The sequence below is a fragment of the Plesiocystis pacifica SIR-1 genome (assembly GCF_000170895.1).
Taxonomy (GTDB): Bacteria; Myxococcota_A; Polyangia; order Nannocystales; family Nannocystaceae; genus Plesiocystis; species Plesiocystis pacifica.
Genome location: NZ_ABCS01000005.1, coordinates 1 through 114,928, shown reverse-complemented (window position 1 = coordinate 114,928; position 114,928 = coordinate 1). Strand labels below are relative to the sequence as shown.

The 114,928-nt window shown below is 71.4% G+C and carries 90 protein-coding genes, 1 tRNA gene and 1 pseudogene (1 of these 92 cut by a window edge); 41 read left to right on the top strand and 51 right to left on the bottom strand.

Features of this window, described 5'->3' with window-relative positions; genetic code table 11:
* A protein-coding gene (locus PPSIR1_RS04120; protein WP_006969727.1) for a hypothetical protein crosses the window boundary here: on the top strand, positions 1-186 show its 3' portion. It extends 2,937 nt beyond the left edge of the window; only the last 186 of its 3,123 coding nucleotides appear in the window; its start codon lies off the left edge, out of view; its stop codon occupies positions 184-186.
* Between the two features lie 94 nt (positions 187-280).
* Positions 281-1,063 (top strand): metallopeptidase domain-containing protein, encoded by a 783-nt coding sequence (locus tag PPSIR1_RS04115; RefSeq protein ID WP_006969726.1) that lies wholly within the window; start codon positions 281-283, stop codon positions 1,061-1,063.
* Here PPSIR1_RS04115 and PPSIR1_RS47345 read toward each other — a convergent pair.
* The 3 genes from PPSIR1_RS47345 to PPSIR1_RS04100 all read right to left on the bottom strand — a co-directional run bounded on the left by PPSIR1_RS47345 (position 1,053) and on the right by PPSIR1_RS04100 (position 3,389).
* Positions 1,053-1,607 carry a hypothetical protein gene (locus PPSIR1_RS47345; RefSeq protein ID WP_157595180.1) on the bottom strand — a complete coding sequence of 185 codons (555 nt, stop codon included), beginning with the start codon at positions 1,605-1,607 and terminating at the stop codon, positions 1,053-1,055. The two genes, PPSIR1_RS04115 and PPSIR1_RS47345, sit on opposite strands and share 11 nt — an antisense overlap.
* 215 nt (positions 1,608-1,822) lie before the next feature.
* Entirely contained in the window at positions 1,823-3,037 is a 1,215-nt protein-coding gene (locus PPSIR1_RS04105; protein WP_006969724.1) for an MFS transporter, read from the bottom strand.
* On the bottom strand, positions 3,030-3,389 hold the full coding sequence (locus PPSIR1_RS04100) for a cupin domain-containing protein (RefSeq protein ID WP_006969723.1): 360 nt from the start codon (positions 3,387-3,389) through the stop codon (positions 3,030-3,032). Before PPSIR1_RS04100 ends, PPSIR1_RS04105 begins: the two co-directional genes overlap by 8 nt.
* Positions 3,390-3,458: 69 nt before the next feature.
* On the opposite strand from PPSIR1_RS04100, the gene PPSIR1_RS04095 reads away from it, so the two are divergent.
* Complete coding sequence (locus PPSIR1_RS04095; protein WP_157595179.1) at positions 3,459-4,640, top strand: tetratricopeptide repeat protein; 1,182 nt, start codon at positions 3,459-3,461, stop codon at positions 4,638-4,640.
* Here PPSIR1_RS04095 and PPSIR1_RS04090 read toward each other — a convergent pair.
* Entirely contained in the window at positions 4,637-5,368 is a 732-nt protein-coding gene (locus PPSIR1_RS04090) for a methyltransferase (RefSeq protein ID WP_006969721.1), read from the bottom strand. The two genes, PPSIR1_RS04095 and PPSIR1_RS04090, sit on opposite strands and share 4 nt — an antisense overlap.
* A gap of 144 nt (positions 5,369-5,512) precedes the next feature.
* Between PPSIR1_RS04090 and recA the strand changes: the two genes are divergently transcribed.
* The 4 genes from recA (at position 5,513) to PPSIR1_RS04070 (ending at position 10,518) form a co-directional block, all read left to right on the top strand.
* Positions 5,513-6,610, top strand: coding sequence for a recombinase RecA (gene recA, locus PPSIR1_RS04085; RefSeq protein ID WP_006969720.1), 1,098 nt, complete (start codon positions 5,513-5,515; stop codon positions 6,608-6,610).
* Positions 6,611-6,698: 88 nt separating this feature from the next.
* Entirely contained in the window at positions 6,699-7,832 is a 1,134-nt protein-coding gene (locus PPSIR1_RS47340) for a hypothetical protein (protein WP_006969719.1), read from the top strand.
* The gene (locus tag PPSIR1_RS04075) at positions 7,829-8,044 is read left to right on the top strand and encodes a hypothetical protein (protein WP_157595178.1); all 216 of its coding nucleotides are present in this window, start codon (positions 7,829-7,831) and stop codon (positions 8,042-8,044) included. The genes PPSIR1_RS47340 and PPSIR1_RS04075 overlap by 4 nt, the downstream gene beginning before the upstream one ends.
* Before the next feature lie 206 nt (positions 8,045-8,250).
* Entirely contained in the window at positions 8,251-10,518 is a 2,268-nt protein-coding gene (locus tag PPSIR1_RS04070) for a thiamine pyrophosphate-dependent enzyme (protein WP_232296431.1), read from the top strand.
* A 286-nt stretch (positions 10,519-10,804) separates the two neighbouring features.
* Here PPSIR1_RS04070 and PPSIR1_RS04065 read toward each other — a convergent pair.
* Together PPSIR1_RS04065 and PPSIR1_RS04060 are read right to left on the bottom strand one after the other, a co-directional pair.
* Positions 10,805-10,886 (bottom strand) — tRNA-Leu (locus PPSIR1_RS04065).
* Between the two features lie 114 nt (positions 10,887-11,000).
* Positions 11,001-11,222, bottom strand: coding sequence for a DUF5818 domain-containing protein (locus PPSIR1_RS04060; protein ID WP_006969716.1), 222 nt, complete (start codon positions 11,220-11,222; stop codon positions 11,001-11,003).
* Between the two features lie 96 nt (positions 11,223-11,318).
* On the opposite strand from PPSIR1_RS04060, the gene PPSIR1_RS49955 reads away from it, so the two are divergent.
* The 5 genes from PPSIR1_RS49955 to PPSIR1_RS04035 all read left to right on the top strand — a co-directional run bounded on the left by PPSIR1_RS49955 (position 11,319) and on the right by PPSIR1_RS04035 (position 24,691).
* A complete protein-coding gene (locus tag PPSIR1_RS49955) occupies positions 11,319-13,859 on the top strand; it encodes a peptidylprolyl isomerase (protein WP_232296429.1) in 2,541 nt (846 codons plus the stop codon).
* Between the two features lie 14 nt (positions 13,860-13,873).
* Positions 13,874-14,662 (top strand): bifunctional hydroxymethylpyrimidine kinase/phosphomethylpyrimidine kinase, encoded by a 789-nt coding sequence (locus tag PPSIR1_RS04050; RefSeq protein ID WP_006969714.1) that lies wholly within the window; start codon positions 13,874-13,876, stop codon positions 14,660-14,662.
* Between the two features lie 153 nt (positions 14,663-14,815).
* Positions 14,816-20,563: a protein kinase domain-containing protein gene (locus tag PPSIR1_RS04045; RefSeq protein WP_198154449.1), complete on the top strand. Its 5,748-nt coding sequence runs from the start codon at positions 14,816-14,818 to the stop codon at positions 20,561-20,563.
* 269 nt (positions 20,564-20,832) lie between these two features.
* Positions 20,833-22,830 carry an ABC transporter ATP-binding protein gene (locus PPSIR1_RS04040; RefSeq protein WP_006969712.1) on the top strand — a complete coding sequence of 666 codons (1,998 nt, stop codon included), beginning with the start codon at positions 20,833-20,835 and terminating at the stop codon, positions 22,828-22,830.
* Complete coding sequence (locus PPSIR1_RS04035) at positions 22,823-24,691, top strand: ABC transporter ATP-binding protein (RefSeq protein ID WP_006969711.1); 1,869 nt, start codon at positions 22,823-22,825, stop codon at positions 24,689-24,691. The genes PPSIR1_RS04040 and PPSIR1_RS04035 overlap by 8 nt, the downstream gene beginning before the upstream one ends.
* A gap of 5 nt (positions 24,692-24,696) precedes the next feature.
* Here the strand turns inward: PPSIR1_RS04035 and PPSIR1_RS04030 are convergent, their stop codons facing one another.
* Positions 24,697-25,125, bottom strand: coding sequence for a hypothetical protein (locus tag PPSIR1_RS04030; protein WP_006969710.1), 429 nt, complete (start codon positions 25,123-25,125; stop codon positions 24,697-24,699).
* A 417-nt stretch (positions 25,126-25,542) separates the two neighbouring features.
* On the opposite strand from PPSIR1_RS04030, the gene PPSIR1_RS04025 reads away from it, so the two are divergent.
* The 3 genes from PPSIR1_RS04025 to PPSIR1_RS04015 are packed head-to-tail and all read left to right on the top strand — an operon-like array spanning position 25,543 to position 27,586.
* The gene (locus tag PPSIR1_RS04025; RefSeq protein ID WP_157595177.1) at positions 25,543-25,749 is read left to right on the top strand and encodes a hypothetical protein; all 207 of its coding nucleotides are present in this window, start codon (positions 25,543-25,545) and stop codon (positions 25,747-25,749) included.
* A 32-nt stretch (positions 25,750-25,781) separates the two neighbouring features.
* Positions 25,782-26,882, top strand: coding sequence for a sensor histidine kinase (locus tag PPSIR1_RS04020; protein WP_198154448.1), 1,101 nt, complete (start codon positions 25,782-25,784; stop codon positions 26,880-26,882).
* Positions 26,879-27,586: a response regulator gene (locus PPSIR1_RS04015; RefSeq protein WP_006969706.1), complete on the top strand. Its 708-nt coding sequence runs from the start codon at positions 26,879-26,881 to the stop codon at positions 27,584-27,586. Before PPSIR1_RS04020 ends, PPSIR1_RS04015 begins: the two co-directional genes overlap by 4 nt.
* A gap of 255 nt (positions 27,587-27,841) precedes the next feature.
* Here PPSIR1_RS04015 and PPSIR1_RS04010 read toward each other — a convergent pair whose 3' ends face one another.
* The 3 genes from PPSIR1_RS04010 to PPSIR1_RS04000 all read right to left on the bottom strand — a co-directional run bounded on the left by PPSIR1_RS04010 (position 27,842) and on the right by PPSIR1_RS04000 (position 30,761).
* Positions 27,842-28,255, bottom strand: coding sequence for a hypothetical protein (locus PPSIR1_RS04010; RefSeq protein WP_006969705.1), 414 nt, complete (start codon positions 28,253-28,255; stop codon positions 27,842-27,844).
* A gap of 2 nt (positions 28,256-28,257) precedes the next feature.
* A complete protein-coding gene (locus tag PPSIR1_RS04005) occupies positions 28,258-29,148 on the bottom strand; it encodes a hypothetical protein (protein WP_157595176.1) in 891 nt (296 codons plus the stop codon).
* A gap of 131 nt (positions 29,149-29,279) precedes the next feature.
* Positions 29,280-30,761: a hypothetical protein gene (locus tag PPSIR1_RS04000; protein ID WP_045115335.1), complete on the bottom strand. Its 1,482-nt coding sequence runs from the start codon at positions 30,759-30,761 to the stop codon at positions 29,280-29,282.
* A gap of 129 nt (positions 30,762-30,890) precedes the next feature.
* Here PPSIR1_RS04000 and PPSIR1_RS03995 point away from each other — a divergent pair, with 129 nt between their 5' ends.
* Positions 30,891-32,033, top strand: coding sequence for an LbetaH domain-containing protein (locus PPSIR1_RS03995; RefSeq protein ID WP_006969703.1), 1,143 nt, complete (start codon positions 30,891-30,893; stop codon positions 32,031-32,033).
* A gap of 4 nt (positions 32,034-32,037) precedes the next feature.
* Here the strand turns inward: PPSIR1_RS03995 and PPSIR1_RS03990 are convergent, their stop codons facing one another.
* Positions 32,038-32,700: a hypothetical protein gene (locus PPSIR1_RS03990; protein WP_157595175.1), complete on the bottom strand. Its 663-nt coding sequence runs from the start codon at positions 32,698-32,700 to the stop codon at positions 32,038-32,040.
* Positions 32,701-32,901: 201 nt separating this feature from the next.
* On the opposite strand from PPSIR1_RS03990, the gene PPSIR1_RS03985 reads away from it, so the two are divergent.
* Positions 32,902-33,240, top strand: coding sequence for a hypothetical protein (locus PPSIR1_RS03985; RefSeq protein WP_157595174.1), 339 nt, complete (start codon positions 32,902-32,904; stop codon positions 33,238-33,240).
* Here PPSIR1_RS03985 and PPSIR1_RS03980 read toward each other — a convergent pair.
* From PPSIR1_RS03980 to PPSIR1_RS03970, 3 genes are all read right to left on the bottom strand, one after another.
* Positions 33,234-33,677 carry a hypothetical protein gene (locus PPSIR1_RS03980; RefSeq protein WP_006969700.1) on the bottom strand — a complete coding sequence of 148 codons (444 nt, stop codon included), beginning with the start codon at positions 33,675-33,677 and terminating at the stop codon, positions 33,234-33,236. The two genes, PPSIR1_RS03985 and PPSIR1_RS03980, sit on opposite strands and share 7 nt — an antisense overlap.
* Positions 33,678-33,862: 185 nt before the next feature.
* On the bottom strand, positions 33,863-34,234 hold the full coding sequence (locus PPSIR1_RS03975; RefSeq protein ID WP_157595173.1) for a VOC family protein: 372 nt from the start codon (positions 34,232-34,234) through the stop codon (positions 33,863-33,865).
* Between the two features lie 388 nt (positions 34,235-34,622).
* A complete protein-coding gene (locus PPSIR1_RS03970) occupies positions 34,623-35,762 on the bottom strand; it encodes a hypothetical protein (RefSeq protein ID WP_157595172.1) in 1,140 nt (379 codons plus the stop codon).
* 121 nt (positions 35,763-35,883) lie between these two features.
* On the opposite strand from PPSIR1_RS03970, the gene PPSIR1_RS03965 reads away from it, so the two are divergent.
* Positions 35,884-36,768: a hypothetical protein gene (locus tag PPSIR1_RS03965; RefSeq protein ID WP_157595171.1), complete on the top strand. Its 885-nt coding sequence runs from the start codon at positions 35,884-35,886 to the stop codon at positions 36,766-36,768.
* 187 nt (positions 36,769-36,955) lie between these two features.
* Here the strand turns inward: PPSIR1_RS03965 and PPSIR1_RS03960 are convergent, their stop codons facing one another.
* A complete protein-coding gene (locus PPSIR1_RS03960; RefSeq protein ID WP_232296428.1) occupies positions 36,956-37,975 on the bottom strand; it encodes a ribulose phosphate epimerase in 1,020 nt (339 codons plus the stop codon).
* A 313-nt stretch (positions 37,976-38,288) separates the two neighbouring features.
* Here PPSIR1_RS03960 and PPSIR1_RS03955 point away from each other — a divergent pair, with 313 nt between their 5' ends.
* The 3 genes from PPSIR1_RS03955 to PPSIR1_RS03945 all read left to right on the top strand — a co-directional run bounded on the left by PPSIR1_RS03955 (position 38,289) and on the right by PPSIR1_RS03945 (position 42,572).
* Positions 38,289-38,837, top strand: a complete 549-nt coding sequence (locus PPSIR1_RS03955) for a hypothetical protein (RefSeq protein ID WP_006969695.1) — start codon at positions 38,289-38,291, stop codon at positions 38,835-38,837.
* 250 nt (positions 38,838-39,087) lie between these two features.
* Positions 39,088-41,682 carry a tetratricopeptide repeat protein gene (locus PPSIR1_RS03950; RefSeq protein ID WP_006969694.1) on the top strand — a complete coding sequence of 865 codons (2,595 nt, stop codon included), beginning with the start codon at positions 39,088-39,090 and terminating at the stop codon, positions 41,680-41,682.
* Between the two features lie 47 nt (positions 41,683-41,729).
* A complete protein-coding gene (locus PPSIR1_RS03945) occupies positions 41,730-42,572 on the top strand; it encodes an SDR family NAD(P)-dependent oxidoreductase (RefSeq protein WP_006969693.1) in 843 nt (280 codons plus the stop codon).
* A gap of 606 nt (positions 42,573-43,178) precedes the next feature.
* Here the strand turns inward: PPSIR1_RS03945 and PPSIR1_RS03940 are convergent.
* Both PPSIR1_RS03940 and PPSIR1_RS03935 read right to left on the bottom strand, forming a co-directional pair.
* Complete coding sequence (locus PPSIR1_RS03940; protein WP_006969692.1) at positions 43,179-43,592, bottom strand: hypothetical protein; 414 nt, start codon at positions 43,590-43,592, stop codon at positions 43,179-43,181.
* A gap of 294 nt (positions 43,593-43,886) precedes the next feature.
* A complete protein-coding gene (locus PPSIR1_RS03935) occupies positions 43,887-45,962 on the bottom strand; it encodes a RecQ family ATP-dependent DNA helicase (protein WP_006969691.1) in 2,076 nt (691 codons plus the stop codon).
* Between the two features lie 96 nt (positions 45,963-46,058).
* Here PPSIR1_RS03935 and PPSIR1_RS03930 point away from each other — a divergent pair, with 96 nt between their 5' ends.
* Positions 46,059-47,651: a tetratricopeptide repeat protein gene (locus PPSIR1_RS03930; RefSeq protein WP_157595170.1), complete on the top strand. Its 1,593-nt coding sequence runs from the start codon at positions 46,059-46,061 to the stop codon at positions 47,649-47,651.
* Here the strand turns inward: PPSIR1_RS03930 and PPSIR1_RS47335 are convergent.
* From PPSIR1_RS47335 to PPSIR1_RS03885, 9 genes are all read right to left on the bottom strand, one after another.
* A complete protein-coding gene (locus PPSIR1_RS47335) occupies positions 47,619-48,260 on the bottom strand; it encodes a Maf family protein (RefSeq protein WP_006969689.1) in 642 nt (213 codons plus the stop codon). The genes PPSIR1_RS03930 and PPSIR1_RS47335 overlap by 33 nt on opposite strands.
* Positions 48,257-50,314: a serine/threonine protein kinase gene (locus PPSIR1_RS41755; protein ID WP_006969688.1), complete on the bottom strand. Its 2,058-nt coding sequence runs from the start codon at positions 50,312-50,314 to the stop codon at positions 48,257-48,259. Before PPSIR1_RS41755 ends, PPSIR1_RS47335 begins: the two co-directional genes overlap by 4 nt.
* Before the next feature lie 200 nt (positions 50,315-50,514).
* A complete protein-coding gene (locus PPSIR1_RS03915; RefSeq protein WP_006969687.1) occupies positions 50,515-53,973 on the bottom strand; it encodes a serine/threonine-protein kinase in 3,459 nt (1,152 codons plus the stop codon).
* A gap of 445 nt (positions 53,974-54,418) precedes the next feature.
* Positions 54,419-55,270, bottom strand: coding sequence for an enoyl-CoA hydratase/isomerase family protein (locus PPSIR1_RS41750; protein WP_006969686.1), 852 nt, complete (start codon positions 55,268-55,270; stop codon positions 54,419-54,421).
* Between the two features lie 340 nt (positions 55,271-55,610).
* Entirely contained in the window at positions 55,611-56,324 is a 714-nt protein-coding gene (locus tag PPSIR1_RS03905; protein WP_006969685.1) for a hypothetical protein, read from the bottom strand.
* Positions 56,325-56,860: 536 nt separating this feature from the next.
* A complete protein-coding gene (locus PPSIR1_RS41745; RefSeq protein WP_006969684.1) occupies positions 56,861-57,676 on the bottom strand; it encodes a hypothetical protein in 816 nt (271 codons plus the stop codon).
* Positions 57,673-58,218 (bottom strand): RNA polymerase sigma factor, encoded by a 546-nt coding sequence (locus tag PPSIR1_RS03895; RefSeq protein ID WP_045115334.1) that lies wholly within the window; start codon positions 58,216-58,218, stop codon positions 57,673-57,675. The genes PPSIR1_RS41745 and PPSIR1_RS03895 overlap by 4 nt, the downstream gene beginning before the upstream one ends.
* Positions 58,215-59,387 carry a hypothetical protein gene (locus PPSIR1_RS03890; RefSeq protein WP_006969682.1) on the bottom strand — a complete coding sequence of 391 codons (1,173 nt, stop codon included), beginning with the start codon at positions 59,385-59,387 and terminating at the stop codon, positions 58,215-58,217. The genes PPSIR1_RS03895 and PPSIR1_RS03890 overlap by 4 nt, the downstream gene beginning before the upstream one ends.
* Before the next feature lie 140 nt (positions 59,388-59,527).
* Positions 59,528-61,336 (bottom strand): hypothetical protein, encoded by a 1,809-nt coding sequence (locus PPSIR1_RS03885; RefSeq protein WP_006969681.1) that lies wholly within the window; start codon positions 61,334-61,336, stop codon positions 59,528-59,530.
* Between the two features lie 446 nt (positions 61,337-61,782).
* Here PPSIR1_RS03885 and nhaD point away from each other — a divergent pair, with 446 nt between their 5' ends.
* Together nhaD and PPSIR1_RS03875 are read left to right on the top strand one after the other, a co-directional pair.
* Positions 61,783-63,066, top strand: coding sequence for a sodium:proton antiporter NhaD (gene nhaD, locus PPSIR1_RS03880; RefSeq protein ID WP_006969680.1), 1,284 nt, complete (start codon positions 61,783-61,785; stop codon positions 63,064-63,066).
* Between the two features lie 75 nt (positions 63,067-63,141).
* Complete coding sequence (locus tag PPSIR1_RS03875) at positions 63,142-64,686, top strand: hypothetical protein (RefSeq protein WP_157595169.1); 1,545 nt, start codon at positions 63,142-63,144, stop codon at positions 64,684-64,686.
* Between the two features lie 15 nt (positions 64,687-64,701).
* Here PPSIR1_RS03875 and PPSIR1_RS03870 read toward each other — a convergent pair whose 3' ends face one another.
* The 5 genes from PPSIR1_RS03870 to PPSIR1_RS49070 all read right to left on the bottom strand — a co-directional run bounded on the left by PPSIR1_RS03870 (position 64,702) and on the right by PPSIR1_RS49070 (position 68,674).
* On the bottom strand, positions 64,702-65,727 hold the full coding sequence (locus tag PPSIR1_RS03870; RefSeq protein ID WP_045115348.1) for an aldo/keto reductase: 1,026 nt from the start codon (positions 65,725-65,727) through the stop codon (positions 64,702-64,704).
* 61 nt (positions 65,728-65,788) lie between these two features.
* Complete coding sequence (locus tag PPSIR1_RS03865) at positions 65,789-66,328, bottom strand: hypothetical protein (RefSeq protein ID WP_006969677.1); 540 nt, start codon at positions 66,326-66,328, stop codon at positions 65,789-65,791.
* Positions 66,325-67,062, bottom strand: a complete 738-nt coding sequence (locus tag PPSIR1_RS03860; RefSeq protein WP_006969676.1) for a hypothetical protein — start codon at positions 67,060-67,062, stop codon at positions 66,325-66,327. Before PPSIR1_RS03860 ends, PPSIR1_RS03865 begins: the two co-directional genes overlap by 4 nt.
* Positions 67,062-67,646, bottom strand: coding sequence for an RNA polymerase sigma factor (locus tag PPSIR1_RS03855; protein ID WP_006969675.1), 585 nt, complete (start codon positions 67,644-67,646; stop codon positions 67,062-67,064). Before PPSIR1_RS03855 ends, PPSIR1_RS03860 begins: the two co-directional genes overlap by 1 nt.
* Positions 67,643-68,674, bottom strand: coding sequence for a hypothetical protein (locus tag PPSIR1_RS49070; RefSeq protein WP_006969674.1), 1,032 nt, complete (start codon positions 68,672-68,674; stop codon positions 67,643-67,645). The genes PPSIR1_RS03855 and PPSIR1_RS49070 overlap by 4 nt, the downstream gene beginning before the upstream one ends.
* Before the next feature lie 138 nt (positions 68,675-68,812).
* On the opposite strand from PPSIR1_RS49070, the gene PPSIR1_RS03845 reads away from it, so the two are divergent.
* Together PPSIR1_RS03845 and PPSIR1_RS03840 are read left to right on the top strand one after the other, a co-directional pair.
* Positions 68,813-70,453 carry an FG-GAP repeat domain-containing protein gene (locus PPSIR1_RS03845; RefSeq protein ID WP_006969673.1) on the top strand — a complete coding sequence of 547 codons (1,641 nt, stop codon included), beginning with the start codon at positions 68,813-68,815 and terminating at the stop codon, positions 70,451-70,453.
* A 22-nt stretch (positions 70,454-70,475) separates the two neighbouring features.
* Positions 70,476-71,114: a hypothetical protein gene (locus PPSIR1_RS03840; protein WP_006969672.1), complete on the top strand. Its 639-nt coding sequence runs from the start codon at positions 70,476-70,478 to the stop codon at positions 71,112-71,114.
* 78 nt (positions 71,115-71,192) lie between these two features.
* Here the strand turns inward: PPSIR1_RS03840 and PPSIR1_RS03835 are convergent, their stop codons facing one another.
* Positions 71,193-71,939, bottom strand: a complete 747-nt coding sequence (locus PPSIR1_RS03835; protein ID WP_006969671.1) for a pirin family protein — start codon at positions 71,937-71,939, stop codon at positions 71,193-71,195.
* Between the two features lie 62 nt (positions 71,940-72,001).
* Here PPSIR1_RS03835 and PPSIR1_RS03830 point away from each other — a divergent pair, with 62 nt between their 5' ends.
* Positions 72,002-72,973, top strand: coding sequence for a LysR family transcriptional regulator (locus PPSIR1_RS03830; RefSeq protein ID WP_006969670.1), 972 nt, complete (start codon positions 72,002-72,004; stop codon positions 72,971-72,973).
* Between the two features lie 12 nt (positions 72,974-72,985).
* Positions 72,986-73,711, top strand: coding sequence for an NAD(P)H-binding protein (locus PPSIR1_RS03825; protein ID WP_232296427.1), 726 nt, complete (start codon positions 72,986-72,988; stop codon positions 73,709-73,711).
* On the opposite strand, the gene PPSIR1_RS03820 is transcribed toward PPSIR1_RS03825, so the two are convergent.
* Complete coding sequence (locus PPSIR1_RS03820; RefSeq protein ID WP_006969668.1) at positions 73,708-74,325, bottom strand: CopD family protein; 618 nt, start codon at positions 74,323-74,325, stop codon at positions 73,708-73,710. The two genes, PPSIR1_RS03825 and PPSIR1_RS03820, sit on opposite strands and share 4 nt — an antisense overlap.
* Positions 74,326-74,414: 89 nt before the next feature.
* Between PPSIR1_RS03820 and PPSIR1_RS03815 the strand changes: the two genes are divergently transcribed.
* Both PPSIR1_RS03815 and PPSIR1_RS03810 read left to right on the top strand, forming a co-directional pair.
* On the top strand, positions 74,415-74,675 hold the full coding sequence (locus tag PPSIR1_RS03815; protein ID WP_006969667.1) for an addiction module protein: 261 nt from the start codon (positions 74,415-74,417) through the stop codon (positions 74,673-74,675).
* 7 nt (positions 74,676-74,682) lie between these two features.
* Positions 74,683-74,970, top strand: coding sequence for a type II toxin-antitoxin system RelE/ParE family toxin (locus tag PPSIR1_RS03810; protein WP_006969666.1), 288 nt, complete (start codon positions 74,683-74,685; stop codon positions 74,968-74,970).
* 6 nt (positions 74,971-74,976) lie between these two features.
* Here the strand turns inward: PPSIR1_RS03810 and pyrF are convergent, their stop codons facing one another.
* Complete coding sequence (pyrF, locus tag PPSIR1_RS03805) at positions 74,977-75,702, bottom strand: orotidine-5'-phosphate decarboxylase (RefSeq protein WP_006969665.1); 726 nt, start codon at positions 75,700-75,702, stop codon at positions 74,977-74,979.
* Positions 75,703-75,930: 228 nt separating this feature from the next.
* On the opposite strand from pyrF, the gene PPSIR1_RS41740 reads away from it, so the two are divergent.
* Positions 75,931-77,058, top strand: coding sequence for a serine hydrolase domain-containing protein (locus PPSIR1_RS41740; RefSeq protein ID WP_006969664.1), 1,128 nt, complete (start codon positions 75,931-75,933; stop codon positions 77,056-77,058).
* A 46-nt stretch (positions 77,059-77,104) separates the two neighbouring features.
* The gene (locus tag PPSIR1_RS03795; RefSeq protein WP_157595168.1) at positions 77,105-79,432 is read left to right on the top strand and encodes a DUF4139 domain-containing protein; all 2,328 of its coding nucleotides are present in this window, start codon (positions 77,105-77,107) and stop codon (positions 79,430-79,432) included.
* Positions 79,433-79,612: 180 nt separating this feature from the next.
* On the opposite strand, the gene PPSIR1_RS03790 is transcribed toward PPSIR1_RS03795, so the two are convergent.
* Positions 79,613-80,524: a LysR substrate-binding domain-containing protein gene (locus PPSIR1_RS03790; protein WP_006969662.1), complete on the bottom strand. Its 912-nt coding sequence runs from the start codon at positions 80,522-80,524 to the stop codon at positions 79,613-79,615.
* 251 nt (positions 80,525-80,775) lie between these two features.
* Between PPSIR1_RS03790 and PPSIR1_RS03785 the strand changes: the two genes are divergently transcribed.
* On the top strand, positions 80,776-81,519 hold the full coding sequence (locus PPSIR1_RS03785; RefSeq protein ID WP_198154447.1) for a pirin family protein: 744 nt from the start codon (positions 80,776-80,778) through the stop codon (positions 81,517-81,519).
* Between the two features lie 63 nt (positions 81,520-81,582).
* Complete coding sequence (locus PPSIR1_RS03780; RefSeq protein ID WP_006969660.1) at positions 81,583-81,762, top strand: putative antibiotic biosynthesis monooxygenase; 180 nt, start codon at positions 81,583-81,585, stop codon at positions 81,760-81,762.
* Positions 81,763-81,785: 23 nt separating this feature from the next.
* Here PPSIR1_RS03780 and PPSIR1_RS03775 read toward each other — a convergent pair whose 3' ends face one another.
* From PPSIR1_RS03775 to PPSIR1_RS03755, 5 genes are all read right to left on the bottom strand, one after another.
* Positions 81,786-82,505 carry a tetratricopeptide repeat protein gene (locus PPSIR1_RS03775; protein ID WP_006969659.1) on the bottom strand — a complete coding sequence of 240 codons (720 nt, stop codon included), beginning with the start codon at positions 82,503-82,505 and terminating at the stop codon, positions 81,786-81,788.
* A 13-nt stretch (positions 82,506-82,518) separates the two neighbouring features.
* Positions 82,519-86,772 (bottom strand): AAA-like domain-containing protein, encoded by a 4,254-nt coding sequence (locus PPSIR1_RS03770; protein WP_157595167.1) that lies wholly within the window; start codon positions 86,770-86,772, stop codon positions 82,519-82,521.
* Positions 86,763-88,916, bottom strand: coding sequence for an AAA-like domain-containing protein (locus tag PPSIR1_RS03765; protein WP_006969657.1), 2,154 nt, complete (start codon positions 88,914-88,916; stop codon positions 86,763-86,765). Before PPSIR1_RS03765 ends, PPSIR1_RS03770 begins: the two co-directional genes overlap by 10 nt.
* Before the next feature lie 132 nt (positions 88,917-89,048).
* Entirely contained in the window at positions 89,049-89,690 is a 642-nt protein-coding gene (locus PPSIR1_RS03760; RefSeq protein ID WP_006969656.1) for a DJ-1/PfpI family protein, read from the bottom strand.
* 76 nt (positions 89,691-89,766) lie between these two features.
* Positions 89,767-90,951 (bottom strand): outer membrane protein assembly factor BamD, encoded by a 1,185-nt coding sequence (locus PPSIR1_RS03755; RefSeq protein WP_006969655.1) that lies wholly within the window; start codon positions 90,949-90,951, stop codon positions 89,767-89,769.
* A 320-nt stretch (positions 90,952-91,271) separates the two neighbouring features.
* Here PPSIR1_RS03755 and PPSIR1_RS03750 point away from each other — a divergent pair, with 320 nt between their 5' ends.
* Positions 91,272-92,744: an APC family permease gene (locus tag PPSIR1_RS03750; RefSeq protein WP_006969654.1), complete on the top strand. Its 1,473-nt coding sequence runs from the start codon at positions 91,272-91,274 to the stop codon at positions 92,742-92,744.
* The gene (locus PPSIR1_RS03745; RefSeq protein ID WP_006969653.1) at positions 92,741-93,373 is read left to right on the top strand and encodes a hypothetical protein; all 633 of its coding nucleotides are present in this window, start codon (positions 92,741-92,743) and stop codon (positions 93,371-93,373) included. Before PPSIR1_RS03750 ends, PPSIR1_RS03745 begins: the two co-directional genes overlap by 4 nt.
* Positions 93,374-93,377: 4 nt before the next feature.
* Here the strand turns inward: PPSIR1_RS03745 and PPSIR1_RS03740 are convergent, their stop codons facing one another.
* Positions 93,378-93,749: an arsenate reductase family protein gene (locus PPSIR1_RS03740; protein ID WP_006969652.1), complete on the bottom strand. Its 372-nt coding sequence runs from the start codon at positions 93,747-93,749 to the stop codon at positions 93,378-93,380.
* 54 nt (positions 93,750-93,803) lie between these two features.
* Between PPSIR1_RS03740 and PPSIR1_RS03735 the strand changes: the two genes are divergently transcribed.
* Positions 93,804-94,316, top strand: a complete 513-nt coding sequence (locus PPSIR1_RS03735) for an FKBP-type peptidyl-prolyl cis-trans isomerase (RefSeq protein ID WP_006969651.1) — start codon at positions 93,804-93,806, stop codon at positions 94,314-94,316.
* 1,607 nt (positions 94,317-95,923) lie between these two features.
* Here PPSIR1_RS03735 and PPSIR1_RS03725 read toward each other — a convergent pair.
* Entirely contained in the window at positions 95,924-97,006 is a 1,083-nt protein-coding gene (locus PPSIR1_RS03725; protein ID WP_006969649.1) for a D-alanine--D-alanine ligase family protein, read from the bottom strand.
* Between the two features lie 142 nt (positions 97,007-97,148).
* On the opposite strand from PPSIR1_RS03725, the gene PPSIR1_RS41735 reads away from it, so the two are divergent.
* The gene (locus PPSIR1_RS41735) at positions 97,149-98,003 is read left to right on the top strand and encodes a class I SAM-dependent methyltransferase (protein ID WP_006969648.1); all 855 of its coding nucleotides are present in this window, start codon (positions 97,149-97,151) and stop codon (positions 98,001-98,003) included.
* Positions 98,004-98,236: 233 nt separating this feature from the next.
* Positions 98,237-100,408, top strand: coding sequence for an RCC1 domain-containing protein (locus tag PPSIR1_RS41730; RefSeq protein WP_157595166.1), 2,172 nt, complete (start codon positions 98,237-98,239; stop codon positions 100,406-100,408).
* 438 nt (positions 100,409-100,846) lie between these two features.
* Here the strand turns inward: PPSIR1_RS41730 and PPSIR1_RS03710 are convergent, their stop codons facing one another.
* The 7 genes from PPSIR1_RS03710 to PPSIR1_RS03680 form a co-directional block, all read right to left on the bottom strand.
* Positions 100,847-101,665 (bottom strand): aKG-HExxH-type peptide beta-hydroxylase, encoded by an 819-nt coding sequence (locus PPSIR1_RS03710; protein ID WP_157595165.1) that lies wholly within the window; start codon positions 101,663-101,665, stop codon positions 100,847-100,849.
* A gap of 68 nt (positions 101,666-101,733) precedes the next feature.
* Complete coding sequence (locus PPSIR1_RS03705) at positions 101,734-102,597, bottom strand: glutamate--cysteine ligase family protein (protein ID WP_006969643.1); 864 nt, start codon at positions 102,595-102,597, stop codon at positions 101,734-101,736.
* Positions 102,594-103,763: a radical SAM protein gene (locus tag PPSIR1_RS03700; protein WP_006969642.1), complete on the bottom strand. Its 1,170-nt coding sequence runs from the start codon at positions 103,761-103,763 to the stop codon at positions 102,594-102,596. Before PPSIR1_RS03700 ends, PPSIR1_RS03705 begins: the two co-directional genes overlap by 4 nt.
* The gene (locus PPSIR1_RS03695; protein WP_006969641.1) at positions 103,760-104,398 is read right to left on the bottom strand and encodes a hypothetical protein; all 639 of its coding nucleotides are present in this window, start codon (positions 104,396-104,398) and stop codon (positions 103,760-103,762) included. The genes PPSIR1_RS03700 and PPSIR1_RS03695 overlap by 4 nt, the downstream gene beginning before the upstream one ends.
* A 51-nt stretch (positions 104,399-104,449) precedes the next feature.
* A complete protein-coding gene (locus tag PPSIR1_RS03690) occupies positions 104,450-109,321 on the bottom strand; it encodes a LamG domain-containing protein (RefSeq protein WP_006969640.1) in 4,872 nt (1,623 codons plus the stop codon).
* Between the two features lie 122 nt (positions 109,322-109,443).
* A complete protein-coding gene (locus PPSIR1_RS03685; RefSeq protein WP_006969639.1) occupies positions 109,444-110,421 on the bottom strand; it encodes a hypothetical protein in 978 nt (325 codons plus the stop codon).
* Between the two features lie 99 nt (positions 110,422-110,520).
* Positions 110,521-111,276 (bottom strand): CPBP family intramembrane glutamic endopeptidase, encoded by a 756-nt coding sequence (locus PPSIR1_RS03680; RefSeq protein ID WP_006969638.1) that lies wholly within the window; start codon positions 111,274-111,276, stop codon positions 110,521-110,523.
* 57 nt (positions 111,277-111,333) lie between these two features.
* Between PPSIR1_RS03680 and PPSIR1_RS03675 the strand changes: the two genes are divergently transcribed.
* Both PPSIR1_RS03675 and PPSIR1_RS03670 read left to right on the top strand, forming a co-directional pair.
* On the top strand, positions 111,334-111,915 hold the full coding sequence (locus PPSIR1_RS03675) for a TetR/AcrR family transcriptional regulator (protein WP_006969637.1): 582 nt from the start codon (positions 111,334-111,336) through the stop codon (positions 111,913-111,915).
* A gap of 28 nt (positions 111,916-111,943) precedes the next feature.
* Positions 111,944-113,203, top strand: a complete 1,260-nt coding sequence (locus tag PPSIR1_RS03670) for an O-antigen ligase family protein (RefSeq protein WP_006969636.1) — start codon at positions 111,944-111,946, stop codon at positions 113,201-113,203.
* Here the strand turns inward: PPSIR1_RS03670 and PPSIR1_RS03665 are convergent.
* Both PPSIR1_RS03665 and PPSIR1_RS03660 read right to left on the bottom strand, forming a co-directional pair.
* On the bottom strand, positions 113,161-114,447 hold the full coding sequence (locus tag PPSIR1_RS03665; protein WP_045115328.1) for a lipopolysaccharide biosynthesis protein: 1,287 nt from the start codon (positions 114,445-114,447) through the stop codon (positions 113,161-113,163). The two genes, PPSIR1_RS03670 and PPSIR1_RS03665, sit on opposite strands and share 43 nt — an antisense overlap.
* Positions 114,444-114,928 (bottom strand): annotated as a pseudogene (locus PPSIR1_RS03660) (hypothetical protein); the annotation flags it as partial. The gene PPSIR1_RS03665 and the pseudogene PPSIR1_RS03660, both read right to left, overlap by 4 nt.

The window sequence follows — 114,928 nt, the reverse complement described above, 5'->3', positions numbered from 1 at the left end:
GACGGGTACGCCGACGCGGGCGAGATGATCGTCTCATCGGGGACCCACGCCGGGGTGACCTTCGTCCACGCCGCGCGCTATTGGGTCGGGTTCACCGCCAAGACCCACAAGTGGGTCGGGCTCGAGCCGCTCCAGCTCGGCGTGCGCACCTTCGCCGGCGAGGTCCTGGTCGATTGGGTGCTCTGAGTCGTGGACGTGGGGCAGGGAGGGTGTGGCGTCGTCCACGACGGCTAAAGTAGACAGAGGGTCCGCCAAACTCGTTTTGGCCGACCCTCTGAGGGTGCCCTACTTCGCCCTCGCGGGGGTCGAAGTCGACGCGCTCGAGGCCACCTTGGACGCGGTCGGGCCGTGGTTCGCCGGGCACAGCCAGGGACGCTTCGCGCCGCGCTTCGAGCTCCTCGGGCGGCCACGGATCGCCAAGGTGGGTCGCTACCGCGGCGCGGGCGGCCTCGATCGCTGGCCGAACAACTCGCAGGCTCTGACGGCGGCGGTCGTCGAGGCCCTCGGCGCCGACGGGCGTCGAAGGCTCGGGGCCGAGCGCAGGCCGCCCGTGGTGATCGCCCCGCGGGGCTTTCGTCCGCACTGCTGGCACCTGCGCGGCGGCGGCCGACGCCTCGAGGGGGGCGGCGCCTGCCATCGCTACGCGCTGCTGCCAGCCGACGCGTCTCTCGGCGCCGTCGCCCACGAGCTCGGGCACTTGCTGCTCGACTGGCCGGATCTCGCGCGGGGCACAGGCCTCGAGCGCGAGTGCCTGATGGCTCGGGGGGCGGGCCTGGGGGAGGGCCGGCGTCCAGCGCCACCCTGCGCGCCGTTGCGGGCGCGCGCGGGCTGGGTCGAGGTCGAGGAGGCGCGCCGGGAGACCCGCGCGGGCGAGCTGCTCGGCGGGCGCGTGTTCGGGGTTGGCGATCGTTTGGTCGAGCTGCGCGAGGCTCCGCTGCGGCTGCTCGGCTTCGAGGACCGGGCGCGACCGCGGCTGTGCGCCCGGGTCTCGCTGCGTCCGCGGGACCTGGAGCGCCCGCTGCTGGCGATCATGCGGACGCAGGTCTCTGGTCTCAGTTCATGACACAGTGGCGGTATTGTTTGTTGTCACAGTACTTTCCGTTGCAACGCATCCCTTTGATGTAGCGCCCTGAGGGCGCGTTGAAGGGAGCCTGCTCCTCGGAGTACCAGCCAGACCAAGTGCACGAACCCGTGCTGGTGTTGGCGAGCTCCGTGCATCGGAGGCTTACGTTGTCGCAGTATTTTCCGCTGCAGCTAAAGCCCGTCATCCATTCGTTCGATGCGGTGCAGGACGCGACGTTCTGGGGGGACTCCTCGGAGATCGCGGGCAGCCAGCTCGTGTCGCCGTGCCACCGGCCGGTGTAGTGACAATCCATCTTCAGATCATCGCAGTACTTCCCCTTGCAGTCCACGCCACGCGCGACGTAGCGGTTGGGGCAAGCGGACGGAGGGTCTTCCTCGGACGTCCAGCCCGTCCAGAACCGGAAGGTATCTTCGTCCAGGCCTTCGGCGCCCGTATCCCCTGCATCGAGCACTTCAAAGTCCTCTTCGGCGCAAGCGGTGACTGTCAAAAAGGCCATAAGGGCGGAGAACAGTGCCTTCTTCATGAGGTGATTAATCGTTAAAAGAACAGCATGGATCAATGACTATTTTCAGGTCATGCGGTGCCCTCGGATGACCTAATGCGCATGAATTGTGATGGGTATGAAAAAGGTCCACGGTGGCTGAATGTTTTGTGGGTGGTGGTGAGTTTTGTTCGATACTTTGCAGTCCGGTCACCGTGCCGGCCGGCACGGCGAGTCAGGCGGCCTTGCTTGGATGCTCAGTCTTCCGGCAGCCGGGCGGTCGCCAACACCCCGAGGGCCGGGCCAATCGCCAGCACCGTGAACGCCCAGCGCCACCCGATGTGCCCGGCCAGGGCCGGCAGCAGCTGGATCGACACCGTGGTCAGCAGGTAGCCCAGGCCGTTTTGGATCGTCAGCGCCGTGCCGACGTAGTCCGGCGGGGCGTGGCGGGCCGCGAGGGCCGAGAACTGCGGGGAGTCGGCGACGACGAGCAGGCCCCAGGCGCCGAGGAAGGCGACGAGCAGGCCGGGCGGGAGGGCGAAGGCCCAGCCCGAGCTCGCGCAGGCCAGGCCGCTGCCGGTGAGGGCGAGCAGGGCCACGCGGCGCTCCCCGATGCGCCGGGACAGCAGGCCGCCGAGGACGCAGCCGAGGGAGCCGACGGCGACCAGGGCGAAGGCCAGGGTGGGGATCCACGGCTCGAGGCTCGCGCCGGACTCGGTCTGGGAGCGGGCGACGAGGAAGTAGCTGACCAGCGACCAGAACGCGTAGAGCTCCCACATGTGGCCGAAGTAGCCGAGGGCGGCCCGGCGAAAGGGCGCGTCCTGGAACACCCGGACGACCATGCGCAGGTCGAGCTTGGCCCCGGCCTTGGCCCCCTCGGTGCTCGGGCGCGGACGCTCGTGGCCCCACGCGAGCACGGCCAGGCCGCCGACGCAGCTGGCCACCGAGGCCGTCGTCGCCAGCGTCCGCCAGTCGAAGCTGCCGCCGAGCTCGAGGGCGAGCACGCCGTGGGGGAAGGCCGTGCCCAGGGTCAGGCAGCCGACCATCACCCCCAGGCGCCAGCCCAGGCCCTCGCGGTACCAGCCGGCGATCAGCTTCATGCCCACGGGGTAGACCCCGGCCAGGGTCACGCCGGTCGCAAAGCGAAACACCAAGGCCGCGCTCAGGCCCGAGCTGAGCCACGCGAAGCCGAGGTTGGCGAGGGCGCCGGCGAGGGCCGAGGCGAAGAACACCTCGCGGGCGTCGAAGCGGTCGGCGAGGTTGGTCAGGCTGTAGAGCAAGGTCCCGGCGATGAAGCCCCACTGCGTCGACGAGGTCAGGGCCGCGCTCTGGCCCGGGCTCAGGCTCCACTGCGCCGCCAGCTGACGGGCCGCGGCCGTGCCCGAGAACCACGTCGAGGTCGCAAACAGCACGCCGACGCAGACGACCGCGAACACCCGGCGGGCGCGGGCGCTGTCGACGGCCTCAGCCATCGCTCGCGACGGGGAGGGCCGCCTTGATGATCAGGTATTGCAAGGGCGCGTCGTCGCTGTGGTTGATCAGCTCGAGGGTCTCGCCCAGGGCGAGGTAGACCACGTCCCCCGGGCGCAGCGCGTGCTGCTGCTTGCCGACGACGGCCTCGCCCAGGCCCTCGATGCCGACGACGATCTCCGGGTAGTGCTCTTGCACGTGGCGACCGACCCGGCCCCCGGCCTCGAGCTCGCAGGCGAGCACCGCGGCGAAGGGCGGGGCCTGCCGGCGCAGCAGGTTCCACACGTCCACGCGGCCGTGGCCGCCGAACAGGTCCCGACGCGGATCGGGGGCGCCCTTGCCTTGGATCTTCATGGGCCGGAGCCTAACAGCCCCTCGACGGGGCGGCTGGCGGCGCGATGGTGTCTGTAATACACTGTGAGCGTGGCGGCGCCGGACGGCTTCGACGACCTGTGCGTGCGGCTCGAGGGTCTCGCCCTCGGTCTGCGGGGGAGCTCGGCGCAGCAGCTGGCATCACTCGAGGGGCTCGAGCAGCGTCGCCCGCGGTGTTCGAGCGCGCTCGAGCGCTGCGTCGCCGAGGGGCGATGGCTGCCGGCGTGGCGGATCATCGGGGCGTGCGCTCGCGCGTGGTGGATTCGTGGCCACGGCACCGAGTTTCGGGCCCTCGTGGACGCTGCGCTCGCCTGTGATCGGGCCGCGGGCGAGTCCCCCGTGCCAGCGCTTCGGGGCGCGCTTCAAGCTGGGGGAGAGCTCGATTATGCCCGCGCGGACTACCCGAGGGCCGCGGCGCGATTGGAGCGGGCCAAGCACCTGGCGAGCGTGGAGGGAGGAGCGCTCGGCGTCGCCGATGCCGAGAATTGGCTGGGCATGGTTGACCGCGAGCGCGGTCGACTGCACGCCGCAGGCCAGCACCACGAGCGCGCCCTGGCTCGCTACGCGGCGCTGGGCGACGCGTGGGGCCGGGCCCACGCGACCAGCAACCTGGGCGTCGTCGCGTACCGGCGCGGGAGCTTGGACGAGGCCCAGCGCCGCCACGAGCAGGCCCTGCTCGAGCGCCAGTCCATCGACGACCTCCACGGGATCGCCAGCAGCCTCGGCAACCTCGCGCTCCTCGCCCGGGTGCGCGGCGAGCTCGAGCGCGCGGGTTTGCTGTATCGAGAGAGCCTCGCCGCGCGGGAGCGCCTCGGCGACGCGTGGGGAGTCGCAGGGTCGCGGCTGTGCCTGGCTGCCGTGGCCGTCGAGCTCGGCCAGCTCGCTCGCGCGACCGAGGCGCTCCGGGCAGCGTTCGCGGGCTTCGTCGCCGTGGACGACGGCCTCGGGCTGGCCGAGTGCGCGGAGCTGGCCGCCGAGTTGGGCCTGGCAGCGGGCGAGCCGGAGTGGGCCGGGCGGGCGCTGGTGATCGCGACGGCGCTGCGGGTGAAGCTGGGCGCGGCCCCAGCCGAGGCTGGCCTGCGCGCCCGGGTTCGCGCTCGGGTGGGCGAGGGCTGGCCTGGCTGGGAGGAGGCGCCGGTGGGCAGCGTGGCCGCGGCGCGCGAGCACTTGCGGGAGCTGTTGGCGCGGTCTCCCGGGCACGCTCAGCGTCGTGGGCCTGCCGCAGGTCGCTAATCTTCGTCGGGGGAGCGGCCGTAGAGCACGACGCCGTCGGGCTGCTCGATGCAGTACCAGTGCACCCAGATGTAGGCGTGCTGGAACAGCGCGGCCGCGAGCGCAGCGGGGGAGCGGGTCAGCAGCGCGATGCCCCACAGGCCGAGGAGTACGAAGGTGTACATCGCGTTCGAGCTGTGCGCGAAGGCCCCCTCGCGGACCATGGGCATGGTCCGGTAGCGCTCGAAGAAGTGGTCGCCGCCGAGGGCCCGGGCGAAGCCGAAGTAGCGCTTGACCGAGTACATGGTCCACAACGCTGGGATCAGCAAGAGCACGCCAGCGAGGACGGCGACGGGCAGGGGGATCGGCAGCGCGCCCGGGTCGGCCAGGCCGAGGCCGAGCACTGCCAGGGGTCGGGCGAGGAGCAAGGGGAGGAAGAGCACGCCCCAGACCACGAAGCCCGCGTCGCCGAACAGCCGGGTCAGCAGCTGGTGACACAGCTGCGCCCGCCACAGCAGGGCCACGCCGAGCTGCTGGAGGATCGGGACGCCGAGGGCGAGGGCGAGCCAGGCGCGGTCCGAGAGCCCGAGGAGCTGCCCCTCGCCCAGGGAGGCCGCGGCGAGCAGGTAGGCCCCGGGCAAGAGCCCCGCGAGCATCAGGACGTGGCGCCCCTGCCCGTGCCACATGTGGCCCTCGGGGACGCGGATGGTCAGCGGGTCGGAGTTCGAGTTCATGTCCAGGGCGTCCATGATGCCAAACGCCGGCGCCCGCGGGGTGGCCCGCGTACGGGTCGCGCGGCCCGGCCGTGGGCCGGTGGGTGTACGGCTCGCGGCCCCAAGTCCCCAAGATCACGCGCTTTCGAGCTTGGCCCGAAACTCGCTCTGGACGAGGGCATGGCAAGCAACAAGCCGTCCAAACGAAGCACCAAATCCACCGCGAGCAAGACCCCGGCAGCGCCGGGCGAGTCGCCCCTGCGTCAGACCGTCCGCAAGACCGTCGCCAGCATCTGCGACCGCTTTGGCAAGGGCGCGATCATGGCGCTGGGTGGGGACACCGGCGAGGGTCCGCGCTACGACGCCGTCCCCACGGGCTCCCTGGCCCTCGACGAAGCCCTGGGCATCGGCGGGCTGCCCCTGGGTCGCATCGTGGAGATCTACGGGCCCGAGTCCTCGGGCAAGACCACGCTGACCTTGCACCTCATCGCCGAGGCCCAGCGCCGCGGGCTGGTGTGCGCCTTCCTCGACGCCGAGCACGCCCTCGACGTGCAGTACGCCCAGGCCCTCGGGGTCGACCCGGACGAGCTGCTCGTCAGCCAGCCCGACTGCGGGGAGCAGGCCCTGGAGATCGCCGACTCGCTGGCGCGCACCGGCGCCGTGGGGCTGATCGTGATCGACTCCGTGGCCGCGCTGATCCCCAAGGCCGAGCTCGAGGGCGACATGGGCGACCACCACGTCGGCCTGCAGGCGCGGCTGATGAGCCAGGCCATGCGCAAGCTGTCGGGGGTCGCGGCCCAGACCAACACGCTGATGGTGTTCATCAACCAGCTGCGCCACAAGATCGGGGTCAGCTTCGGCAGCCCCGAGGTGACCACCGGGGGCAACGCGCTCAAGTACTACGCGAGCGTGCGCCTCGACATCCGGCGCATCGCCACGCTCAAGGACGGCGATCGGGCGGTCGGCTCGCGCACCCGGGTCAAGGTGGTCAAGAACAAGTGCGCCCCGCCCTTCGCCCGGGCCGAGTTCGAGATCGCCTTCGGCCGCGGCATCGACCGCGAGGCCGAGGTCCTCGACCGCGCCCTCGAGGCGGGCGTGGTCACCAAGGCCGGGAGCTGGTTCTCGTTCGGGGACCAGCGCCTGGGTCAAGGTCGGGCGCGGGTGCTCGAGAGCCTGCGCGCCGAGCCCGAGCGCTGCCGGGAGCTGGTCGAGGCCCTGAAGCCCAAAACCGTGGACAAGCTGGAGCTCGGTCCGGTTTCAGACTCCAAGGCCGCCTGATCCGTCGACCTCACACGGCGGGCAGGGGCGAGGCGACACACTCGCCACCTGCCTCGCCGCTGTTCCCGCGCTATAGTTCGCAGCGCTCATGAGCGAAGAGTCGAGCGAGAAGGAGTCGGGGAATCGCAAGCTCCTCGCCGCGGGCAAGCTGATCTTGCTGCTCGGGACGCCGGTCGCGGTGTTGGGGGGGATCTTCAGCGCCGGGGTGTTCGTCGGCGTGCAGAACTCGGGGTCGATCGTCAGCCTCGAGTCTCGCCTCGGCATCGACCCGCCCGAGGGCTACGTCGACCCGGCGGAGGCGGAGGGCGAGGAAGGCGAGGCGAAGCCAGAGGGCGAGGCGAAGCCGGACGCGAAGGCCGAGACCAAACCAGAGGCGAAGCCAGACGCGAAGGCGGAGACGAAGCCCGAGACGAAAGCAGAGCCCAAGCCCGAGGCGAAGCCAGAGCCGAACACCGAGCCGACGCCGGAGCTCGAGCCGGAAGCCGTCGAGGCCCAAGTCGACGACCAGCGCCCCCCGCTGCCCACCGTGACCACGGCGCCCTTCGACGCGAGCATGGGCAAGCCGCGGACCGTCCGCGTCAAGGTCCTCGTCGACCCGGCGATCCGCCTGACCCAGGAAGACTGGCTGGCCTACGTCACCTGGCTCATGGACGGGGCGAGCCGCAGCTACGAGTCCATCGCGGGCATGAAGCTCGAGCTCTACGGCGTGGGCCTGTGGAGCGAGGCCGAGGGCGGCGAGCTGTCGGCGCTCGCGGAGGACCTGCGCGCGCGCAACCGCGAGGGCGCCGAGCTGGTCATCGGGCTCGTGGCCCGCGACCGCCCCGAAGACCTCCAGCTCGAGGGCGCCGAGGGCCTGGTGTTCGCGGACCTGAGCGATCCGCACCGCTACTACACGGGCCTGCTCCGGGCCGTGGGCGTCGCCTTTGGGGCCGTGGTGCTGACCGACGCGAGCTCGTCCGCGTGGACGCGCGGGAGCTTCATGGCCCTGGGCGCGGACGCGCCAGACTCGGGGGCGCCGTGGCTCGACGCCGACAACCGCTCGACGATCGTGGCCAACAAGGCGCGCACCTTCGAGGCGCCCGCGTGCCCCGTGGGGTGCGCGGAGATCGGCAGCGAGGATGACGCGAAGCTCGACCCCGCCGCGCCACCGAGTGCGGGCGAGGGCGGGGGCGAAGGCAGCGAGCCCGAAGCGCACGGACAAGACGACGGAGGTGAGGGATGAGCCAGTTTGCGAGTGAGCGGTTGATCGAGAAGGCCGCCGAGCGAAACGCCCAGCGCGGCGTGAAGGGCGAGTCCAAGCGCATGCGCTGGTTGCTCGGCTGGGTGATCATCCCGGGCTCCCTGCTCGGGCTGCTGTTCGCCTGGGGCGTGCACGTCGGCGCGCGACATCCCGACATGTGGCTCGCCCGCGCGCTGAGCTGGATGTTCGGTTAGGGCGCATGCGGTCGCCCCCTGAAGGGGGCGCGCGAGTTTCGAGAGCAGAGGGCGCGAGAGAGTCTGCGAACACCTCTTCGCGGACTTGCCTCACGCCCTCCCAAGCGGGTGTAGCCCCACCTGGGGCGCGGTTTACCGCCCTCCGACGATCGCTTACTTTCCACCCGCCCAGGCGTGCTCGTGGTGAGCGCGCGGGCGAGGTGAACATGGCCCCAAAGTATCCGCTGACGCGGCTCGACGAGCATCCCACGCTGACCCCCGACCTCCTGCGCCTGGCCTACCGGGAGATGTGCATGGCCCGCTGCCACGTCGAGCGCGTGGTCCAGGAGTGCTCCAAGGGCAACATCAAGTTCGCGATCTGGGGTCCCGGCGAGGAGCTGCACGGCGCGGCCCAGGCCATCGCCTACAGCGAGGTCGTCAACCCCGAGGCCTTCGCCATGGCCGGCCACTACCGCTCGGCGGGCTTGTTCTCGATGTGGGTGCGGCTGCGCGGCTACTCGGACTTCCACCTCGATCACATGCGCCAGCAGATGTCCCGGGCCACGGACCCGTGGAGCGGCGGGCGGCAGATGACCGCCCACTTCAACTCCCCGGACATGAACATCCTGCCGGCCCAGAGCTCGCTCGGGATGCAGCTGGGCAAGGGCGTGGGCTACGCCCACGGCTTCCGCAAGAAGGGCCACGACGACGGCCTGACCGTGACCATCATCGGTGACGGGACGATGGCGGAGAGCGACCTGCACGAGGGCATGACCGGCGCGTCGATCCTCAGCACGCCCTCGCTGATCATCATCACCGACAACAACGTGGCGATCAGCGTGACCCCCGAGGACGGCCGGGGCATCCGCGACATCGAGGCCTACGCCAAGGCCTTCGGCTTCGAGTACTTCACCGCCGACGGCAACGACTTCATCGACATCTACGAGACGACCAAGCGCGCCGCGACCTACTGCCGCGACAACCAGCGCCCGGCGCTGTTTTGGATCCAAAACCTCTCGCGCCTCAACGGCCACTCCAACGCCGGCGTCTACAACTTCGACTTCGACGCCCACGACGTGCTCACCGACTTCGGCGAGGCCCTCGTCGAGCGCGGCATCCTCGAGCCCGAGGACATCATCCGGCGCAACGACGAGCCCCGCGGCGAGTACTTCAAGCGCCACACCCTCGGGCGCGTGGGCAAGGAGTGCGACGACTACATCGTCGAGACCATGCGCATCGTCGACGGGGAGCCCGAGCCGACCTACGAGTCGGTGTTCGAGCACATCCGCACGCCCTACCCGGTGTCCACCGAGCACGCGCCGATCGGCCGCCAGACCATCATCTCGCTCAACGGCGCGATCCGAGCGGCGATGCGCGACATCCTCGAGAGCAACCCGATGGCGTGGATCTACGGCCAGGACGTGGCCGAGCGCGGCGGCGTGATGCAGGCGACCAAGGGCCTGTGGGAGCGCTTCCCCAGCCAGGTCCGCGACGCGCCCATCAACGAGCCGCTGATCCTCGGCACGGCGGTGGGCTACGCCATGCACGAGGGCGCCACGGCCCTGCCCGAGATCCAGTTCTCGGACTACAGCCTCAACACCCTGCACTGGCTGGTGCACCTGGGCAACCTGCTGTGGACCAGCAACGGCACGGTCAAGGCCAACGTCATCGTGCGCCTGCCCGTCGAGCCCCTGCACGGCGGCTCGGTCTACCACTCGATGTGCATGGAGGGCTTCTACGCCGCCATCCCGGGCCTGACCATCCTCGCGCCGACGACCTCCCGGGACTTCTACGGCCTGCTGCGCTCGGCGGCCGAGTACGACGGCCCGGTGGTCATCCTCGAGTCCAAGGGCCTGTACCGCATGGCCCTCGGCGACGCCTTCCCGGACGAGCCCCAGGACCCGCAGGAGATCAAGCGGATGAAGCGGGCGATCGGCATGCAGGGGATGATCCCCGACCTGCCCAAGGACTTCCGCGTGCCCTTGGGCAAGGCGGCGGTGCGCCGCGAGGGCAGCGACCTGACCGTCGTGACCTGGGGGCGCTGCACCCTCTTCGTTCAAGAGGCGATCCAGACCCTCAGCGAGCGGGGCGTCGACGTCGAGATGATCGACATGCGGACCATCGTGCCGCCGGACATGGACACGGTCATGGCCTCGGTGCGCAAGACCGGGCGGCTGCTCGTGGTCCACGAGGACCGGGTGTTCTCGAGCCTCGGGCGGGAGATCCAGGGGCACGTGATCGAGGCCATGGAGGGGAGCTCCGTGGTGACCCGGGTGCTCGGCCAGGACAACGTCCCGGGCATTCCGCAGAACGTGAACCTCGAGCACCACATCGTGGTGTCGCCCAAGAAGGTGATCGCGGCCGCGGAGCGGGTCATGGCGGTGGAGATGCAGCGGCCGGCGGCGGCACCCAGCGATGGGCGGCGGGCGGTGTCGGTCACCGAGCCGACGCGGACTCGCGTGCTCTGGACGCCAAATCGGGCGTTCGTGAGCTAGTTTGAGTTTCTGCCCGGGTTCGGGCGGAGACGGTTGGCCCGCGCTGCTGTTGCAGTGCGGGTCGATTCGTTCTCGTGGGGGTTTCTCGGGGGTGTGCGGCGCTTGGTTGGTTCCGACGGTGCACCGCGGCCTATTCGGCGGGCGCCCTCCCCACTCCTGCGCTCGAGCCGAGCCACGACGAACTGCTCTTCCAAGGCTGTAGGCGGCTCGATGCTCGTCGCAGGGACCCCCCGCAAACCCCGCACAAAAGAAAGAGACCTTCGAGTCAAACTCGAAGGTCTCTGAGTGCGAGGAAAGGGACTTGAACCCCCACGTCCGAAGACACACGGACCTGAACCGTGCGCGTCTACCAATTCCGCCACCCTCGCGGCTGGGCGGAGGAAATTAGTTGGGAATCCCTCCGGGATCAAGAGCACCCCCGAAATTAGTTTGAGACTCGACTCACGGTTGTCGTCGAGGCCCACCCGGGAGCCGCTCAGGGTCTAGAGCACTTCGACCTTTTCAGCCACGAGGGCCGGCCCGGACATGTGGATCCCAAAGCCTCCGCGCTCGACGCGGCCCTGGACGCGGACGCGTTGGCCGGCCTTGGCTTGGTCTGCTGCGGGGCCGCTGAGGCGGTAGACCTCGCCGCCGTCGGTGTGCAGCTCGAGGAAGCCGCCTTCGAGGTCGTTGTGTCGAACGGTGCCGGTGAAGTCCTTGGCCATGGGGAGGAGTGTAGCGGGACCGGGGGCGGGTCTGCCGGGTTGGTGGGGGAGGAGCGTGGGACCTGCGCAGGTGGACAGAGCTGATAGGCTCGCCGAGTGACCGGGGCGAAGGCGGGAGCACGTGCGTGGCTGGGTGTGTCGCTGGGCGTGCTCCTGGCGGCGGCGCCTGGCTGCGGCGGGGGGCCGTCGCGCTCGGGCGGGGCGGATGCGCTGCCCAGGGCGGAGACGGCCGAGGGCCTGGGGGCCGCTCGGGAGCACGATCCGGCGCGCAGCTGGGGGACGCCGACGCCGAGCGGGCCGGCGCCCGAGCTCGCGTTGAAGGCGGAGCTGGAGCGCGGGAGCGTCGAGGGCGAGCTCGAGGCGGTCCTGGACGGCGAGGCGCGCGGGCTGGAGCGGGACCGGGCGCTGTGGTCCGTGGCGCGGATCGGCGGGGGTGAGGCCCTCGACCGGGCCCTCGCGGAGCTCGACGCCGCGGACGCGCAGGCCCTGGCGGCGGCGGCCTTGCTGGATGTGCCGGCGAGCGAGCCGGGCAGCCCGCCGGATCCCGGCGCGGAGGGTCTCGACCCGCGCTGGCGCCAGCTCGAGGACGGCCTGTGGACGCGCTACGCCGTCACCGACCCCCACGACCTGGCGAACCTCGGCGCGCTGGCCCTGGCGATCGCGCGGGTCGGCGGGGGGCGGTCGATCGAGCGCATGGGCGTGGAGCTGGCTGGGCTCGAGGCGGCCCGGGCGGGCGAGGACGGGGCGACGCTGCGCGGCCGGTGGGAGCTGGCGACGCGCGCGGTCGGGGTGATGTGCTCGCGCGGCTTCGTGATCGAGGCGGAGCTGGCCCGAACGCTGACCGACGCCCTCGAGTCCGACGCGCGCGAGGTCGCCGAGGGCTCGCTCTACGCCCTGAGCCGCTGCGCGCGGAGCTCGGGCGAGCTGCTGGCGGAGTCCCGGGAGAGCCTGGCGCTGGCCAAGCGCCTCGAGCCCTTCGTCCGCGACGCGGCGGCGGTCGAGGAGCCGACCCTGGCCCGGCTGGCGTGGCGCGTGTTCGCGGCGATCGGCGAGCTGCCCGATCCGATCCCCCAGGCGGTCCTGGCCGCGCGCCCGTCCCTGGCCTGGACCGTGGAGGTCGAGGCGGCGCGGGCCCTCGGGGCCAGCGAGGCGGGGCGCCAGCGGATCCGCGAGCGCCTGCGCGGGATCCCGCTCGAGAATTTCGCCGGGCCGCGGCAGCACGTGCTGCTGGCGGCGCTGCAGAGCATGCGCGGGGGCATCGCGGGGGACGCCCGGTCGACGGACGCGGAGCTCACGGGCATCGGTCAGCGCCTGGGCGAGGGGCGGCGCAGCGACGACCCGCGCCTGCGCAAGCTCGCGGCCCTCGGGAGCTGCGAGCTGCGCCTGCTCCAGGTGATCCGCACGGGCAAGCCCGAGGATCTGCGCGGCTGCGAGGCCCAGGCCGGGGCGCCGGCGATCGATCCCCTGCCCGCGAACTGGCTGGCGAACCTCGAGGTCGAGGCGCTGCTGCGGGCGACGCCGGCGACGGGCGCCGAGGGGCGCACCCGAGACAACCTGGGCACGGCGGCGGTCGAGGAGGGCGCGGCGCTGATCGGGGCGGGCGAGGGCGCGACGGAGGACCGCAGCGTCGAGGCGGCCCGGCGCGCGCACATGGCCAGCTTGCTGACGATGGCGCGGGACCAGGACGCGGCCCGGGCGACGCCGGCCCTGGCGGCCCTGGCCGAGGTCGACGACCCGGCGGTCCTGCCCGTGCTCCGGGCCGCGCTGACCCGCGACGATCCGGGGGTGCTGGCGGCCGCGACCACGGCCATCGCGGTGCGCTCGGTGGACGCGAGCAAGCGTGACCTCGAGGTCGTGCCGCTCCTCGAAGACCTGATCCGCGAGCGGCGGGGCGCGGGCAGCCTCGAGGCCCGGCTGGCGGCGGTCGAGGCCCTCGGGACCCTGGCGCGCAGCGCCGTGTCCGTGGTCACCCCCGAGGGCGTACCCGGGGCGGAGGTCGGCGAGAGCCCGTGGCTGGCCCGGACCGTGGTGCCCCTGGCCTCCGACCCCTCCGTCGCCGTGCGTCGCCGGGCCCGGGAGGCCCTGCTCGGCCACGACGATCTGGTCCGCGCCTTCGATGAGCTCGAAGCCCGAGGCCCCTCGGGGGCGCCGATCTTCGGCGAGCGCCTGGCCGCCGACCTCGAGGCGCTGCTCGCCGAGGACACCGGGGCCAAGGGGCTGCGGGTCACGACCAGCGCGGGCGCGTTCACCATCGACTTCTCCGGCGTCGCCTCGCCCATCAACCAGGCCAACCTCGCGGCCCTGGCCCAGGCGGGCTTTTACGAGGGCCTGGGCTTCCACCGCGTCGTCCCGGGCTTCGTCGTCCAGGGCGGGGACCCGCGGGGCGACGGCTACGGCGGGCCGGGCTACCTGGTGCCCTGCGAGTGGTCGAACCTGCGCTACGTGCGAGGGACCGTGGGCATGGCCCTGGCCGGCAAGGACACCGGGGGCTCGCAGTTCTTCGTGACCCACACCCCGCAGCCCCACCTCGACGGGCGCTACACGATCATCGGCCAGATCCGCGACCCGGCCGAGCTCGCCGTGGTTGACGCGCTGCTGCCTGGCGATCGCATCACGGGCGTCGAGGTGCTCCGCTGACGCAGCCATCGCTGGTGGTCATCGGCGGCTTGGATCCGACGGGCGGCGCCGGGCTGCTGCGCGACTCTTGGACCGCCCAGCGCGTGGCCCCGACGCGGCCGGTGGTGGCGGTGGCGACCGCGCTGACGGACCAGGGCCGCGGCCGGCCGGCGCGGGCCTGGGTCCCGCCGCTCGCGACTGTGCGCGCAGAGCTGGACCGGGTGGGCGCCCTGGCCGAGGGCGGCGCGATCGCGGCGGTGAAGATCGGGATGGTCCCGGAGGCCGCGGCCGGGGCGGTCCTCGACCTGTTGACTCGACTGCGCGCCCTGGGGAGCCCGACCCGGCCGCGAGTGGTCCTCGATCCCGTCGCCAGGGCCAGCGACGGCGGCTCGCTCGGGGCCTCACCGACCTCCGCGTTGGCGTTGATCCTCGCCAGCGATCTGTGCACCCCCAACCGCGATGAGCGGGGGCTGTTCGCCGGGCACGAGGCGAGCGTGCGCGCGGCCGGGGTCGCGTGGCTCGACAAGGCCGTCGAGGGGGCGGGCGCGGGTCGGGTCTGCGATCGCCTCGTGCTCCCCGACGGGCGCGCGCGCAGCTATCTCCGACCGCGCGTCGAGGGGCCCGATCCGCGGGGGACGGGCTGCGCCCTGGCGACGGCGCTGGCGTGCGGCCTGGCCGAGGGGTGGAGCCTGGAGCGGGCCACGAAAGCGGCGATCGCATGGTTGGACGAGGCGCGCCGGCACCTCCATCGCGGACCGGACGGGCGCCCACACCTGGCGGGTCCGCCGGGGTCTCGCTCACGCAGCGGAGCCAGCGCGAGCTGACCCGGGCGTCACGGCGGGGCTCTCGCTCGTCGACCCGCTGGCGCGAACCCGAGCGTTCGACTCGGGGTGGAGCTCGCGGGGTCGAACGCGTGGGATAAAACTCGCTCCAAACCCTCGATTCGATCCACCGCGGCGCTTATGCTCGCCGAGCGCGTGAACCTCCCCCTGGCCGGCTACACGACGCGCAGACTCCTGCGGCGTTCGGGCTCCGCCCGTGTATACGAGGCGCAGCGAGAGCGAGATGGTCGCCGGGTCCTCGCCAAGGTGTTCCCCGTGACCAGCCAGGGCGCGGCGGCCCGGGTCCACCACGAGGTCCGCCTGCTCCAGGCCCTCGACGTCGACAACGTCGTGCGGGCGCTGACCGTCGAGCGCGTCGGAGACCACCTGGTGCTCTTGCTCGACCACGTCGAGGGCACGGCCCTCGATCGCTTCGGCGAGGGCCAGCCTCTCGATGTCGAGGTGTTCCTGGGTCTGGCCGTGGGCATCGTCGAGACCCTGGTCGAGGTCCACGCCCGCGGCGTCGTCCACCGCGACATCAAGCCGAGCAACATCGTGGTCGAGGCCGCGACCGGCCGGGCCTGCCTGGTCGACTTTGGCATCTCCGTGCTGCTCGAGGATCGCCGCCACCGCTTCCACGAGCGCGAGATCTTCGAGGGCACCCTGCCCTATGTGTCCCCGGAGCAGACCGGGCGCACGGGCTGGGAGGTCGACGCGCGCAGCGACCTCTACTCCCTCGGCGCGAGCTTCTACGAGCTCCTCGGCGGCCGCCCGCCCTTCGAGGCCCAGGGCGCCCTCGAGCTGGTCCACGCCCACATCGCCCGGCGGCCCCGGCCCCTGGACGCGATCCGCCCCGGGGTGCCCGAGACCCTCTCGGCGGTGATCATGCGGCTGCTCGAGAAGTCGCCGGAGGATCGCTACCAGACCGCCTCGGGCCTGCTCGCCGATCTGCGCCGCCTGGCCGCGGGCGAGCGCAACTTTCGGCTCGGCCGGGAGGACCACACGACCCAGCTGCGCCTGCCCACGCGCCTGTACGGTCGGGACTTCCAGCTCGCGGCCCTCGACGCCGAGATCTCGGGGGTGCTGCTGCGCTGGCGCGGGCGCAAGTCGGACGCGCGCCTGGCCACGGGCGGGCGCGCGCTGGTCGTGCTCGAGGGCAGCTCGGGCTCGGGCAAGACGGCGCTGGTCGAGCGCCTCGACGGCATGGTCGCGTCGAAGGGGCGGCGGGCCGCGACGCTGCGCGTGGCCCACGGCGGCTACGAGGGCAGCGGCGACACGCCCTACGCGGGCTTCGTCCAGGCCCTCGACGGTCTGCTCGAGCAGCTGCTCTTGCAGGGCGAGGACGAGCTCGAGGACTGGCGGACGCGGCTGCGCGAGGGCCTGGGCTCCGTCGCCGGGGTCGTGTGCGCGCTGCTGCCTCGCCTGAGCCTGATCCTGGGCGAGACCCAGACGCCCGCGGCCCTGCCCCCGGGCGAGGCCCGCAACCGGGCGCTGCTCGCCTTTCGCCGGCTCATCGACGTGTTCGCGGCCAGCCACCCCATGCTGCTCGTGCTCGAGGACCTGCAGTGGGCGCGGGCCGACAGCATCGAGCTGCTCACGGCGCTGGTGCTCGACGAGGGCACGCCGTTCACGGTGATCGTCACCGTCGGCGACGACGGCCAGGACACCAGCCCGGGGGCGAGCATGGTCGAGCAGCTGTGGTCGTCCTCGGACGAGTCCGGGCGCGCGGGCGTGCTCGCCGTGTTCGACAGCCTCAACGAGCTCGGGGAGCTCCCGATCCGCCGCCTCGAGCTCGAGCCCCTCGAGCGCGGCGATCTGGTCGAGATGCTCATGGACACCCTCGGGCGCTCGAAGGAGGCGGTCGCGGGTCGGCGAGCGGGGCGGCCCGGGCCCGGCGAGGCCGCGGTCGACAACCTCGCGGACTTCGTCGCGCGCAAGACCGGCGGCAACCCCCAGCTCGTCGGGCAGTTCCTGCTCCACCTGGCCAGCCGCGGCCTGCTCGAGTCCCGCCCCGACGGCTGGCACTGGCGCCTCGACGCCCTGGCCGACGCGGGCGTCCCCGACGACCTCCTGTCCGTGGTCACGGACAAGCTCGACGCCCTCGACGAGTCGACCCAGCGGGTCCTCGGCGTCGCCGCGAGCATCGGCCACAGCTTCGACCTCGAGACCCTGGCGCGGGCGTGCGCCGAGGTGTTCGGCATCGACGACCAGGGCGTGTCGCGGGCCCTCGACGGCCTCGAGCGCGAGGGGGTCATCGACCTGCGCGGGGCCCAGCACCGCTTCGTCCACGGGCACATCGTCGAGCTCGGCAGCGGCATGGTCTCGGCCAAGGCCCGGGCCCAGGTCCACGCGCTCACGGGCCTGCTGTGGCTCGAGCGCCACGCCGGGGCGCAGCTCGAGGTGCACATCTACGAGATCGTCGATCAGCTCGAGGCCGGGCGCCCGGCGAGCCTCGAGGGCCTCGACCAGGGCGCCCACAGCCTCGCCGAGTACGCCGCGCTCGCGGGTCAGCGGGCCCTCGACAACGGGGCCTGGTCGACGGCCCAGCGCTACTTCACCCTGGCCTGCGAGCTGCTCGTCGAGCCCCTGCGCGCCGCCGCCGAGGGCGGGCGCTACGACGAGCTGGTGTTCACCGCGGCCTACGGCCGGGCCCAGGCCCTCGAGCTGACGGGGGCGCGCCACGAGGCCGAGGAGGCCTTCGGCGAGCTCCAGGGGTGGGCCCTCAACCTCGCCGAGTTCGGGGACGTGGTCGCGCGACGGGTCCGGATCCTGCTGCTCAACGACCGCGTCGAGCAGGCCATGAGCGCGGGCCTGGCCGGGCTCGAGCGCTGCGGCTTCGCCCTGTCCGCCAAGCCGGGTCGGGGGCGGGTCGCCTTTTGGGTCGCCCGGGGCTGGCGCGCGTGCGTGAACCGGAGCGCCGAGGGCTGGGCCGCGCTGCCCGAGCTCGACGACACCCGCATGCGCGCGGCCGTGAGCATCTCCCAGGCCCTCAAGAACGGGGCCCTCCTGTTCGACCTCAACCTCTACGGGGTGCTGTGCGGCTTCGAGGCCTGGCTGACGGCCAAGGGCGTGCACCCCTGCGCGCCCCAGAGCCTGCGCGACATCGCGATCGCCGGCGGGGCGGCCTTCGCCAAGCCCGAGCAGGCCTCGCGCCTGGCCGACCAGGCCATCGTGATGTGCGAGCGCCCGCTGATGGCCGCCGCCCGGGCGCGCATCCTCCCGGGCATCCACAACTTCGTGTGGCCGCGCAGCCGCGCCTGGGTCGGGGCGAGCCGGGCCCTGCCGCGGCTCATCGGCGAGCTCCTCGAGCTCGGCGAGTTCGAGACCGCGGGCTACTCCATGGCCCTGAGCTCGGGGCAGCTGCTCGAGATCTACGGCCACCTCGACGAGCTCGTGACCGTGGTCCGGGGCTGGGCCACGGAGCTCGAGCGCTGGGGGCGGCCGGACATGGTGCTCGGCGTCCAGGCCTCGCTGCGCTTCGCCGAGCGCCTGGTCCACACCGGCGGGCCCTCGACCCGACCCGAGCTGGTCAGCGCCGAGGCCACGGCGGCGATCGGCGACACCCCGATCCTCGCGATCCCGGCGGGCCTGTACCGCGGGCTGTGGGCGTGGCTGTGCGGCGACTGGAAGGCGGCGCTGCAGGCCATCGAGCCCTACCTCGAGGTGTTCGAGGACCAGCTGTTCGGCTCCTGGCACGCCCCGCGCTTCGCCATGGTCGCCGCGGTCATCGAGGGCGAGTACATCGAGCACCGGCGGGCCCGCGACCGCGGGGTCCTGGCCCGGATGCGCCGCTACGAGCGGGTCACGGCTCGCTGGGCCAAGGGCTGCCCGGAGAACTTCGGCTACATGCACGAGCTGGTCCTGGCCGAGCGCGCCCGGGCGCGGGGCAAGGGCGAGCGCGCGATGCTCCACTACGAGCGGGCCCGGGCCAAGGCGCGCGAGGCCGGGGCCCGCCTGGGCGAGGGCATGGCCTGCCTGCGCCTGGCCAGCGAGGCCTTCCGCCTGCGCCGTCAGGTCGCCGGCGAGGGGGCCATGGCCGCGGCCCAGCGGGTGTTTCGGCAGTGGGGCGCGGTCGCGGTCGTCGAGCGCCTCGCCGTGCTCTCCGACGAGGAGCTGACCACCTCGATCGTCGGCGGCTCCCGGGCGATGACCAGCTCCCTGGGCCTGGCCTCGGAGCACGAAGAGGTCGCGTCCATGGACATGCAGGCCGTGCTCTCCACCGTGCAGCTGATCAGCGAGGAGCTCGACCTCGAGGAGGTCATGGGCCGGGTGCTGACCAGCGCCCTGGCCAGCGCCGGGGCCGAGCGCGGGGCCCTGCTGCTCGAGGGCGAGGGCGGCCTGGGCGTGGTCGCCGAGGGCGACGAGGAGGGCGTGCGGGTCTACGGCGAGGGCCTGTCGATCGACGACGAGGCCGTGACCCGTCGCCTGCCCCTGGCCGCGGTCCACTACGTCCTGCGCACCGGGGTGCCCCTGGTCCTCGACGACGCCAGCACCGACAGCCGCTTCGCCGGCGACACCTTCATCGCCGGCGAGGGCGTGCGCTCGCTGCTGTGCATGCCGATCGTCAAGCAGAGCAGCCGGGTCGGCGCGCTCTTGCTCGAGAACCGCCTCCTGGCCCAGGTGTTCACCGCCGACCGCCTCGAGGTCCTGCGCGCGCTCACGGCCCAGGCGGCCAGCGCCCTCGACAACGCCCGGCTCTACGACGCGCTCCAGACCAGCCGCGAGCAGTGGCGCTCGCTGGTCTCCGGCGTGCCCGACGTGATCACCTTGCTCGACGACGAGGGCCGGCTGATCTTCCTCAACCACCTCGAGCCCTTCGGGCTCAGCGGCCAGGAGGAGCGCTTCGTCGGCCAGTCCATGGGCGCGCTGTTCGACGAGGACTCGCGCGAGGCGTGGGCAGCGGCCGTCGTCGAGGTCGCGGGCGGGGAGCGGGAGCAGGCCGAGCTCGAGGTCCACGTGCGCCCGCGGGAAGGCCTGGCCAACCATGAGGCGCAGCGCGCCATGATGGTCCGCGTGGTCGCGGTCGGGGAGCAGCGGGACCAGCTCCTCGCCATCGCCACGGACATCAGCGCGCGCAAGAAGCTCGAGGCCACGGTCCGCCAGCAGCAGCGCCTCGAGTCCATCGGCACCCTCGCCAGCGGCGTGGCCCACGAGATCAACAACCCCGTCCAGGGGATCATGAACTACGCCGAGCTGATCATCAGCCGGCATAGCCGCGACGAGCTCATCGACGAGTTCGCCGGCGAGATCCGGCTCGAGGCCGACCGGGTCACGGGCATCGTGCGCAACCTCTTGACCTTCTCGCGCCAGGAGGTCGACTCGAGGCGCGAGATCGTCGACCTGCGCGAGGTCATCGACGCGACCTTGTCTCTGGCCCGGGCGGTGCTGCGCAAGGAGACGATCCACCTCGAGGTCGAGATCGAGCCTGGTCTGCCGCCGGTGTCCTGTCGCCCCCAGCAGATCCGCCAGATCATCATGAACCTGGTGACCAACGCCCGCGACGCGGTCAACGCTCGCTACGCCGGGCAGCGCGACGTGGACCCGGACTGCAAGCGCATTTTGCTGCGCGCGCGCTCCTTCGAAGGCGCGCTGGACGAGGGCGGTGCCGAGGGGGCCGCCCAAACATCTGGTTCGGGGCCTGGCTCAGGGTCAGGGCGCTGGGTGCGAGTCAGCGTCGAGGATTGCGGCACCGGCATCCCCGACGCGATCAAGGCGCAGATCTTCGATCCCTTCTTCACCACCAAGGGTCGGGACCAGGGCACGGGCCTGGGCCTGGCGGTGTCCCACGGCATCGCGGTCGAGCACGGGGGGGCGCTGAGCGTCGACAGCGAGCTCGGGGTCGGCACGACTTTTCACCTGACCTTGCCGGCCATCGATCTCGACTCGGAGGCCCACGGTGATTGAGTCGTGGACGTGGGGCAGGGAGGGCGTGGCGTCGTCCACGACGGCTAAAATAGACAGAGGGGTGGCCAAACTCGTTTTGGCCGACCCTCTGAGTCGTGGACGTGGGGCAGGGAGGGCGTGGCGTCGTCCACGACGGCTAAAATAGACAGAGGGACGGACAGGGCTCGTTCTGGCCGACCCTCTGCGCGCGCGGGGCGTTTGGGGGGGTCGCGCCCGCGCACGGCGCCCTGGGGCGTGCGCGTCGTCGCGATAGCAGTTAGAACGCGTCAGTGAGCGAGGCCAGCGCAGACTCCGACGCTCCGCCGGCCGAAACGCCGCGCGGCGTGGTCGCGACCGTGGTCTTCGTGTTGCGCTTCGTGCTCCGCTACGCGACGCGCTATTGGGTCTCCTACCTGTTCGGCTTCCTCGCCCTCGCGGCGACCAACTGGGCGGTGGTCCGGATCCCCACCCTGGTCGGCGAGATCCTCAACGAGCTCGAGGCCGCGGGCAGCGAGGGCCTCGCGCGCTCGGAGGCCGCGGCCGATCTGGCCGTCGAGCTGATGGTCTGGGCGAGCGCCCTGGTGATCGTGCGGACCTTCTCGCGGGTGCTGTTCTTCAACCCCGGCCGGGACATCCAGTACCGCGTCGGCGTCGACCTGTTCAGCCACCTGCTCAGCCTCCAGCGCCCCTTTTATGTCCGCCGCAAGGTCGGCGAGCTGGTCTCGGTGGCGGCCAACGACACCCAGTCGGTGCGCTTGCTGGTCGGCTTCGCGGGCCTGCAGGTGTGCAACGTGCTCGTCGCCATCCCCCTGCACCTGTGGCAGCTGCTGCGCACGGACTGGGTGCTGACGCTGTGGTGCGTGACGCCGGTGCTGCTCGGCGGCATCTACATGCGCTGGACCGTGAGCCGCTTCTACGCCATGGTCCGCAGCTCCCTCGAGCGCCTCGCCCGGCTGTCCGATCGCATCCTCGAGAGCTTCGCCGGGGTGGCGACGATCCGCTCCCACGGCGCCGAGGAGGCGGCCGTGGCCCGCTTCGAGGTCAGCAACCGCGACTACCTCGACCTGCAGCTCGACGTCGCCCGGCTGCGCGCCTTCGCCATGCCGGTGCTGGGCTTCTCGGGCTTCGTCGGTACGGGCCTGGTGCTGTGGGTCGGCGGCCAGCGGGTCCTCGACGACGAGCTGCTGATCGGCGACCTGGCGACCTTCACGGCCCTGCTGATGAGCCTGGTCTCGCTGCTGACCTCGCTGGCCTGGGTGCTGACGGCGGTGTCCCGGGGCACCGTCGCCCTCGACCGCGTCCAGGAGCTCCTCGACCGGGACCCGGAGCTGCCCGAGGCGAGCGCGAGCCACACCCTCGACGCGTCCCCGCGCCTCGAGCTGCGCGAGCTGACCTTTCGCCACCCCGGCCGGGACGAGCCCTCGCTGCGCGGGATCTCGGCGGTGGTCGAGCCGGGCCAGACCCTGGGCATCTTCGGGCGCACGGGCTCGGGCAAGACCACGCTCATCGACATCCTCGCGCGGATCTACAGCCCGCCGAAGGGCTCGGTGTTCATCGACGGCCTGGACGCGCGCCACCTCGAGCTCGGGCCGCTGCGCGCGGGCATGGCCGTGGTCCCGCAGACGCCCTTTTTGTTCTCGACGACCCTGCGCGACAACATCCGGCTGCTCGGCGAGGACGCGGCCGTGATCGCGGCGGACGACGCCGCGCGGCCCGAGTCGGGCCTGCTCGCCGGGCTCACCCGCGGCCGCACGGACGCCGTCGACGGCGCGCGCGCGGGGCAGGCGAGGGTCGAGCGAGCCGCGGGTCTCGACCTGCGCGCCCCCGATCCGCACCTCGACGCGGTCATCGAGGCCGCGTGCATGGGCCCGGATCTGGCGGCCCTGCCCGAGGGCCTCGACACCGTCGTCGGCGAGCGCGGGGTGATGCTCTCGGGCGGCCAGCGCCAGCGCACGGCCCTGGCCCGGGCGCTGTACCGCCGGCCCCGGCTGCTGCTCCTCGACGACGTGCTCTCGGCCGTCGACCAGGCCACGGAGGTCAAGCTCGTCGCCGCGATCCGGGGTCTGAGCGGCCAGGACGGGCCAGACGGTCAGGGCCAGGCGCCGACCACCGTGATCGTCTCGCACCGCACCAGCGTGCTCGAGCACGCCGACGAGATCCTCGTGCTCGACGAGGGCGGCCTGGTCGAGCGCGGCACCCACGCGCAGCTCGTCGGCCAGGGGGGCGTCTACGCGGCCGCCCACGAGCACCAAAACGAAGACCAGGGAGGGGAGGCCGGCCGTGGCTGAGGACGCCAAGACCCACCCCGACGTCGGCTCGGCCCTCGGGCTGCTGCGCCGCTTTTGGGTGTTCATCCGCCCCCACAGCGCCTGGCTGTTCTCCGGGCTGGCGGTCATCCCGATCGTCGCTGGCATGGCCACGCTCCGGCCCCTGCTGCTCAAGCGCGTCGTCGACGAGGCCATCCCCGCTGGCGACCCCGAGGGCCTGCGCACCCTCGCGCTGCTCTTCCTCGGCGCCGTCGCCCTCGAGTTCTCGGCCATGGCCGTCCAGGTCTACTGCCTCCAGCGCTCGGGCCACGCCGCCATCTACGACCTGCGCACGGCGATCTTCCGCCACGTGCTCCGGCTGCCCGCGCGCTTTTTCGACAAGAACCCCCTGGGCTCCCTGCTCTCGCGCAGCACCAGCGACGTCGAGGCCCTCGGCGAGACCCTGTCCTTTGGCGTGTTCACGATCCTCACCGACGTGTTCATGGTCGGCGGGATCTTGACCTCGATGTTCATCCTCAGCTGGCAGCTGACCCTGCTCTCGCTGTCCGTCGCGCCGCTGCTCTTTTTGCTGGTGCGGTGGTTCTCCAAGAACCTGCGCGCGCTCCAGCTCGAGGTCCGCCGGGCTCAGGGCGTGCAGACCGGCTACCTGACCGAGCAGCTCTCGGGCGTGTCCGTGGTCCAGCTCAACGGCCAAGAGGGCCTGGCCCGGGACCGCTTCGCGGGGCTGGGCGAGCGCTACCTGCGGGCGACCAAGCTGGCCAACATCTTCGACTCGCTGCTGTACTCGGTGATGGACGGCATCTCGGCCTTTTGCGTGGCCCTGCTGCTGTTCTTTGCGACCCCGGCGCTGCTCGACGACGCCAGCTGGCTGGGCGAGGCGACGGCGGGCACGCTGACCCTGGGCCTGCTGTTCGCCTTCGTCAGCTACCTCCAGCGCGTGTTCGTGCCGATCCGCGAGTTCTCCAACAAGCTCGCCACGATCCAGCGCGCGGCGGCTTCTCTCGAGCGCATCTACGGCCTGCTCGACACTCTGGCCGAGCCCCGCGACGCCGGCGGCGAGGACCCCCTGGCGACCTGGACCGGCCAGGTCCGCATGCGCGACCTGTCCTTCTCCTACGCCTGGGGCGGGGCCGAGGACGAAGCAGAAGCGGCGGACGGCCCGGTGATCCTGAGCGAGGTCGACCTCGACATCGAGGCCGGCGAGGTCGTGGCCGTGGTCGGGCGCACGGGCTCGGGCAAGACCAGCCTCGGCCGCATCCTGACCCAGACCTACACCGGCTACCGCGGGAGCATCGAGTTCGTGCTCGCCGACGGCAGCGCCGTCGAGCTGCGCGAGCTGTCCCCCGATCGGGTCCGCCGGCGCCTGCTCATGGTCCAGCAGGACGTGTTCTTGTTCGACGAGAGCGCGGGCTTCAACGTGACCCTCGGCGAGGCCGAGCTCGACGACGAGGACGCGATCCTGACCGCCCTCGAGACCGTGCAGGCGGCGGACTTCATCCGCGAGCGCGGCGGCCCCGACTGCGCCGTGGGTGAGCGGGGGGCCAACTTCTCGGTGGGCGAGACCCAGCTGCTCGCCTTCGCCCGAGTCGCCGCCCGCTCCCCGACCATGCTGATCCTCGACGAGGCCACCGCCAGCGTCGACAGCCTCACCGAGCAGCGGGTCCAAAAGGCGATCGAGCGCCTGCTCGAGGGGCGCAGCGTGCTGGTCATCGCTCACCGCCTGAGCACGGTCCGCCACGCCGACAAGATCGTCGTGCTGGCCAGGGGCAAGGTCGCCGAGGTCGGCGACCACGAGGCCCTCATGGCCCGCGATGGCATCTACGCGGAGCTCTACCGCAGCGGCTTCGACGAGGCCTCCGAGACCGCCGCGGCTAGCGAGTGACTCGCTCAGATCGTCGGCGCCCGCGGGCTCGACGCCCGCCGACGCCGGCGACGTCGCGTCTGACGGACCTCGAGGCGCTCGTGGCAGCCGCGCTTGGCCGTGGCGAGGGCCCGGGACAGCGCCTCCCAGATCGTCGGCGCGCAGCGGGTGACCTGGACCGTGCCGAGGCGGCCCAGCTGGATCCGCACGGTGCAGCGCTTGTCCTCGCCGCCCTTGGGGCCGTTGACGTCCGCGAGGCGAACCCGCACGTGGGTGATGTCTGGGGTGACGCGATCGAGGCTCGCGTCGAGGCGAGCGAGCACGGTCTGGATGTCCTGACGCGACAGATCCAGGGCGCGGGTCCGAAGGTCCACGTGGAAGCCGGCGCGGCCGCAGGGCACCCAGCCGCTGTAGCCGTGCGGTGCCGCCCTCTCGGTGGCTTGGAGCGCGGTCACGGTCGCACCTGCCCCAGTCGAGCGAGTCGAGCGGGTCGAGCGGGGCGAGCGGTCCGAGGGGCGCGAGCCAGGCGCGCGCGCAGCCTCCTCACGGGGCGGTCTTGCGACGGGAGGGTTGCGATGCGTGCCGCGAAAAAACATGCCAGCGCGATGACGACGCCAGCTCCGAGGGTCAACTGATCGGCCATGGTCACCCCTTCACCATGGCGGTCGCGCGGGGCCGATCAAGACGACCCCGCGCCCTCTTTATGACTTCTTGATCCCTCGCGCCCAAATCCTCACCGCGTCCCGAGGCCGCCGCGCGCAGGCGGGCTAGCTTGATGCCATGGCAATGACGACGATCATCGTGATGGCGTGCTTGGGGGTGGTGGCCGGGCTCGCGCTGTGGGGTCGCCTGGAGGAGGGTTCGTGACGACCATGGCGAGCGTGTTCATCGGGACCCTCACCCTGCTGACCCTCGCAGGTGCGGTCGCTTTTTTGGTCCACGACGAGCGACTCGGCGAGCTGTTCAGCGGCCGCTACGGCCACGCCAAGCGCGTCGAGGCGGGGGCGCTCTTGGTTGTCCTCGTTTTCCTGCTAATTCTCGTGACGTGGAACCTGGGGTTCTCGCAATCGGTACTGTAGAGGTGGCTAGGCCGCCAAGCTCACGTGTTCGGGTGCTCGAGTATGGGTTCGCTCTGTGCGTGGTCGCGCTGACCTGCGCCCTCGTCGGGGTGCTGGGGGGGCTGCTCGAGCTGACCCCGACCGACCGGGTGATGATCCACCTGCTCGGCGTGGTGGTCGTCGCGTACTGGGCGCGGCTGGGGCCTTCGCTGCTCGCCGCCCTCGCCAGCGTCGCCGCCTTCGACTTTTTCTTCGTCGAGCCCATCCACACCTTCAGCGTCGACGAGGCCCACTACCGCGTCACCTTCGTGGTCATGGCCGGCGTCGGCATGTCCTTTAGCTGGCTGAGCGCCCGGCTGCGCGAGCAGGTCCAGCTGGCGCAGACGCGAGAGCAGCAAGCCGCCGCGCTCGCCCAGGCCCAGCGCGAGGCCGAGCTCGAGGCCGAGCGCGAGCGCCTGCGGGCCTCCTTGCTCGCGTCGGTCAGCCACGATCTGCGCACGCCGCTGGGGGCGATCCTCGGGGCCGTGACGACCCTCGAAGAGGGCGGCGAGCGCATCGACCCCGAGACCCAGTCTCAGCTGCTCGCGGCGATCCACGACCAGGCCGAGCTCCTGGCCAGGCAGCTTCGCAACCTGCTCGAGATGACCCGCTTCGAGGGCGGCGGGCTCGAGCTCCAGCGCGAGCTCGCCGCCGTGGAAGAGCCCATAGGCGTGGTCCTGGGCGCGCTCCAGCACCGCCTGGGCGATCGCCAGGTCGACGTGCAAAACCCCGTCGAGCCGCTCTACGCCCGCTTCGACCCCGTGGCCGTCGAGCTCGTGCTCAGCAACTTGCTGGAGAACGCCCTGCGCCACGGCGAGGGCACCATCGAGATCCGGGTCGAGGCCGGCGGCGATCGGGAGGTCGAGATCCGCGTGCTCGACCGGGGCCCCGGCCTGCCCCCGGGGGGCCCCGAGCGGTTGTTTGAAAAGTTCGTCCGGGGGTCCAAGGCGAGCACGGGCGGGGGCGTCGGCCTGGGCCTGGCGATCGTTGCGCTGCTCGTCCGCGAGAGCGGCGGTCGGGTGTGGGCGCGGACGCGCAGCGACGGCCCCGGCGCCGAGTTTGGGTTCAGCCTGCCGCGCTCGTTCGCGCCAGAGATTCCGGAGGCCGAAGCGTGAGTGTCCAGCCCGCCGCAGAGATCCTCGTCGCCGAGGACGAGCCGCAGATGCGCCGCTTTTTCCGGGCGCTGATCCGCAGCCACGACTACCGCTTGCTCGAGGCGGGCACCGGGCGCGAGGCCCTGGCCCTGGCCAGCAGCCACCGCCCCGACCTGCTGATCCTCGACCTGGGCCTCCCGGACCGCGACGGCCTCGAGCTGCTCGTCGAGCTGCGCGCGTGGACCAGCATGCCGATCATCGTGGTCTCGGCCCGGGGCAGCGAGCTCGACAAGGTCCGGGCCCTCGACCTGGGCGCCGACGACTACCTGACCAAGCCCTTCGGCTCCCACGAGCTGCTCGCCCGGGTGCGCGTGGCCCTGCGCCAGGCCGCGCGAGTCGGCGCCGGCTCGGAGCAGCCGCTGTTCGAGGTCGGCGAGCTGAGCGTCGACTTGGCCCGGCGCAAGGTCGAGCTCGGCGGACAGGCCGTGCGCCTGACCCCGACGGAGTACAAGCTGCTCAGCACGATGATCGCCCACGCGGGCAAGGTGCTCACGCACCGCCAGCTGCTCAGCGAGGTCTGGGGTCCCGCGCAGGCCAGCAACACCCAGTATCTGCGGGTCTACATGGCCCAGCTGCGCCGCAAGCTCGAGGCCGACCCGGCGCGGCCGAGCTTGCTCAAGACGGAGATTGGCGTGGGCTATCGCCTGGAGGCGCCGGTGGGTTGAGCTGACTCGAGCTCAGATCAGCCATCACCGAAGTCGAGGCTTCGGCCTACCAAGGATGAAACAGCCCCCCGCGGACTACCGAGCGGTCAGTTTCGTATCAGATCAGAGACTGTGAACGAATCCACGCCCCCGCGAGCGGGGGCGGCCCAATGCTCTGTCCAAGGCACGAACTCCATTGCCCCGCGACCAGAGCGGAGGAGCGGACAGCGACGAAGCGTCCCCGGTTCGAATGCCCCTGTGGGGGCAAAACAGGGCTCAGCGGTCCGCGTGGACCTCGACGGTCATCGAGTCGATCCGCCGCGGGATCGACAGCACCCCGCGCGAGACCAGCTGCTCGCCGTCGCGGATCTCGAGCTCGTGCTTGCCCGGCTTGATCGCCATGCCGGCCTTGGGCAGGTAGCGGCCGTCGACGAAGGCGCTGCCGCGGCCGTCGAGGATGACCACGGCCAGCTCGACGTCCTTTTGCTTCTTTTGCTTCTTGGCTTCCTTGCGCCGGTTCTTCTTGCTCAGCTTGGCGTCGACCTTGTAGCTGCCGGACTTCTCGTCGCTGCTGCTGTAGAGGCAGACCTGCTCGCCGCAGTCCGGGCCGGCGCTCGAGGCCGGCGGCGGGGGGACGAGGAAGCCGAGGGTGGAGAGGGCGAAGATGAAGGATGCGCGGATGACGAGCATGATCAGAAGCTCCCCGAGAGTTGCAGGCCGCCGCCTTGGGCGGAGAAGTAGCCGCCGACCTGGACCGAGGCCGAGGCGTCGGGTCCGGCTTGCTTGCGCTTTTTGACGCCCAGGGCGACGAGGGTGGCCCCGGCGATGAGGCCGACGCCGCCGACGATGCCGCCGACGAGGGCGAGGTTGTTGGCCCGGCTGCCCGCGGCGTCGAGCTCACTGAGGCGATCGATCTCGGCCGGGAGGTCGAGGCTCTCGGCCTCGGCCTGGGCCGCGTTGCCCTGGGCCAGACCGACCCCGACGATCGCAACGCCGCCGACGCCCAGGGCCAGGGCCGCCGAGCCGCCGATGATCATCCCTGTGCCGGGCTTCATCGGCCCGCGCTTTTTCTTTTCGTCCTCGCCCGCGGCCGCGAGCGCGGCCTGACGCGCGGCCTCTTCCTCGGCGGCCTTGCGGCGCTCCTCTTCGATGGCGGCGATCAAGGCCTCGATGCTCTGGATCGACTCCTTGCTCTCGGCGACCAGACCCACGGCTCGGTCGCGCTCGACCGGTCGCCAGTCGCTGTTCTTGTAGTTGCGCTCGTCGGCGAGGTAGGCCGCGATGTCGTTGGCCGTCTGGGCCAGGGGCAGGGCCCGGATCGCCAGGTCCAGGTCGCGGGTCGTGTCGGCCTCGAGGCGCAGGGCCTCGGCCGCGCGCAGGAACAGCTCGGGGTCGCCGAGCTCCTCCGCCGCCTCCTCCATGGCGTCGGGGTCCGTGGTGTCCACGGCGGACCGAGCCTCGGCGGCCTGCTCGGGGGTGAGGCGCTTGGCCGAGGCCACGCCGGGCGCGAGCAAGCAGGTGAGCGCCAGGCTCAGGCCCAGCGCGGAGGCCAGACCGGTTGCGAGGGGTGAGGAAGTTCGCACGCCCCCAGCATAGGCGTTTCCCGGTGACTTACGTTTGATGTCATGGCCGTGGGAACGACCACGGCTTTCACATCAACGCGGACAGCGCGGGGGTCTCAACCGTACATCGGGTGAGCGCCGCGGCTGATCGTTCATTCAATGCATCCAGTGCCCAGCTCTGGGGGCACGTTTACGGTCACCGTGCGATCCCAGGTCAGCAGGTCGCCGTCGGCGGTCTCGAGCTCGGCGTGGAGCTCGGCGGGGAGCTCGTCGATGTCGCAGGGGTTGGCGAGCTCGTCGGGGATGAAGATGGTGACGTAGATGAACTCGTAGGTTCCGTCGTCGAGGATCTCGAAGGGGATGGGGTAGTTGGCGATGCGCGAGAAGTGCCCGCCGAAGCCGATGTTGAAGCCCTCGATGTCGACGTGCATGTCGAGGATGGGCACGTCCGGGTGGGTGTAGTCTTTGGGGTCCGGGGGCAGGGTGAAGCCGCCGGCGCGCATCGGCATGGGGAACATCAGCAGGCCCTGCCCGCCGAGCACCATCTCGAGGCGGTCGCCGTCGTTGACCTCGCTCCACCCGAACTCGCCCTGGCCGAGGCTGAAGTAGGCGTCGCCCGAGCCCCCGCTGCCGCTCCCGCTGCCCTCGCCGCTGCCCCCTTCGTAGGTGCCGAAGCGGGGCTCGGAGGGGTCGCAGGCCGCGAGCGTGGAGCAGGCCACGCAGGCGACGGCGAGGGTGAAGAGGGCGCGGGCGCGACCGGTCCCAGGGAGCCAAGCCATGCCTGAATTTGGCCAAGGGCGCCCGGCTGCGCAAGTCGGCAACACACACGCCGGAAAATTGATCGAAACGTGGGGCTGAGGTGACACCCCCCGTGGAGCGCTCACCAAGACGGATCGCCCGAGGGCGGCAGCGCCCGCGGCCCGTCGTCGTCGAGCGCGGCCTCGAGGGCGGCGTAGGGGTCGTCTTCGGGGTCCTCGAGTCCAGGCCCGAGCACCCGGTCGCTGGCGGGGCCGAGGGGCGAGGCCTGCTCGGCCTCGATGAGCGCCGAGGCGGCGCTGCTGCGGGCGTCCTTGATGGGCGGCGACGGTCGCCGTCATCGACGCGATGCCCAGGGCGCCGAGGCCCACCGTGCCCGCGAGCAAGGTCCAGCCGATCAGCCCGGGGAGCACGAGGCCCGCGGCGGCGAACAGCGCCATGGTCGAGCCGAAGCCCATGACCATGAGCGCCCGGCGGTTGCGCATGGGCGTGGGGTCGATGTCCACGCGGACCAGCGAGCCCTCGCCGCCGTCGGTGTCGGCCTGCAGCCGATAGACGAGGCCGGCGTCCTCGTCGTAGATGTCCGCCTCGCGCCCGCCCTGCATGTGTCCGCGAAAGCCCAGGCGCTGTTCGAGCTTGTCCTTGACCACGCGGATGGCCTGCTCGGGGGCGTAGGGCAGGCTCGTCTCGGCGTGGTCGACGGTCCGGCCCCGGGGCGAGGGCGGGAGCAGGCCGGTCTCGGCGGCGTCTTCGTAGGGGACCAGCGCGCCCGAGTTGGGGTCTTGCCCGCGCTGTTGCATGGCCTCGCGCAGCTCCATCGGAGAGATGCCCGCTTCGCGGGCGGCCTGCTCGATCTCGCGGTCCGAGAGCTCGGTCATGGGCGACCAACCTAGCACGGCGACCCCCTCGACTGACGGGGTCCGGCGGGCCTGGTCGACGCTCTGGGTACCTCGCTGCTCGGACGCGAGCCGCCCGAAGCCCTATGCGCGCCGTGTTATGCGTGAGCCGTGAGCGCTCCCCAAGCCGCCTCCTCGCTCGACGCCCTCGAAGGCCGCCTGACCAAGCTGCGCGAGGGCGGGGTCACCGTCGTCGATCCGCGCCAGACCTACCTCGGCCCCGAGGTCGAGCTCGGGCGCATCCACCCCGGCGTCGTGCTGCACCCGGGCACGCGGCTGACGGGGGCCCGGACCTACCTCGGGCCCAAGGCGGAGATCGGCCGGGAGGGGCCGGCGGTGCTCGTCGACGCCGTGATCGGGCCCGGGGCCAAGGTCGCCAGCGGCTACGTCGAGGGCGCGGTGCTCCTCGACGGGGCCAAGCTCGGCGCCAACGTGCACGCCCGCCCGGGGACCTTGCTCGAGGAGGAGGCGTCCACGGCCCACGCCGTCGGCCTCAAGCAGACGATCCTGCTGAGCTTCGTGACCCTCGGCAGCGTGATCAATTTTTGCGACTGCCTCATGGCCGGGGGGACCTCGCGCAAGGACCACTCCGAGGTCGGCTCGGGCTTCATCCACTTCAACTTCACCCCCTGGGGCGAGCGCGGCGATAAGGCCACGCCCTCGCTCATCGGCGACGTGCCCCGGGGCGTGTTCCTGCGCGAGCCGAGGATCTTTCTGGGCGGGCTCGCGGGCATCGTCGGGCCGACCAAGATCGGCTTCGGGGCCATCGCCGCCGCCGGCCAGATCGTCCGCCGCTCCCTCGACGACCGCGCCTTCGTGCTCCGGGCCATCAAGCCCTTCGAGCGGACCGTGCGGCCCAACTTCCGCGACCGCCTGCAGCCGCGCCTGGGCATGAACGTCGACTACATCACCCAGCTCGTGGCCCTGCGCGAGTGGTATCGGGGCGCCCGCTTGCCCCGGCTGAGCGCCGAGGATCCGCGCCGGGTCCCCGTCGAGGCGGGGCTGGAGCTCCTCGACGGCGCCATCGCGGAGCGCCAAAAGCAGCTCGGGCGCTTCGTCGACGAGCGCGGCGGGCAGCGGCCAGGCTTCGAGCTGGACCCGGCGCGCCTGCCTCCGTGCCCCTTCAGCCTCGGCGCCGACGATGGCGAGGGCCACGTCGAGTGGGTCCAGGCCCTCTCCGAGGCCGAGGTCGAGGCCGGCCAGGCGTGGCTCCGAGCCGTCGTCGAGGCCGCCGCGCGGGCGGCCGCGAGCTGAGCGTTCAGCTCGGGCAGGGCGCGTCGCCGCACACCAGGCTCAGCCCGTCCGGGCACAGCGTCGGCTCCCCGGCGGCGCAGCTGTCGAAGCGGCAGCCCTGGCCGCCCGCGTCGCCGGTCGGGCAGGTCAGCACGCAGCTCGAGCCCTCCCCACAGTTGACGCCGCAGTTGTGGTCCGAGCAGGTGAACGCGCACGCGGAGTTGGGTCCGCAGGTGCAGCTGCCGTTGGCGCAGGTCCCGTCGCAGCTCGGGTTGTCGCCGACGCAGTCGACGTGGCAGGGCCCCGCGTCGCAGCCAAAGGCGCAGCTGCTGCCGAGCTCGCAGGTGCAGTTGCCGTTGGCGCAGTCGCCCACGCAGTCCGAGCCGGGCTCGCACTCGACGTGGCAGGGCGGGGCGTCGCACTCGAACTCGCAGTTGCTCCCGGGCCCGCAGGTGCAGTCCCCGTTGGCGCACGAGCCCTCGCACTCGGGGTTGTCGCCCTCGCACTCGACGTGGCAGGGCGGGGCGTCGCACTCGAACTCGCAGCTCGCCCCCGGGGGGCACACGCACGCGCCGTTGCTGCAGTCCGCGGTGACGCAGCCGACGACGATCCCGACCGCGAATGCGAGCAGGCCGAGGGCGAGGGCTTGCAACCAGCGGGGTGTTTGAGCGGGGAGTGAGCGTCCCATGGGCGCGAGTTTGCCAGACCTCGTGCGTGACGTGCATCGGGCTGCTAGACCGGCGCCATGGAAGCGATCGTGATCGAGATTCGCGCCGCCGAAGGTGGCGCGGACGCCAAGCTCCTCGTCCGCGCTCCAGGGGCACTCCCCTTCGCTTGAACCACCAGTATCGTCCCTGTCGCGGGTGCGCGCGGCTGCTATGCTGCGTTCATGAGCTCCGTGACCGTCATTGGTGGACGGGAGCGCGGATCGGGATCCGCGACCGTGTTCTCGAGCGGGCTGTCGACCAGCCCCACCGTCGTCGAGGGAGGCTCGAGCGACGGGCGCTTTGACCGAGAGGTCAACGAGGACGCCGACGCCGACGCTCGCGAGGGCTTCGTCGTGCAAGAGCAGAGCTTCGAGGGCCCACGCTTTAGCCGCTGCGTTCGGACCTGGCTCCCCGGCGAGGGTGGCGACGAGGACTGCGACGAGGACGAGAAGAAGCGCCGCCGCCGTCGCCGTCGCCGCCGTGGTCGGGGCCGCAACCGCGGCCGCGGTCGCGGTCACTGAGCGGGAGCGCGCCGAAAGCCGGCGACGGCCAGGGCGCCAAAGGCCGCGGCGTAGACGAGGCCGACGACGGTGAACAGCACGGTCGCGTCGCCCTCGTAGAGGCCCGTGCCAAAGCGAGAGTCCGAGGTGCTGAGGTCGCGCAGGGCGAGCAGGATGCTGGTCACGCAAAACACCGATGCGACCTGCGCCTGGGCTCGGCGCTCGCGCGTGACGAGGCCGAACAGCACCATCAGCGCGCCGATGTAGATCATCAGCTGGTAGAAGAACGAGAAGAAGTCGACGAGCACGGGCTCGGACGCGAGCTCGTGGGATACGCCAAAGCCCTCGAGGAAGGCCGGGCCTTGGATCAGCGCCGAGCTCGCCATCAGCACGTAGACCAGGCCGAGGACGATGAAGGTGGGTTTGAAGGCTCGCAGCCCGGTCTCAGGTTCGGTCATCGTTCATCGCTCCCGCGAGGGACTTTGCCACGGCGACTTCAGGGGCACTCGAACGGAGCGGCTGCGGCCGCGATCCTGAGGTGGATGGAGCGCCTGGATCTTGGGCCCGCGCCCGCGGGAGCGTCCTCGCCAAAGGTTCGAGCACGCGCTGATGGTGGCGGGTGACGAGGGGGTCCCAGCGCGACCTAGTTCGGTGGCGCCTGGACCTCTTCGACGAACATCACCTGATTGCCGTCGGGATCCGGCAAGGTGATGATCTTGACGACCCCGTAGTCCTGAATGTCACCGACCTCGAAGCCAGCGTCGCGACAAGCTTTTTGCTGGGCGCTGACGTCGGGAACCGTCACCACGACGCTCGTGTGGCCGGCGGCCTCCGGGTTGAGCCCGACCTGCAGCCAGGCCGCCCCCGCGAGCTTCCACTCGGCGACTCCCTCTGCGGGCACGACGTCAGGGCCACGCCCGAGCCACTTGGTGTACCAACTGACGGAGGCCGCGTGGTCCGTCACGGGGAGCACCGCGACGACCCCCATGAACCGTGGATCTGCCGCGACAGCCATGGCCGTGGCCGTCGCACTCGAGGCGCTCGACTCGTTGCTCGACGCGCTGAGGCTGCCATCAGATTCGGGGTGCTCTGAGCTGGACACCGCTGTGCCGCCGCAAGCAAACAGCCCCGCGGCGCTCAGGAGAACGAGACATCGGATGGTGGACATGCCCCGTAAATACCCAAAATCACTGCTGAATCAAACGGTCTTCGGGGTCACGAAGATCGAGACTTTGAGGCCCGCAAAGCACCGGCCACGCCGACCTGCACGCCCACCCGGGGCAGCATCCTGACCGGCAAACCACGGCTTGTGCACGGGCCTCGACGGGATCGGCAAGCCGTCGCCCAGACGAACGCGCGCACGACCAACGTTGGCAAGTGGCACCAGACGCTTGCGACAACCCCTACAGGTTCGGCCGCATGCGGATGCCGAGGTTGAAGCTGAAGATCGTGTCCAGCTTCGCCTGGCTCGAGCCCGTGACCTGCTGGGCAAAGCCAGCGCCCACGTCCACGCCCACGCCGCCCAGGGGCGCAGGCTTGATGAAGCCGAGACCCGCGCTGACGTAGCCGCGGTCGTCACCCCCGCCCGGGCCGCGCCCGTCCCACCAGCCGCCGACGCGGATCGGGACCGGGCCGGCCACGAACTCGCCGCCTGCGTTGACCGTGACGCGGGTGTGCTTGTCGTCCGACTCCCAGTAGCTAGTGAAGTCGTAGGTCGCGTCGACGTTGAGGCTGAAGTTGGGCGAGCGCAGCGGGAACACGGCGACGCCGTGGCCGACGCTCAGGGGGTAGTCCGAGAGGCGGCGGATGCCCTCGGGGTTGAAGGTGGGCACGACGTCGGTGTCGACGCCCTCGAGCTCGATGGCGCCGTCTTCGGTCCACGCGGGCGGGCGGGCGCCGACGAGGTTGTAGCCGACCACGGCCACGCGCACGTAGTCGAGGAAGTTGATGGCGATCGAGGTGTCGAGGCCGAAGGCGTTGTGCTTGGGGTTGAAGTCCTGGGCGGTGCCGTCCGCGTCGAGGTAGCGGAGGCTGATGTACTGCCACTTGGGCTTGATCCCGATGTACAGCCAGTTGGGCACGGCGGTGACGCTGAGCACCCCGGAGACTTCGTGGCCGAAGTGGACCAGGCTCAGCTGCTGACGCTCGCCGAGGTCGTTGTAGATGAGGTTGGGGTCGCCGCGCAGGAACACGTAGCCGAGGGCGAGGGCGAAGCGCGGGGTGTTGAGCGAGTCCGCGATGAACACGCCCATGCCGTGGGTGCGGCGCTGGACGTCGTACTGATAGATCGGCTCGATCGCGAACTGCTGCCAGTAGCTGATGCCGGCGGGGTTGATGATCGCGGCGTTGGTGCCCCCCGACGAGCCGCGGGTGGCGTTGCCCATGGACAGGTTGCGCGTGCCGTCGATGGCCGGGCTGGCGTGGGCGGTCGCGGCCACTGGTCCGAGGCCGCCGAGGCCCAGGGCTCCGGCAAAGGCCAGGAGGCTCAGGGCGCCCGTCCCCAGGGTCTGCACGGGGAAGCGGCTGGACGTAGTCTCAGGCATGGTCGGCCGCCAGCATACGGACGCGCTCGATCGGCGCAAAAAAACCCCGGGCCGAGCTGTGGGTGGCGGGGCACGCGGGGGCGCTTGGCCGGGGCTGGCGCCATGCTGATAGACTCGCGAGGTGGCGAGTGATGACGGCAAGCGCGATCTATTGAGTCCTCTGGGCGGCCTGAGTGAGTCCGCCAAGGCCAAGCGCAAAGCCGAGGCCGACGCCTTCTCGGCCGGGATGGCGTCCATTGATCTCGAGGCGCTGAGCCTCGCGGATGACCCGGGCCCCACGAACGCGGAGCCGCCCGTCGCATCGAGTGCCGCGCCCAAGCCCAAGCCCAAGCCCAAGCCGGAGCCAGAGCCGGAGCCGGAGCCGGAGCCCAAGGCCGCGCCGCAGTACGAGGTCGAGGACGACCACACGATCCCCGAGAGCATCGACATCACGCCGCCGCTGCTGGCCGGAGCGCCGCCAGCCTCGGGGCTGTCCCTCGAGATCGCCAAAGAGGCCGTCGAGCTCGCGCGGCCCGCCGAGCCAGCCTCGGCAAACCTGGAGCCGGTGCCCGACGACGCCCACCCGCCGGGCAACCGCCGCGTCCCGACCTCGCCGCACCTGGCCCTCGATTCGAGCGCGGGCCCGGGCGTGGCTGCGATGGCGGCCGCGGTCGCGCGCAGCCCCAGCCCCGCGCCCTCCGGTCGCCGCGTGCTCTTTGTCTCGGATCCCCTGACCAACCTGCTCGTCGGCGCCGCGCTGGGTCTGGCCGTGATGATGATCCCGGCCAAGCAGATCGCCGAGCGCTACGAAAAGCAGCACGTCGCCCCGCTGATCACCGACCTCGAGGGCGCCCTCGACCACCCCCTGGGCGTCGAGGCGGGCCTGGTCGAGAAGCCGCGCTCGATCGCCGGGCGCGTCGAGGAGGGCCGCAAGAAGACCCGCAAGCGCTTCTTCGCGGTGTGGATCCTGGTCGGCGCGCCGCTGGGCCTCGGCGCGAGCCAGATCCCCCGCGTGCCCTCCGACTGAGTCGTGGACGTGGGGAGGGCGTGGCGTCGTCCGCGACGGCTAAAATAGACAGGGACTGTGAAAAGTTCACAGTCCCTGAGTCGCGGACGTGGGGCAGGGAGGGCGTGGCGTCGTCCGCGACGGCTAAAATAGACAGGGACTGTGAAAAGTTCACAGTCCCTGGGAGGCTGCCAAGCCTCCATCGAGATCAGGGCAGGATGCAAGCGCCGACGTCGTCGTCGCCCACGGGCGCGTTGCCCTGGAACAGGGCCACGCACTCGGCCTGGGGGTCGCCGCACAGCGGGCAGTCGAGGTCGCAGAACTCGGCGCAGCAGGCCGAGTCGCTGCAGCCGGGGACGACGGAGCCGTCGAGGCACACGAGGCCGGCCTCGCAGTCGTTGATGAAGGAGCAGGGCTCGCCCGCGGGGATGTCCGAGGTCGTCGGCGCGCACGAGAAGGCCACGCCGTCGTAGTAGCAACCGTTGCCCTCGGGGCACATGTCCTGGGTGATCGGGTTGCAGCCCTCGAGGCAGAAGGTGACCGAGCCCTGGTTCGAGATCGAGCAGATCGTGCCCTCGGGGCAGATCGGATTTTGCGGCGTGCCCTCGCAAAAAGCGGTGCAGGTGCCGATGTTGTCGATCATGCCCCAGCACGCGCTCTCGCCGTCGCAGTCGTCGGTGGCGGCCATGATGCCGTCCCAGATGCACTCGTCGCCGACGGCCTTGTCCCCGAGCACGGGGACGCACTTGTTGGCGTTCCACGTCCCGCCGCCCGAGGCATAGGGCACGCACTTCTCGCCGGGGACGCAGTCCTGGACCCAGGGATCGCAGGCCTCGACCACCGGGATGTCCTCCTCGGGGATGAAGGTGCCGCCGTGGGGGTAGTCGGGCTCGTCATCGAGGGGCGGCTCGAGGGCTCCCATCTCGTCGTCGCCGTCGGGGACGCAGGCTCCGTCGTCGGTCTCCTCGGTCGACTCGCTGCTCTCTTCGGCCGACTCGGTGGTCTCCTCGGTGCCAGCGTCGGTGGTCGACTCGCTGCCCATGGACTCGCTCGACTCCTCCTCGCCGGTGGTCGTGTCACCGGTGGACCCCGTCGAGCTGTCGGACTCCTCGTCCTGGCCCGCCTCCTCGCCGACGTCGTCGTCGACGTCCTTGTCCGGGCAGGCCGTGGTCAGCGCGAGCAGCGAAGCCAGCGCGAAGAGGGTGGTTGGAGTACGCAGCGAAGCCATGACGAAAGTCTCGCACATCACGCAGGTCCTCCACTACGGAGACAACTACGAAAGCGATCGTTCACCATAAAAATCACACCTACAGGTTGGGGCTCGGCGGAACGCATGAAGCTGGGAGGAAGGCAAATCCTCCACAGCTGGCCAGGGGGCGTGTCCAGACGTCGAAAAATCGGCCTCGGGCATCGCTGGGCCTAGCCTCTCAACCATGGTGGCCTCGTCCTCGCTCCTCCGTCGCCTCGTCCTCTCGATCGCGCTAGCGGGCGCCTGCACAGGCGCGGCGACCTCCATGGTGGGTTGTGCGGCGAGTGACGGGATGATCGACAAGCTCTACGACTCGACGCGCATCTACAACAGCTCCCTGCGCTGGGGAGACTGGGACCGCGCCGCCGAGTACCTGCCCCAGGCCTGCACGGACGCCTTCCTGGACACCCACATGGCCGTGGACGAGAAGGTGGTGGTCCTCGACTACGAGATGACGCGCATGGAGATCGACAAGGTCAACGGCGTGGCGGTCTCTCAGGTGCAGATCCAGTGGCACACGGACCGCAACCTGGTGGTCCGCTCGACGACCGTCGACCACGTCTGGCAGTGGTACGAGGGTCGCTGGATCCTCGTCGACGAGCGGCGCAGCGGCGGCCGCCCCCTGGCGATCTTCGCGGAGATGGAGGAGGGCGCGCAGCACCCCTATTTGCCCGGGTTGGCGGCCTTCCGTGACGAGTTCGCCATCGGCCTCGACCCCAGTGAAAAGCGCGCGCGAGAAAAAGAACAGCGCGCGGCGGAGAAAGCTCGCGCGGAGCAGGGTCCGACCATCGAGGACCTCGACAGCCTCCCCACCCGCCAAAAACCCGCCAGTTTCAACTGATGGCCCATCTTCGGTGATGGCGCATCCTCCGAAGGGCGTCGCGCGATCGCGCGAAGCCGTGTTCGAGTGTCCCAATTTGCCCCTGTTGTCGGCCCTGTTTCCGAAGTTCCTTCTCGCGTGTCCTCGCCCCGGAAATCTGCGCAGGTGTGCCCCATGCAAGTCGGTCCACGAACCGTTAGGATTCGCATCGACCCGATGAACGACCTCGGCACGCGCGTAGACGAGGCGTCGGAGGGGAGTTGACCCAGTCGTGAACGACTCGCGCAGGCCCATCACGGGGCGGCAAAACCCACTCACGGGACGCCACACGGCGCCCCGCGATCTGATCGGGGACATCCACGCCCAGCAACGGCGCAAGCTGTTCCGTCGGGTGGCCCTGATCGTCGTGTTGATCCTCGCCCTGCTCGCGGTCGGCTTGGCCCTCAAGGTGTTCGCCGATCGTCGCAGCCGCGACGCGTGCCTCGACGACGCGCGCGATGGCTTCGCCCGCGGCACCTCGGCCGAGCTCGACACCGTCGCCGAGCGCCTCGACACCTGCATCGAAGACCACGGCGACGACCCGCAGCTGCTCGGCGCCCGAGCGCTCACGCGGGCGCAGCTGCTGGCGGAGTTTGGCGTCGGCGACGAGGCGGCCCACGCCGCGGTCGCGGCCCTCGACGCGACCACCACGACCCACGACGGAGAGCTCGCCCGGGTGATGATCGCCCTCGACGACGGGGAGCTCGGTCAGGCCCGCGCGGACCTCGAGGCCGCCGCGGCCATGCGCGACCGCCTGAGCATCGGGCCGAACCACGAGGAGTGGATCGCCGGCATGCTCGCCATCGCCGACCCCGAGGCCAACCTCGACGAGGCCATCGACGCGGTGTCCAAGACCGTCGAGGAGGACCCCTCGATCTCCCTGCGCCGGCTGCTGGCGACCTTGCACATGCACGCCGGTGACGGCGACGCGGCCCTCGAAGAGCTCGGCCGCGCCCGCGAGCAGGACCGCACGCACCTCGGCCTGGCCGCCGACGAGGCGCTCTACAACGCGCTGCTGCGCCAGAAGCTCCCGGGCGTCGCCGACGTCGCCGACCAGCTGCTCGGGGACGAGTTCGCGACCAAGCTCGCGCCCCGCGACCGCGCCCACACCCTGCTGGCCCGGGGCGTCGTGCAGATCCAAGACGGCGAGGTCGAGGCCGGCATGCAGGCCGTGTCTCAGGCCTGGGACGAGCTGCCGGGCTGGGACAAGCTCTCGCGCACGCTGGCCCTCGAGATGGCCATGGAGGCCGGCGACGGCGAGCGCGCCCGGCAGTGGATCTCCGAGGCGGGCCTGCGCGCGCCGGAGTCGGAGATCTACGAGGCCTGGGTCAAGCTCGTCGAGGGTGACGTGATGGCGGCGCTGGCCGAGCTGGCCAAGCTGCCCCAGGAGCACCCGCGGGTGGCCCTGCTCCAGGGCCTGGCGCTGGTCGAGCAAGGCCGCTGGGTCGAGGCCAAGCCGTGGCTCGAGCGCGCCGAGAAATTCCTGCCCAAGCGGATTGACGTCGAAGTGGCTCGCGCCCGAGTCGACGCGCAGATCGGCGACGCCGAGGCGGCCCGCCGCAAGCTCGAGGCCCTCGCCGAGGAGGAGCCCTTCGCGCCCCGGGCGTGGACCGGCCTGGGCGAGGCGCACCTGGCCGTCGCCTACTACGAGGTCGAGGGCGAGGGCGTCCGCAAGCCCCGGCCCGAGCCCGACCCCGACGCCCTCAAGGAGGCCCGCCGGGCGTTCAAGTGGGCCGTGCAGCGCGAGCGCCAGCCCGCCGAGGCCTACCTGCAGCTCGCCGAGATCACCGACCGCAAGCGCGGCGACGATCCCAAGCTCGTCGACGAGGTCGTCGAGCTGCTGACCCAGGCCGTCGAGGCCAACGACAACCTGCCCCGCTACGCCGAGCGCCAGGCCCTGTACCTCGCCGAGGTCGGGCGCCACGCCGAGGCCAAGCGCATGCTGGCCAAGGTCAACGAGCGCCCGGGGGTCAGCTTCCGCGTGCCGCTGATGCTCGCCGGCCTCGCCCTCGACGAGGTCGAGTTCGACAAGGTCCTGAGCCTCGACGAGGGCTTCGAGGGCTGGGTCGAGGACGCCGAGAGCCGCCGCGCGCCGGGCCGCGACCTCGACATCATCCGCGCCCGCGCCTTGCTCCTGACCCCCGACGAGCCCGCCAAGGTCAAGGCCGACAAGAGCGCGGAGGCCCGGGACAAGCTGGCCAAGATCGTCGCCGCCGCGCCGACGGACCTCGAGGCCTGGACCTACCTCACCCGCGCGCACATGGAGCTCAAGGACCGCGACGCGGCCCTCGGGGCCGTGCGCCAGGGCATCGAGGCCGTGGGCAAGGAGGACGCCGGGCGGCTGTTCCTCGAGCAGGCCAAGATCTTGTTCCGCGGCGGCAAGAAGCGGGTCGCCGCGACCCAGGCCGGCAAGGGCTGGAACTTCCTGCGCGACCGCCCCGAGGGCGTGTCGACCCTGGTCCTCGCCTGGGCCGCCGAGGAGACCGTCAAGCTGTTCCAGCGCGACGGCCGGGCCAAGCCCGCGCTCACCGTCGCCAAGCAGCTGACCCGGGTCGCGCCCACGCACAGCGACGCCTGGGTGCTCCGGGCCAGCGTCGAGCTGCGCAACAACCGGGGCTCCGACGCCAAGGCGAGCGCCGAGAAGGCCGTCGAGCTCGACCCCAACAACCCGAAGGCGCACGAGCTCCTTGGGCAGCTCTACCTCCGCTTTGGTCGCAAGACCTCGGCGCGGGAGGCCTTCGAGAAGGCCGTCGAGCTGGGCAAGGACACGCCGCAGGCCGAGGACTACAAAAAGAGCCTCGCCAGCCTGGGCGACGAGCCCGAGTAGCTCCCTTTCGAGACAGCCAGCGGCACAGGCCGCCGAGGAGACGAGTCATGGATACGCAGCTCGCAGGATTGACCGTGCTGATCACCGGGGCCTCTGGCGGCATCGGGGAGGCCCTCGCCCACGCCTTCGCCGACGAGGGGGCGTCGCTGGTGTTGCACGCGAACAGCCAGATCGAGCGCCTCGACAACCTGGTGGGCATCGAGGGCTGGGGCACGCGGGCGCTCACGGGGGCGGCGGACCTGCGCGAGGCGGGGGCCCTCGACCCGCTGCTCGAGCAGGCCCGGGAGCGCTTTGGCCGGGTCGACGTGGTCATCGCCAACGCGGGCATCTGGCCGCCGGAGTCCAAGGCCCTCCACGAGCTCGAGGCGGAGCGCATCCGCGAGGTGGTGGAGGTCAACCTGCTGGGGGCGATCTACACCTGCCAGAGCTTCGTGTCGCAGCTGGCTCAGCACGGGCCGCGGGTCGACGGGATCGGGGCCAGCATCTGCTTGATCGGGTCGACGGCGGGGCGCTTTGGGGAGGCGGGGCATCTGCCTTACGCGGTCAGCAAGGCGGGGATGGTCGGGTTGATGCGCAGCCTCAAGAACGAGGTCGTGGAGGTCGATCCTTGGGCGCGGGTGAACCTGGTCGAGCCGGGGTGGACGGTGACGCCGATGGCGGAGGCGGCTCTGGATGCGCCGGGGACGATCGAGCAGGTGTGCGCGACGATGCCGCTGCGGCAGCTGGCGCGGGCGAAGGATATTGCTCGGGCGGTGGTGTTCATGAGTTCGCCGGCGTTGGCTCGGCATGTGAGTGGGGAGGTTTTGACGGTGGCGGGTGGGATGGAGGGGCGGAAGCTCTGGGAGGCGGAGCAGATCGATCCGGAGCTGGTTCGGCAGCGGTTGGAGTAGGTCTCGCGGGTTCGGGGGTTGGTGTTCTGGGCTTGGGTGTTCGGTGGTTGTTGGTGTCCTGGACTTGGATGGTCTCGGGTGCTTGGATGGTCTCGGGTGCTTGGGGGGTGTTGGTGTTCTGGGCTTGGATGGTCTCGGGTGCTCGCCGGTACAGGCGCGAGACGGGGAGACCCCCTCACCGCTCAGACAGGTCCTCGCCGGTGGGGGTTGGGGTGCTTGGAGGTAGGTTGTTGACCGGCTGCGGAACTCGCGGCTGAGGGGGTCTCCCCGTCTGGTTCGCGCCAGCCTTGGCGGGGGTGTTCTCCGTCTCGGACGTGGGGAGGAGGCCGGGTTTGGTGTTCTGGACTTAGACGGTGTCGGGTGCTCGCCGGTACAGGCGCGAGACGGGGAGACCCCCCTCACCGCTCAGACAGGTCCTCGCCGGTGGGGGTTGGGGTGCTTGGAGGTAGGTTGTTGGCCGGCTGCGGAACTCGCGGCTGAGGGGGTCTCCCCGTCTGGTTCGCGCCAGCCTTGGCGGGGGCCTTCTCCGTCTCGGACGTGGGGAGGTCTGTTGTGTCTGTGGCTGGAGGCGTTGTCCGTCGCTATCGGGATGACGGAGGCTGGTGTTCAGCGAGTTGGTGTTGGGGTGCGACGGTAGAGGCGGAGGAAGGGGAGGGCGAGGAGGGCCCAGACGATGAGGAAGCTCGAGAGCTGGGCGGCGAACATGAGGTCGTAGGCCCAGGGGTGGGCGACGGTCAGGACGACGCGGGCGGTCCAGGTGAGGACCAGGAGGGCGAGGAGCTCGCGGGCGACTTGGTCGTGCTCGAGTCGATCTCGGTGGCGGATTACCAGGAGGGAGAGGCCGGCGAGGAGGAGGGAGAAGAAGAAGTTGATCCAGTCGACGGAGACGGTGATGGGCCGGGGGACGTGGGTGAGGTGGTCGTGCCAGCGGTACTGGTAGGGGATGGCGAAGTGCCACAGCCCGGCGAGGGTCGAGAGGGCGAGGCCGAGGAGCAGACAGATGCGATCGACGCGGGCCATGAGCGGATCGCGATCTTGCCTCGGCCTCACGTCGGTGGGGACGGCGAGGGTCGGCAATGGCTGCGGGCTCAGGGACTGTGAAATTCACAGCCCCCTGTCCATTTTAGCTGTCGTGGATGACGCCACGTCTTCCCTGTCCCACGCCCACGACTGTCAACGAATCCACGCCCCCGCTTGCGGGGGCGGCCACGAGCCTTGTCCACGGCACGAACGCCATTGCCCACCAAGCCAAAGCGGAGGAGCGGAGCGACGAAGCGCCGCCGGTCCGAGGCGGCTGTGGGGGCAAAACAGCTCTCAGGCGTTTTCGCGGACGACGGCGAGCAGGCCCTCGCCGTATTTTTCGGACTTGCTGGGGCCGATGCCGTGGGCTTGCTGGAGCTCGATGAGGGTCCGCGGCTTGAGCAGGGCGATCTCGCGGAGGGTGCGGTCGCTGGCGACGACGTAGGGGGGGACGGCGAGGTCGCGGGCGATCTCGAGTCGGTGGCTGCGCAGGGCTTCGAACAGGTCCTGGGCGGCGGCGTCGAGCTCGAGGACGGTCCGTTCGCCGCTGGTCTTGCGCCCAGAGCTAGAGCGCGAGCGCTTTTCTTTCAGCTCCGTCGAGGGCAGGACGATGCGCGCGGGCTGCTTGGCGTGCATGACGGCCTTGCCGTTGTCGGAGAGCAAGACGACGGGGCGATCGCCGGGGGTGTACTCGACCCAGCCGGCGGCGACGCAGCGCTGGAGGACCTTCTTGAGCCAGCGGGCGTCGTGCTCGGCGAGGACGCCGAAGGTCTTGACCTTGTCGAGGCCCGAGCGCTGCAAGCGGGGATCGTCGACGCCGGCGACGAGGTTGACGGCGGCGGACAGGCCGTAGCGTCGGTGGATCCGCGCGACGCCGGACAGGGCCTTGCGGATGATCAGCGTGGTCTCGTCTTCGTCGAACTCGCTCTCGCCGCCGCCCTCGGCCAGGGACTCGCACACGTCGCAGTGCCCGCAGCCCTGGAGCAGCTCGTCCTCGTCGCCGAAGTAGCGGAGGATCGCGTCGTGGCGGCAGCTCCCGCCCTCGGCCCAGCGGATCAGCTCGAGGAACATGGACCACTTGTGCTCGACGACCTGGGGGTCGGGCTGGCGGCCGTCGATGTCGAGCTCGAGCAGGCGGCGGCGCAGGGGCAGGTCCTGGCCGGAGTGGAGCATGAGGCCCCAGGCGGGCTCGCCGTCCCGGCCGGCGCGGCCGACCTCCTGGTAGTAGGCCTCGATGGAGCCGGGCGGGCCCCAGTGGACGACGGCGCGGACGTCTCCGCGGTCGATGCCCATGCCGAAGGCGTTGGTCGCGGCGACGACCTGGAGGGCGCCGGTGGAGAAGGCCCGCAGCACGGTGCGGCGCTGCTCGGGGGACAGGCCGGCGTGGTAGGCCGCGCAGGCCCAGCCGGCCTCGCTGAGGCGCTCGGCCTCTTGCTCGGTCAGCTTGCGCGTGGGGCAGTAGAGGATGGCGGAGCCGCCGTCGGGCTCGGGGCGCTTGGTCGGGGCGCCGAGGGCCTGGCTGAGCATGGCGTCGACGCGGCGCTGACGGTCCCGGGTGCCCCCGGCCTCGGCGGCGGACAGGCGCAGGTTGGGGCGGGCGAAGCCGCGGACGATCTGCTTGGTCTTGGGGCCCAGCGCGAGCTTGGCCATGATCTCGTCGCGGACGACGGGGGTGGCGGTGGCCGTGCACGCGAGCACGCGGGTGTCGGGGGCGTGGCGCAGCTGGGCCCCGAGGAACTCGCCGATCTGCATGTACTCCGGGCGAAAGTCGTGGCCCCACTCGGAGATGCAGTGGGCCTCGTCGATGGCGACCAGGGGGATGCGCATGCGCTGGAGCAGGCCGCGAAAGCCCCCGAAGGTCAGGCGCTCGGGGGCGACGTAGACGAGCTTGTAGGCGCCCTGGCCCATGCCGCGCATGCGCGAGCGGAGCTCGTCGCCGTCGAGGGTGGAGGCGAGGAAGGTGGCCGGGATGCCGCAGCGGTGCAGGCTCTGGACCTGGTCGTGCATCAACGCGATGAGCGGCGAGATGACCAAGGTGGTGCCGGGCAGCAAGATCGCGGGGAGCTGGTAGGTCAGGCTCTTGCCGCCGCCTGTGGGGGCGACGAGCAGCAGGCTGTTGGCCGAGAGCAGGGTCTCGACGGCCTCGCGCTGGCCGGGGCGGAAGGACTCGTGGCCGAAGGTGGCCAGGGCGGCGTCGAGGTCGAGGCTGCCGTCGGCTTTGGGCGCGATCAGGGGGCCCGCGCAGACGCTCGCGGGGGCGCGGGGCAGGGGCTCGTCGCCGAGGAAGGGCGACGCCTCGCCGCCGAGCCGAGCGAGTCCGTCGGACTCGTCGGGCCAGGGGGGGGCCGCGTCGGGGTCGGGCTCGGCCATCGCTCTGGTATCGGCCACCGAGGGGAACCATTGCAAGGCGGTTGCGAGGCGGCGCTTGGCCACCGAGGGGGGCGGGCCGTGGAGTACAGTTCGCCCATGCCCCACGCTTCGTCCTCCGTGCGACTCCGAGGCCCGGCCTGGCTGGGGAGGCTGTCCCAGCCGATCTTTCTCGCAGGCGCGCTCACGGTGGCGCTCACGGCCGCTGGGGGTGGCTGCAAGCCCGACGCCGAGGCGCCTTCGGCCGAAACGCCGGCCGAGTTGGAGGCCAAGGCGGCGGCCGAGCCCGGGCCGACCCCCTCAGCGGGGGAGGCGGAAGAGGCGGAGGAGGCGGATCCCGCGGAGGGCGCAGGCGCGGCGGTCCACGAGCTGGGCAGCGAGGCGGAACCCACCAAGCAGGCCGCGGCCAAGCCCGATGCCGAGGCCGCGAAGGAGGTCCGCCGGCGCCTGGCCGTCGAGCTGGAGGCGGGCCGGGCGAAGGCGCGGGCCAAGGACTACGCCGGGGCCATGGCGCACCTCGAGGCGGCCCTCGAGATCGATCCTGGCCACGTGGCGACCCTCGGCGAGCTCGGCTGGGCGGCCTTTCGGGCCGGCGAGCTCGCCCTCGCCCGGCGCACGACCCTGGCGGGCCTGGCCCACGCGCCCACGGACGACCAGCGCGGCATGCTGCTCTACAACCTCGGGCGCATCGACGAGGCCGAGGGCTTCCCCGAGACGGCGAAGGCCCGCTACCGCCGCTCGCTCCAGTTTCGCGACAACGCCATCGTCCGTGAGCGCCTGGCGGGGCTCGAGGCGGGCCCGGCAGCGGAGGGCTCCGAGACCACTGGGACTGCTGAGACTGCCGGCGCGCCGTCTGGTGGCGTCGCGGTCGAGGTCGCGGCCCTGGCCGACGCCGAGCTCGAGCGGGCGCTGCACGGGGGCCTCGCCGTCCTCGCCCGCGACCTCCCCGACCTCGACGCCGTGTGCGCCACCCTCGCGGGCTCGAGCAACTGCTCGACGACCGCGGGCGTCGACGCCGACGTCGACGAGGGGGCGGCCTGCACCTGCGCCCCGACCCTGCACGCCACGCCCGGCCCCGAGGACTCGAGCTGGGGGCTGATCCACTTCGAGGCCCGGGATCTGTTCCACGAGGCCTTCGAGCACCCCGTCGTCCAGACGGCCGGGGGCTGGACCGTGTTCGCGGCCGTGGCCTACGCCTACAACCCCGGCGCCTTCGGGATCTACGAGGACGTCGAGGTCCGCCCGACGCGGACGGTGCCCGCGGGTCCAAAGCTGGGCTGGGTGCTGGTCCTCGACCTGGCCAAGTCGCGCCACGACCACGACATCGGCCTCAACGAGACACAGAGCCACGCGGACGAGCGCCTGGTGCTGTGCGCCCGGGAGCGCGAGGGGGCCCGGCGGGCGGCGTGCACCCGGCCGATCCTGCGCAGCGTCGAGGCGAGCCGGGAGATCCTCCACGAGGAGATCGAGGCCGAGCTCGACGAGCCCTTCGACCACTCGGGCGTGCCCTGGTCCCGCCGCTACTCGGCGCGGATCAGCGTGGTCGGGGCGCAGCTGCGCGTCGCGGACGTGCAGCGCTCGGACATGGACGTGAAGCTCCCGCGCGAGACCTTCACGGGTCAGCTGATGCTCGGCGCGGGCGAGCGGCCGCTGATGGAGCTACTGGGGCTCGCCGACGTCGCCGGGCAGTAGCCCCGCGCCGCGCAGCAGCCGGCACACGGCGAGCAGGGGCAGGCCCATGATGCTCGTGAAGTCGCCGCCCTCGATGCGCTCGAACAAGCGGATGCCGGCGTCCTCGATGTGGTAGGCGCCGCAGCTGTCGACGGGCCGGTAGCGCTCGGCGTAGGCCTGGGCCTCCGCGTGGCCGAAGGCCCGCATGGTCAGGCGCTGCTCGTCGATGGCGTGGCGCTGGGCTTGGCTCTGGGGCCCGCGCAGGTGGTGGAGGACCACGGCGGTGATCAGCCGGTGCTCGCGGCCGGCGAGGCGCATGAGCTGATCCGCGGCCGCCTCGACGGTCCCCGGCTTGTGCAGGACCACGTCGCGCCCGCGCTCGCGCAGCACGGCGAGCTGATCGGCCGCGAGCACCCAGGCCTCGCCCTCGACGACCGCGGCGCTGGCCACGGCCTTGCCCCGGGCCAGGCGCAGGGCGAAGGCCTCGGGTCCGTCGGCCTCGAAGTGGTGGTCCTCGGCGCGCTCGTCGTAGGGCGGGGCGCACTGACCGAAGGGCAGATCCAGGCGGGCGAGGAGCTCGGCCCGCCAGCGCGAGGTGCTGGCGAGGATCAGCGGGAGCGGCTCGTTCACCGCTTCTTTTTCTTCTTGGTGGTCGTGTACTTCGCCGTCTCTTCGGCGAACGCGACGCGGTAGGCCGCGCGCACGATCTCGAGCTTGGTCCCGAGGTCCTGACAGGTGGCCGCGTCCGCGTTCTCGCTGTCTTCGGTGCTCGGGGGCTCGAGCTTGGCGTTGAAGATGTGCTCGACGAAGTACATGTCCTTGGCCTTGCCGACGGCGTCGAGGGTGTCCGCGAAGGCGACGCAGGGCTGGGGCGCGTCCTTGGCCTGGTAGAGGTCGCGGGCGAGGTTCAGGCGACGATCGACGCGCTTGAAGCTGTCCTCGCTGGACTCGAGCTCGTTGAGCACGCGGTGGCGGTCGACCCAGCCGAGCACCTTCTTGGGGTTGTCGACGTTGACCAGCTCGAGCAGGAAGGTGTGGCCGCTCTCGCCGAGCTTTTGCACGGCCAGGTCGATGGCCTGCTCCTGGAGCTTGGAGTTGCGCAGCAGGTCGTAGAGCTCGCCGTAGAAGTTGGGGTCCTCGATGAGCTTGGGGTCGCCCTCGAGGGCGGCGGCGTAGCGCTCGAGGGCGGTGACCTTGCTGCTCGTCGAGCGCTTCATCGCCCGGGCCTTGCCCTCGCGCCACAGCAGCTGGGTGTTCTCGGGGTTCTCGTCGAGGGCCGGGCGGATGAGCTCGAGGGCGGCCTCGGAGTCGCCGCCCGTGAGCGCCTGGTCGATGGCGATGAGGGTGTCCTCGTCGACCTGGTGCTTGGCCTCCCCGGTGCCCGCCTTGGGCTCGTCGGTCTTGGTGGCCACGGCCGCGCCGGTGTCCGCCTCGCTGAGCTCGTCGTCGTCGCCGCCGAGGGAGCCGATGAGCACGATCAGCAAGATGAAGCCGAGCGCCCCGCCGCCGAGGATCGGGCCCCACTTGCGCGGGTTCTCCTTGACCATCTCGATGAACTCGAGCACTCGGGGCTCGGCGATGGCGTAGAGCTCCTTGGCCTGGGCGACGACCTTGTCGACGAAGCTGGCCTCGGGAGCGGGGCCCGGGCTCGCGGCGGTCATCACCGGGACCGTCGCCGCGCCGGGGGAGGTGCCCGCCCGGGGGTGGGAGTCGCTGGGCACGCCGCCGGGTCCGTAGATGTCGCGCGGGTCGACGATGCCGGTGTCCTCGGGGTTGAAGGCCACGGGCACGCCGGCCTCGGCGGCGAGCTGGGAGTGGACGGCCTGGAGGGCCTTGCGGGCAGCGCGGGCGTTCGGGTAGCGCTGGTCCCGGCCCTTGGCCATCATGGTCGACACGACCTGCGCTAGGGTCTCGGGCACGCTCGCGGGCAGGGGCGGCGGGTCGAGGCTGACCTGCATGCGGATCAGCGAGACCGGGTCCTCGTGGTCGAAGGGGACCTCGCCGGCGAGCATCTGGTAGAGCATCACGCCCGCGGAGTAGACGTCGGTGCGCTGGTCGATCTCCGAGCCGGTGGCCTGCTCGGGGCTCATGTAGTGGGGCGTGCCGAACACCAGGCCCATGCGGGTCAGCGGCTGGACGGTCTCGTCGTCCACGTCCTCGTCGACGATCTTGGCGATGCCAAAGTCGACGAGCTTGAGGGTCTCGGCGCCCTCGTGGTCCTGGGTCACGAACACGTTCTCGGGCTTGAGGTCCCGGTGGATCACGCCGTTGGCGTGGGCGTGCTCGAGGCCCCGGAGGATCTGCACCTCGAGCTCGATGGCCCGCAGGGGGTCGAGGGGGCCGGTCAGCAGGTCGCCGAGCTCCTGGCCCGAGAGCAGCTGCATGACCATGTACTTCATCCCGTCGTCGGTCGAGCCGAACTCGGTCACCGGGATGATGTTGGGGTGGTCGAGGCGGGCGGCGCTCTGGGCCTCGCGATCGAAGCGCTTGGACATGTCCTCGTTGGACAGCAGCTCCGGGTGGAGCACCTTGACCGCCACGTCACGCTTGAGCAGGAGGTGGTGGGCCTGGAAGACCGCGCCCATGCCCCCGACGCCCAACAGGCTGTCGACCCGATAGCTCCCCGCCAGCGTCGTGCCGATCAGGGACTCGAGCTCTCCAGCTTGTTGTGCAGCCTCGCTCACGAGCCTTACATACTATCCGACGCTAGAGATTGCATGTGCCGCCACCCGCTCGCGGCGTAACGCTCGTGCAAACGCCCGTGAGCGCGGGCTGGCACCCGCTGTGGTCCAGTTGCAGGGTTGGGTCGAGCGCGCTCGACGGGGCCTCCACGCGCGAGCACACATGTGCGAGCCACCCGAAAGGGCGGCCCAGAAATATTCACTCAGCCGATCGGCCGGGTGCGGACCGTGTCTTCGTCGGGCGCGCTGTCCACCACACCCAGAGAGCTGGCCTCGATGAAGGTGGGGTTGATGTCCCGCTCGATGCGCGCGAGCGCGTCCTGGGCCCAGTGGACGAAGGAGATCTCGTTGGTCGAGTGGAAGTCGGCGAGCATCTCTTCGAGCTCGCGCCGCGCCCTCGGGGTGTGCCCGGTCATGTGCGCGACCTCGGCGTCGAGCAGGCGCAGCTGCTGGAGCGTGACCTGATCGCCGCTCGCCGCCTGCATGGCCTTGCGCGAGGCGGCGATGAGCTCGGCGCCCTCTTCCACGCGGCCGAGGCGGGCGAGGGTGTAGCCGAGGAAGCCGCGGTTGAGCAGCACGGCCTGGTCGAGGCCGAACAGCGAGGCGATGCTCATGGCCTCGCGGAAGGTCTCGGCGGCCTGCTCGAGCTGGCCGTTGCGCAGGTAGAGGTCGCCGAGGTTGTGCAGCGGCGTGTGCAGCAGGCGGGACACCCTGGCCGCGCGCAGGCCCTCGATGGCGCGCTCGGTCTCGGGGATGGCCCGCTCGGGGTCGCCGCCGAGCACGGCCAGGAAGGCGATGCCCGACAGGTAGCTCTGGCTCTGGACCACGGGCACGCGCGCGGCGATGGGCTTGCCCATCTCGTGCAGGCGCCGGGCCTCGCCGAGCTGGCCCGAGAGCGACAGGCAGCGCAGGCGCACGCCGATGATGTGGCAGACGTCGACGTCGTTGGCGTCGGGGAGATCGAGGATCTCCATGGCCTTGCGCGAGTGCGAGCCGGCGTCCTCGATCTCGCCGGCCTGGAGCAGGACCTCGGCGCGGCGGTTGGCGATGCGCAGTTCGAGCACGCGGTCGCGGGCCTTTTGGGCGGCCTGGGCGGCGCGCTCGAGGCGGTAGAGGGTCAGCTCCTGGTCGTCGACGTACTCGGCGGTGTTGCGGTCGGCGAGGCCGAGCCAAAACAGCGACTGGGCCCGGAAGTCGCGCATCAGCTCGGCGAGCAGGATGCCGGCCTCGTAGTGCGCCGACTCCTTGCGCGGGTCCGAGAGCGCGCCGGCGCCCTGGTTGAGCAGCAGCAGCTTGGCCTCGAGCAGGCGCGGGATCGCGGCCGTGCCCCCGTGCAGGCGCAGCCGGGTGATCAGCCGCTCGAGCACCTCGGCGCCGAGCTGGGCCTGGCCCACGGCGAACAGGCCGGCGGCGGCCTCCTCGAGGGCGTCGACGGCCTCGAGGCCCTCGGCCGCGTCGTCGAGCAGGCGCACCTTCAGGAACACGAAGTTGCTGTCGATGACGTCGAGCTCGTCGATGCGCGCCGCGAGGTCGAGGCGGGTCTCGTCGAGGGAGTCGGCGTAGCGGCCGCGCACGGCCTCGCGCACGGACTCGTGGGCGAGGGTGACCTGGCTCGACATGCCCGTCGCCGAGCGGATGATCAGGCCCTCACCCTCGAGGCGATCGAGGGCCTTGCGGAAGCGGCTGCGTCGCAGGTCGCTGAGCTGGGCGAGCTGCTCCTCGTCGATGGGCGCCTCGACGAGGAAGAGGATGCTGGCGACCTCCCACGCGCTGACCCCCTGGGAGTCGAGGCGGGACTCGCTGCGCTGGGCGAGGGTCTGGTGGAGGTTCTGCGCGGCCGGAGAATTCGAGCGGTAGGCCCAGTTGTCCGCGTCGCGGACCAGGATGCCCTCCTCGATGAGCACGCGCAGGGTCTCGCGGAAGCTCAGCGGGTGGCCGCCGGTGAGGTTGTCGAGGGCCTTGACCAGCTCGGAGATGGCCGGGGTGTCCCCGAGCACGCCGCGCAAGATCGTGAACATCTCGCGGCGCGTGAACGGGCGCAGGTTCCAGGTCTCGGCCAGCTGGTCGCGCTTGAGGCTGGTCAGCAGGGGGGCGAGCTTGGTGTGCGGCGTGGTCGTGGCGCACAGCAACAGCGGCGCCTCGTTGATGTCGATGGCCCGGGCGAGCTGCTCGAAGCGCCCGAACTCCGGCTGGCCCTTGGCGAGCTCCGACAGGTGCAGGGCGAAGGGGCGCTCGCGGCAGGCCTGGATCAGGAACTCCATCAGCTGCCCGACGACCGCGCCCTCGGTCGAGCGCTCGCGGGCGACCTTGACCAGCGCGCTGAAGTTGGCGACGACCTCCGAGCGCTCGCCGAGGGCCGTGGCCAGCTGGAGCACGACGGGCCCGAAGGCGCCCAGGGCCGTGCGCTCCGTGGTCCAGCAGCTGCTCTCGACGAACAGGCCGCCGCCCAGCTGGATCTCGCGGCGCAGCTCCGTGAGCAGCCGGCCCTTGCCCATGCCCTCGGGGGCCTCGATGACCAGGGTGCGGATCAGCCGGGCGCGCCCGCTGCTGCGGCTGGTCTCGGCCGAGTCCACGGGCAAGAGCACGTCCGTCGCCCGGGTCAGCAGCAGGTCGAGGTAGTTTTGCCGGTCGGCGAAGGGCAGGTGCTCGACGAGCACGCGCGCGAACTCGGCCCGGTCTTCCTTGCTGTCCTGGCGCTCGCGGATGTGCGAGGGCTCGCGACGCAGGAGCTCGAGCACGATGCTGCGCGCGCTCTGGGGCCGGCGCTCCGGATCGGCGTGCAGCATGCGGCCGATGAGCTCGGCGACGACCGGCCCAGACTGCTTGAGCAGGGCGCCGGCGAGCTCCGGGCGCCAGTCTTGCTGGGCGCGCAGGGCCTCTTCGAAGTCGCGGGAGGGGAAGGGCTTGGACCCGCGGATCGCCGCGTACATCGTCGCGGCGAGGGAGTAGATGTCCGAGCGGCTGTCGGTCTGCTTGCCGCGGACCTTCTCCGGCGCCGAGAAGCCCGGCGTGCCGAGGATGACCTCCGTCTCCTCTTCGTTCTCGCCCTCGCCACCGCGCAGCACCCGGGCCAGACCAAAGTCGATCAGCTTGGCCTGCGCGGCGCCCTTGCGCTGGGTAACGAGGACGTTGGTCGGCTTGATGTCCTCGTGGACCAGCCCGAGGGCGTGGATGTAATCGAGCGCCCGGGCGAGCTGCACGAACACGTCGACGATGACCTCGCGCGGCTTGTCCTCGAGGAAGTCGCTCAGGTAGACGCCCTCGACCAGCTCCTGCGTGAAGTAGACGCCCTCGAACTCGTCGCAGCGGCCGAACTCGTAGACCGCGGCGAGGTTGGGGTGGTGCAGCTGCGTGAGCAGCCGGAACTCGTCCTTGAACGCCTCCGTGACGTCGTCGTTCTTGGTCGACGGGGCGTTGCTGAAGTTGCGACTCGTCCGCGCGAGGCGTCGGCTGCCCTTGCCAAAGCGCGAGCGCGAAGACGACCCCACGGAGTGCGAGCGGGTTCCCCGCGGGTCCAGAGAGGCGTCGGAGCGGATGACCTTGAGCGCGACCTCGCGATCTTCCAACTCGTCTTCGGCGCGGTAGACCGCGCCGAAGCCCCCTTTCCCGAGGAGCTCCTTAATTTGGTAGCGCCCCGCGATTTTTTTCGGGATTTCGGTCATCGACGCGTTGATGCGCTGGTCGCGGCCGGACTGTAGCCACCGTGCATCGTCGGCACAACTCTGACGCCTCACGGAGACTTTTGGCAACGAACATTTTGAGTGCCTCGAATAACGGTTATTACATCATTCAAAACTCTAGGCTAGCCGTGCACACGTACAGTAGGAACGCGGATCGCTCGCGCTGTCCCTAAGTACGCTGACTGATCCAAAGAGCGTGCTCGTGTGCTGTTTCGAGCGCATGAACACGGTAGTCACGCATGCGCGCAATTACCGAAAAAGAGGCGTGATTGAGGGCTGAGCAGTGCGCTGATTGGCGCATGGCTCTTGGTGTCCTCCACCTGCGCCGGGAGCGGGGGATCCATGAGGAACGTCAGGTCGTGACCAAAAGACCGGCGAGCCGGAAGCGCTCGATCGCGCCGTGAAAAACGCGCTTGGTTTCGACCCTTCAGCGCAGCCGGTGGCGACCCCACGCAGGCGTCTCGCCCTTGCGGATCTCGGCGAAGCTGGACCGCCCGATCGCCGCTTCCCCGCTGTCCACGCAGCGCTCGTAAGCGGCTTCTTCGAGGGCGATCCGCTCGGCCTCGGGGCGGCCGATGCCGCTCAAGAGCGCGGACTTGAAGGCCGCGACGGCGAGGGGGGAGCGGCGGCGCAGCTGCTCGGCGAAGGCTTCGACGCGCGTCAGCCCGAGCTCGATGGTCGCGACCTGCTCTTGGACCAGGCCGATGCGCAGCGCTTCGGCGGCGTCGATCGACTCGCCGGTGCAGCCCAGCCGCAGGGCCTGGGCGGGCCCCACCAGGTTCGCGAGCTCGGCGGTCCCTCGCGCACCGGGGAGGATCCCCAGCCCGGTCTCCGGGAGGGCGAAGCTCGCCGTGTCCGTGGCGATGGAGTAGTCGGCGGTGAGCATGTACTCCGTGCCCCAGCCCAGGGTCACCCCGGTGCTGAGGGCGACGTTGAACAGCGGGAGTCGACGCAGGCGCTGCATCAGCTTGCGCTGGCGGATCACGTGGGCCTTGACCGTGATGTCGTCCCAGCCGACGCGCTCGGTCACGTTCGCGCCGGCGATGAAGATCGGCTTGCCGCGCTTGCTGACGCGCCGGCTGGTCGTGCACAGGCAGGTGATGGCTTGCTCGCGGGCGTGGTCTTCGTCTTCGATGAGCGCGCACAGGGCCTCGAAGGCTGCGAGTTGCTCCGTGCCCATCTCGTTGGCTTTGCCGTGGTCGAGCTCGAGGATGAGCAGCTGACGATCGGCGTCGAGGCGCGGGTGGAGGGCGGCGATGGACGACAGGTCGAGGGCCATGGGCGGGGTTGTACCCCAAGCTTGGTTCACAGGTCGGGGTCGGCTTGGGGAGGGTTTTGGGTGTTGGCCTGCGGTGCTTGGTTGGCTCCGACGGTGCACCGCGGCCTATTCGGCGGGCGCCCTCCCCACTCCTGCGCTCGAGCCGAGCCACGACGAACTGCTCTTCCAAGGCTGTAGGCGGCTCGATGCTCGTCGCAGGGACCCCTCCCGCCGAGCGGCCTGCTCAGGGTTCGCAAGTTGAATGCCGGGGTCTCGAACGAGTTGCGCCGAAATCTAGACGCATGCAGCAGGGTCGAGCCACCACCAAGGACTCAACCAACAATCAACACCCGAGGAAAGCTCAGGGCAGATCCCAGCCACAGCAGCTGTTGATCGCGCTCGGATCCCCCCCAGGATCAACACTACAAACCTGCCCCCGGTTGAAGCAGCTCGCCACCTCCATCCCGTTCACCAGGCAAGTACAGTCACCCCCATCCACGCACTCGACCTCGTAGAGCGGCCCGAAGGTGCACTGCGTCGAGAACTCGCACTCGTTCGATCCCAAGGCCCCGCCGAAGCTGGTCTCGCAGCCGGGGTCCTCGCACTCGCCGAGGGCGGCGTACTCCTCGAAGCAGGGCTCGTCGCCGCCGAAGTCTTCGCAGCTGAGGGCGCCGATGCAGGTGAAGTAGTCCTCGTTGACGGACAGGCAGCTGGGGAATTGCTCGGCGATGTCGGTGAAGGCCTGGACGCAATCGTCGAGGCAGGCCGGATCGTCCTCGCTCAGGCAGGTGTCGAGGACCTGGCACCAGGACTCGCACATGGTGTTCCAGTCGTCCTCTTGGCCCTCGCTCGCCTGCTCGTCGTCGGTGCCGGTGCTTTCGCCGTCGGTGGCGTCCGTCGTGTCGCTCGAGCTGGTGTCGTCGGAGCCCGTCGTCTCCGTGCCGCCGGTGTCGTCGTCGCCGGCTTCATCGGTGCCCACCGGCTTCGTCCCGACGTCGCAGCCGAGCAGAGCGAGGGAGGCGAGGGAGGCGAGGGCGAAGCCGGCGACGGAGCTGAGTCGCGTTTTGGTGGTCATGCCAGTATCGATGCCCGGCCGCCGCGAACTTTGTGATCGAGGTGCCAACTTTGTGGGCCCCGAGTCGGCTCGGTGGTCTCGCTCGTCTCGTCGTCGGTCGTGTCCCCGCGTCTTCACGCGTCCCGTCCTCGCCGCCCGTGGTCGTGGTCTGGCCCGTGTCCACGGAGCCCTCGTCGGCCGTCTGGTGTTCGCCGGCCTCGTCCGTACCCACGGGCTTCGTGCCGACGTCGCAGCCCACCGCGGAGGCGGTCACGAGGCGTGCTGTAGTCGGGGCTCTAGCAGTCGCCCACCCCGGCCGCGCCGGGACCCATGATCCACGAAAGCATCGTCCACGGACTCAGCTGGCGCTGAACCCGTGGGCGGCTGCCTTTCTCGGTAGGACATCGGAGAAGTCCTCACGACACCTCGCTTGGTCTTTTCGCCGAGCTCTTTGTCGCCAAAACTTGCGGTGGGATCCACCACAGCGGCGTTTTGGCTCCGCGATCTCGACGAAAATCCACGGCGCGAGGAGCCGCGATGACTTCTCCGATATCCTGCTAGTTTTGAGCGGGCGCTTTGGGCAGTCCGGGGCAGACGGCACGGACCCGCGGGAGCAGGGGCGACTGGGGCCGGCGCTCGAGCAGCGCGCGGGCCCGAGCTCGGCCCGCGTCGAGCTCTCCGAGCTCGCACGAGGTGATGGCCCACAGCGCGTCGCGCTCGTCGGCGAGGGCTCCAGCGGGGAAGCGCTGGGCGTGGGCGTCGAGCTTGGCGAGGCGTCGGGGGCCGGCGGGGGTGCGTCGAGCCGCGTCGAGCATGGCCACCTCGGCGGCGAGGCTGTCGGGTGTCAGGAGCGGAGTCTGCGTGTCCGTTGGCGGGGCTCGCTCGAGGCGGGGGCGCGCTCGCTTGGCCGGGGCGCGCTCGGAGCCGTGGCTGGGCTCCGCTCGTTCGGCGCTCGCGGGAGTGGGCGCAGACGCGGCGGGCTCGGGGCTGCGCTCGGGCGCCTGGCTCCGAGCGGAGGCTTCGGTCGACGCGCGCGGCTCGGAGGGCGGGCCGGAGCTGGGCAAGACGCGGGCGCCGAGGGCGAGGACCAAGAGCCCGCCAGCGGTCATGGCCGCCGTCGCGCCGATGATCTTGACGACGTGCAGCGCGGCGGCCTTGCCCGAGGCGGCGCCGCCGAGGCCCTCGCTGGGGGCAGGCTCGGGCGCGTCGGGCAGCTCGTCCCAGCCTTCGCCGTCGCTGCCTTCGCCGTCGCCCCCCCCGTCGCCGAGGCTGGCGAGCAGGCCCGCGTAGACCCGGCCCTGGATCTCCGGGGTCGGCTCGCGCTCGGCTCGGAGCTGGGCGAGGGCGCGGTCGAGCTCGTCGGGTCCGCTCATGTCGTGCTCTCCTCGTCGGCGGACGCCAGGCAAGCCCGGGCCGCCGCTCGGGCCTTGCGGACCCGGGAGTAGATGGTGTTGGGGTTGGTCCCGGTCGCCTCGCTGATCTCCCGGAAGCTCATGCCCTCGAGCTCGGCCATGAGGAAGGCCTCGCGGGTGTCGGGGTCGAGGCGCTCGAGGGCGCGGTGGAGGCGGGCGAGGTCGCGGCGGCTGGCGACGCGCTGGTCCGGCGGCGGCGCGTCCTCGGGGCGCGGGAGGGCGGCGAGCTTGCGTCGGTGGCGGTGGTGGCTGCGGCGCTGCCCCGAGGCCACCCGCCGGCAGATGCCGTAGAGCCAGCTGCGCAGGGAGACCTCGGGGTCCCAGCTCCCGAGGCGACGGTGGACGACGATGAACACCTCCTGGGCCGCGTCTTCGGCGACGCCCCGGGGCACGCCGAGGTGCAAGAGGGTCCGCCACACGAACGGGAAGTGCTCGGTGTAGATGGCCTCGAAGGCCTCGCCCAGCCTGGGCGCTCGGCGGGTCGCCCCCACGGATGAACTCATGGCCGGTTCGCCGCGGGTTCTTGACGGGCCCTGCGACTTTTTTTGGCGCCGAGGCGCAGCTCGAAGCCGAGCAGGGCCGAGAGGCCCACGGGGGCGATGTCTCGGACGATGCGGTCGTCGAGGGAGTAGCGCCCGCGCACGAGGCTCGCGGGCAGCTCGAGCTCGACGCCGACGACCACCCGGGCCCCGACGCGGGCGCGCAGCCCCACGCCCGGGACCAGGGCCATCCACGGCAGCCACGCGCGGCGAGCCCCGGGGGTGGGGCCGATGCCCTCGGCCCGCAGACCGCCGCCGGCGAAGCCGAGGCACAGGGGGAACTCCAGGGCCCCGCCGCGGACCGTGGGGACCCCGCAGCCGCGGACGCTGGCGAACAGCGCGTCGTAGCGGGCGACCGCGCCGTCTGTTCCAGAGACGGCCTCGGTCCGCGGCGCGAAGTAGGTCCCGCGCAGGTCGGCCCGCCAGCTCCGGCCCGTCGCGCCGAGGTCGAAGCCCATGGCGAATTGCGAGAGCCCCATGGGCCCGAGGCCGCCGCCGACCTGCACGCCCAGGATGCCGAGCACCGGTCCGCTGGGTCCGGCGTCTTCGAGGTCTCGAAGGGACAGAGTTCGGGGGCTCGGGCCCGTCGGGGCGGGGAGCCCGGGGGGCGTGCGGACGGGGAACTCGGGCTCGCGGGGGCCTTCGACGGGGGAAGGGTCAGGCGCGGGCTCGGGTGGCGTGGGTGTGGGCGGAGGCTCGGCCGTCTCGGGCGCGGTCGTCGAGCGGGGTCGCAGGATGACGCGCGGCGCGGCGTCGTCCCGAGCCACGGGCGCCACGCCTGCGCGGGTCGCCACGGGGTCGAGGCTCACGGCGATCATCAGGGCCGCCGCCTCGGCGAGGGCGTCGCAGCTCGAGGCCGTGAACGCGCGGGCGTCGATCCCCGCGTCGCTCTCGATGCGCAGCGCGATGGTCCAGTCCGACCCGGACTGAGCGATCTCGGCGTGCACGGCCATGCTCGCGCCGTCCTCGGCCGCGCCCACCGGACCGAGCTCGGGGAGCAGCTCGCCCACGGCTGCGACCATGGCTGGGCGCTGGGGACAGGTCTCGGGGGCCTGCCACTCGAGGCTGAGCGTGGGCGGCTCGGCGCGGGCCCTCGGCGTCCACGCGAACAGCCCGAGGCCGAAGGCAAGCAACGCCCACGTGCGGGGCTGCTTACACGCTCTCCCTGGCTCTCGTGTGCGGCGCATGATCGCGTTCCCGCAGCCGACTCGCGCGCCTGCAGGGGTTGATTCTCATGGCTCAGATCGCCGCGCCGAGCAAGGGAGAGCGGCGATCACTCGAGGTGGACCCGGGCGCTCACGCGCAGGTGCGCGGGGTCCGGGCGCGAGAGCTCGAGGGCATCGAGGGCCAGGCCGAGCTCCTCGCTGAGCAGCGCCCCGAGGGCGACGCTGGGCAGGGCCGCGGACCCGGGCTGGAGCTGGGCGTCGACGCGCTCGCGGACCTGGGCGGCGTCGAGGAGCTCGCTGAAGCAGCCGTCGATGCGCGCGTCCTTTCCAGACGCCCCGCTCTCGTTCTGGCCCTCGCGCACGCAGGTCAGGCTCAGGTGCTGGAGGCTCGCGCGCAGGTTCAGCTCGGCCGCGTCGGCGTCCCAGGCCAGGCCCACGCGGCCCCCGACGGCGACGGACAGGGCGCCCCAGCGGGCCTCGATGTCCGCGGGGTCCATGCCCTCGAGGGCGAGCTCCAGGCCGCCGATGCCAAACTCGAAGTCGGCCTCGTTTGGCGCCGCGTTGGGATCGATGCGGGGGCTCAGCGCGGGCGGCCGCGTGGGTCGGAGCCCGGCCAGGCGCAGGGGGGTCCACTCGGACAGCTCGGCGTTGGCGCGCTCGAGGGCCGCGGGCTCGTGGAGCTGCTCGGCGAGGAGCCCCGTGGCCGTCCACTCGTAGAGCAGGGCGTTGATCAGGTCCACGCTCAGGTCGAGCTGGAGGTCGGCGTCGTCGCCCGCAGGCGTTGGCGCGGCCGCGCTGGCGACCACGAAGGGGCCGGAGACGCCGAGGTCGTGGACGCGGGTCGGGCCCTCGGGGCGGTCGGGCTCGATCCACAGCCCCGCGACGACCCCCGTGTGGCGCACCCGAGTCTGCTCGCAAAAGCCCAGCCGCACCCGCGAGCGGGGCTGCCCAGGGATCAGCTCGACGGCCCCGGGCAACAGCTCCACGCCGCTGATCTGCTCGAGGCCGTCCTCGACCTCGGCGCGCACGAGCTCCCGGGCCTTGTCGGTCACGAAGTCGTCGGCGAGCCACCAGCCCACGGCCGCGCCGACGGGGGCCAGGGGCGGCGCGACGATGCCGGCGACCAGCGCTCCCCCGCCCGCGCCCGCCCCCCGGGCTTGGTTGCGCAGCTTGCCGCGAAAGTCGACCTCGCTCAGGGTCACGAGCTTGGCCTGGAGCCGGCTCTGGTCGTCGATGAACAGGGCGACGACGCCGGACACGGCGAGGGTGTTGACGCCGGCGATCTCCAGCTCGAAGCGCAGGGCGTCGTCGCGCAGCTCGAGGGTTGCTTCGCGCAGCTCGGTCTCCGGGCCGAGCTGGTCGACGGCGCGCAGCTGGGGCAGGAGCTCGCGCTCGAGCATGGGCTGGACCAGCGAGCGCAGCAGCGCCTCGGAGGCGCTCAGCTTCAGGTCGCAGCGGGCCTCGGGGGAGGGCGTCGGCCTGGCGAAGTCGCCGACGAGCACCGGCGCGACGGCGCCCTCGTGGCGACCGCCCCGGCGCTCGAGGTCGAGCTCGACGAAGTGCCAGCCAGGCTCGAGGGACTCCAGCCCGAGCCCGAGGGTCCCCGCGTCGAGGTCTCGCCGGGCCTTGCGCCCGTCGAACTCGCCGGGCTCGAGGGTCCGCCCGTCGACGCGCACGGCCACGCGCTCGAGCTCGGACGCGGGCGTGATCCGGGCGGTCCAGCTGGGGCCGCCGCCCGCCGGCGGCGCGGAGCGATCGAGGACCGCCGCGGCCTCGCCGACGTGCACCGCGAAGGGCTCCGCCTCTTCGGCCTGGCGCTCGAGCTCCCGGCTGCCGCCCCAGGTCAGCGCGAGGGCCAGGCCCAGGCCGACGGTGTGGGGCAAGAGCGCGCGGGCGCGGGCGAGGGCGGAGGCCATCGGAGCCCCCAAGCGGCGGCCTCTCCGGTCCATTCCCGGCCCCATGGAGGGAGGCTACCAGAGGTCCGGGAGCGCCGTTCAGGGGCCACGCGGCCCGTGTTGAGCCAGGCCGTGGGGGCGCGCGCAGCCAGATCAATGGCTAGAACAGTTTCCGAACCTGGCCACGCCGCCCACGCTCACGCGAGCCCAGGGCGCCTCGCGCTCGGCGCGAGGACCCGGGTCTGCGTCGCTCGCCGAGCGAAGGCGGGAGGCTGCGCGGAGGATTGGGCCGCTTGGCAACGCGAGCACACCTTGGCCGCGATTGCCGAAGGGTAGCGATTGGCAGTGGCCATTGTGGTTGCCGTTTGGTCTGCGTTGCGGGGCCTCACGCGTGAGCCCTTGAACGCCGCTTTTGGGGGCGTTAGGAAGCGCGCCCGAACAGCAGCCGCGCCACGCGGGACGAGCCAATGGACGCACTCACGACCTACCACTTCGCGATGATCGCCGTGTTCCTCGGAGGCTACGGCGCGATCATCTTCGAGCACCGCCTGCACATCAACAAGGGCGGCGCGGCCTTGCTGCTCGCCGGCACGCTGTGGCTGCTCTACTTCGCCGGCATCGCCGACGACCCCCACGCGGCCGCCCACCAGATCAGCGAGCACCTGTCCGAGGTCAGCCAGATCGTGTTCTTCCTGCTCGGGGCCATGACCCTCGTCGAGGTCATCGACTCCCACGGGGCCTTCCGCCTGGTCACCGACCAGATCCGCACGCGCTCGAAGTGGCGGGTGATGTGGATCCTCGCCGTGCTCGCCTTCTTCATGTCGGCGATGCTCGACAACCTGACCACGACGATCGTCATGGTCTCGCTGCTGCGCCGGATCCTGCCCAACCGCGACAACCGCCTGCTGCTCGGCTCCATGGTCGTGATCGCGGCCAACGCGGGCGGGGCGTGGACGCCCATGGGCGACGTGACCACGACCATGCTGTGGATCGGCGGGCAGGTCACGACCACCGGCGTGATGACGGCGCTGTTCGTGCCCAGCCTGGTCGCGATGATCGTCGCCGTCGTGCTCCTGGGCGTGCGCGAGAAGGGGGGCCACTTCGGCGGCGAGGCCCAGGTCGAGCAGCCGCCCGTGCACGTCGGCGCGCGCCGGGTGCTGAGCCTGGGCCTGGGCGCCTTCGTGGCCGTGCCCGTGCTCAAGACCGTGGTCCACCTCCCGCCCTTCGTGGGCATCCTGCTCGGCCTGGGCGTCATGTGGCTGGTCACCGATCGCCTGCACCGCGCCGACGAGGGCCGGGCCCACGTCAAGGTCGCCCACGCCTTTACCAAGATCGACGTCTCGGGCGTGCTCTTTTTCCTCGGGATCTTGCTGGGCATCGGCGCCCTCGAGAGCGCCGGCTTGCTGACCCTGCTCGCCCAGGGCCTCGACGCGACCACCGACAGCCCGGCGGTCCTCGCCGGCATCATCGGCGTGCTCTCGGCGATCATCGACAACGTCCCCCTCGTCGCCGCGACCATGGGCATGTACCCCGTCGAGGTCTACCCGGTGGACGGGCGCTTTTGGGACCTCATCGCCCTGTGCGCGGGGACGGGCGGGAGCATCCTGATCATCGGCAGCGCGGCCGGGGTCGCGCTCATGGGCATGGAGAAGGTCGACTTCATGTGGTACCTGCGCCGGATCAGCTGGATCGCGCTGGTCTCCTACCTGGCTGGGATGGCGACCTACATCGGCCTGGCGGCCCTGGGCTAGTCGCGGTCACAGGGTAGGATTGTCGTCGGTTCACGGCTCGGTGATCGATCCGCGAGCTCGTGGCACTTGTCCAGCGTGCTCCCCCTTCGCGCCCCCCACCTGACGCTCTCGTTGGCCCTTTTGTGTGTCTTCGCCCCTGCCTGCGGCGGGGACGAGATCGAAGTTCCGCCGCGGGAGGGAGACGCCGCGTGGGTCGTCGTCGGGGTCCGGGACGTCGCGACCGACGCGCGCGAGCTGTGGGCCTTCGACATCAGCGAGCCCGACATGGTGCGCCTCGAGCTGCGCATGAGCGACGAGCCGTCCAGCCTGCGGGGTCGGACCCCCTGGGGCTCGCTGATCGTCAACACGGGCGAGGGTGTGGGCCACAGCCAGCAGCTGCGCCTCGACGCTGACGGGGACCCGGAGTGGGCCCCGCTGCTGCCCGCGGGCGCAAACCCGCGCATCTCTAGCAGGGTCTTCGACGCCGCGGGCGAGCGCATGTTCGCCGCGTCCTACGACAGCTCCGAGGACAGCCAGCAGATCTGGATGGCCGAGTTCGAGGGCGGGGAGCTCGTCGGCGGCGAGCAGCTCGCGTCGACGGCGATCCCGCTGAGCTTCCGGCTCACGCCGAGCGAAGACGCGCTGCTGTGGTTCAGCACCGGCGACGAGCTCTACACGCCGAGCCCGCTGATGATGGCGCCCCTCGAGCCGAGCCTCGGGCCCGCGGAGCCGCTGACAGAGGATTCCATCGATGGCTTCCGGGTCTTCGGGGACAAGCTCTTCGTGCTCATCTTCGACTTCACGGCCGAGAGCGAGCAGGCGACGCAGCTGATCCCGCTCTCGGATCTGCGCGCAGCTGCGACGCCCGGGCCGACCCTCGGCTCCTTCGCGGGCTTCAACGGCGTCGATCTGAGCGAGGACGGCCGCTGGATGTGCGACATCGACGACGACGAGGTCCGGGTGATCGCCTTCGAGGGCGTCGATTTCGGCGAGCGGATCGTGGTCTCTCCCGCGGACCGGCCCCTCGAGGGCAAGTGCGACCTCAGGCGCGCCGACACGCTGCTCTACCCCAGCGGCGCCGACAAGCTCGTGAACGCCATGGTCGCCGTCGACCTCTCGGGCGACGCGCCCGGCGAGGCGGCGGTCGTCGCCGAGGCCCCGGGCGGCCTGCTCGAGCCGACCTTGTCCGGGGACCGCGAGCGCCTGGTCTACCTCGCCGTCGACGGCGACACCCACCGCCTCGAGGTCGCGGAGTTCGACGCTCCGGGGGCGCCCGTCGTCATCGCCGAGCTGACCGCGGACGAGGACAACGAATTCGAGGTCGTCGACGACCGCACGATCCTGCTCGTGGGCGCCGGCGAGGCCACCGACGGCCGCCAGCTCATGCACATCGACCTGGGCGAGGGCCTCGACGCCGCGGCGGCGACGGTGACCCCGCTGGCCGGGGATCTGCCCACGGCGCTGCGCTCGAGCCAGCCCTTTGGGCTGACCCCCGCGGGCGATCAGGTCGTGCTGTTCGCCGAGCCGAGCGGCGGCGAGGGCTTCGAGCTGTGGCGCACCGACGCCCTCGGCGGGCCCTCTTCGCCGATCCGCGACGGGCAGGGGTGGAGCTTCGGCCAGCTGGACTTCCTGGCCGAGTGAGCGCCCGCTGGAGGTCTACCAGCGCCCCTGGACGTTCTTCATGAAGCCGTAGGGGTAGCCGAGCTCGAAGGCGCTGGCCTCGTCGAGGCGCGCCATGTCGGCGTCGCTCAGCGCGAGCTCCGTGGTCGCCAGGTTGTCGTCGAGCTGGGCCTCCGTGCGCGCGCCGAAGATCACCGAGGTGACCGCGTCCTTGCGCAGCAGCCAGGCCAGGGCCACGCGCGCGCAGGTCGAGTCGTGCTCGGCCGCGACCGCGCGCAGGGCCTCGAGGATGGCCCAGTTGCGCGGCTTGTCGAAGCCCTCGTAGCGCTGCTTCCACTTGTCCAGGCGGCTGCCCGCCGGGGCGCCCTGGCCCTGGCTGTACTTGCCCGTCAAGAAGCCGCCCGCCAGGGGCGACCACGGGATGATGCCCAGCTCGTGGCGGCGACAGGTGGGCACGAGCTCGCGCTCGATGTCCCGGCACACCAGGGAGTACTGGGCTTGCAGCGAGACGTAGCGCTCGAGGCGATCGAACTCGCTGCGCATCACCGACTCGGTCAGGCGGTAGGCCGCGTAGTTGCTCGCGCCGATGTAGAGCACCTTGCCCGCGCGGACCAGGTCGTCGAGGGCGCGCAGGGTCTCCTCCTCGGGGGTGTCGATGTCCTGCATGTGGACCTGGTACAGATCGATGCGATCGGTCTGCAGCCGGCGCAGGCTGTCCTCGACGCAGCGGACGATGCGGCGGCGCGAGGCCCCGGTGCCCAGGGGTCCCGGGCCCATGCGGAAGCGGAACTTGGTCGCGAGCACGACCTCGTCGCGGCGCTTGTGCTCGGTGAACCACTTGCCGATCACCCGCTCGGTCAGGCCGTCCTCGCCGTAGACGTCGGCGGTGTCGAAGAAGTTGATGCCCGCGTCGAGGGCCTTGTCCATGATCCGGAACGAGGTCGGCTCGTTCGCGCCCACGCCGTGCATGAACGAGTTCTCGTTGGCCTCGCCAAAGGTCATCGTGCCCAGGCACAAGGTCGAGACCTCGAGCCCACTCCGTCCGAGGTTGCGGTACTCCATGGTGGGCATGGTGCCCTCCCTCCCGGTGGGGCGCACTCCCCACCTGGGCGAGCCGACCCGCTCAGAAGGGGCAGTCAGTCGAGCAATTGGTCTGGGTGCAGGTTGCGAGGGCGTCACAGGCGGGGACGGGCCCCGGGAAGCCGCACTCGATCAGGCACAGCTCGAGGTCGCCGCCCCAAAAGTCCGCGTAGACGCAAAAGGCGTAGCAGCAGCTGTTGCCCTCGACGGCATCGCAGCTCGTCGCGGCGTCGCTGCAGCTGGCGTTGATGCATCCGCCGCAGCCTTCGGGGAAGTAGTCCAGGCAGGCGTTGGTGGGCTCGCCGGTGTCGGTCTCGGATTCGGTGGTGGACTCGGTCGAGTCGGACTCGGAGCTCGAGTCGGACTCGGACGTCGATTCGGCGGCGGACTCGGACTCGGTCGCGCCCGCGTCGGCGTTCTCGTCGGAGGCTCCCGCCGTCGAGCCGGAGCCTTCGCTCGTGCCCGTGCTCGACTCCTCGCCCGTGTCGGCGATGGGCGTGGAGCCGAGGTCGTAGCGGCTGTTTTCGCACCCCGCCATCAGCACGGCGACGGCGACGGCGAGCGATCGGAGCGCGTGGCTCACTCGCCCTCCGCCTTGCAGGCCTCGTCGACCCGTCCCGCGAAGGGCGAGTTTGGATGGCGCGCGCGCCACTGGGTCCGGGCCTGCTCGCGCTCGCTGGCCGTCGCCTTCTCAGACACGCACGCCAGGACCACGCGCATCGCCTTGGCTTCGTCGACGAACACCCCCGAGGGGTAGCGCGCGCGGTGACGCTGGAGCGCCTTGCGGGCCTTGCCGAGCTCGCCCGCGTCGATCGCTGCCTTGGCGGTGACGAGGAGCTCGAGCTCGTCGTCGAAGCTGGTCTCGGGCGCGCTGGCCTTGGTCTTGGCCTTGGCTTTCGTCTTGGGCGGGCGAGCGTCGGTCGGCGTTTCGTCGGTCTCGGTCGGCTGCTCGGGCGCGGCGAGGGGAGGTTGAGGTTGAGGTTGAGGCGCCGCGGTGGCGACGGCGAGCTCGGCCGGTTTGGGCTCGGGCGTCGCGTCGATCTCGCCAACCTCCGCCATCGCGTCGGCCATCGCGTCCGGGATGGGCAGGGGAGCGGAAGCGGGGCGCAGCAAGGCCCAGGGCGCGCCGACGCTCAGCAACAGCACGGGCAGCAGCCACAGCTTCCACGAGGGCCTGGCGCGGCCGGGCGTCGGCGCGTGGGCGGGGCTCGGTCGAGCCAGCGCCGCGGCGATCGCCTCTCGGTTGCGCGCGCGCGCGCTCGGTGGCGGGGTCATGCCGCGGCGCTCGGCCGCGATCAGCTCGTCGATCGATGGCATCAGGTCCCCTCCTCCGTCGCGTGTTTCGTCTGCTGAGCCAGGCGCGCGAGCTCCAGGCGAGCGGTCCGTAGGCGCGCGTAGACGGCCGGCAGCTTGAGCCCGAGGATCTCCGCGACCTCCGGCCCGGTCATGCCTTCGAGCTCGCACAGCAAGAAGACCTCGCGCTTGGGCTCGTCGAGCTGCTCGAGCAGGCGGTGGAGCAGCCGGGCCGCGTCCGAGCGGGCGTAGCCGTCGGGTCCGCGCTCGGGGTGCTCGGCGGCCAGGGCCTCGCGCCGCCGGTAGGCCCGGGCGCGTCCGCGGCGGATGTCCTTGACCACGCGCCGGGCGATGGCGAACAGCCAGGTGCGCACGCTCGAGCGATGCTCGAAGCTGTCGAGCTTGCGCGCGGCGACGACGAAGACCTCCTGGACGGCGTCGTCGATGGCGTCGTCGGGGACGCCGAGGCGCTGGACGCAGCGCCACACGAAGTCGTGCTCGGCCTCGTAGATCGCGTCGAAGTCGATGGCCCGCGCGGCCTCTGGGGCTGGACGCGGCTCCGCGATCGCGCGGACCCGGCGGGCTTGCAGGAGCTCGATCACCGTCATTCGTGGCCGCCCGCCCCGAGTTCCATGTTCGCCTCGGGAGATTTTTTGATCTTGGCGCCCAGCTCGATGGTGAGGCCCAGGAAGGCGCGTGCGCCGGCGGCGCGAGGCTGGAAGACGAGCGTCTGCCCGTCGACGGTGAACTCCGGCCGGCGCAGGGCGATGGGCACCTCGACGCCCAGGTCCAGGTGGACCGCGGGGTGCAGGGTGACCACGAAGGTCGGCGCGACGAGGGCGGCGGCCCACAGCGCGCGGACGGGGGCCGCCTCGCGCAGCTGCGGGGCTTCGGCGAGGATCTGCCCGAGCTCGGCGCCGGCTTCGAGGCGCAAGCCGAGTCGGCGCCACCGCCAGCCGTAGCCGCCGCGAGCCGCGATGGACCAGCGTTGAAAGCGAGCGTCGGCGGTGTCGGCCTCGGGGTCGACGGCGAGGGTGCGGGGCAGGCCGTAGCTCCCGCCGAGGGTCACGCGGGCCGAGCCAATCGCCAGCCCCGCGGCGAGGTCCAGGTCTGCGCCCGCGCCCGGGAGCACGCCCGTCGCAAGGCCGACTCGGGGGCTCAGGACGCCGCGGAGCGATGCTCTCGAGGGCGCGGGCTCTGGCGGCGGGCTCGGCTCTGGCTCGGGTTCGGGTTCGGGTTCGGGTTCGGGCTCTGGCTCGACCTCCTCGACCTCGGCGGGGGGCTCGGCCGCCCGGCCCTCGGTGATCGCCAGGGCCATGACCAGCGCGATGCCCCGGGACAGCTGCGCGCAGTCGTCGTGGCTCAAGCTGCGCTCGCTGTCCCCGTTCGGCGAGCGCAGCTGGAGCCGCGCGTGGAAGGTGGAGCCGCGCGCTTCGATGTCGAGGCGAAAGCGGTACTGCGTCGTGTCGGGGCTCAGAGGGATCTCGAGCAGCGAGTCGACCTCGTCGAGCAGGGCCTGGCGATCGGGGCACTGCGTGGGCCCGCTCCACTCCATTAGCGGCGCGTCGGTCTCGGGCGCTTCGCTGGGGGCGCTCCACAGCAGCGCCCCCACGGCCAACGCCTTCGCCGAGAGCATCCCTCAAGGTGCCAGCTGGCGGCGGTGTTCGGCAAGGTTGGCGACGATCGTGAGAACCCTCCGCAATGAGGCTCGATTGGCCGGCATGGCTCTCGCGAGTCGTGGCCACGAAGTCGTGCTCCCATGACGAATCACTGGATGGACGCGCGCTCGCCCCTGGGTCGAGCCTTGGTGCTGTTGGCGGTCGCTGTTGGCGGATGTGCCAACGACGATGACAACCCCTGGTCGGGCTACACCACGGCCGCGGAGGCCGGGGGCTCCGACGAGATCGGAGACGGCGGAGACGACGAGGGCGGCGACGAGGCCCAGGACGAGGGCTCGAGCGAGGGGGGCGTCAAGCTCGACACCCTCGAAGACGAGACCGAGACCAGCGGCGGCCCGGTGGGCGATCCCTGCCACCTCATCGACGAGCTCGACGGCTACGGGAGCAAGGAGACGGCTCCAGCCGACAGCTTCGAGCCCGCGCTGCAGTGGGCCTGGGAGGGGGAGGACGGCTTCGTCGACGTGCAGGTCAACCCCGTGGTCGCCAACCTCACCGACGACGACCAGGACGGGGACATCGACCTGTGCGACACGCCGGACGTGGTCGTGGTCGCCTACGACGGCTCGGCCAACGCCCGCCTCTACGTGTTCGACGGCGAGACCGGCTCGATCCACTTCATGGTCGAGAGCAGCCCGCAGACCCCCTTTGCCAAGTCTTCGGACCTCGCCCTGGGCGACATCGACGGCGACGGAATCGTCGAGATCATCGTCGGCAGCAGCCTCGCCCTCGAGCACGACGGGACGCCCAAGTGGACCCGCGAGGGGGGCTCGGGCAGGCCCGCCCTCGCCGACATCGACAACGACGGCGACGTCGAGATCATCGACGGGACCCAGGTCATCGATCACCTCGGCAACACGGTGTGGGCCGACCCCTCGGCCATCTCGCTGTACACCGTCGCCGCCGACCTCGACGGCGACGAGGACCAGGAGCTGATCTTCTTCGGCGAGGCGCGGCACCACGACGGCAGCCCCTACTTCGCCTCGTCCGAGCCCGAGTTCACCGACAGCTACTACGGCTTCCCGCAGGTCGCGGACGTCGACGACGACGGCCTGCCCGAGGTCGTCTACACCTCGGACTACGGCCTGACCATCCTCGAGCACGACGGCCAGACCAAGGTCTCGGCCCTGCGACCCACCGGCGAGGAGGTCAGCGTCTACAACTGGAACCGGCCCGCGACCATCCACGACTACGACGGGGACTTCAGCGCGGAGATCGGGCTCAAGACGGGGCTGTCCTACACCGTCGTCGAGCCCACCGGCGCCGTGATCTACGCGACGCCGGTCAACGAGTGGCACAACACCGGCTCCGGCGGGACGGCCTTCGACTTCCTCGGCGACGGCACGGCCGAGGGCATCTACGCCGACAACTACCGGCTGTGGGGCTTTGACGAGGGCGGCTCGGTGGTCTTCGAGGCCACGCGCCAGAGCTTCACCGCGCAGGAGTATCCGATCGTCGTCGACCTCGACAACGACGGCTCGAGCGAGATCGTCGTCACCTCGACCCCCGGCAACTACGACTTCAGCCCGGACTCCTCACCCACGGTGCAGGTGTTCCGCGACGCCGAGGACCGCTGGGTGCCCTCGCGGCGGATCTGGAATCAGCACACCTACCACGTCACCAACGTGCGCGAGGACGGGACCATCCCGCAGGTCGAGATCCCGCACTGGACGACCAACAACACCTTTCGAACCCAAAACCAGATCACGGTCGGGACCACCCCGAAGCCCGTGCCCTGAAACCCGATTGAGAGAAGAACGCATGACCATTGACACACTGAAATACTCGATTGTCTCCCTCGCGCTGATCCTGGGCGCTTGCATCGATGAAGGCTCGGACGGCGAGGACGAGGGCGGCACCGCGGCCGAGACCGGCATGAACGCCGAGACGGAGGGCGACGAGGGGGAAGAGGGCGAGAGCTCGGGCTCCAGCGGGGAGTCGGCGGGCGAGGAGTCTGCGGGCGAGGAAGAGTCTGCTGGCGAGGAGTCGGCGGGCGAGGAAGAGTCTGCTGGTGAGGAAGAGTCTGCTGGTGAGGAGTCGGCTGGTGAGGAGTCGGCGGGCGAGGAGTCGGCCGGGGAAGAGGAGTCGGCGGGCGAGGAGTCTGCTGGTGAGGAGTCGGCGGGCGAGGAGTCAACCGGCGGCGATCCGCTCGCGTGCGACGACTACTTCGCGGGCCTGTGCGGGCTGTGCGTGAACGACTCCTGCGGCGCCGAGGTCGACGCGGTCGAGGCCGTCCCGGGCAACGCGTGCTGCTACTCCAAGTGCATCTACGAGGACTTCTGGGGCTCGGACACGCCCGCGCTGTGTTGGATCGAGTGCGGCTTCGACGGCCCGGTCGCGGAGGGCGACACGCTCGCGGCCTGCATCGACAACAGCTGCGCCAACGACTGTCCGTTCTGACCGGGGGGCCAGGACGAACACGAAGCAGAGGGAGGGCTCGGGTGCATGGCCCGGGCCCTCCCCCTCGCGTCGTTTGGTTCAGCCCATGTCGAACACGAGCACGTCCGCGAGCGGGCTCGCGCCGGTGATCGTCAGCTCGACATCACCGGCCTGGGGGTTCAGCGCGACGCCGTCCCCCTCGCCGAGGGAGACCCCGCTCAGCGCCACGCGCCCGCGCACGACCTGCACCCAGACCCGACGGCCGGCCGCGAGGCGGTGCGTGGCCGCGTCCCCCCGGTGGGCGACGAAGCCCCACAGGTCCACGTCCTGGCGGAGGGTGAGGGCGCCGCCGCGGCCGTCCCTGGACGCGAGCAGGGTCAGCGCCCCGGCGCGGGCCTCGACGCCGAAGTCTTTTTGCTCGTAGCCGGGCCGCTGCCCCCGGGACTCGGGGAGGACCCAGATCTGCAGGAAGCGGGTCGTGTCCGTGCTCGAGTGGTTGTACTCGCTGTGGCGCACGCCCGTGCCCGCCGACATGCGCTGGAGCTCGCCAGGGCGGATCACCGAGCCGTTGCCCATGCTGTCGCGGTGCTCGAGGCCGCCCTCGACGACGTAGGAGAGGATCTCCATGTCCCGGTGGGCGTGGGGCGGGAAGCCGCTGCCGCCGACGATGCGATCGTCGTTGATGACCCGCAGGGGCCCGAAGCCCATGAACTTTGGGTCGTAGTAGTTGGCGAAGGAGAAGCTGTGCTGCGACTTCAGCCAGCCGTGGTTCGCCTGACCGCGCTCGTTCGCGCGGCGAAGGATGAACGGGAGCGTGGTGGCGGCGCCTTGGCTGGTCGTCATCATGCTTCGAACATGAGAATGGACGCCCTTGCGCACAAGATGCCACACGTGGAAACATTGTGCGTGTGAAAGAACAATGGATCGAGCACGTCGGCGACCTCGCGGTGTTCGGCGCGGTGGTCGACGCGGGGGGCTTCACGGCCGCTGCGGCCCAGCTGGGGCTGAGCAAGTCGGCGGTGAGCTCCCGGGTGCGGCGGCTCGAGGCGCGGCTGGGGGTCAAGCTGCTCAACCGAACCACCCGCCGCATGGCCTTGACCGAGGCGGGCGGGCGCCTGGCCCGGCGCGTCGAGCTGGTCGGCGGCGAGCTCGAGCAGGCCAGCGAGGAGGCGAGCGCCCTGGGCAGCGAGCGCGTGGGCCGGATCCGCGTCAACGCGCCGGTGTCCCTGGGCCAGCGCCACCTCGCCGAGCCGACCGCGCGCTTTTTGTGTGCCAATCCGCGGGTGTCGATCGAGCTCGACCTGAGCGAGCGGCGGGTCGACATGATCGCCGAGCAGTACGACCTGGCGATCCGCGTGGGCCCCCTCGGCGACTCGAGCCTGCGCGCGCGCAAGCTCGCGACCTCGCGCCAGCTCGTGGTCGCGTCGCCGGACTACCTCGCTCGCCGGGGGCGGCCGCAGACCCCGGCGGACCTGCGCGAGCACGACTGCCTGCTCTACCGCCACCAGCTCACCGGCGCGGCCTGGGAGTTTGGCGAGGGCCGCGGGCGCAGCCGTGTCCGCGTGCGCGGGCCGATGCTCAGCGACAACGGGGATTGTCTCGCCTCGGCCGCGCGCGCGGGGCTGGGCCTGGCCTCGCTGCCGGACTTCATCGTCGCCGAGGCCATCGCGCGCGGAGAGCTCGCGGTCGTCCTCGACGATCACTGCCGCAGCCTCAGCCCGATCCACGCGCTCTTCGTCGAGGGTCGGCTGATGTCGAACGCCCTGCGTGCCTACCTCGACCTACTCGGCGACCACTTTAGGAGGTTGGCCGGCGTCGCGTTTGGGGTCGCGCTCGGAAAAGAGCACGCCGATGCGCCGGAGCCCCGCGGCGTTTCTTGATAGGGTCACGCCGTGGCTGACCGAGCACCCGTGTTCGTCGCTGGCGCGACGGGCTACACCGGCCGAGAGGTCGTGCGGGAGTGCGTCGAGCGCGGGCTCGACACGGTCGCCCACGTGCGCCCGGACAGCGCGCGCCTCGACCACTGGCGCGCGCACTTCGAGGACCTCGGCGCGCGGGTCGACACGACCGAGTGGAAGCTCGCCGCGTTCAAGGCCAGCTTCGAGGCGCTCCAGCCCAAAACGGTGTACGCGTTGCTCGGGACCACCAAGGCCCGGGGCAAGCGAGGCGAGCGCTCGGCCGTGCCCGACACCTACGAGGCCGTCGACTACGGCCTGACCACCCTGCTGCTCGAGGCGGCCGTGGCCTGCGGCAGCCGACCGCGCTTTGTCTACCTCTCGGCGATCGGCGCCGAGGGTCGGCCGCTCAACGCCTACATGGACGTGCGCAAGCGGGTCGAGGCCGCGATCGTCGGCAGCGAGCTGCCCCACGTGCTCGCGCGGCCGGCCTTCGTGAGCGGGGGAGATCGCGAGGAGGCTCGACCGACGGAGCGCGCCGCGGCCGTGGTCGGGGACGCTCTGCTCGGGATCGTGGGCAAGCTCGGGGGCAAGGGCTTGGCGACGAAGTACCGCTCGATGACCGGGGCCGAGGTCGCCAAGGCGCTGGTTCACATCGCCGGACGCGACGCCGAGACCATCGTCGCCGAGACTGAAGAGCTGCTTCGCGCGCTCGAGGCTTAGGTCTCGGGCTGCGCTTCGCGCTTGCTCGACGCGCCCTCGCGGATCCGCCGGTACAGGCGAATCCCGAACATCAAGCTCAGCCCAAGGGCGAGCAGCCCGCCCACGCCCCAGGCGATGCTCATCGCCGACTTGTAGACCGCCAGGAACACTATCGCGACCATGAACATGGTCCCGCCTTCGTTGAACACGCGCAGGCCCTTGCCGGTCCAGGTGCTCTCGCCCGCGGCCTGCTTGCGGCGGATCTGCCCGCACCACAGGTGGTAGGCGAGCAGCCCCGTGAGCAGGCCGAACTTGATGTGCAGCCAGCTCGGGAGCGAGCCGATGCGCACGAGGTGAACCACCATGCTAAATCCACCGAAGAAGGTGACCACCGCGGCCGGGACCGTGATGATCTGCCACAGCCGTCGGGCCATGAGCTCGAACTGGGGCTGGAGGACGGCGCGCTCGGCCTCGGGCCGCTCGCCGGCCTCGGCGTGGTAGACGAACAGCCGGACGATGTAGAACAGGCCCGCGAACCAGCTGATGAAGCCGACGATGTGCAGGGCCTTGGCGAGGGTGTAGTCGATCATCGCGCGCCCGCAGCCTAGCAGCCTGAGCTGGGGCTGGAAGGGCATGGCGGCTCAGGCTGCCGAGACGAGCAGGGTCTGGATCCCGTGCGGGAGGGCGGAGGCGCTTCGCGCTACGTCACGCTACACTGTAGGGCGTGAGCGACGAAGCCAGGCGAATCTTCGAGGCGGCGATGCAGCTCCCCGACGCGGAGCGTGCGGCGCTTGCCTCCGCGCTCAAGGATAGCGTTGGCGATGGTGCCTCCCTCGAGGAGATCGAGGCCGCTTGGATCGCGGAGGCCCAGCGACGACGCGAAGACTTGCGAGCCGGACGGACGTCTACCGTTCCGTGGGAAGATGTCCGCCGCGAGATCTTCGACATGGTCGAGCGAGCCCGCGAACCGCGGGCCGCCGGCTGAGCAGTCCATGCAGCTCGAGTTGACGCTCCGGGCGAGGGCAGAGGCCATGGAGGCCACTGCCTGGTACCTCGAAGAAGGGGAGCTCGAGCTCGGGCTCCGCTTTGCCAAAGAGCTCAAGCGAACCTTCGAGAGGATCGTCGCAAATCCGTTCGCGTGGACCGAGCTCGGGTCGGGGGTTCGGCGTGCCTTGGTCCGCGGCTTTCCCTACGCGGTGCTCTATGCCGTCGAGGCTGAGCGGATCGAGGTGTTCGCGATCATGCATCAGCGCCGCCACCCCGACCAGTGGAAGCGTTGATGGGGCTCAGCCCAGCGCGGCTGCGATCTCGGCGACGATGGCGTCCGCGGCCGCGGCCGGATCGTCCGCGTTGCGGATCGGTCGACCCACGACCAGGTGCGTCGCGCCAGCGGCGATCGCTTTACCCGGAGTCATGACCCGCTTTTGATCCCCAACGGCCGAACCCGCCGGACGAATGCCCGGGACCACGCGGAACAGCGAGGGCGTCGCGGGTGCGATCGCCTCGAGCTCCTGGCCCGAGCACACCAGCCCGGCGCAGCCAGCCTCGACGGCGCACTGGGCCCGCATGGCGACGAGCTCGGCGGGGCTGCGGGTGTGGCCGGCCTCGCGGCAAGCTTGCTCGTCTTGGCTGGTCAGCACGGTGACCGCGAGCACGCCGAGCTCGCCGTGGCCCGCGGCCGCGCTGGCCTCTCGAGCTTGCTCGGCGCACGCGCGCAGGTGCGCCACGCCCGAGCCGGCGTGCACGGTGATGAAGCGCGCGCCCAGCTTGGCGGCCGAGCGGATCGCCCCCTGCATGGTGTTGGGGATGTCGTGGAGCTTGAGGTCGAGGAAGATGTCGAGCTCGGGGTGGCGCTCTTTGACCTTGCGGACCACGGCCGGGCCCTCGGCGACGAAGAGCTCGAGGCCGATCTTGAGCATGCCGACGTGACCGGCGAGGCGACCGGCGAGGTCGAGGGCTTTGGCTTCGTCGGGGACGTCCAGGGCGACGATCAGGCGCTCGCGGGGGGTCATCGCGCGGACGCTAACAAGTGGGCGCAAGGATGCAAGGTGGGGGCATCACGACGGCCCAACCCCCCAGCTGAGCCGTCGTGATGCCGCCTGTGCGGAGCGCCGGGGCAAGTGGATGGCAGGAACCCCCGGCACGAGAGCAGTGCGTCAGCGCCGGAGATTGATCCCCTCGATTGTCGAAAAGCCGAGAAAAAGTGTCGGAGGCGCGATCGCGCCGGTACGGTGTCGTCCGTGTCTGCCGCCGCCGAGCTCGACGCCCTCCTGCGCACGGCCGTCGCCGAGGGGGTGACGCCGGGCTGCGCCGCGGCGGTGTGGCGCGAAGGTGAGCTGCGCCTCCGGAGCTTCGTGGGCTGCCTCGACGGCGCGCCCGAGTCCGCGCCGGTCACGGCCGACACGGCCTACGACCTCGCCTCGCTGACCAAGATCTTGTCGACGACGACGCTGACCGCCCAGGCGATCGACGCGGGCGCGCTGCGCCTCGACGATCGTCTGCCCGAGGCCCTCGCGGTGGTCGGCGGCTTTCGGCCGCAGCTGCGCGACCTGCTCGAGCACGCCGCTGGCCTCGAGGCGCACCGGGAGTTTTTTGCGCCGCCGTGGTCCCTTGGCCCGGGGCAGCGCGAGGCCTTCCTCGACGCGGTCCGGGGCGTGGCGCCGGCTTGCCCGCCGCGGGCCCGGGCGATCTACACGGACCTGGGCTTCGCCTTGCTCGGCGCCTGGCTCGAGCGCGCGCTGGGGGCTCGACTGGACGCGCTGTTCGCCGAGCGCATCGCCGAGCCCCTGGGGCTCGCGGGGCAGATCGGCTTTCGCCCCCTCGATCGTAGCTACGACGACGCGCTGACCTTCCCCGTCACCGAGGCCTATGATCGCGGGGAGCCCCAGACCTGGTGGCCGATCCGCGCGCGCGTGGGCCAGGCCGCGGCGCGGGGGGTCGTGCACGACGACAACTGCGTGGTCATGCACGGCGTGGCCGGGCACGCGGGTCTGTTCGGGACCCTCGATGCCGTCCTCGCCGTCGCCCGGGCCTGGCTCGAGGCCCGCCTGCCCGGGGTCGACCCGCAGCGCTGCCCGGCCCTGGTCGAGCGCTTCTTCACGCCCTCGACGGTGCCCGGCTCCACCCGGCGGTTGGGCTTCGACGGGGTCTCGACCGATCCGTCTGGCACTCCGAGCGGCGGTTCGACGGGCGGCGTGCTGTCCCCCGCGTCCGTGGGTCACCTGGGTTTCACGGGGACGAGCGTGTGGATCGACCCGCCCGCGCGGTCGATCTACGTGCTGCTGGCCAACCGCGTGCACCCGAGTCGGGCGGACACGCGCATCCGAGCGCTGCGCCCGGCCTTTCACCGCCTCGCCGCAAAACTGTAGGGCATTGCCGTGGACCTGCGCGTCCGTCGGCGGTAGCGTGCGCGGGATGCGACGCCTGCCTGCTCTGGCCCTGGGCTCCCTGCTCTTCCTCCCTGCTGTGCTCTCCACCAGCGGCTGCGCCGGCTCGCGCATGCCCCTGGCGGCGGTCAGCGACGACGGCCTCTCGCTCAGCTCGGTGGTCCTCTACCGCAACGGCGTCGGCTACTTCGAGCGCAGCGGCAAGGTCGACGGCGACATGCTCCGCCTGCGCGTGCGCAAGGACCAGGTCAACGACCTGCTCAAGAGCCTCACCGTCGTCGACGAGGACGGCAAGGCGGTCAGCGTGTCCATGCCCCTCGACCCCCAGACCTGGGCGAGCGCGGCGATGGCCACCCTCGCGCCCGGGCGCGGCTCCCTGGCCCAGGTCCTCGACTCCCTGCGCGGCACGGACATCACGGTCAAGGCCGGGGCCCGGGTGATCCGCGGGCGCATCGTGATGATCGAGCGCAGCGTCAACGAGCCCGACCCCGAGCTGGCCGCGCCGTCTCGCGGCGGCGCGCCGGTGCAGCTCGAGGACACCCGGGACTGGAAGTTGACCCTGCTCGCCCGCGGGCAGATGCAGGTCGTGCGCCTGTCCAAGGTCAAGGCCATCACCCTCCACGACGGCGACCTGGCCATGCAGCTGCACCGCAGCCTCGACGCCTCGGCGGGCGAGGGCATGTTCGAGCAGGTCGACCTCGAGATCCGCCTGGCCGACGCGCGCAGCCACCGGCTGACCGTCAGCTACGTCGTCGGCGCGCCGATGTGGAAGCCGACCTACCGCATCGTGCTGCCCGAGGAGGGCAAGGGCCAGGGCCTGCTCCAGGGCTGGGCCGTGGTCGACAACACCTCCGGCGAGGACTGGCGCGACATCCAGCTGGCCGTGACCTCCGGGGCGCCCATCGCCTTCCGCTACGACCTGCACACCCCGCGCGAGGTCTACCGCACGGACATGACCCAGAGCGCCGCGGACAAGCGCGCGAGCGTGGCCCTGGGCGAGACCTCCTGGGGCGAGGAGGAGCGCATCTACGAGCCCGAGCCCGAGCTCGAGCCCATGGAGGAGGTCGCCGACGAGGCCTACTACGGCTTCGAGGACGACGTGGCGGACGGGGACTACGCGCGGGCGCCCGAGGCTGCGCCCGCGCCCACGAGCAAGTCCAAGCGCAAGAAGGACTCCAACCGCAGCAGCGGGATGATGGGAGGGGGCGGCGCGCCCGTCCGCCCTGGCAGCATCGCGAGCGGGGCGGAGTACGGCGAGCGCCAGCAAGTCGACGTCGACACCCTCCGGCGCAGCACGCAAGCCTCGGCTCGCTCCCAGCGGATCTCGGGCCTGACCCGCGTCGACCTCGACACGCCCGTGACCGTCCCCGACGGCAGCTCGACCATGGTCGCGCTGATCAACGAGTCCGTGGAGGCCGAGCAGACCTTCCTCTACCGCCCCGGCGGGGCCGGCTACGGCTACGAGGCCAACCCCTACCGGGTCGTGCGCTTCCAAAACGCCACGGACTACGTGCTCGAGCCCGGGCCCATCGCGATCTACTCGGGCGGCAGCTTCGTCGGCGAGGGCCTGTCCGAGGCCGTCGGCGCCGGCACCTCGGTGACCATCCCCTTCGCCGTCGCGCCGGAGATCATGGTCACCTCGTCCAAGCAGTACGCCGGCCAGGAGATGACCATGACCCGCATCGTCCGCGGCGTGCTCGAGGTCGAGAGCTTCTACCAGACCACGACCACCTGGGACGTGCGCGGGCCGCTACAGGACAAAGCCTGGACGGTGCTCGTGCGCCAGCCCCAAAGCGGGGGCAACTACCAGCTCGCCGAGCGCCCCGAGGGCACCGAGGATCTCGAGGGCGCGTGGCTGATCCCGATCACCGTCAAGGCCAAGGCCAACTCGGCCTCCATCAAGGTCGTGGAGCAGACGCCCTCGAAGATCACCCTGGCGATCTGGGACCAGCAGGCCCTGCCCCTGCTCGAGAAATTCCTGACCATGCCCAACATCAGCGCCGAGGCCCGCAAGGCCCTCCAGCCCGTGGTCGAGCTGCGCCGGGAGATCGGGCGCATCGACACCGAGGTCGACGGCCTGCGCCGGCAGCAGGCCGAGCTCGAGCGCCGCGCCGACCAGACCCGGCGCAACCTCGAGGCGATCAAGAAGGACCCCAAGGCCGGGACCTTGCGGGCCAAGCTCAACAAGCGCCTCGAGGAGTTCTCGAGCGACGCCGACGAGAAGGGCCGCAAGATCGTCGAGCTCGAGAACAAGCGCCTGTCCAAGAAGATCGAGCTCGAGGACATGCTCGAGAGCATCGACCTGCGCGCGCCCTCGGTGGGCGAGGGCAAGGACGACGCGAAGGGCCAAAAGTAAGGGCGGAGCGACGAAGCGCCCCGCTCGCGGCGTTCGTCGTCTTCACCCCCGGCAGAGAAGCCCCCCTTTGGGGGCGACCCAATGCCCACTCGGAGGTACGAACCCCATTGCCCACCGGCCCCAGCGGAGGAGCGGGAAGCGACGGAGCGTCCCCGGTCCCGAGGCGACTGTGGGGGCAAACTAGAGCTCGACGGCTTCGGGGAGCTCGGCGCGCAAGTGGGCGGCGAGGGCCTCGACGGCCGGGAGCAGCCCGCGGCGCGAAGGCATGAGCATGCTGAGCTGGGCGTCGGCGGCGAGCCAGCCCGGCAAGACGCGGGTCAGGTGGCCGGCGCGTAGCGCCTCGCGGCACACGTAGCCGGGCAGGGCGACGACGCCGAGGCCCTCGATGGCGGCGCGCTCGAGGGTGCCCATGTCGTCGGAGCACAGGCGCGGGCGAAAGGGGATCGTCGCGCGGGCGCCCCCCGGTCCTCGGAGCGACCACTGGCCGAGCTCGGGCTTCCAGCCGACCTTCATTCCCGCGTGATGCTGGAGATCGTCGGGGCTGTCCGGCACGCCCGCGTCCTCGAGGTAGCCGGGGCTAGCGAAGAGGTACCAGGGAGTCCGGGCGACTCGGCGCTGGACGAAGCTCGAGTCGGGCAGGGGGCCGGCGTGACCGCGGAGCGCGATGTCGATCCGCGCCTCGACGAGGTCCAGGGGTTGGTTGGTGACGTTTTGGATCACGTCGACCTTTGGGTTGTCGGCGAGGAAGCGCGCGAGGATCTCGCCGAGGGCGAACTGGGCCATGCCCACCGAACACGACAGCCGGACCTGGCCCGACAAGGAGTTGGTCTGGCGCTTGATCTCGGCTTCGGCCGCGTCGACCTCGTCGAGGACCGCGCGAGCGTGACGCAAAAAGACCTGGCCGACTTCGGTCACGACGAACTGGCGAGAGGTCCGCTGCAGCAGGCGCACGCCCAGGCGCGCTTCGAGCTGCTGCACGTGGCGGCTGAGTCGAGACTTCGGCACGCCGAGGGCTCGGCCAGCCGCCGTGAACCCGCCCTGCTCGACGACGTGGACGAAGTAGAAGTAGTCGTTCAGGTCCTGCTCGGCCATGCGTCCATCGTTCTATCAATGGAATGATGGGTTCTGGAATTGGCCATTTTCAAATCATTCGTCCTGACTATGGTTACTTCGAGGCGCGAGGGCAGACCCAGCGCGCTCGGGAGACAGCCATGAACATCCGCGAAAATCGAGACCAAGGGTCCCTCCGCGTCGTCGTGACGGGGCCGATCGAGGGCCACCCACTCCGGATCGGCGCCGGCTTTGCGGCCTCGAGCTTCAGGCACGAGCAGTTCGCAGGACGCATGGATCCGCTCGTCATGGTCGACCACTACACCATGACCGAGCCGACCTTCGGCCCCCACGCCCACGCGGGCATGTCGGCGGTGTCGATCCTGTTCGAGGACAGCGAGGGCCAGTTCCACAACCGGGACTCCCTGGGCAACGACATCGATCTCGAGCCGGGGGACCTCTACTGGCTCGCGGCGGGGCGTGGCGCCGTCCACGACGAGCGACCGCGAGCTGGGGCCCGGACCCACGGCTTGCAGGTCTTCGTCAACCTCCCGGCTCGGCTCGAGCACGCCGAGCCGGACTCGCTCCACGTCCGCGCAGCGCAGATGCCCGTGGTCGAGGGGGAGGGCGCCCGCGTCCGCGTAGTGCTCGGCGAGACCAACGGCACCGCGGGGGCTCGCTCGCCCGCGCTCCCGATGACGATCCTCGACGCCCACCTCGAGGGCTCGGGCCGCTACACCCACGCGCTCCCGAGCGGCGTGCAGGTCTGGGTCTACGCCGTGGACGGCGAGGCCGAGCTCGCGGCCTCGGGGAGCACGCTGCGTCTCGAGCAGGGCAAGGCCCGGGCGCTGCGCGTGAACGCTGCGGGCGCTTCGCTCGAGCTGCGCAGCGAAAGCGGCGCGCACGTGGTGCTGATGCAGGGCGAGCCCCTCGGGGAGCCCATCGTCCAGCGCGGGCCCTTCGTCATGAGCACGGTCGAAGCGCTCGAGGAGGTCACCGCGGCCTACGCTGGCGTCGACTTCGGATCGCTCCTTTGAACCACCGCAGCGCCCATGTCCACGCCGTCAGACACTCCTCGCCCGCCACGACACGAGCTGGCGGTGTTGACCTTCCTGGGCCTGCTCGCGCCGGTCTACTTCATCCCGCCGGCGCTGGCGGCCGTGTTTCCTCGCCACCCCTTCGTCGTGCTCGTGCTCGCGGTGGCGAGCATCGTCGCGCTCATGACCTACCTGATCATGCCCGCGCTGACGCGACTGTTCGCGGCCTGGCTCGCCAGGTGAGCTCGAGTCCGCCGCCGCAGGGCTCAGGGGGCCGCGTTCGTGTCCGCCATGCGCAGGTAGGCCTGCACGATGCGGTTGTCGGGTTCCAGCGATTGGGCGCGCTGCCAGGGGATCTTCGCCTCCTCGCGCCGACCCTGCCGCCACAAGGTCACGCCCAGGTGGACGTAGGCCGGGACGTAGTTGGGCCGGGTCCCGAGCACGGTGCGGAGCTCTTCGAGGGCCTTGTCGAAGCGGCCCAGGTCGCGCAGGTAGACGGCCAGCTTGGTGCGCACGTCGGCGAAGGTGGGGCTGAGCTCGAGGGCCGCGCGCATCTGCTTGACGGCGGGCTCGAGCAGGCCGGCGCTGGCGTAGGCCTGGCCGAGCTCGAAGTGCAGGTTGGCCAGCTTGCCGCGCACGAAGGCGTCGAGCTCCCCTTTTTGCTTGGGCTGCTTGGGCTGGCGCGAGGCGGCCTCGCTGTAGATCGAGCGCGCCTCGTCGTAGCGCCCGAGCTCGCTGTAGCAGACCGAGAGGTTGAGCGCGGCCTCGGTGTAGGCGGGGTTGAGCTCGACGGCGCGGCGGAAGTGGGCGGCGGCCTCCTCGGCGCGGCCGGTCTGCTGCAGGCACACGCCGAGCATGTTGTGGACGTCGGCGAAGCCGTCGTGGGACTCGCAGACCTCGGCCAGGTGGGGGCGCGCGGCGGACCAGTCCCCGGCCTGGTAGTGGCCGCGGCCGACGGTGAAGTGATGGCGGATCTTGGGCTCCATGGCGATGGCTCGGTCAGCGGGTCTGACGGTCAGGGTAGATCAGCTCCGTCGCTGGGGCCGGCTCGAGGCCGTAGCGATCGTGGTGCTTGGGGAACGAGCTCGGCTTGGCGGCCTCGATCGAGCTCCCAGCTGGGGGCAGGACGCCGGCGGTGCTCGGCGAGTGGTCGCCGGCGGGGTTGCCGGCGAGGTCGAGGGTGGGGGACCCGTCACTGGCGAGGGGAGCCGAGCGTTCGGCTTCGCCCTCGAGGGGGAGGGGCACGACCTCGGGCCCGAGGCACTGCTGGGCGGCGTGGCCCTGGAGCTCGACGGTCGAGCCGAGCAAGAGCTCGCAGCCGTGCTCGATCCACGCCTTAGGCTCGACGGTCCAGGTGCTCACCCGGCCCTCGTCGGTGATCGCCAGGATGTGCTCGCCGGTCGGGGAGTAGCGCAGGTACTCGACGGGCTCGAGGCCGTCGAAGATGGCGAAAGAGCGGCTCAAGACCGGGTCCCACAGCTCGATCACGCCGTCGCGGCTGGCGGTCGCGACGAGCTTGCCGTCGGGAGCGCAGGCGAGGGCGGTGATCTGCCGGCGGTGCTTGCTGATGCCGGCCAGGCGCTCGCCGGTGTTCGCGTCCCACAAGACCACGTCGCTCTCGCTCGCGGCCACGAGGCGCCGGCCTTCGTCGGCGTAGCACAGCTCGATCGGGCGGCTGAGGCCGGTCTCGATGTCGCGGATCGGCTGGCCCATGCCGAGGCTCCAGATGTGCACGTGGCCGTCGGTGCTGAACGCGGCCATCTGGGGCCGATGGGGGTCCTTGACGATCGACACGACGCTGGCCTTCGAGTGGCCGCCCAGGGCCATGAGCGCCCGGCCGTCGCCCTCCCACAGGTGCAGCGCGCCCGAGTTTCCGCCGCCGACGATGCGCGGGGAGCTGCCGTCGGTGGTGAACAGCAAGCTCCACAGCTCGTCGGGGCGGGCGTCGTCCTCGTCCGCGCGCTGGAGGAAGGTCAGCAGCGATGGTTCGGGGTCGAGGGGCGGCTTGGGCACGGAGGGCTCGCCGCTCTCGACGTCCCAGACCTCGACGTTGCCGTCGCCGCAGCCGGCCGCGAGGGCCGAGCCGTCCTCGGAGAAGGCCGCGCTGAACAGCTCGTCGCAGCGGCCCTCGAGGGTGTGCAGGCGCGCGCCCGTGTCCGCGTCCCACAGCCCGATCATGCGGCCCTCGAGGGCGGCGATGCGCGGGCCGGCCGGGGACTGGGCGGCGTTGAGGACCCCGTAGACCACCCCGGCGCTGTCCTCGAGCTCGCGCTCGAACTCGCCGCCTTCGACGGTCCAGACCCGCAGGGCGTCGGCCTCTCCGGTGACCATGCGCTGGCCGTCGGGGAGGAAGACCGCGACCTCGACCTCGGCGTCGATGAGCTGGGCCCGGGGCAGGCCCGGCTGCATGCCCCACTGGCGCACGCGGCCGTCGGTCGCCGTCGAGACCAGGGTCTCCCCGTCGGGGGTGAACTCGAGCTGGCTGATGACCCCGCGGTGCCCGGCCAAGGTCGCGACGGGCTCGGTGTCGGCTCCGCTCGCGTGCCACAGGCGGATCACCGAGTCCTCGCCGCCGGCGGCGATGAGCTGGCCCTCGGGGTCCCAGGCGAGGGCCTCGAGGAAGCCGGCGCGGCTCTCGAACTCGGCCAGGGCGCGGCCGGTGTTGGGGTCCCACAGCCACAGCGTGCCCACGCCGTCCGTGGTCGCGAGGATCTGCCCGTCGGGGGAGAAGCGCGCGGCCATGATCAGCGCCTGGTGGCCGATGAGCTCGAATTCTGGCTTGCGGCCCGGGTCGCGGGGGTCCCACAGCTGCACGCGATCGTCGACGATCACGGCCAGGCGCGAGCCGTCCGGGGACGCGCTGAGGTTGGGGTCGTGGTGGCTGACCCGGCCGAGCTCGCGGTTGCGGTCGGGGCCCTGCTCGCCCACGGTCCACAGCTGCAGGCGCGTGGCCTCGTCGACCACGGCCAGCCAGTCGTTGGCCGGCGACCACAGCAGGTGCCGCGCCGAGCCTGCGCCGCGGCTGACCACGCGCCCGAGGGGCTCGCCGTCTTGGGTCTGGGCGACGAGCCCGGTGTTGGTGGCCAGGCGATCGCCCACGGGGCTGAACTCGACGCCGCGCGGATACTTTTCGTTGGCCGCGGCGTCGTCGGGGTCGACCTCGGTCAGGAAGGCCCCGGTCTCCGCCGACCACAGCTCGACGACCCCGCGGCTGACCGTGGCGATCAGGGCGCCGTTGGGGGAGAAGCGCAGGTCCGTGAACCCGCCCGAGGGGCTCGCGTTGCCCGTGCCCGCGAGCTCGGTCCCGTAGCCCTCGAGCCGGCTGAGCTGATACAGGGACTCGCCGCTGTCCATGGCGTAGACCGTCGGGAAGCCGCCGGTGTAGCTGGCCGTGGCCAGCAGCGCGCCGTCGGGGGACAGGGCGATGAGCGGGGCCTCGCCGCGGCGGCCCTGGATCTCGCGCAGGGTCCGGCTGTGGACGAGGGCGTCGACGAGGCCCTGGGCGACGGCGGTGCTCGGCCGGGCGAGGGCCTCGCGCTCGGCCTCGGTGAGGGTTTGGTAGTAGGGGGCGAGGACCGTCGCGGGCCAGGGCAGGTCTTCGACGGGCCCGAGGCTCACGGCGTCCGGGAGGGGCTCGCTGGCCTCGAGGGCGACGATCAGGGCGTTGAGCTCCGAGCCGCCGACGCCCGCGAGCAGCGAGGCCCGGTAGCCGCGCTCGTTGCGAGCGGCCCGCTCGGCGTCTCGGGCCGACTGCTTGGCCCGGCGGTTCGAGGCCATCGCCTCTTTGTTCAGGGCCTCGGCCCGTGTCCGGGCGCGGTCGGCCGCGATGAACTGGACCACGGCGAAGACCAGCAGCCCGGCCAGGCTCAGGGCGAAGCCCACGGTGATCACCAGGACGCCGCGGCGCCGCTGGGCCTCGTAGGCCTCGGACTCGAACACGAAGTCGCGCTCGTTGTCGGTGATGTCCGTGCGCCCCTCCATCCACTCGAGGGCCCGGGCCAGCCGGGCGCCGCGGAGCAGGTCGTTGGGGTTGCGGCCGCCGTCGAGCCACAGGTGCAGGTCGCCGCTGAGCAGGCGCTCGTCGACCACGCTGCGCGCCCAGGCCTGGTTGAAGACCTGGGCGACGATGCGGCTGCGCACGGTCAGCAGGCCGTCCTCGGTCTCGCCGATCAGCCCGGCCACGCGCAGGCGCGCGAGCAGGGCGACGCCGCCGGGCCCGAGCAGGCGCCCGGTCGCGGCGACCTTGGCCCCGCCCAGCAGGCGCCCGTAGAGCTCGATGTCCCGGGCGAGGTTGCGATCGCGGCGCGAGCGGTTGAAGCGGCGGGCGGTGTCGTTGAGCACGGGGTCGAGCTCGCGCCCGCGCTCGAGGAAGAGCGACTGCACGCAGGCGTCGACGGCCTCGCGCTCGCGCCCGGCCACGCCCTCGCCTTCGTCGAGCTCCCCGCGGCTGTGGTCGCCGTGCCGGTCGACGAGGGTCCAGCACAGGCGCTGGCTCAGGGCCGGGTGCCCGGCGGTCCAGTGGTGCACGGCGTCGAGCAGGGCGTCGACGTCGACGCCGTCGCGCTCGAGGGGCTCGAAGCCCGGGCGGAAGCCCTCGAGCTCCTCCCGGGACAGGTCGCGGAGCAGGACCTCGGTGCACTCGATGTTGAAGGGCGTGCGCTCGAGGTCCTCGACCAGGTCCGCCCGGGTCATCACGCCGATCAGGCAAAAGCTCAGCCGGGTCCAGCGCTCGTCCTCGGCGCGCTCGTTGAACATCGCCCGGATCGCGGCGAAGAAGTCGTCGCGCGAAAAGGGCAGCGAGAGGGTCACGTCGGCCTCGTCGATGAACACGACGACGGGGGCGTCGATGCGCTCGAGCACGACCTCGGACATGAACCGGCGCAGGGACGAGGCCGGGGTCTCGTGCTCGCCGAGGCCGTCCCAAAACGAGGACACCTCGGCGGCCAGGCCCAGGGACACGGCGATCTCCCGGGTCACGCTGAAGTACCAGTCGAGGACCTGGGCCTCGGCCCCGACGGCGCTCAGGTCGACGTAGGCCGTCTCGCTGCCCAGCTCGCGCAGGCGCTGGGCCGCGCGCACGCGCAGGCTCGACTTGCCGACCTGGCGCGGGGCGAACACCAGGCAGTAGTCGCCCTGGGCCAGGGCCGTGACCAGCTCGTCGTCGGCCTCGCGCTCGATGTACATCGCGCCCGCGTCCGCGAGGGCGCCGCCTCGCTGAAAGCGCGGGTGGACGCTCGGGCGGACTATCGGCACAGGCGCTCGAACAGGCGGGAGTAGATGGGGAAGCGGGCGAGGTAGCGGCGCTGGCCCTTGTCCCAGCGGATCAGGCCGGCGGCCTCGAGGCGCTGGCGGTGGCGCAGGTCGACGCGCTCGCCGGCGATCAGCCGGCACGCCGACTCGCACAGCTGGGGGTCGCGGCCGAGCAGGTTCTCGAGCCGGCGCAGGTGGAAGTCGATCTCGTCGTCGGCGAGCACGTCGTCGAGGGGCCGGCCGCTGCGGGCGACCTCGTAGAGCGCGTGGCGGACCATGAAGGGGTGGCCGCCGACGCTGCCGCGCAGGGCATCGAGCTCCGCCGGGCCCCAGCTCAGGTCGTGGCGCCGGGCGAGGTCCTCGATCTGCTGGGGCGTGAACTCGTCGAGGCGGACCTCGGGCACGTTCCACGGCGACTGGGCCACGGAGTCGATGTACAGCGAGGGCGCCATGGAGAAGGCCAGCAGGATGCGCAGCCACTTCCAGCGCGTGGGGTTGCCCTGGCCCGAGAGCACGCGCATGACCCGGAAGAAGCCGTCGCGCTCGGCGAACTCCCACATGCTGTCGGGCAGGTCGAGGGTCAGCACCAGGCCCTCCTTGGTGGCCGGCGCGACGTGGGTCTCGAGGGCCTCGATGAGCCGGCCCTGGGGGCTGCCGCGCTCGGGCCAGGGCATGTCGTCGATGCCCACGGCGCGCCCGACCTGGCGCGCGACCCCGGCGAGCAGGCGCTCGAGGGAGCTGGAGTCGGCGAGGTTGAGGTCGACGTAGGCGACCTCGAGGGCCGGGCTGCGCCGCCCGATGGTCTCGAGCACGCGCTCGAGGAACCAGGTCTTGCCGAAGTGCAGGGGCGCGCACACGGCCACGGGCACGCCGTCGAGCAGGCTGTCGACGGCCCAGCTCTCTTCTTCGTCGTGGACCACGTGCCAGCGCGGGTCGTAGCGCTGCCCGGGCTTTTGGAACAGCGAGCCGCTCGCGCTCGCCGACGCGCCGATGCGGCTGCTGCTACTGCTGCTACTGCTCGCGGAGCTCGCGTCGAGGGTCCCGCGGCGCAGGGTCGCCGAGGCGCTCGGCGGCGGGGCCAAGCTGGCGAGCTCGAGCAGCTCCGAGCGCGTGCCGCCGTCCTCGTCGAGCACGACCTTGCGATCGACCCCGAGGCGCCACGGCCCGGCTTGGGTCTGCACGGCGCTGCGCGGCCACAGGCGCACGCGCGCGAGGGTGTCCTCGAACTCGATGCGCCCGGCGGTGTAGCCGTGGGCGCGCTCGAGGGTCTCGCCGACCTGCTCGAGGCCAAACATCGAGGGCCCTTGCCAGCGCCGACGGGTCGCCGCGCCGCCCTCGGACTGGGCGTACTGCGCCTGCTCGTGCATGTGCCCGTAGAGGTGGGCGAAGAAGCGGGGCGGCACGTCGATCTCCCCGCGCAGCTGACCCAGGCCGTCCTGCCCCAGCCAGTCGGGGCCGTGGTGGGTCAGCAGGAAGGCCAGGTCGTGGGCCTTGGCCCAGCGCGGTCCGTCGCCCTCGCAGGCCCCGTGGAACTGGCGCACGTCGAGGTGCAGCTTGCCGTGGAAGTCGCCCTCGGCCAGCTGGACGTAGGCGGAGTTGAGGCCCAAGAAGCCGAGCTTGCGCCCGTGGTGGGGGATGGTCACGGACCAGTCGCCCGGGAGCACGCCCGCGCGCACGGACCAGTCCTCGGGCAGCGCGGCCATGCGCTTGGTCCACCACGCACAGAAGGGCTCGAAGATGGCCTCGAGGGCCTCGCGGTACTCGGACTCCTCGTCGTCCCACAGCTCGGTGTGCACGTCGGGCTGGGCCTCCCAGTTGGCGATCAGCCGGTGGACCGCGCGCATGCGCTTGGGCCGGACGAGATCGTGGTTGCCGGGCACGGCGAGCAGCGCCGGCGTCGAGCCGAGTCTGGCCAGGTGCTCGGACAGCTCGCCGAGGGTCTCGTCGAGGCGCTCGAACTCCTCCGCCGAGCCGCGCTGGGTCAGGTCGCCGGTGAACGCCACCACCTGCCAGGGGCCGCAGCGATCGTGCAGGCGCTCGAGATCATCCAGGAAGGCCTCGCGCACGTTGGGCCACAGCCACCCCTGACTCCACATGCCCTGGTGGAGATCGGTGAGGTGCAGCCAGGCGAAGGCGGGGACGACCATTCCCGTCAAGGATACCGGCCCGCGCGCGGCGAGGGTGCGCCGATGCTCACGCGATCCTGAACTGCTTGGCCTTTGGGACAGCTCCCGAGCTCGGCCCAGAACTTGGCCTCGGGCTTGGGAAGCCGCGGTGGTTCAGAGCTGGGCCTTCAGCTCGACGCACATCTTCTCGTACACGGCCTTGGGCGCCTTGGCGGGCGAGCCCGCGTCGAAGGGCGGGGCCGGATCGTACTCGAGGGCCAGCTGCACGCACTGGGCGCGCTCGTCATCGACGAGCTTCGCAACCAGAGCCAGGGCCATGTCGATCCCCGAGGACACCCCCGCCGCGAGCATGAGCCGCTCGTCGGGGTGGGTCACGATGCGCTCGGCGACGGGGGTGGCCCCCATCTGCCGCAGCACGCCCACGCCCGCCCAGTGGGTGGTGGCCTCGCGCCCGACGAGCAGGCCCGCCGCGCCCAGCAAGAGCGCGCCCGTGCACACCGAGGTGGTCCAGCGCGTGCTCGGGTGGACCGCGCGGAGCCACGCGGGGATCGGCCCCTGGCAGGCCGGGCCCACGGCCTCGGGCGGTCCGCCGGGGACGACGACGACGTCGGGCTTGGTGATCTCGTCGAAGGTCGCCGTGGCCTCGACGGCGAAGCTCGAGTACTCGTCGCGGTACAGGGCCTTCTCGGCGCCCACGAGCACGACCGACGCGCCCGGGACCCGCGCGAGCACGTCGTAGGGGCCGGCGACGTCGAGGGGGGTGACGCCGTTGAACAGGGGGATGGCGATCTGCATGGAGCCAGTGTGGCCCCAAGCGTCGCCTCGGGGTAGGCGGGCTCGACGTTTAGCGCTTACCGGCGTGGGAGGCCGTTCAGGCGGCTTCGGGATCGCTCGCCTCGGGCTGCGCTTCGACTTCCGATTCGGGCTGAGCTTCGGCTTCGGGCTGCTCGATTTCGGCCTCGGGCTGCGCTTCGGTTTCGGGCTCGGGCTGCGCCTCGACTTCGGACTCGGGCTGCTCGGGCTCGGCCTCGGGCTGCTCGGTCTCAGTCTCAGTCTCAGTCTCAGTCTCAGTCTCGGGCTGCTTGGGCTTGGCCTTCGGCGTCCCGACGGCGTCCGTGGGCGCGAGGGACTCGCGCTCCGCCTCGATCTTGGCGTCCCGCTTCTCGTCGCGCTGGGCCTTGCGCCAGCGCCAGTCCTTGAACTCGCCCTCCTTGGACTGGGCGGGGACCTCGGGCATGGGCGGGGTGCGATCGGGCCGCGGCCGGTTGGGGTCCGGCGGGCCGTAGCGATCGTCCATGTACTTGAGATAGAGCTTGGCCTGCTCGCCGTGGTGGTGGGCAGGGTGCTGCATCTGGAGCTCGGTGAAGGTCTGCCGACCCAGCTCGACCTCGCCGACGCGCAGGTAGGTGATGCCGAGCAGGAACAGCACCTCGGCGTCGAGGCCGATGCCGGCGTAGCGATCGTGGGCCGAGGACAGGCGCATGATCGCGGCCTCGGGCCGGTCGCGGTCGAGGTGGAAGCGGGCGACGTAGAGCTCGTGCTCGAGCAGGCGGCGGTTGACCTCGGCCTCGAGCTTCCGGGCCAGGGGCTCCATGCGCGTGCCGCTGTAGCGGTCGAAGAACACCTCGAGCTCCATCAGGGTCTGGCGCAGGAGCTCCTGGTCGCGCTGGAAGTGGGGCGGCAGGAAGGGCACGGAGCTCGGCGAGGCCATGTAGGCCGAGACCGCGACCATGTAGGGCACCCAGCCGTTGACCACGTGCTCGTGGGTGGGGTGCTCGGCCATGAACATGCGGAAGGCGTCCTGGGCCGAGGGGTACTCCTTGAGCTCGTAGAGCACCCGGGCCTCGAGCAGCTTGGCCTCGCGGACGTAGCGCGAGTAGGGGAAGCGCTCGCGGACGAAGCGGGCGTAGGCGGCCGCGTCCTCCCAGTCTTGGTTGTCGAAGCTCGCCTGGGCCAGCTCGTAGTTCTCGCGGGCGGTCTGGCTGTAGTCCGAGGACAGGTTGGGGCCCGTCGCGCAGGCGCTCGCGCCACCGGCCACGGCCAAGCTCAGGGCCATCAGGAATGTGCGGGCGCGGCCGAGCGTGCTCGCGCAGCGATGGGAGTTCGAGGGCGACACCGCAGGACCTACGTCGGGGCAGCCGCGAGCTTGCAAGGCCGGCACGGGCCGGACGCTAGCCCGTTTTGTGACCGCCTGCCAACGCGCCCGTCACGGCCCGAGCCGCTGGCGTCGCGCGCCGCCAGCGTGATTTCCCCCGCGCGCGGATCGAGCTGGCCTGGGTGGAATTGCCCCGGCGCCCGCGGCACGGCCGCTGCGGGCCCAGAAAGGCTGCCACAAAGGCGACAGCTCGACCGAGCTGGGCTAAGGTCCGCGGAATCGTGACGGCTCCCCAGGCACAGGGCGACGGCGCTGCTGGTTCTAGCTCCGGAGGCTCGGGCACCCACTTCCGGACCCTCGGCGGCCTCCCGGCCCTGGCCCTCGTCGCCGGCTCCATGCTGGGCATCGGGATCTTCATCTCGCCCCCGGAGGTCGCGGCCTACGTCACCGGCTCCGGGCCGTTCATGCTGGTGTGGATCCTCGGCGGCCTCGCGGCGCTGTTCGGCGCCCTGAGCCTGGCCGAGCTCGGCGCGATGATGCCGCGGGACGGGGGCGACTACGCCTACCTGCGCCAGAGCTGGGGCCCGGGCATCGCCTTCGCCGCGGGCTGGCTGCAGCTACTGGCCATCTTTCCAGGCTCCCTCGCCTCGGTCGCCGTGGCCACGGCCAAGTACCAGCTGCCGACCCTGTTCGGCGCGTCCGTGGCCGAGCCCGTCGCGATCCTCGGCTGGTCGGTCCCCGCCTCGCACCTGTGGGCCGCCGGGATCATCGTCGCCCTGACGATCATCAACCATGTCGGCGTGAAGATCTCTGGGGTGGTCCAGGTGCTGGTCACCTCCGTGCCCCTGGCGGTCCTGCTGATCACCACCTTGGTGGTGCTGTGGAGCCAGGACCCGGCCACGCCCCCGGAGGTGCTGACCGGGAGCAACGAGAGCGCCTCCGAGGCCAGCGTGTTCGACCTGGCCCACGCCTACTTGCCGGTCTACTTCGCCTACTCGGGCTGGAACGCGGCGATCTACGTCGGCGGCGAGATCAAGAACCCGGCGCGCAACCTGCCCCGGGCCCTGGTCGGCGGCACGGCGATCGTCACCGCCCTCTACCTCATCTTGTGCGCGGGCTTCCTCGAGGTCTTCTCCCTCGAGGGCCTGGCCGACGTCGGCGAGGCCGGGACCGCCGCGGCCCAGGCCATCTTCGGCCCCCTCGGGGTCCTGGTCGTCACCGGGCTCATCGTCCTGGCGATGATCGGCTCGCTCAACGGCTCCGTGCTCACGGGCTCGCGCATCGCCTTCGCCATGGGCAAGCAGGGCGACTGCGCCAAGGCGGCGGGCGACCTGCACCCGCGCTTTGCGACCCCCGCCGTCGCCCTGTGGATGCAGTGCGGCATCGCCCTGGCCCTGCTCTTCCTCGACCTGGCCCTGTTCGGCGACGGCCTCGACACGCTCATCGCCTACACCTCGAGCGCCATGCTGATCACCGGCACGCTCACGGTGCTCAGCGTGGTCATCCTGCGCCGACGGCTGCCCAAGCTGGAGCGGCCCTACCGGACCTTCCTGTACCCCCTGCCGCCGGTGCTCTACGCCATCTCGAGCGTGCTCGTGCTCGCGGTCCTCGCCCGCCAGGGCGACCCCTCGGTGTGGATCGCGGCGGGCTGGTTCGCCGGGGCGCTGCTGTTTTATCGCTTGTTCCATCGGCGGCGCGCGGCTGGGCCCGAGGCGCCGGACCCCGCCGCGCACGTGGTACAACCCAAGCGGTGAAGGGGCGGCTGTTCGCGGGTCTGCTGGTGGCTGGGGTCGGCCTGACTGGCCTGGCTAGCCTGACCGGCTGCGGCAGCGAAGAGGGGCTGGTCGAGGTCTACTGGCAGTTCCAAGACGGCGCCCTCGAGCCCATCTACCCCCAGGGCGCGCGGGACGACACCTGCGAGTTCCTCGACAGCACGGGGCTGCGCTTCAACCTGCGCGTGCAGCTGACCGTGGCCGAGAACGACGCCGCGTGCTCGACGGACGAGGGCTACGAGGCCGCGGGCTGCACCGTGGTCGTGCAGGAGGCCTTCGAGTGCAACCGCGGCCGCGGCGTCGCCGAGCCCGTGCCGATCTCCGGGCCCAACGGGACCCCCGGCGAGGACGACCCGGGCTACCTGATGTTCGTCGAGGCGCTCATCGAGATCGGCGACGAGTCCTTCGTGCCCAGCTCGAGCTGCCTGCTGGCCCCGGGCCCGCGGGTGCGCCAGGTCTTCCCCGGGCGCATCACCGACCTCGAGGTCGCGCAGTTCGTGTTCCTGCCCTACTCGGTCGGCTCTGGCGACGCGGCGATCGACACCGAGCTGTGCCGGCCCGGCGCGAGTCAAGAGATGGACACGGAGACCGAGACGGACACCGGGCCCTGACTCGTCAGCCCAGCGCTTCGGCCCACTCGGCCTCGCGGAAGCCGATCAGCGCCACGTCATCGCCGACGACCATGGGCCGCTTGATCAGCTTGCCGTCGCTGGCCAGCGCGACGTAGGCGTCGGCCTCGCTGGTGCTGGGCAGCTTGTCCTTCCAGCCGCCGTTTCGGTAGCTCTGGCCCGAGGTGTTGAACAATTTTTTGAGCTCGACCCCGGCGACGCGCCGGACCTGCTCGAGCACGGCGACGCTGGGCGGCTCGGACACGATGTCGACGCTGCGGTAGGCGACGCCCTGGGCGTCGAGCCACTTGATGGCCTTTCGGCAGGTCGAGCACTTGGGGTACTGGTAGACCACGACGGTGGTGCTGGCGGCGGCCATGGGCGGGGGTTTTGCCCCGTCGCGGGGCGGGCGTCAACGTGCGATGATCCTCGCATGCGCTTTTCGACCCTTCGGTGGCTCACGGCCTGTCGCGCCGCGGTCTTGGCGGCTCTCTTGGGCGTCGGTCTGAGCGCCTGCGGGGCGGATCCCGCCCCGGCCTCGGCCTACGCTGGGGAGGCGCTGCGGGTGGTGGACGAGGGGTGTGAGCCGGGGAATTTGCGGGATGGGGAGGATCGGGCGTGCGTGTTCGTGGAGGTGATGGCCGAGGGGGAGGGGGCCGAGGTGGCGAAGGGAGAGTGGGTGCGGGTGCACTACGTGGTGGAGGCGGTGAAGCCGGGGAAGTCGTCTGGGAAGGTGTTGGACAGTTCGCACGATGGGAAGGCGCTGTACTTCAAGGCGGGGGAGAGCAACGACGTGATCGATGGCATGCATCGGGGGGTGATGGGGATGAAGGTCGGGGAGCGGCGGCGGTTTTTGGTGCCGCCGAAGTTGGGGTATCGGGGGCGGAAGATGCCGGGGATGGATGGGGAGGATAATTTGCTGTTCATGGTCGAGCGGGTGCCGTAGAGCGTCTGGGCCTTGGAATTGGACTGCGGTGCTGGGTTGGCTCCGGCGGTGCGTGGGACTGCGGTGCTGGGTTGGCTCCGGCGGTGCAATTTGGACTGCGGTGCTGGGTTGGCTCCGGCGGTGCAATTTGGACTGCGGTGCTTGGTTGGCTCCGGCGGTGCAATTTGGACTGCGGTGCTGGGTTGGCTCCGGCGGTGCAATTTGGACTGCGGTGCTGGGTTGGCTCCGACGGTGCAATTTGGACTGCGGTGCTGGGTTGGCTCCGACGGTGCTCCGCGGCCTATTCGGCGGGCTCCTCCCCACTCCTGCGCTCGAGCCGAGCTACACCTCATTGCTCTTCCAAGTCTGTACTCGGCTCGGTGCTCGTCGCAGGGACCCCTCCCGCCGAGCGGCCTGCTGTGTATGCGCCAGAAAAATGCCGGGCTAACCAACACGAGGTCCGCGGCCGCCGGTTGCATCCCCACCAACCTCCACAACCAGCAAAGTCCCAGCAACCATGGTCTTCACCCCCGCCAAAACATTTCCCCTCGCCGCCCCATGACCGGAGCCGCAGCGAGCGAAGCGAGCGTGAGGTGGATGAATCGCGCGCAGCGAAGCGAGCACGATTCATCGTCGGGGCGGACGCTGTCGAGGGCCTCCCGATAGCACCTCATGGGGAAAAATAGCCTGCTCTCCAACCCGGGCTGCATGCAGCAGTGGTCGTACAACCCCACCGCACGCAGCAGTAGTCGTACAACCCGGGCTGCACACAGCAGTAGTCGTACAACCCCACCGCCGACAGCAGCGGTCGTACAATCCCACCGCCGACAGCAGCGGTCGTACAACCCCCACCCGCCAACAGCAGCAGCCGTACAACCTACCGCCAACAGCAGCAGCCGCCCTCCCCCACGCCTGAGACGGAGAACGCCCTTGCGAAGGCTGGCGCGAACCAGACGGGGAGACCCCCTCAGCCGCGAGTTCCGCAGCCGGCCAACAGCCAACCTTCAAGCACCCCAACGCCCACCGGCGAGGACCTGTCTGAGCGGTGAGGGGGTCTCCCCGTCTCGCGCCTGCACCGGCGAGCACCCGAGACGACCTAAGTCCAGGACAGCAGCCGCCCTCCCCCACGCCTGAGACGGAGAAGGCCCTTGCGAAGGCTGGCGCGAACCAGACGGGGAGACCCCCTCAGCCGCGAGTTCCGCAGCCGGCCAACAACCTACCTTCAAGCACCCCAACGCCCACCGGCGAGGACCTGTCTGAGCGGTGAGGGGGTCTCCCCGTCTCGCGCCTGCACCGGCGAGCACCCGAGACCACCTAAGTCCAGGACACAATTAACGGCCCCCCCCCCACGCTCGAGACGGAGAAGGCCCTTGCGAAGGCTGGCGCGAACCAGACGGGGCGACCCCCTCAGCCGCGAGTTCCGCAGCCGGCCAACAGCCAACCTTCAAGCACCCCAACGCCCACCGGCGAGGACCTGTCTGAGCGGTGAGGGGGTCTCCCCGTCTCGCGCCTGCACCGGCGAGCACCCGAGACCACCTAAGTCCAGGACACAATTAACGGGCCCCCCCACGTTCGCGTCCGCACCGGCGAGCACCCAACCCCCCTGAGTCCAGGAGGACACCAAACCCTCAGCGCGTCGTCGACAGCCCGCGACGCTGCTCGTACGCCGCCAGCCCCAAGTCGACCAACTTCGAGATCAGCTCCGTATACGAGACCCCCGCAACCCCCATCAGCTTCGGGTACATGCTGATGCTCGTGAACCCAGGCAGCGTATTGACCTCGTTGAGCCACGGCTCCAACGAGTCACGCTCGACCAGAAAGTCGACCCGAGCCAACCCAGAACACCGCGTCGCCCGAAACGCCCGCAGCGCCAGCTCCTGGAGCCGAGCGGTCGTCGCCGCAGGCAACTCCACGGGGATCGCGTAGCTCGCGACGTCATCCACGTACTTGGTCTCGTAGGTGTACCACTCGCCCTTGGGCAAGATGATCTCCCCCGGCGGACTGACCACCGTGTCCGGTCCGCCATCTCCAAACACCGCCAGCTCGATCTCCCGAGCGTCCAGCCCCTTTTCGATCACCACCTGCGCGTCGTAACGCAGCGCGAGATCCAGCGCGGCGTCCAAGGACGCGAGGTCATCGGCTCGGCTGACACCCACCGACGAGCCCTGGTTCGCCGGCTTCACGAAGAGCGGAAAGCCGTGGGCCTCGGCCGCCGCGTGGGCGCGCTCGAAGACCCGCTCGCGGCCCTCGAGGACCAGGTCGACGCTGATGCCCGGGGTGACGGGGATGTCGTTGGGCGCGGCGGCGACGTAGCGCTTGAACGCGACCTTGTCCATGCACAGGGAGGAGGCGAGGACGCCGGAGCCGACGTAGGGCACGTCGAAGACCTCGAACAGGCCCTGGATGGTGCCGTCCTCGCCGTAGGGGCCGTGGAGCAAGGGGAAGGTGCAGGCGCAGCTGCGCAGGAAGGCGCCGAGGTCGGCGATGGGCTCGCCGGACTCGAGCACGGCGCGCAGCGGGGCCTCGGTGGGGCCGGGGAGGCTCGCGTCGATGGGGCCGGTCTTGAACGCGCCCTCGCGGGTCACGGCGACGGCGACGGGCTCGAAGCGGGAGCGGTCGACGGCGGCGAGGACCTCCGTGGCGCTGCGGATCGAGACGTCGTGCTCCGAGGAGCGGCCACCGTAGACGAGAGCGAGGCGCTGGGGGCTCATGATCGCTGGAAGGTATCAGGAAAGGGCCGGAGGTCGAAAAGCCCGGCACATCGGGTCACGAAGGGGCTGAGACGTGGTTGAGGTGCAGGTCGACGCCTCATCCGGGTGGTGCATTCCGCGGGCTGAGGTATGGTCTGGGACCGTGGCCGACGAGTTCGCCCAGCCCGACTGCGTGTTCTGTGGGTACCGCGAGGCGCCCGTGCACCTGAAGCGCCCGCGCTTCGCGGTTCGCCACTGCCCGCACTGCAAGGTGCTGTGGTGCGACCCGACGCGCTTCGGCAGCGAGTTCAACGCGGACGACGAGGCGGCCTACCTCGAGGTCGAGGCGACGGTGCACCAGGAGAACGCGGCGCGCCTGGGGGCGCTCGAGCGCCACGCGAACGCGCGCACCCACCCGCGCGTGCTCGAGGTCGGCTGCATGCACGGCGACTTCATCTACCAGGCACGCTCGGCGGGCTACGCCGCGGAGGGGGCGGACCTGTCGGAGTCGGCGGTGGCCGAGGCGAACCGGCGCATGCCCGGCTCGGTGCGCCTGGCGAGCCTCGACGAGCACTACGAGGACGGCTCCCTCGACGCGGTCGCGGCCTTCAACGTCATCGAGCACATGGACCAGCCGGCGGCCTTCCTCGACGCGGTCCGTCGGGTCCTGCGCCCGGGTGGGCTGCTGGTCGCCGAGACCCCGGCGCAGGAATCGGTCTACCACCACGTGCTGTTCCTGCGCGGTCGCCTGCAGCCGCAGGGGGCCTTCGAGGTCGGCGTCCACCCGGGCACGCACATCTTCAAGTTTGGGCGCGCGGCGTGGCGGCAGATCCTCCAGGACCGGGGCTTCGAGCTCCTGGAGCAGACGCCCCGATCGACGCCCCTGCCGGAGCTGCTGGCGAAGAACAAGTCGGACCCGGTGCTGCGCGCGGGCATCGTGGGCTTTGGCCTGCTCGGGCGCGCGACCGGCTGGGAGAACCGGCTGCTGGTCGTGGCGCGCTACCTCGGTGCCAGCTAAACGCCCGGCCAGTTGATGGCGGGGGCTGGGCGCGAGCGAAGCTGCGGCTGTCCATGACCGCGCGCTTCGGATCCTTCGCGTGAATTTGCGGGAGCCGTCGACGCGCGCTGCGGCCGATCCAACTCGGGGTCGGGGACCCACCAAATTGCCCGGAGTCGCCGGACAGGGGGGTTCTTCGGGTGTACATTCGAGCCATGCGGTCTGCTTTTCGGCGTGGGGGCGCCACTTACGCCTTGGGCGCTTCGACTACCTGCTCGAGCGCGGCTTCGGCGATGCTGTGGGGGGCCCTACTTTGCGGGGCTTTGACGGTCACCGGGTGCGGGCGCACGGACGCGACGGTCGACGTCCCGCCGGACCAGCAGGAGACGAGCTTTTCCTTCGAGGACACCTCCGACCTCGACACGGACACGGACACGACCGAGGGCGACCCAGAGTGCGGCGACGGCATCGTCGAGGGCGACGAGGAGTGCGACGACGGCAACGACTCGAACGCGGACATCTGCCTCAACAGCTGCGAGATCAACGAGTGCGGTGACGGCTTTTTGTTCGAGGGCGTGGAGGAGTGCGACCCGGGCGAGGACAACATCGGGCCCTCGGAGGCCTGCGTGCCCGGCTGCTTCCTCAACGTGTGCGGCGACGGCTTCGACGGCCCCGGCGAGCAGTGCGACGACGGCAACGGCATCGACGGCGACGGCTGCAACAACGACTGCACCACGGGCTTTTGCGGCGACGGGGTCCTCGACCCGGGCGAGGAGTGCGACGACGGCAACTTCGACGACACCGACGCGTGCCTGGCGACCTGCGTGGCCGCGAGCTGCGGCGACGGGGTGACCTGGGCGGGCGTGGAGGAGTGCGACCAGGGCGGGCTCAACTCCGACGCGGGCGAGTGCACGCTCTCGTGCCTGCTCAACGTGTGCGGCGACGGCAACCTGTTCGAGGGCGTGGAGGAGTGCGACCCCGGGGCGGACAACATCGGCCCCGGCCAGGAGTGCCTGACCGGCTGCGTGGTCAACGGCTGCGGCGACGGGGACCCGGGCGGTCCGGGCGAGGAGTGCGACGACGCCAACGCCGACAACACCGACGACTGCACCACCGAGTGCTTGCTCCCGACCTGCGGCGACGGCTTCGTGTGGGCGGGCAACGAGGAGTGCGACGACCAGAACGCCAACGACGACGACGCGTGCCACAACGACTGCTCGCGCACGGAGATCGTCCACGTGGCCATGGGCGGCAACCACACCTGCGCCCAGTACGACCACGGCAAGCTCAGCTGCTGGGGCAACGGCGACGACGGGCGCACGGGCTACGCGACCGAGGACAACATCGGCGACGACGAGCTCGCCCACAGCCTCGGCTTCGTGGACGTCGGCGGGACCATCGACTCGGTCATGACCGGCATCTCGCACACCTGCGTGCTGATGGCCGGGCAGATCCGCTGCTGGGGCCGGCCCACGGACGGCCAGGTCGGCGCGGGCAACATCGTCACGATCGGCGACGACGAGCCGCCCAGCGCCGCGCCCTTCGTGGACGTGGGCGGCCCGGTGACCCTCGCCAAGACCGAGGGCGGGGCCTTCCACACCTGCGCCGTGCTCGAGAACGGGGACCTGGTGTGCTGGGGCCGGGAGAACGAGGGCCGCCTCGGCTACGCCCTCGGGGCCTTCGCCGAGGACGTGGGCGACGACGAGACCCCGGCCGAGTGGGTCGACCTGTTCGGCCCGGTCAACGTCGGCGGCACGGTCACCGGCCTGGCCCTGGGCTTCGCGCACACCTGCGCCCTGCTCGAGGACGGCACCGTGCGCTGCTGGGGCGAGGCCAACAACGGCCAGCTCGGCTACGGCGTCAACGAGGACGTGGGCGACGACGAGACCCCGGCCTCGGCCGGCGCCGTGCCCCTGGGCAACACCGCAAAGTCCATCGCCGGCGGGTGGTTCCACAACTGCGCCATCCTCGAGGACGACACGATCAAGTGTTGGGGCAAGGGCAACGAGGGCCGCCTCGGCTACGGCAACGTCGCCTGGGTCGGCCTGGTCAACACCCCCGACGCCGTGGGCACCGTCGACGTCGGCGGCACCCCGGTCGAGGTCGACTGCGGCAACGCCCACAGCTGCGCCCTGCTCGACGACGGCACCCTGCGCTGCTGGGGCTGGGGCGCCCGCGGTCAGCTCGGCTACGGCAACGCGACCAACGTCGGCGACAACGAGAGCCCCGCGTCGGCGGGCGCCGTCGACATCGGCGGCGTGGCCACGGACGTGTTCGTCGACGGCAACCACACCTGCGCGGTGCGGGCCGACGGCCGGGTGCTGTGCTGGGGCGACGGCGGCGAGGGGCGGCTGGGGTATGGGAACTTGAACTTCGTCGGCGACGACGAGGTGCCCGCCTCCGTCGGGGCGCTCCAGCTGTTTTGATGATGCCCCCATTATGCCCCCACAGGGGGCGGAGGACCGGGGGCGCTTTGTCGCTCCGCTCCTCCGCTTTGGCTTGGTGGGCAATGGGGTTCGTGCCCGCTAGGGTGCATGTGGTCGCCCCCGCTCGCGGGGGCGTTTGTTCGTTCGGAGGTCTGGGTCGTGGCGGTGGGGTGGGGTCGGGCGTGATGGGTTTGGGGTCGGCCTAGGGGTCGAAGCGGACGCCGTCGAGGACGGCTTCGACCTTGGCCTCTTGGCCGACGTTGTGGGTGGCGAGTGCGGTCACGTGGCGGCCTTGCCAGGGGACGCACAGGGCTCGCTTCCAGACTTCGGGGCCCCAGTCTTCGTACTCGAAGGCAGGGGGGGTCGTGCACGCCCGAGCGGACGCGTGAGGGGCGGTGTGTTCGCGATGTTGTCCGCGCTTTGGGGTGCGTGAGCGGCTTACGCGGGCGAGCGCTCGAGCCACTCGCGGCCGCGGCGGAGCACGTCCTCGGCCCACTCGACGAAGGCGCCCACGAAGCGCTCGCCGGCGGCGTCGGTCTCGATGTGCTCGCGGATCGTCTCGAGCCCCGGCGTCAGGCGCTGGACGTTGCGCTCGAGGAAGGTGCGCAGGGCGAGGCGCTCGCGGGGGTCGTCGCCGCGTTCGGCCTGGGCCTCGATCATGCGCAGCAGCAGCTCGGTGACGTGGATGAAGGAGTACTCGCCGTGGAGTACGGCGGTCATCGGGCGCGGGCGATCGAGGACGATGGGGCTGGGGTAGAGGCGCTCGGGGTCGTTGACCACGATGCGATCGGCGCGCTCTACCAATACGCCGAGGCCGAACAATTTTTGATGCGCGGCCTCGTGCACGAAGGCCTGGGCCAGGCCGCGGGGGTCGTAGTAGGTCGCAAATACGAGGCCAAAGCGGCGTTTGTCGAAGTGGCTCGAGGAGCCGCGGGCCTCGGCCCAGCGCTCGCGGGGGACCTCGGCGTCGAGGATGGGGTTGAAGGTGTCGATGAGCTCGCGGACGAGGGCGTAGCCGGCGGGCCAGCGCGCGACCTCGGCCTCGGCGATGGCGAGGTTGGGGTGGTCGAGCTCGCCGTTGGTGTAGCGCGGGAGCAGGCAGCGGGGTCGAGCGTGGCGCAGGGCCACGGCGCCGTCGAAGAGCGTGGGCTCGCCGGGCCGGGGCGGGCCCAGAGCGCTCTCTCCTGCCCAGCGGCCCTCCCGGGTCCTGGCGAGGCGTCGGGCTATGCGGGCGCCCTCGCCGGCGGCGTCGGGCAAGGCGAGCGCGGCCCAGTCCAGGTCTGACTCTGGCGCTGGCACTGGCGCTGGCACTGGCACTGGCTCGCTCATGGCGACTCCCCGCTCGCCTCGGCGTGGGCGAGGCCGCGGCGCCAGCCGACGCTGTGCAGCAGCTTGTGGTGGTTTGGGTCGCGGTAGGGGAAGCGCTGACCCACGGCGGCGTGCTCGGGCATGACGCGGCCCGGCCGGCGGCGGACCACCGCGCTCGCGCAGGGATCCGTGTCCCAGCTGAGCTTGACCACCGGCGTGCGCAGCTCGACGACGCCGTGGAGGGCGTTCCACTCCATGGGCCAGTCGAGGACCTGCTCGAGGTGCTCGGCGAGCTCCGCAGGCGCGCGATCGAGGCGCCCCCGGGCCCGGTCGACGCTGGCCTCGCAGCGCGGGCCGCAAGGATCGTGGGCGCAGGCGTGGACGCCGATGGGCGCGAGCATGCGGTTGAGCAGCGCGGGCCCTTCGACCTCGCCCTGCAGCTCGCCGTGGGTCCCCCACGCGCCGTCGCGCCAGCGCGCCTCGACGTGGGTCCGCCGCCAGGCGGCGGCGCAGCAGGGCGGGAGCCCCAGGGCCGCGAGCACGGCGTCCAGATCGCCGCGGTGCCAGCTGCCGGGGACGTCGGCGTCGGCGCGGGTGAGCAGCGTGGGGTTTTGGACGTGCGGGGCCAAGTCTTCGCGTCGAGGCATGCGCAGGGCGACCAGGCCGTGGGCCCGCGCGCGCTCGCGCAAGGCCGAGACCTCCGCCGGCGTCGGGTCGACCAGCCGCGCGGCGCCGGCTTTGGAAGCGACCGCCTCGAGGGCCAGGGTCTCGAGCCCAGCGGCCAAGCTGGCGAGGCGCGGCTCCCAGTGGGCCCGAGCCTCGGCGCTGACCCACAGCCAGCGACGAAAGCGGGGCAGGTGAAAGTCGAGGCGGGCGATCACGGCGAGCTCTCCTCGCGGGCGAGGCGACGGCGCAGCTGGGCGAGGCTGGGGTTCTCGCCGCGGGCCCAGGCCCGGGTCAGGCGCGCCTCGATGGCCGGCCGAAGGGGGCTGCGCGACAGCGGCTCCTCGCCCTTGGCGATCAGCTCGGCCTCGAGGCGCTCGAACAGCGCGAAGTAAACCTCGCAGTGCTCGCTGCGGTTGCGCCAGTCGCCGTCGATGCCCGTGCCCGGGCAGTGGCCGCGGCAGGCCGTGAAGAAGCGGCAGCCCTGGCAGCCGCCGTGGGCCTGGGGGGTCTGGTAGAGCAGCAGCGAGCGCAGGTAGGCCGGGGCGTCGGCCTTGCCAAAGTCCACGCCCTCTTTGTTGGTCCGCCCGCAGTTGCTCAGCTCGCCGCGGCCCTCGACGCTGCGCACGGCGGCGGTGGTGTAGGGGTCGCACGAGCGCCACACGCAAGACGCCCGCTCGTCCTCGCCGAGCAGCATGGTGCGCATGTCCCCGAACACGTCGAGGCCCATGCGCAGCTCGTTCTCGAGGGCGGCGAAGGCCTCGAGGGCGGCGAGGTTCTCGGCGGTGTCGAGGGCGTAGCGCGCCCCGACGGCCGCGTCGTCGACCTCGAGCAGGTGCAGGCGGGCGCCGAGCAGGCCCATGGCGTCGAGCTCTCGGACCCAGGTGAGCAGCCTCGGCAGGCGCTCGGGCGAGGCGTTTTGCCGGTGCAGGGTCAGGATCAAGCTGGTCGGGACCTCGGCCTCGCACAGCTGGCGTAGGGCCGTCAGCGAGGCCTCGGTGCGCGCCCGGGTGCGCTCGAGGGTCCCGGCCCAGCGCGCGTCGTTGAGCTCGCCGGGGCCGTCGATGGACAGGCCCACGCGGACCCGGTAGCGCAGGAAGGCCTCGACGTGCGCGGCCTCGATCAGCGCGCCGTTGCTCTGGATCCGGTTTTGGCCGAAGCGCTCGAGGCCGTAGGCCCAGATCCGCTCGAGGTCGGGGAGGGGCACCAGGAGCGGCTCGCCGCCGAACAGGGCGAAGGGCTGACCCTCGGCCTCGAGGGTAGCGAGCATGGCGTCCATGTCGTAGGGCGGCGGCCTCGAGGCGAGGTCGCGCTGCGGGTTTTGGTAGCAGTACTGGCAGGCGAGGTTGCACTCCACGCCGAGGGGGCGGAGCTCGACGCTCATCCCTGGTGCTCGGCGGGGATCTGCTCGACCGGCGGGGCCGCGGGCTGGTCTCCGCGGGCGGCCTCCCGGGCGGCGCGGCGCTCGGCCTTGCGGGCGGCTCGCTTCTCGGCGCGCTTGGCCTCGCGCTCGGCCTTGCGGGCGGCCCTCTTCTCGGCGCGCTTGACCAGGCGCTTGCGCAGGGCCCCGCGACCGTTGAGCGGCATGGTCAGCCACACGGTCTTCGCGTCCTCTTGGACCACCTCGACGCGCATGGCCTCGGATAGCTCGAGCTTGCTCAGGTGGGCGCGGGCGAGGCCGGCCGGGTCCTCGCACAGCGCCGCGCAGAAGGCCTCGTCGGTGGCGGCGCGGTGGGCCGTGGCGACGGACAGGCCGCGCAGGCCGGGGATGGCCTGCTTGCCCTCGGGCGGCTCGATCGCGCCCAGGAAGGCGTGCCCGGCGAAGGGCAGGACCTGGTGGATCTTGTCGTCGAGGTCGAAGGCGACGCGCACCTCGACGCCCGGAGGCAGGGACTCACCGAGGGCCTGCTCGAGGGTCCCCTTGGGGTCGTTGGCGAGCTTGCGCAGCTCGCCCGCGTTGGCGGCGGCTTGCTCGAGGATGGCTTGTTCGATGGACCAGCGATTGCGTGCGTTTGCCATGGTTCGCTCCCAGTTCCCAGTTCCCAGTTCCCAGTTCCCAGTTCCCAGTTCTCAGTAGCCGCCGAGGTCGACGTAGTCGATGTGGGGGATGATGTCGACGAAGGGGATCCAGCTGCCGCCGAACACGTCGGCCATGAAGTCGCCGACCTCGCTGGCCGCGTAGCCGGCCCCGCTGAGGGCAGAGCTGACCGCGTCGTCGGCGAAGCCGCCCGCGTCCTTGAGCCACCGACCGGTCTGGTCGACGCTCCAGTTGAAGCTGTTCTTGAGGATCGAGGCGGCCTCCTGCGCGCCGACGGACAGCATCCCGACGGCGTCGCCAGCCGCCACGCCGAAGCTCGAGACCAGGCCCTCGGCGATGTCGGCCGCGGCCGCGCCCGCGTTCTCGAAGAACTTCGCGGCGTCCTCGGCCACGGCGGTGACGTTGGTCTTGACCCAGTCGAAGGCGATCTGCGCGGCCTCGGCGATGGAGCCGAGCAGGCCGCTGACGATCAGGTCCTTGGCGAAGTCGTAGAAGGCCTCGGCGAGCTCGCCGACGTCCTTGAAGGGGACGGTGATCGTGAACGGCCCGGGAGAGTAGCTCACGCCCATGGCCGAGAAGGAGAAGGAGATCGACTGGCTGAAGCTGTGCGCGTCGACCTCGGTGACGATGGTCGTGCCCACGGACAGGCCGATGTCGTAGCCCGCGATCGACACGCTCACGCCGATGGTCGGGCCGTAGCTGAGCCGGAACAGGCCGTCCTCGAGGGTCACCGAGGTGTCCTGGTAGATGCCCATGCCCCCGGAGCTCAGGTGCGCCGTGAAGCCCTTGTTGCTCAGCTCGGCGTAGGTGCTGCTCTTGTACAGGCCGCCGAGCAGGCGGAACTCGCCGTCGATCTTGCCGCCGACCTTCGAGCGCGAGAACTCCACGTCCACGGACGCGCCGTCGTTGCCGTTGGTGCTGGTCAGGCGCAGGAACTCGACGCCGCCGGCCTGGAGCACGATGGGGTCGATGTTGCCCTTGAAGGAGCCGCCCTCGTCGAAGTCGAGCTCACCCTCGACCTCGGCGTTGAGGCCCCACAGGTTCAGCTTGCCGCCGAGCTTGAAGCCCGGGTCGTAGCTCTTGCCCGCGATGGTCCCGCCCTTGGGCGCGATGTAGAGCTGCAGGTCGGTGATCGCCACGTCGAGGATGCCGCTGACGTCGAGCCAGCTGCCGGTCAGCGCGTCGATCAGCTTGGGCAGGTCGATGCCCTCCTCGCTGTAGATGTCGAGGATGCACTTCGAGGCGTCGCTGCTGTCGATCAGGATGCCGACGCGGGCGCCGAGCAGGCCGCTGCCGATGTGCACCTCGCCGCGGACGCCGAGCACGATCCACGGGAAGGTCGGGGTCGCGCCGACCTGCACGCCGAGGCCGGCGATGGTCAGGCCGCGGATGCCGAAGGGGTCCTTCCAGGCTCCGTCGGCGGCGTCGAGGGCACCCCAGACCGTGACCGAGTTGCCCGCGCCCGCCGTGGCTTCGATGCCGCCGCGGAGCTTCAGGATCTCTCCGGCGAGGTCGAGGCGGAAGGCGATCTCGGCGCCCACGGTGGTGTCCGTGAGCTGCTTGCTGACGTTGAGCGAGATCGACTCGAACACGATCAGCGAGGTGCCGAGCTCGACCTCGAGCATGAGCGCCGCGCCGACGAAGAAGTTCTTTTCTGCGCCGCTCTCGGCGCCCACGGCGAGCACGACCTCGCGGGTGTCGAGGCCCAGCTGCGGGAAGGTCGAGTGGAGGAAGTTGAAGGGCGGGACCTCGGAGGCCATCAGCGTGGTGAACACGTTGAAGCCGGCCAGGTACGAGCCCAGCTCGCTGTCTTCACCCTCGGCGTTGGCCAGGATGATGATGCTGTCGTCGTAGATCGCGAGGTAGGGGGAGACGAGGGTCTCGACGAAGGGCCGGATCGCGCTGGGGATCTGCGCGATCACGTGGTCCTGGATGACCGTCGAGATGCTCCGCGACTGCGGCAGCCCGAACTTGACCATCCACTCGAATTCCTCGCCCTTGGCCAGGGCGATCTCGAGGGGGTCGACGCTGACGTCGAAGGGCGCGGTCAGGGTGGCCGTGCCCGCGTAGCTGATGGCCTTGGCGAAGGGCTCGACCGTGACCGCGCCCGCGAACTCGATGGGCAGGTTGAAGGGCACGAACATCACCTCGACCTCGATGGACTCGAGGTTCTTCAGGGCGTCCGGGAGCTCGGCGGGCTGCACCGTCGTCGGCGCGCCCTCGCTCGCGCCCAGGCTGCTCTGCCCGCTGACCACGCCCACCTGGGGCGCGCCGGCGCTGGCTTGCGAGGTCGCGGGGATCAGGGTCGGGCCGACGTGCCAGCGCGGGGCGTTGTAGATCGTGCCGTGGTTTTGGCCCTCGCTGAGGTCCCAGGCCCGATCGCCGCTGCCCTTGGACAGGGGCCAGTAGCCGGCCAGGCCGGACTCGGTGCCGCGCATGCGCCGGTCGAGGTTGGCGGCGATCTGCTCGTCGGTGCGCGCCGTGGACCACACGCGGACCTCGGCCAGGTCCCCCTCGAAGCGCTCGACGTAGCCGGCGGCGAGGGTCAGGTTGTTGCCGCCGGCGGTCGCGGCCGGGTAGGGCATGGTCCGCTCGTTGACGCGCCTGCCGTCGATGACCCAGCGCAGCGAGTTGTTGGTGAAGTCGCGGACGATCGCCACGTGGGTCCAGCGCTGTGCCGCGACCGTGCCCTCCGGCGTGTGATGACCGATGTAGGGCGAGCCGTTGGCCCCGGAGGTCCCGGTGTAGTAGCCGATGCTGCCGTTGGGCTCGAGGGTGATGGTGCCCTCGCCGCCGTAGGCCTTGGCGAGGGGGTTTTGGCGCTTGCCGAGGACCTGCGGGCGCAGCCACATCTCGATGGTCTGGTCGCCCGTGATCTGCACCGCGCTCGGGTTGCCGATCTGCACGTAGTCGTCGACGCCGTCGAAGCGCAGGGCGGCCGAGCAGGGGATGGCCGCGGGCAGGCGGTGGTCGCTCAGCCCGATCCTGGCGTCGGCTCGGAGCTGGCCATGGTTGGCGTAGCGCGAGCGATCCTCCGTGCCCTCGCCGGTGCCGCCAGCGAGGGGCCAGTAGCCAGCCAGGCCCTCCTCCACGCCGACGAGGCGGCGATCCTTGTCGGCGCGGATCTCCGCCTCCGTGCGCGCGATGGACCACAGGCGCACCTCGGTCAGCTCGCCGTCGAAGTTGTGCACGTAGCCGGAGCCGATGGTCAGCGGGGCGCCGCTGGCCGTGATGCTCGAGTAGGCGAGGTCGGTCTCGCTGGTCTCGACGCCGTCGATGTACCAGGTCAGGGTCTGCGTCCCCAGGTCGCGGACGATGGCCACGTGGGTCCACTGCCCCGCGGCGATGTTGGCCGCCGCGGTGAAGCCGATGTAGGGCGAGGTGTTGGCGCCCGACTGGCCGCAGTAGTAGCTGATCGAGCCGTTGACCTCGAGGGTGATGGTGCCCTCGCCGCCGTAGGCTTTGGCGATGGGGTTTTGGCGCTTGCCGAGGATCCGCGGGCGCAGCCACAGCTCGATGGTTTGATCGCCGGTGACGGAGACCTGGGCCGAGTGGGGGATCTCGACGGAGTCGCTGGAGCCGTCGAGCTGCAGCGCCATGGGCCGGTTGAGGCCGGGGCCGTTGCTGGTCCAGCGCGGGTTCGAGATCACGCCGTCGTTGGCGTTGGGGCTCAGATCCCAGGCGCGGGCGCCCGGGCCGTCGTCGAGGGGCCAGTAGCCCGCGAGGCCGGCCTCGCTCCCGCGCAGCCGCCGTTGGTAGTTGGCCGCGAGCTCGTCGGCGCTGCGGGCCACGGACCACAGGCGCACGTCGCTGAGGTCGCCGTCGAAGTCCTCGACGTAGCCCTTGCCGATGCGCAGCGGCAAGCTGCCGGCGGTGATCGAGTCGAGGGTCAGCGCGCCGCTGCGGACGAGCTCGCCGTCGTGGTACCAGCTGAGGGTCTTGGCCGCCATGTCGCGGACGATGGCCACGTGGGTCCACCGGCCGGCCTGGACACCCACGTCGCTGTTGAAGCCGATGTAGGGCGAGCCGTTGCCGCCGGACTGGCCGCAGTAGTAGCTGAGCGAGCCCGTGGTCTCGAGGGTGATGGTGCCCTCGCCGCCGTAGGCCTTGGCGATGGGGTTTTGGCGCTTGCCGAGGACCCGCGGGCGCATCCACAGCTCGATGGTCTGGTCGCCGGTGATCTTGACGGCGGCGGGGCTGCCGATGTCGACGTAGTCGTTGGAGCCGTCGCAGCTCAGGGCCTCGACCCGCGGGTGGAAGGCGGGGCCGTAGCCGCGCCAGTGCCCCGAGTTGATCGTCCCGTTGTTGTTGCGACCCGAGCGGTCGTAGGCGACGGCGCCGCCGGACTCGTCGAGGGGCCAGTAGCCCGCGAGGCCGAGCTCGCTGCCGAGCAGGCGCATGCGCAGGTTGGCCTGGAGCTGGGCCTGGGTCCGCGCCACGGACCACAGCCGGACCTCGCTGATCTCGCCGTGGAAGCGCCCGGCGTAGCCGGTCCCGATGGTCAGCGGGTTGCTGCCGGCCTTGGCTTGGGGATGGGGGGCGGCCATCTCCTGGACCAGCCGGCCGTCGTGGTACCAGCGCAGCGTGCCGTTTTGCAGGTCGCGGACGATCGCGATGTGGGCCCACTCGCCCACGCGGATGATGGGCTCGCCGGTGCCGAAGCCGACGTAGGGCGAGTCGTTGCCGCCGCTGGTCCCGTAGTAGTAGTTGATCGAGCCGTCGGACTCGAGGGTGATGGTGCCCTCGCCGCCGTAGGCCTTGGCGATGGGGTTTTGGCGCTTGCCCAGGGCCGCGGGGCGGATCCACATCTCGATGGTCTGGTCCCCGGTGATCTGCGCTGCAGCCGGGTTGCCCAGGGCGATGTGGGTACCACTACCGTTGAAATACAAGGACGTGCTTTTCATCGCGCTCTCCAATCACCTCGGCGAAATGTCGCCCTACGATTCCAAAGGGCGATGCAAACTCTCACAGGCGAGCCGACGCGGTCAAGACACAAATTCATGTAAATATGGCCCCCTACCTGGGACTAGGGGCTGTTCTCCGGAATGGGTGGGGTCAGCCCAATGGCCATCTCGCTGATCTCTTGGGCAATGTGCACGTATTTCAAAATCACCGCATTTCCATGTGAGGTGCACATTAGCGTGTGCACACTATCGAGTGCCTCGGCGACGATTCCCTCGTCGAAGACCGCCGCCTCGAAGCGCGCCCAGGCCCCAGGCTCGACCTGGCCGCGGCGCAGCTCTCCGGAGCGCCGGCGCCGGCAGGCCTCCCAGGTCGCGCGCAGCTCCTCGCCGCAGGACCACCACAGCGCGCTGCGTTGCCCGGACAGGATGTCCTCGCGGGCGTCCTGAAGGTCATCGACGAGGCGCCAGGCCACGCTGAAGTCCTCGACCACCGCGGCGAGGCGCGGCCCACCAACCAGGCGCGGCGCGAGGGTCCAGATCGCGACCTCGTCCCGGAAGCGCTCGAGGTAGGCGCTGAGGTCTCCCACGGCTGCGCGGCCGGTGAGCGCCGCGAAGTAGCGAGCGATGGCCTCGCCGACTACCCCTGGGGTCTGGCCCCGGTGTTGGGCGAGGGCGAGGGCGTCCGCTTCGAAGCGGCGCCAGGCCGCGGCGCCGAGCTGCAGCCGCGCGGGCGTCGGGGCGAGCTGACCGTCGCACAGGTGGTCGTCCCACAGGTGCAGGAACAGGCCGTGGGCCTGCACGCTCTCGGCGAGGGCCCGGGCTTCATCGTCGAGCGCTGGCGCTTGCAGGAAGGTCCAGGTGGGCGGGTGAAACAGCTCGGTGAAGCTGCGCTGGCCCGCGCCGTAGCGGCGTAGATCGGCCTGTGCGTCGGCTTGCAGCGGGGCCGGGAGCGAGGCGCAGGTCTCGAGCAGCTTCGCGTCGAGGCGGGCGCACAGCTGGGTGCGCTCGGGCGAGGCTCGAGGCGCGCCAAAGCGGAGCTTGGCCAGCGCGCCCTCGCGGCGACGCCGGACCAGCGGACTCACGAAGGGCGTGTCATCCATCGCGGCGGATCCATCCGAGCCGGCGAGCGGCTCCCTTCGACGGTAGCACGCGCGTCGGGTTGGACCGTCGCCCCATCCCCTGGTCGGCGAGCCCCGGCTTCAGCTCTGCGCGGCCCACAGCACCGCGAAGATCGTCAGGTCCGCGAACACGTGGGCGATCCAGGGCGCGAGCAAGCCCTCGCAGCGCCAGCGGACGAAGCCCAGGGCGACGCCCCAGCTGCCGGCGAGCAGGACCCCCCACCAACCACTGGGAAAGCCGAACCAGTGCGCGACGCCAAAGGCGACGCCCTGGAGCACGATGGCGATCGCCGGGGTGCCGAGCTCGTCGAGGGCGCCTTGCATGAACGCGCGGAAGCACAGCTCTTCGAGGGCGGCGTTGACCGTGGCGAACACGAGGGCGCCGACGAGGAGCAGCGCGGCGGGGAGATCGGGGAAGGGGTAGCGGCCCGGGTCGGCGCTCGGGTCGAGGGCGAACCACAGCGGCAGGGCGACGGCGGCGGCGAGGGCCGGGACGAGCACGGGCAGCCACTCGACGCGGCCGCGGGTCAGCGGTGGTTGGCGAGCCTCGCGGAGCCACAGCAGCGCCGCCGGAAGGACCATGACGATCTGGGCCAGGGGCCACAGCGCAGGCAGCCAGCCCGTGCCGACCACGAGGGCTCCGCAGGCGAGGGCTGCGAGCATGCGTCGCGGCTTGGGGCCGGGGGTCATCGCGAGGGCGCCCGCGCCGAGGGCCAGGACCAGGCCGGGCCAGCCCAAGCGCTCCTCTGGACCGGCGCAGGCAACGCACCAGATCACGCAAAAGCTGGCTAGGCCCAGCCAGGCTGGGGCTTTGCGGCGCTCTGAGAAGTTGAGCATTAGCTCAACTCTAGTCGAAGTTGAGTCAATGCTCAACTTTTGCCACGCTGCCCGCTCGTGCGTCAGCCCAAGCAACGCCGCGCCACCCAGCGCCGCGAGTCGATCCTCGACGCCGCCGCCGAGCTCCTCGCCACCGTGGGCTACGAGGGCGTGACCACCAACGCCCTCGCGCGCCAGGCCGGGGCGTCGATCGGTACGGTCTACCAGTACTTCCCCAACAAGGAGGCCGTGCTCGAGGCCTTGCTCGAGCGCTACCGCGTGCGCTTGGCGGAGGCCCTGTTGCCGCCCTTGTCCCAGCCCGCCGAGGTCGAGGCCCAGATCGTGCTCGCCGGGGTCATCCGGGCCTTCGCTAACTTCTATCTCGAAGAACCAGGCTACGCCCAGCTGTGGCTCGGCACTCAGCTCGTCGGTCCGCTGCGGGAAGCCGGGGCGGCGTGGGGCTCGAGCTTCGCCGAGCTGTTCGGCGCGGCGCTCCAGGCCCGTGGCGCCGTGGAGCCAGCGCGGGCCGAGCTCGTCGCCGCCGTGCTCGTGCACGCCGTCAGCGCGGTCGTGTCCGCGGCGGTCTCGGAGCCGAGCCGGCGCGACGAGCTCGTGGACGAGGCCGTGCGCCTGGCCCAGGCCTACCTGCGCGCGGGCTGAGCTCGCCCATGCGGTGTACCCTCCGAGGGTGAGCGGGCAGCAGCAGCGCGGGCCGGTCTCGTCCAAGCGGGCCCGACTCGGCCGCCTCGACAGCTTCGAGTGGATCATGCTCGCGACCATGGGCCTGTGCGCGGTGGTGTTCATCGAGCCCGCGCCCTTCGACCTCCTCGCCGTCGGCCTGCTCCCCCTCGCCCTGCTCCTGCGCCGCCTCGCGATCCCCCGGGGCAGCGCCTTCGCGCTGGTCTGCGTCGCGCTGTTCATCGTCGCCAACGTGCTCTCGCTGCCGGCGGCCAAGCTGCTGTTCGTGGGCGCGCGCTTCTTTGCGATCACGGCCTACCTCATCCTCGCGTGGGCGCTGGTCCTGGGCTTCGTGGGCAAGAGCGGCGAGCGGGCGCTGCAGGTGCTGTTCGCGGGCTGGGCGATCGGGGCGACGGTGACCTCGGTGCTGGCGATCGGCAGCTACTTTGGCGTGCTGCCCTTCGCCGCGCGCATGGCCCCCCAGGGCCGGGTCCACGCGCTGTTCAAGGACGCGAACGTCTACGGGGCCTACCTGGTCGCGCCGGCGGTGTGGGCCGTGGCCCAGCTCGTCAGCCTCGAGCGCGGGCGCCGGCTGCCGTGGACGATCGTGCTGGTGGTCTGCGCCATGGGCGTGCTGCTGACCTACTCGCGCGGGGCGTGGATCAGCCTGGCCCTGGGCCTGGCGGTGTTCTTTGGCCTGCGCATGGTCGCCTTCGGCTCGCCGCGCTCGCGGGCCATGCTCTTGCTGATGGTCCCGGTCGCGGCGGTGCTGTTGGCGCTCGCCCTCGATCGCCTGGCCTCCGTCGACGTGGTCCAGACCATGCTCGACCAGCGCCTGGGCCTGCAGCGCTACGACACCGACCGCTTCGCGACCCAGCGCGAGGCCCTCGAGGTCGCCACGCGCACGCCCCTGGGCATCGGGCCCGGGCAGTCCGAGAGCACCTTCACCCGCGCGGCCCACAACGCCTACGTGCGCGCCTTCGTCGAGAACGGCTACCTGGGCGGGCTGAGCCTGGCGGCGCTGTTGTTCGGCTCCTTCTTTCGCTCGGCCTGGCTGGCGATCGACGCCGAGGACGTGCGCGTGCAGACGGCCATGGCCGTGGTCGCGGGCTCGCTCGCGGCGATCTGCGTCGAGTCCATGGTCATCGACAGCGTGCACTGGCGGCACACCTGGATCCTCGCGGGCATGGCCTGGCTGCCTGGGCTGACCCGCGGCGGTCAGCGGGGTCAGCGGGCGCGGGGGCCCACGGCCGCGTTGGCGCCGAGGTAGAGCGCGAAGCGGAAGGCGGCGACGGCCATCAGGGTCTCGACGGCGCCGGTGAGCCCGCCCGTCGGGATCCGCCACAGGGCGATCGCCAGGGCGAAGCCGAGGGCCACGGCGTTGAGCACCAGCTGCATGCGAAAGCGGCCCAGGGCCGTGAGGGTCTGGGACAGCATGTTGGCCAGACCCAGGACCACGGCGGCCCCGGACGCGAGCACCAGCTGGGGCAGGTAGGCGACGTAGTCCGCGGTGTAGGCGACGCGCAGGTAGAGGTCGCCGATGAGCGCGACGGCGAGCACGCCCAGGCCGTTGAGGACCAGGACCAGGCCCAGGAGCTTGGCGAGCAGGCGCCAGAACTGGCGGGCGTCGCCCTCGTCGGCGTCGACGTTGGCGAGCTTGGCCAGGCGAGGGATCGCGGCGTTGCCCAGGGCCATGTTGAACACGCCGCTGGCCTGGATGATCGACAGCACGGCGGCGAAGAAGCCGACCTGCTCGAGGCCGTGGCTGGCCTCGAGCACGTAGGCCGGCACGTTGCCCGCGATACCCAGGAGGCCGCCGGCGACCCCCATGGGCAGGGCCTCCCAGGCGAGCGCGCGCAAGGCTCGGCGCCGCGCCTCGCCGGGAGGGCTGGGGGCGAGGTCGTCGGGGCCCGTGGCGGCCTGGGCCCTGGGCAGGTCGTAGGCCAGGGTGAACAGCAGCAAGGCGGCGGCGGCGAGGCCCAGGGCCAGGAGCTCGCCGCCCAGCGCGAGGCCCAGGGCGAGCATGCCGATCCACAGCACGCCGCGCACGGCCCGGGAGATCCCGATGGGGTCCATGGCCTCGGCGCGCTGGGCCCGGGCGTAGAGGATGTCCGTGGCGCTGCCCGAGGCGCGGATCAGCGCGACGAGCAGCACCACCCCGATCGTCAGCGCGGGCCAGCCCCGGACCAGGCACACCCCGGCCGTGGCGGCGAGGGCCCCGGGGATCAACAGCATGCGCAGGCGCAGGTAGTCGCCGAAGCGCCAACGGCTGCGCACGTCGACGACGTAGATCGGGCGCAGGTGGAGGTTGGCGAGGACGATGATCGGCGTGGCGACGGCGAGGCCGAGGGCGTAGCGGCCCAGGGCCTCGGGGGAGCCGAGCTTGGCGACGACCATGAGCGAGAACCACTGGCAGGCCGCGAACACGCCCTCGCCGAGGAGGGTCCACGACAGGCTGCGACGGATCGACCCCGGCGCTGTCGGTGCTGTCGGTGCCGCGTCGTCTTCGCTCATCGCTGCCGGCTCGGGGTCTGACCGCGCACGCGATCGGCGAGGTCCTGGCGGCGCTTGCGGGTCGTCGGGTCGGCCCGGCGCGCCAGCAGATCTTCGAGGATTCGACCGGCGCGGTCCATGGCCGCCTCGTCGCCCACGCGCAGCAGGGCCAGGACCAGGGTCTCCTCGACGAGCCCGGGGTCGTCGAGGCCGGCCTCGAGGGCCGCCTCGAGCTCGTCCACGGCGCGGGCGAGCTGCGCCTTGGCCCGCTCGCCCTCGGCGCGCTCGACCAGGGCGAAGCGAGCCCGGGCGCGCAGGTGGTGGGCGCGGGCGAGCTCGGGGTCGGCGGCCAGGAGCAGGCGGGTGTGGTGCAGGGCCAGGGCCGGGTTGTCGCCGTCGAGGGCCAGCTCGGCGGTGAGCATGTGCGCGTCGGCGTCGTCGGGGTGGGCGCGCAGCCGGGCCTGGGTCAGCGCCCGGGCGTGGGCGGGGGAGCGGGCGCGCA

Coding starts and splice junctions, on each gene's coding strand:
- PPSIR1_RS03775 (WP_006969659.1), bottom strand. CDS start 82,505: ATGGAGCCCAAGATCCGCCATCACTTCACCGTCGGCCGCGGCCACTAC.
- PPSIR1_RS04010 (WP_006969705.1), bottom strand. CDS start 28,255: ATGCTCGTCATCCGCGCATCCTTCATCTTCGCCCTCTCCACCCTCGGC.
- PPSIR1_RS03695 (WP_006969641.1), bottom strand. CDS start 104,398: ATGGCAAACGCACGCAATCGCTGGTCCATCGAACAAGCCATCCTCGAG.
- PPSIR1_RS03785 (WP_198154447.1), top strand. CDS start 80,776: ATGGATCCGCTCGTCATGGTCGACCACTACACCATGACCGAGCCGACC.
- PPSIR1_RS03980 (WP_006969700.1), bottom strand. CDS start 33,677: ATGACCGAACCTGAGACCGGGCTGCGAGCCTTCAAACCCACCTTCATC.
- PPSIR1_RS04000 (WP_045115335.1), bottom strand. CDS start 30,761: ATGACCGAGCTCTCGGACCGCGAGATCGAGCAGGCCGCCCGCGAAGCG.
- PPSIR1_RS47345 (WP_157595180.1), bottom strand. CDS start 1,607: ATGAAGAAGGCACTGTTCTCCGCCCTTATGGCCTTTTTGACAGTCACC.
- PPSIR1_RS03935 (WP_006969691.1), bottom strand. CDS start 45,962: ATGGCCGAGCCCGACCCCGACGCGGCCCCCCCCTGGCCCGACGAGTCC.
- PPSIR1_RS03765 (WP_006969657.1), bottom strand. CDS start 88,916: ATGGTCGTCCCCGCCTTCGCCTGGCTGCACCTCACCGATCTCCACCAG.
- PPSIR1_RS03680 (WP_006969638.1), bottom strand. CDS start 111,276: ATGCTCAACTTCTCAGAGCGCCGCAAAGCCCCAGCCTGGCTGGGCCTA.
- PPSIR1_RS49070 (WP_006969674.1), bottom strand. CDS start 68,674: ATGCTCTCGGCGAAGGCGTTGGCCGTGGGGGCGCTGCTGTGGAGCGCC.
- PPSIR1_RS03960 (WP_232296428.1), bottom strand. CDS start 37,975: ATGGCTTCGCTGCGTACTCCAACCACCCTCTTCGCGCTGGCTTCGCTG.
- PPSIR1_RS03665 (WP_045115328.1), bottom strand. CDS start 114,447: ATGAGCGAAGACGACGCGGCACCGACAGCACCGACAGCGCCGGGGTCG.
- PPSIR1_RS03755 (WP_006969655.1), bottom strand. CDS start 90,951: ATGGCCCTGAGCTTGGCCGTGGCCGGTGGCGCGAGCGCCTGCGCGACG.
- PPSIR1_RS03845 (WP_006969673.1), top strand. CDS start 68,813: ATGGACGCGCGCTCGCCCCTGGGTCGAGCCTTGGTGCTGTTGGCGGTC.
- PPSIR1_RS03940 (WP_006969692.1), bottom strand. CDS start 43,592: ATGGCCCGCGTCGATCGCATCTGTCTGCTCCTCGGCCTCGCCCTCTCG.
- PPSIR1_RS04075 (WP_157595178.1), top strand. CDS start 7,829: ATGAGCCAGTTTGCGAGTGAGCGGTTGATCGAGAAGGCCGCCGAGCGA.
- PPSIR1_RS03915 (WP_006969687.1), bottom strand. CDS start 53,973: ATGACCGAAATCCCGAAAAAAATCGCGGGGCGCTACCAAATTAAGGAG.
- PPSIR1_RS03990 (WP_157595175.1), bottom strand. CDS start 32,700: ATGGGACGCTCACTCCCCGCTCAAACACCCCGCTGGTTGCAAGCCCTC.
- nhaD (WP_006969680.1), top strand. CDS start 61,783: ATGGACGCACTCACGACCTACCACTTCGCGATGATCGCCGTGTTCCTC.
- PPSIR1_RS03930 (WP_157595170.1), top strand. CDS start 46,059: ATGCCCCACGCTTCGTCCTCCGTGCGACTCCGAGGCCCGGCCTGGCTG.
- PPSIR1_RS03810 (WP_006969666.1), top strand. CDS start 74,683: ATGCAGCTCGAGTTGACGCTCCGGGCGAGGGCAGAGGCCATGGAGGCC.
- PPSIR1_RS03955 (WP_006969695.1), top strand. CDS start 38,289: ATGATCGACAAGCTCTACGACTCGACGCGCATCTACAACAGCTCCCTG.
- recA (WP_006969720.1), top strand. CDS start 5,513: ATGGCAAGCAACAAGCCGTCCAAACGAAGCACCAAATCCACCGCGAGC.
- PPSIR1_RS41750 (WP_006969686.1), bottom strand. CDS start 55,270: ATGGCCCTCGACCTGTCGTCCATCGCCGCCCTCCACCCGCGCCTCGAC.
- PPSIR1_RS03820 (WP_006969668.1), bottom strand. CDS start 74,325: ATGCCCTTCCAGCCCCAGCTCAGGCTGCTAGGCTGCGGGCGCGCGATG.
- PPSIR1_RS04105 (WP_006969724.1), bottom strand. CDS start 3,037: ATGGCTGAGGCCGTCGACAGCGCCCGCGCCCGCCGGGTGTTCGCGGTC.
- PPSIR1_RS04090 (WP_006969721.1), bottom strand. CDS start 5,368: ATGGACGCCCTGGACATGAACTCGAACTCCGACCCGCTGACCATCCGC.
- PPSIR1_RS03690 (WP_006969640.1), bottom strand. CDS start 109,321: ATGAAAAGCACGTCCTTGTATTTCAACGGTAGTGGTACCCACATCGCC.
- PPSIR1_RS03970 (WP_157595172.1), bottom strand. CDS start 35,762: ATGCCTGAGACTACGTCCAGCCGCTTCCCCGTGCAGACCCTGGGGACG.
- PPSIR1_RS03870 (WP_045115348.1), bottom strand. CDS start 65,727: ATGGAGTACCGCAACCTCGGACGGAGTGGGCTCGAGGTCTCGACCTTG.
- pyrF (WP_006969665.1), bottom strand. CDS start 75,702: ATGACCCCCCGCGAGCGCCTGATCGTCGCCCTGGACGTCCCCGACGAA.
- PPSIR1_RS03835 (WP_006969671.1), bottom strand. CDS start 71,939: ATGATGACGACCAGCCAAGGCGCCGCCACCACGCTCCCGTTCATCCTT.
- PPSIR1_RS03860 (WP_006969676.1), bottom strand. CDS start 67,062: ATGCCATCGATCGACGAGCTGATCGCGGCCGAGCGCCGCGGCATGACC.
- PPSIR1_RS03685 (WP_006969639.1), bottom strand. CDS start 110,421: ATGGATGACACGCCCTTCGTGAGTCCGCTGGTCCGGCGTCGCCGCGAG.
- PPSIR1_RS03790 (WP_006969662.1), bottom strand. CDS start 80,524: ATGGCCGAGCAGGACCTGAACGACTACTTCTACTTCGTCCACGTCGTC.
- PPSIR1_RS03855 (WP_006969675.1), bottom strand. CDS start 67,646: ATGACGGTGATCGAGCTCCTGCAAGCCCGCCGGGTCCGCGCGATCGCG.
- PPSIR1_RS04025 (WP_157595177.1), top strand. CDS start 25,543: ATGGCGAGCGTGTTCATCGGGACCCTCACCCTGCTGACCCTCGCAGGT.
- PPSIR1_RS03945 (WP_006969693.1), top strand. CDS start 41,730: ATGGATACGCAGCTCGCAGGATTGACCGTGCTGATCACCGGGGCCTCT.
- PPSIR1_RS03885 (WP_006969681.1), bottom strand. CDS start 61,336: ATGGCCTCCGCCCTCGCCCGCGCCCGCGCGCTCTTGCCCCACACCGTC.
- PPSIR1_RS03725 (WP_006969649.1), bottom strand. CDS start 97,006: ATGAGCCCCCAGCGCCTCGCTCTCGTCTACGGTGGCCGCTCCTCGGAG.
- PPSIR1_RS04060 (WP_006969716.1), bottom strand. CDS start 11,222: ATGGCCAAGGACTTCACCGGCACCGTTCGACACAACGACCTCGAAGGC.
- PPSIR1_RS03700 (WP_006969642.1), bottom strand. CDS start 103,763: ATGAGCGTCGAGCTCCGCCCCCTCGGCGTGGAGTGCAACCTCGCCTGC.
- PPSIR1_RS04100 (WP_006969723.1), bottom strand. CDS start 3,389: ATGAAGATCCAAGGCAAGGGCGCCCCCGATCCGCGTCGGGACCTGTTC.
- PPSIR1_RS03895 (WP_045115334.1), bottom strand. CDS start 58,218: ATGAGTTCATCCGTGGGGGCGACCCGCCGAGCGCCCAGGCTGGGCGAG.
- PPSIR1_RS03740 (WP_006969652.1), bottom strand. CDS start 93,749: ATGGCCGCCGCCAGCACCACCGTCGTGGTCTACCAGTACCCCAAGTGC.
- PPSIR1_RS03795 (WP_157595168.1), top strand. CDS start 77,105: ATGCGACGCCTGCCTGCTCTGGCCCTGGGCTCCCTGCTCTTCCTCCCT.
- PPSIR1_RS03760 (WP_006969656.1), bottom strand. CDS start 89,690: ATGCAGATCGCCATCCCCCTGTTCAACGGCGTCACCCCCCTCGACGTC.
- PPSIR1_RS03840 (WP_006969672.1), top strand. CDS start 70,476: ATGACCATTGACACACTGAAATACTCGATTGTCTCCCTCGCGCTGATC.
- PPSIR1_RS47340 (WP_006969719.1), top strand. CDS start 6,699: ATGAGCGAAGAGTCGAGCGAGAAGGAGTCGGGGAATCGCAAGCTCCTC.
- PPSIR1_RS04070 (WP_232296431.1), top strand. CDS start 8,251: ATGGCCCCAAAGTATCCGCTGACGCGGCTCGACGAGCATCCCACGCTG.
- PPSIR1_RS03975 (WP_157595173.1), bottom strand. CDS start 34,234: ATGGCTGTCGCGGCAGATCCACGGTTCATGGGGGTCGTCGCGGTGCTC.
- PPSIR1_RS41745 (WP_006969684.1), bottom strand. CDS start 57,676: ATGAGCGGACCCGACGAGCTCGACCGCGCCCTCGCCCAGCTCCGAGCC.
- PPSIR1_RS03985 (WP_157595174.1), top strand. CDS start 32,902: ATGAGCTCCGTGACCGTCATTGGTGGACGGGAGCGCGGATCGGGATCC.
- PPSIR1_RS03905 (WP_006969685.1), bottom strand. CDS start 56,324: ATGACCACCAAAACGCGACTCAGCTCCGTCGCCGGCTTCGCCCTCGCC.
- PPSIR1_RS03735 (WP_006969651.1), top strand. CDS start 93,804: ATGCGCTTTTCGACCCTTCGGTGGCTCACGGCCTGTCGCGCCGCGGTC.